This window comes from Roseovarius sp. MBR-79 (assembly GCF_053628555.1).
In genome coordinates, this window is record NZ_JBRJGP010000008.1 from 1 (window position 1) to 111,605 (window position 111,605).

Genomic DNA, 111,605 nt, shown 5'->3' on the forward strand with positions numbered 1-111,605 from the left:
GCCCTCCATTCAAGGTAGGACAATCGAATCATGCAACGCAAAACCCGTCAAGCGCTCCGCGAAAACCAAACCTGAAGATGTGTGCATCCCCTAGCCTCGCACGGGGGGGGCGCGCCGCGCGCGGGCGGCTTTCTGACGACCCAGCCCGCCACCCTCTGGTTCCTCGGATGCCTCGGTCTCTTCACCCTTGGCGTGACCGTGCTGGCCGAGGGGTTCGGGATCGGCACGCTCTCCACCTCGATGGTCAAGATCCTCGGCATGACACTTTGCCTGTGTCTGATCGCGGTGGCGATGGACGTGGTCTGGGGCTATTGCGGCATCCTCAGCCTTGGGCATTTCGCCTTTTTCGGGATCGGCGGCTATGCCATCGGCATGTGGCTGATGTATGCCCGCACCGAAGGCATCGTGACCGAGGCGCTTCTGTCGGCCCCGATTCCGCCCACCGAATCCGAGATCACCGACGCCATCGCCACGCAGATCTTCGGCGTGGTGGGCAGCAGCGAGTTGCCGGCACTCTGGGGCTTTGCCCATTCGCTGCCCTTGCAACTGGCGATGGTGGTGCTGGTGCCGGGTCTTCTGGCGCTGGTTTTCGGTTGGCTGGCCTTCCGAAGCCGCGTCACCGGCGTTTACCTGTCGATCCTCACGCAGGCGATGACGCTGGCCCTGTCGCTCTACCTTTTCCAGAACGACAGCGGGCTGCGCGGCAATAACGGTCTCTCGGGGCTGCAAAACATCCCCGGTCTGGATCACCTGCCGCAGGCGACCCTCTCGCTGTGGTTCTTCTGGGCCTCGGCGGCGGCGCTCGGGCTTGGCTACCTGTTCTTCGCCTGGCTGGTTTCGGGCAAGTTCGGCTCGGTTATCCGCGCGATTCGCGACAACGAGGCGCGGGTGCGGTTTCTCGGCTACGAGGTGGAGCATTACAAGCTGGTGGTATTCACGCTCACCGCGGTGGTCGCGGGGCTCGCCGGGGCGCTCTACTATCCGCAGGCGGGTATCGTGAACCCGGCGGAGATTGCGCCCATCGCGTCCATTTACCTCGCCGTCTGGGTCGCCATTGGCGGGCGCGGGCGTCTGTATGGCGCGGTGATCGGCGCGGCGGTGGTCAGCCTCGCCTCAAGCTGGTTCACCGGCGGCGGCGCGCCCGCGATCGACCTTGGCTTCTACACCATCAACTGGACCGACTGGTGGCTGGTGCTTTTGGGCTTCGGCTTTGTCGCGGTCACGCTCTTCCTTCCGCGCGGCATCGGCGGGCTGTTCGACCGGCTGGTGAGGAAATCATGAGCGCGCTGCTCGAAGTCTCGGGCGTGTCGGTCACCTTCGACGGGTTCCGCGCCATCAACAACCTCTCCATTTCCATCCCCGAAACCGGGCTGCGCGCGATCATCGGACCCAACGGCGCGGGCAAGACGACCTTCATGGATATCGTCACAGGCAAGACAAGGCCTGACGAGGGCCGGGTGATCTGGGGCGAGAAATCCATCTCGCTTCTGGGGATGAGCGAGAGCGCCATCGCGCAGGCGGGCATCGGGCGCAAATTCCAGAAGCCCACGGTGTTCGAGGCGCAAAGCGTGCGCGACAACCTTGCCATGGCCCTGCGCGCCCCGCGCGGGCCGTTCGAGGTGTTGCGTGCCCGCCGCTCGCGCGCCGCCGATGACCGCATCCACGATCTGGCCGAGGAAATCGGTCTTGCCGATGCTCTGCCCCGCCCTGCCGGAGAGTTGAGCCACGGGCAGAAGCAATGGCTGGAAATCGGCATGTTGCTGGCGCAGGACCCGGCGCTTTTGCTGGTGGACGAACCCGCCGCCGGGATGACCCCCGCCGAGCGCGAGCACACCACCGATATCCTGAAACGCGCGGCTGAAACCCGCGCCGTTGTGGTGATCGAACATGACATGGAATTCGTGCGCCGCCTCGATTGCCGGGTGACGGTGCTGCACGAGGGCGCGGTTCTGGCCGAGGGCAGTCTGGATCACGTCACCCGCAATCAACAGGTGATCGATGTCTATCTGGGGAGATGAGCCATGCTGAGTGTCGAGAACCTGACATTGCATTACGGCGCGTCGCAGATCCTGCACGGCGTCAGCCTGAGCGCGCGGCCCGGCGCGGTGACGGCGGTGATGGGCACCAACGGGGTGGGCAAGACCAGCCTCCTCAAGGCCATCGCCGGGCGGCACCCCTGGTCGGGCGGGCGGATTTCCCTAGATGGGCGCGAGTTGCCCCACCTCACCGCCGCGCAGGCCGCACAATCCGGCATCGCCTATGTGCCGCAGGGGCGCGAGGTATTCCCGCTGCTGACCGTGACCGAAAACCTGCAAACCGGCTTTGCCTGCCTGCCGAAATCAGAGCATCGGATTCCGCCGCGCATCCATGATCTGTTTCCGGTGTTGGCGCAGATGAAGGACCGGCGCGGTGGCGATCTGTCGGGCGGCCAGCAACAGCAACTGGCCATCGCGCGGGCCCTGATCGCGCGGCCCCGCGTGCTTTTGCTCGATGAGCCGACCGAGGGGATCCAGCCCAATATCATCCAGCAGATCGGCGACGTGATCCGGCTTTTGCGCGACGAGGGCGAGATCGCCATTGTTCTGGTCGAGCAATATTTCGATTTCGCCTACGGGCTTGCGGACGAGATCGTGGTGCTCAATCGCGGCGAGGTGCGCCTGTCAGAGCCCGCGGCGACGGTGGATCGTGCGCGGCTCTTGCGCGAAGTGTCCATTTGATGGGCGGTCTGCCGGTTTTTCGGGCAACCCGGTGTGTGAGCGCCGCCCTGAGCGGGGCGCAGGTCCGGCCCTGTCTGGCGGTCGGTCACGGCTTGGCTAGGCTGGTCGCGAAAGGAACGCCCCGAACATGACTGCCCTACCCGCCCCCGTCCTTCAACGCTCTCACGGGTGCGCGCTTGTGTCATTTGTCCCCGGTCCGGGCGGAGCGCGGCTCGACCGGCGCTTTCAGAAGGGGTCGGCCAAGGCCTTCGTGCATCCGGGCGCATCGGGGCCGGAGGTGGTGTTTCTCAACACATCCGGCGGGCTTGCCGGGGGCGACCGGCTGTCGCTCTCGCTCGATCTTGGGCCGGGCTGCCGTGCCACGGCCACCACGCAGACCGCCGAACGGGCCTATCGTAGCACCGGTGGAGCGGCGCGCGTCGAGGTGCGGCATGTGGTGGGGGCGGGCGCGCATCTGGATTGGCTGCCACAGGAAACGATCCTGTTCGATCAAAGCGATCTTGCGCGTGAGACAGTGATCGACCTTGCGCCGGATGCGTCTTGCCTGATGCTGGAAACGGTGGTCCTTGGCCGCGCGGCGATGGGCGAGACGGTCACGCGCACCACCCTGCGCGACACCCGCCGCATCACCCGTGCGGGCAAGCCGGTTCTGATCGAGCCGCTGCACCTGTCCACCCAAGCCCTGACCGCCGGCCCCGCGATCCTGAACGGCGCGCGCGCCTTTGCCACGCTGGCGCTGGTAAGGCAGGGGGCCGAAGATGCCGTGGGTTGCGCCCGCGCGGCGCTGACCGAAGAGGGCGTGACCGGCGGTGCCTCGGGCTTTGACGGCAAGCTGGTGATCCGGCTCATGGCGGGCGACGGCTGGCCCCTGCGCCGTCAGGTGATGCGGCTTTTGCGCGCCTTGCGCCCCGGCCCCTTGCCCCGCGTCTGGCAGATTTAGGAGAGATACGCGATGAACCTCACCCCCCGCGAAAAGGACAAGCTGCTGATCAGCCTCGCCGCCATGGTGGCGCGGGCGCGGCGCGCGCGCGGCGTGCGGCTCAATCACCCCGAGGCGGTGGCGTTGATCACCGATTTCGTGGTCGAGGGCGCGCGCGAGGGCCGCACGGTGGCCGATCTGATGGAGGCGGGCGCGCATGTCGTCACCGCCGATCAGTGCATGGCGGGCATCGCGCAGATGATCCATTCCGTGCAGGTCGAGGCGACCTTTCCCGACGGCACCAAGCTTGTCACCGTCCACGATCCCATCCGCTGAAAGGACAAACCCATGCGCTACCTTCTTCCCATTCTGTTCCTGCCGACGCTCGCCCATGCCCATGCAGGGCCGCATCTGCACCCGCATGGCATAGATGCGATGTGGCTGATCCCCGTCGCCGCGCTGGCGCTGGCCGGGGGCTATGCACTGGCCCGGTGGCGCAAATGATCCCCGGCGAACTGTTTCCCGCCGAGGGCGAGATCACGCTGAACGCAGGCGCGCCCGTGACCGTGCTCATGGTCGCCAATACCGGCGACCGGCCCGTGCAGGTGGGCAGCCATTACCATTTCGCCGAGGCCAATCCGGGGCTGTCCTTTGACCGTTTGGCGGCGCGCGGGCAGCGGTTGGACATCCCCGCAGGCACCGCCGTGCGCTTCGAGCCGGGGCAGCGGCGCGAGGTGCGTCTTGTGCCCTATGGCGGCGCGCGGCGGGTGTTCGGGTTCAACGGGCAGGTGATGGGAGACCTCTGACATGGCCACATCCATCCCCCGCGCCGCCTATGCCGCCATGTATGGCCCCACCACGGGCGACCGGCTGCGGCTGGGCGATACCGATCTGATCATCGAGGTGGAGCGCGATCTGACCACCTATGGCGAAGAGGTGAAATTCGGCGGCGGCAAGGTGATCCGCGACGGCATGGGCCAGAGCCAGACCACCCGCGCCGAAGGGGCGGTGGATACCGTCATCACCAACGCGCTGATCGTCGATCATCAGGGGATCACCAAGGCCGATGTCGGGCTACGCGACGGCCTCATCGCCGGGATCGGCAAGGCCGGGAACCCCGACACGCAACCCGGCGTCGATATCATCATCGGGCCGGGAACCGAGATCATTGCCGGAGAGGGGCGCATCCTCACCGCCGGGGGCTTTGACGCGCATATCCATTTCATCTGCCCGCAGCAGATCGACGACGCGCTGCATTCCGGCATCACCACCATGCTGGGTGGGGGCACCGGCCCCGCGCATGGCACGCTCGCCACCACCTGCACCCCCGGCGCATTCCATATCGGGCGGATGTTGCAGGCGGCGGATGCCTTTCCGATGAACCTCGGCTTTGCGGGCAAGGGCAATGCCAGCCTGCCGGGTGCCCTGATCGAGCAGGTCCACGCCGGGGCCTGCGCGCTGAAATTGCACGAGGATTGGGGCACGACACCGGCCGCCATCGACAATTGCCTGAGTGTCGCCGACGATATGGATGTGCAGGTGATGATCCACACCGATACGCTGAATGAAAGCGGTTTCGTGGAAAACACCCTTGCCGCTTTCAAGGGCCGCACCATCCACGCCTATCACACCGAGGGTGCGGGCGGCGGCCATGCGCCCGACATCATGAAGGTGGTGGGGTCGCAAAACGTGATCCCGTCCTCGACCAACCCGACCATGCCCTATACCGTCAACACGATCGAGGAGCACCTCGACATGCTGATGGTCTGTCATCATCTTGACCGGGCGATCCCCGAGGATGTGGCCTTTGCCGAGAGCCGCATCCGCCGCGAGACCATCGCCGCCGAGGATATCCTGCACGACATGGGCGCGTTTTCGGTCATGGCGTCGGACAGTCAGGCGATGGGGCGCGTGGGTGAGGTGATCATCCGCACCTGGCAGACGGCATCGAAAATGCGCCAGCAACGCGGGCGGCTGGCCGAAGAGACGGGCGATAATGACAATATGCGGGTGAAACGCTATATCGCCAAATACACCATCAACCCCGCCATCGCCCACGGGATCAGCGCCCATATCGGCAGCATCGCCCCCGGCAAGCGCGCCGATCTGGTGCTGTGGGACCCGGCCTTTTTCGGCGCGAAACCGGAAATGGTGCTGATGGGCGGCACCATCGTTCTGGCGCAGATGGGCGACCCCAACGGCTCCATCCCCGCGCAGCCGGTGCATTCGCGGCCGATGTTCGGGGCGTTCGGGCGGTCGGTCGAGCGGTCCTCGGTCTTGTTCGTCAGTGCGGCGGCGCAGGCGGATGGGATTGGCGCGGCGCTGGGGCTCGCCAAGGACACCGTGGCGGTCGGCAATACCCGCAAGATCACCAAGCGCGACATGATCCACAACAGCCTGACCCCCGAGATCGAGGTTGACCCCGAGACCTACGAGGTGCGCGCCAATGGCGAGGTGCTGACCTGCGCCCCGGCCAGCGAATTGCCGCTGGCGCAGCGATATTTCCTGTTCTGAGAGGGACCCATGACCGACCTGCCAACGGCCCGCCACCTCCTGCCCCATGCCCCCGAGAGCGTGGCCGATACGGTCGTGCTCGACTATGACGCACGGCTGATGCGGCGCAAGCGGTTGGTGGGGCGGGGCGGCCTTGCCTTTCTGGTCGATCTGGCAGAGGTGACGAACCTTGACGATCACTGGGGCTTTGCGCTCGACGATGGCCGCGCGGTGGCGGTGGAACCGGCCCCCGAGGCGCTGGTAGAGGTGCGCGGTGATCTGGCGCGGCTGGCCTGGCATATCGGCAACCGGCACACGCCCTGCCAGATCGGCGCGGATCACCTGACGATCCGCCGTGATCATGTGATCGAGGCGATGCTGGCGCGGCTTGGCGCGACCCTGACCCCCGTCACCGGCCCATTCCGCCCCGAAGGCGGGGCCTATGGCAAGGGCCGCACGATGGGCCACGATCATGGGGGCCACGATCACGGTGGCCACGATCACGGCCACGCCCACCACAGCCACGCCTGATGCTCTCCCCCGCGCATCTCACGCTTGTGCAATGGCTTTCCCCGGCCTTCCCGACCGGGGCCTTCGCCTATTCCCACGGGCTGGAGACCGAGATCGCCATGGGCACGGTGCAGGACGCGGCAAGCCTTGAGATTTGGCTGGGTAATATCCTCCGGTTCGGCGCGGGCTGGCAGGATGCGGTTTTGTTGGCGTTGGCACTGGAGGGCGATTGCGACGCGCTCGACGATCTTGCCCGCGCGCTGCAAGCTTCGGCCGAGCGGCTGCGCGAGAGCCGCGAGCAGGGCGCGGCGCTGGCGCGTTGCGTGGCGGGGATCAGCGGGCGCGACATGCCTGCGCGCCTGCTGCCCGTGGCGGTGGCCGAGGCCGCGCGCGCGCTCGATCTGCCCGCACGGGACGTGATCGCGCTTTATCTGCACGGCTTTGCCGGAAACCTTGTGACCATCGCCATCCGCCACGTGCCGCTTGGCCAGACCGAAGGGCAAGCGGTTCTGGCGCAGCTTTTGCCGGAGGTTCACGCGCTGGCAGAGCGCGCCGCCCGCGCCATGCTGGACGAGATCGGCACCTGCGCGCTGGCGGGGGATCTGGCGGCGCTGCGGCACGAAACCATGGAGGTGAGGATATTCCGCACATGACAAGCAAGAAGATGAACGGCCCGCTGCGTGTGGGCATCGGCGGCCCGGTGGGCGCGGGCAAGACCACGCTGACGGCGGCGCTCGCCCGCGCGCTCGCCCCGCGCCTGTCGATGGCGGTGATCACCAATGACATCTACACCCGCGAGGACGCGGAGTTCCTGATGCGCGCACAGGTGCTGCCCGCAAGCCGCATCCGGGGCGTGGAAACCGGCGGCTGCCCGCATACCGCGATCCGCGAGGATGCGAGCATCAATCTGGCGGCGGTGGATGACCTCAACGCAGCCTTCCCCGATCTCGACCTGATCCTGATCGAATCGGGCGGCGACAATCTGGCGGCCACCTTCAGCCCCGAACTGGCGGACCTGACGATCTATGTCATCGACACCGCCGCAGGTCAGGACATCCCGCGCAAACGCGGGCCGGGGCTGACGAAATCCGACCTTCTGGTGGTCAACAAGACCGATCTGGCCCCCCATGTCGGCGTCGATCTGGCGCAGCTTGAGGCCGATACGGCCCGTGCGCGCGGCACGCGGCCCTATGTGATGGCCGGGTTGCGCGACGGGCTCGGGGTGTCGGCAATTTCGGCGTTTCTCCTGCGCGAGGGCGGGCTTGTGCTCCGGTCGGGCAGTGCGACCGGGACAGATGCGCGCGCGCCCGCCATGCCCCGTGTCTCAGTCGAGTAGCCTCCTCAGATACGCGCCATAGGCGTTCTTGGCAAAGACATCGGCGCGCCGGGCCACGGCCTCGGCGTCGATCCAGCCCTGTTGATAGGCGATCTCCTCGAGGCAGCCGGTCTGCAAGCCCTGGCGCTCCTGAAGTGTGCGCACGAAATTGCCAGCATCGAGCAAGCTGCCATGGGTGCCGGTGTCGAGCCAGGCATAGCCGCGCCCCATCTTTTCCACATGCAGCTTGCCCGCTTTGAGATAGAGTTCCAGAAGCGACGTGATTTCCAGCTCACCGCGTGCCGAGGGGCGCACCTCGCGCGCAAGGCGTGGCGCGTCGCCGTCGAGAAAATAAAGTCCGGTGACCGCATATCGCGAGGGCGGATCGGCGGGTTTCTCGATGATTTCGCGGGCGCGGCCATCGGCGTCAAAACCCACCACACCATACCGTTCAGGATCGGAGACGTGATAGCCAAAGACCGTGCCGCCATCGCGCCGCGCATCCGCCTCGGCCAGAAGCGGCGGCAGACCGTGCCCGAAAAAGATGTTGTCGCCCAGCACCATCGCCGAGGGCGCGCCGCCCAGAAAATCCTCGGTCAGCGTATAGGCCTGCGCCAGCCCGTCGGGGCTGGGTTGCGTGACATAGTCGAGCGAGATGCCCCATTGGCCCCCGTCGCCCAGCGCGGTCCGGAATTGTGCCTGGTCCTGCGGCGTGGTGATCACGGCGATATCGCGGATACCCGCAAGCATCAGCACCGAGAGCGGGTAATAGATCATCGGCTTGTCGTAGATCGGCAGAAGCTGTTTCGACAGGCCCATGGTGATCGGGTAGAGCCGCGTGCCGGAGCCGCCAGCGAGGATGATGCCTTTGCGGTCGCTCATGTCTGGATCACTCCGATTTCCTTGAGAATTTCTGGCACGGCCGCGCGCCAGTCCGGCCGCGAGACGCCAAAGGCCGCCTCGGTCGTCCGGCAATCGAGACGCGAGTTGAGCGGGCGGGCGGCAGGGGTGGGATAGTCTGCGGTCGGGATGCCGGTCACGGCCACGTCGCGCCCGGCGGCGGCCAGGATCGCCTCGGCAAAGTCGTGCCATGAGACGTCCGGCGCGCCCGAGAAATGGTAGGTGCCGCTGAGGGCGGGATCCGTGCAGAGGCGATCGGCAATGGTCAGGCAGGCATGGGCGATGGCACCTGCCGGGGTCGGCCCGCCGATCTGGTCGTTGACGATGGCAAGCGCGGTGCGCGTGTCGGACAGCCGCAGCATGGTCTTGAGAAAGTTGGTGCCATGGGCCGAGAACACCCAGGAGGTGCGCAAGATGACATGCGCCGCGCCGCTGTCTTGAATACCGATCTCGCCCCTGAGCTTGCTGCGGCCATAGGCATTGAGCGGGGCGGTGGGGGCCTGCGCCGCGCGGGGCGCATCGCCGCTGCCGTCGAAGACATAATCGGTCGAGATATGCACCAGCGGGATACCGAGTGTCGCGCAGGCACGCGCCATGGCCGCCGGGGCCTCGGCATTGATGCGCGTGGCAAGCGGTTCTTCCGATTCGGCCCGATCAACCTGGGTAAAGGCGGCGGCATTGATGACCGCACGCGGTGCGTTCCGGGCGATGGCGGCGGCGCAGCTTTCGGGATCGGCAAGATCAGCCTGCGTGCGCCCCAGGCAGAGTGCACCGGGCGCACCCCGCGCGATTTCGCAGGCGACCTGCCCGGTCCGGCCAAAAACCAGAAGGCTCATGCGTGCGTCCCCACCCGGCTGCCCACGCCATCGACCGCAAGGAGCGGCTGCCACCAGTCCGGGTTGTCGAGATACCAGCGCACCGTGCGCCGCAACCCGTCCTCGACCGTGACTGAAGGCCGCCAGCCCAGGTCGCGGGTGATGCGTTCCGGGTCGATCGCATAGCGCGCGTCATGGCCGGGCCGGTCAGTGACGAATTCCACGAGGTCACGGTACGGGCCGTCGCGGCGCGGGGCCATCTCGTCCATGATATCGCAGATCGTGTGAACGAGGTCGATATTGCGCCGCTCGTTATGCCCGCCGATATTGTAGCTGCGCCCCGGTTCGCCCTTGGCCACCGCAAGCAGCAGCGCGTCGGCGTGATCCTCCACGTAAAGCCAGTCGCGCACATTCTCGCCCTGTCCATAAACCGGGATCGCGCGCCCGTGAAGGGCGTTGAGGATCACCTTGGGGATGAGTTTTTCCGGAAAATGGTAGGGGCCGTAATTGTTCGAGCAGTTGGTCAGCACCACCGGCAGGCCATAGGTATGATACCATGCTCGCACCAGATGGTCCGAGGCTGCCTTGGACGCCGAATAGGGGCTGCGCGGATCGTAGGGCATCGTTTCGGTGAAGAGGCCCGTTGGGCCAAGGCTGCCATAGACTTCATCGGTCGAGATGTGGTGGAACCGGAAGGTTTCGGGCCGTCCGGCGCGCTGCCAATGGCCGCGCGCGGCCTCCAGCAGCGTGTAGGTGCCTGTGATATTGGTCTCGATGAAGTCCCCCGGCCCGTCGATGGAGCGGTCGACATGGCTCTCGGCGGCAAGGTGCATGACCGCATCCGGCGCGGTTTCGGCCATGATCCGCTCGACCGCCGCGCGGTCGCGGATGTCGGCATGGACAAATCGGTAGAGCGGGTTTCGGGCCACCATCGCGACGTTTTCGGGACGGCCGGCATAGGTGAGCGCATCGAGATTGGTCACGCGATGGCCACGCGCCACTGCAAGGCGCACCACCGCCGATCCGATGAAGCCGCAGCCGCCCGTGACAAGCAGGTTCACCTCCTCAGCCCTCCCATGTGAAATATGCAGGCAAATCGCGCAGGCGTGGGGCGGCGGCGTCCTTGTCCGACAGGATCGGCGGCGCGTTGAGCCCCCAGTCGATGCCGAGATCGGGATCGTCAAAGCGCACCGCCGCGTCGCATTGGGGCGCGTAGTAATCCGAGCATTTGTAGATGATTTCCGTCTCGGGCTGTCGGGTGACGAAGCCGTGGAGGAAACCTGCCGGAATAAGCAATTGCCGCCCGTTCTCGAAGCTCAGATCGACACCCACCCAGTGTCCGTAGGTCGGGCTGCCATGGCGGATATCGACCGCGACATCGTAAAGCGCGCCCCGCCCGCAACGCACCAGCTTGGCCTGTGCATGGGGCGGGGTCTGGAAATGCAGGCCGCGCAACGTGCCCGGCGCAGTGGAGAGCGAGTGATTGTCCTGCACGAAATTGGTCTCGATGCCCTGTTGCGCGAGGCTGCGGCGGTTCCAGCTTTCGCTGAAAAAGCCGCGACCGTCGCCGAAACGGGGCGGCGTCAGGACCAGCACGCCGGGCAGCGATGTCGTTTCGATGATCATGACGGGTCCTGGCTTGTTTCCGAGCGCTGCAAACGACGGAACAGGCACCGTTTCAGGCGAGTCTCGTCGTGCTGTTACGCGCGTTCATACTGAACCCTTCCTCATATTGGAATGCCGGAATTGGACAGCATCCGTGGCGCATGGTGCCGTGAGGTGCGGCGCGCCGGACGGAGCGTCCTCAGCGGGGGCCTTTCCGTCGATCGGCAAGGCCTGTGGCATCAGGGCCCGCATCGTCACGGCCGCCTTTCGGGTCTGTAAGCGGGCCTCGAGCCGTCTTGGAATGGCGCCGTGTTGCGCGACACCGCTGTCATGCCCTCTGCTTCGGCGATCACCCGCGCGATACGCTGGCCGATGGCACGGCTGCCCTTCATCGACGGATGGATCCGGTCAACCGCGTGATAGGAAAGGTCGCCGAACGGCACGAGATCGGCCAGAGGCACGAAGTGCACGCCGATGTCCAACGCCGCGAGACGCGCCACGCGGGTATCCATCTCGTGGCCTTCGTCCACGCAATGCTCGATCGGCGAATTGACCCCCGGTGTGCGCAGGTAGCCCACGAAAATCACCTGAGCGCCCGATTGCCTAAGCCGCGAGACAAGGCCGGGTATCGCGCCGCGCCGCCCGTCGCGCGAAATCAGCCGGTCCATTCGCCGCTCGCAGCGCGAGCAGCCGCAACCAAGCCAGAGATCGTTGCCGCCGCCGTTGAGCACGACCCAATCCCAGCTGCCGCCGCGGTGCTGTTTGGGAATGCTGAGGCCGATGGCCCCCGTGATCGGCAGCTTGTAGAAAAACCGCGCCCCGGCGATGGAATTGTCAACAACCGGCTCGCCCAGGGCCTGTCGCAGCGCGGTGCCGACGGAATGGCCCGTCAGCTTGTGCATGGCGAAAAGCGAATCACCCATCATCAGGATGCGCGCCCGCCCCTCGGCAAGGGAGGGGCCCGCAGGCAGCGCAGCGAACAGAATCAGAGCGGTCAGGACCCGTGCGAACATCTCGCCTCCCCAGAGCAAATCCGTCCCACCCGTCTGGGACCATATCAGACTCTCGCAAAAAGATGAACAAAAGGTGGACAACACACTGTTTCCGGACCGGCGCTGTCCATGCTGGCCTGGTTTGTCCGGGTCCGGGGAAATCGGGGCACCTGCGATCAAGCAGATCAGGGGCGCGGCACCGCGCGCCGCGTGAAGCGCTCCACAAACCGCGCCCGCGCATCGGGCAGGGACCGGTTTCCAAGGTGCGGTGCCAGATGGTGACGCAGGAAATGCCCCGTTACATCAAGCCCCTGCGCTATTTCGGCGTCGGGAGCCGGCCCTTGCCCCAATAGGCAGGGCGGCAGCGGCAAAAGCCGGTCGGCCCAGTCTCCCGCCCCCGCGCGCGACACCGCGCGCCCGGTTTTCGGGGATATGTAACTCAGATCATTGGCCTCTTTCCCCATCACCGCGCAGGCCCGCAGATCAAGGCCAAAGCCCATCTCCTCCAGCAGCAATAGTTCCCACTGCAAATAGGCCAGCGGCCAGATCCCGGGCTGATCGAGAAGATCGAGCAATATCAGGCTATGGCGATAAAGCACCGGATGAGCCTCGCGCTCGGGCAGCGCGAACAGCAACAGCGCACAGACCGCATTCAGCCCCGCCAGGGCCAGCCGCTCGCCCATGGTCCAGGCCCGCGATCTGACCGGCTCGACCCGGAATGTGCCCAGGTGATCCTCAAGCCGCGCCCGCCACTCCAGATCGACCTGCGCACCGGGTTGCAGCACCGGCGTCATCCGCCGCGACGCGCCGCCCCTTACCAGGCCCGCGTGCCGTCCGTGCGTCTCGGTAAAGACCTCAACGATGACAGAGCCTTCGCCGTGGCGCCGGAGGCCCAGAAGGATGCCCTGGTCGCGCCACTCCATCGCTCAGCCCGCCAGCCCCGGTTCATCGAGCATGTGCCGTCCGGCACGGTCCTCCACCTCGATCACCCAGAGGTCGGGATCATAGCCCCGCTGTCGGCCGATCGTCGCATCCACCTCGGTCTCGGTCCCCTCGGCCAGCACGAGCCAGCGCCGCTCCCCGCTCATCAGATCGACCGACCGGTGATAGACCGCCGCCTTGCCGTCCAGCGTGTTGATCTTCACGAGGACCGCGCCCGCGCCGTCATCCCCATGGGCAACGACGAACCCCGGTATCTCCGCCAGCCGCAACCGCGCGAGATAGGCATCGACCCAGAAGCGCGCCGTCAGCCGTGGTACCATCCCCGCCCCTTCATCGTTCTGCAAATACTCCTGCCGGAGGCGTCCGACCGTGCCATCAGGCCGATCCGTCGCGGAAATCGAGCCCCATTTCATTGTAGCGCTCGGCCTCGTCCATCCAGTTTTCGCGCACCTTGACCTGAAGGAAAAGATGCACGGGTCGCCCGAGGAATTCGGCAATCTCGGCACGCGCGGCCTGTGATACGGCCTTGATCGTCTCGCCCTTGTGGCCCAGCACGATCCCCTTGTGCCCGGCGCGGATCACGTAGATGATCTGGTCGATCCGGGCCGAGCCATCCTTGCGGTCCTCCCAGTTTTCGGTCTCGACGGTGAGCTGATAGGGCAATTCCTGATGAAGCCGCAGCGTGAGCTTTTCGCGGGTCATCTCGGCGGCGATCATCCGCATCGGCAGATCTGCGATCTGGTCCTCGGGGTAAAGCCATGGCCCCTCGGGCACCGCCTCCGCCAGCCATCGGCGCAGATCCTCGACCCCGTGGCCGCGCTCGGCCGAGATCAGGAATGTCTGCTCGAAGGCCCGCCGCTCGTTCATGTCCTTGGTCAGCGCCAGCAGCCGCGGCGCCTCGACGCGGTCGATCTTGTTGATGGCAAGCACGATCCTGCGGCCCTGCGGCAGATCGGCCAGCCCCTCAAGGATGCGCTCCACCCCCTCGGTCACGCCGCGATGCGCCTCGATCAGCAACACCACGATATCGGCATCCGCAGCGCCCCCCCAGGCCGCCTTGACCATCGCCCGGTCAAGCCGCCGGCGCGGCTGAAACAGGCCCGGCGTATCGACGAAAACAAGCTGGCTCTGTCCCTCCATCGCCACGCCCCGGATGCGCGCGCGGGTGGTCTGCACCTTGTGCGTGACAATGCTGACCTTGGCCCCCACCATGCGGTTGAGAAGCGTGGACTTGCCCGCATTGGGCTCTCCGATCAGGGCGACGAATCCGGCTCGGGTGGTCATGGGCATCCTTGGTCCAGTGTTGTCGGAATGCCCATCCATCAAGGTCCAGGGCGCGGCTGATACTCTTGGACCAGACCCTGCCTTTCCGCAAGCGGACAATCGAACAGGACGGGGCAATGTCCCGCCTGCGCGCGTGCCGCGGGGCGTTGAGCGGCCCTTGTCACAAGAGCATGTTGTGTGATCCGGCAGGTTCCATCTTGTGAAAGCCTGCGGACAAGCCCTCAGAGCGAGGGGCGCAAGACGTGGCCGGCATAGGCCAGCGCCAGCCGCTCCACCGCCTGTTCGGGCGGCAGTTCCTCGCTTTCGCCGGTGCGCCGCGAGGTGAGTTCCACCACCCCGTTCCTGAGGCCGCGCGGCCCCACGGTGATCCGCCAGGGCAGGCCAATGAGGTCCATCGTCGCAAATTTGCCGCCCGCCCGCTCGTCGCGGTCATCGTAAAGCGGCTCCAGCCCCAGCGCCTCGAGGGACGCGTAAATCGCCTCGCAGGCGGCATCGGCCTCTGCGTCGCCCTGCTTGAGGTTGACGATCCCGGCATGGAAAGGCGTCACGCCCTCGGGCCAGATGATACCCCGCTCGTCATGGCTTGCCTCGATGATCGCGCCGACAAGGCGGCTCACGCCGATCCCGTGGCTGCCCATGTGGACCGGAACGGCCTTGCCATCCGGGCCTTGGACGTTGGCGCCCATCGGATCGGAATACTTGGTGCCGAAATAGAAGATCTGCCCCACCTCGATGCCGCGCGCCACGCGGCGACGCTCTTCGGGGATGGCGTTGAACAGCGCCTCGTCATGGGTCTCGTCGGTGCGGGCGTAGCGCGAGGTGAATTCCTCGAGCACGGCGCGGCACTGCGCCGGATCGGCATAGTCGATCACCCGCTCGCCGAACCGCAGATCGGTGATGGCACTGTCATAGAACACCTCGGATTCACCGGTCTCGGCGAGGACAAGGAATTCATGCGTGTCGTCGCCGCCGATGGGGCCGCTGTCGGCGCGCATCGGAATCGCCTGGAGCCCCATCCGCTCATAGGTGCGCAGGTAGCTGACAAGGTGGCGGTTATAGCTGTGCAGCGCGTCCTCTTTCGTGAGGTCGAAATTGTAGCCGTCCTTCATCAGGAATTCGCGGCCGCGCATCACGCCGAAGCGCGGGCGCACCTCGTCGCGGAATTTCCACTGGATATGGTAGAGCGTCAGCGGCAGGTCGCGGTAGCTGCCGACATGGGCACGGAAAATGTCGGTGATCAGCTCCTCGTTGGTGGGACCATAGAGCATGTCGCGCTCGTGCCGGTCACGGATGCGCAGCATCTCGGGACCGTAAGCGTCATAGCGCCCGCTCTCGCGCCAGAGATCGGCCGATTGCAGCGTCGGCATCAGCATCGGGATATGACCCGCGCGCACTTGTTCCTCGTGGACGATGTTTTCCAGCTTGCGCAGAACCTTGAAGCCCAGGGGCAACCAGGAATAGATGCCTGCGCTGGCCTGCTTGATCATGCCGGCGCGCAGCATCAGGCGATGGCTGGCGATCTGCGCCTCGGCGGGGGTCTCCTTGAGGACGGGCAGGAAATAGCGGCTCAGTCGCATGGGTGGGCCTTTTGGCTGGGGGCGGAAACTCGCCGCGACTTCTAGACGGGAACAGCCGGGGGGGCAAGGCGGCGCGCGCCCGGCCCCGGCCCGCGCGCTCAGACGAAATCGATCATCAGGTCCAGCCCCGCCGTGCTTGTGACCCCGACCAGTTCGAATGAATCCGCCCCGAAATCAAACGCCACGTTCCCCGACACGCCGAGCGCGGCGAAGGTCGTCACCACCTGCGCCGCGGTCAGGCTGCCCGCCCACAGGTCGCTGTCGAGTGCCAGCCGGTCGCCCTGTCCGGCGCTGAAGCCCTGGAAAAGATCCACGCCGCCGCCGGTGTTGAAGACGAACGTATCCGCCCCCGTCCCGCCCCAGAGCGTATCGGCCCCGGCCCCGCCATCCAGCCGGTCATCGCCCCCCGCGCCGAAGAGCAGGTCATTGCCCGCGCCACCAAAGAGCGTGTCATTGCCCAGCCCGCCCGAGACGGTGTCATTATCCGCGCCGCCATCGAGCAGGTCATCGCCGATGCCGCCGCCAAGCTGGTCCTGCCCGGTGCCGCCGAGGAGCGTGTCGTTCCCGGTGCCCCCCCAAAGCGTGTCGAGACCTGCGCCGCCGTCGAGCAGATCATCGTCGTCACCGCCGCCCAACAGGTCGTTGCCGCCGTCGCCGCGCAACGTATCACTGCCGCGCCCGCCCCAGATCTCGTCGGCCCCGAGGCCGCCTTCGGCAGAGTCATGGCCGTCGAAAAGGCCGATCGTGTCATTGCCCGCGCCGCCGAGGGCCGTGTCATTGCCGAGACCGCTCCAGAGTTCGTCGGCCCCGTCGCCCCCGTCGAGCAAATCGTCATTGGCCCCCCCGCCGAGCGTGTCGTTGCCGGCCCCTCCTTGGAGCGTGTCGTTCCCGCCACCACCCCAAAGCTCGTCCCGACCAAGGCCGCCGTCGAGCAGGTCCGCCCCGCCGCCGCCGCCCAGAAGATCGTTGCCGTCGCCGCCTCGAAGCGTATCATTTCCCGCCGCGCCAAAGAGATCGTCATCGCCCTCGCCGCCGATCAGGCTGTCGTTGCCCGTGCCGCCGCCAAGCTGATCCGCGCCGGCACCGCCATCGAGCGTGTCATTGCCATCGTTGCCAAAGAGCGTGTCATTGCCGCGCATCCCGAGCAGGTGGTTGGCACCGGCATTGCCCGCCAGCAGGTCCGCGCCGTCGCCAGAGACGATATTCTCGATCTGTGCAACGTCGAAGCTGAACCAGTCCACGCCGCCAACCTGCGCCGCACCGCCCGTGATCGCAACATTGCCGCTGACCGCCGCGAGGTTGAGCCAGTCGGTTCCGCCATTGGTATCGGAGATCACGCGCCGCCCTGCGTCATGGGCGGCAAGCGTCAGGAACTCGTCGGTGAAGTGATAGGTGTCGTTGGCATCGACGGCGGCCCCGTAGGCGTCGATGCGGATCGAGTTGATGAAGGACAGATCGACTTCGAAATTGTCGGCAAGCTGCACTGTCCAGGTGCCCGCCGACAACTCGCCGAGCAGGTGGTCGATGCCGAACACCCAGCCGAAGGGGATCGGCTCCTCGATAAATGGAGACGCCCCCAATACCTGGATCTCGGTGCCCTCGGGCGAGACCAGCGTGACGGACAGATCGCCGATGAACTCGACATCCATGAAGATGGTCAGCGCCACATGCTCGATCTCGACATTGCCGCTGACCGTGATGTCAAAGCTGCGCCCTGCCGGATCACCGTCGGGCAACAACGTGTTCACGGTGCGACTACCCGAGGCCACCGCCTCGTTGGCGGAGGTGCGGGCCTCCTCGAAAAGGTGCCAGACCTCGGCCATGCGCACCGAATTGAAGGCGTTGACCATGCCGAAACCGTAATCGATCGAGATGTGATTGCCGCCACCGTTGAAATTGCTTGCCCCGTTGACCTGCCATGGCCCCACCTCGAAGCCCGACGGCCCCTGTCCGAGATCGGAGCCGGTCAGCGTTGCGGATTGCGCGAGGATGTTCTGCACGTCGCGCCAGCCCAGCCCCGGATTGGCCTCGAGCATGAGCGCGATCACACCGGAGGTGACCGGGGCCGAAGCCGAGGTGCCGCCGAAGATATCGGTGAAATCGCCCGGAACGTCGCCTGCCGGGCCGGTCACATCGGTGGACACCGAGGCGGCGGGGGCGGTCACGAGAATGTTCGTTCCGAAATTCGTGAAATCGCTGGTGTCGCCGTCGCTGTCGGTCGCGGCCACGCTGATCGTGAAGCGCGAGGAATGGATGCCGTCCCCGGCATTATTGAGGCCATCATTGCCGGCCGACTGCACGATGATCGTGCCGAGCCCGCCGCGGCCATTCTCCACGGTATCGGCGTGAACATCGTTCAGAAGCTGGCTGAAGCTGATCAAGAAGGGGTTGTCGCTGATCAGGTTCTGGCCCGGAAAGAAGAAAGGCGCACTTCCCCAGCTGTGATTGACGATGTCGAAATTCGTCTGTTGTCCGGCCACGTGCAGGAACGCGTCCAGATCGCCGTTGATGAAGCCGAACACCGTCGGGTCGAAGATGTCCACCCCGGTGATGGAGGCCCCGTGCGCCACGCCCACGCCGCCCACGCCGTTCCATTCCGCCGCGATCAGCCCGGCAACAGCGGTGCCATGGAAATCGGGGGTGCCGGGCACCACGGTGACGTTGAAGAAATCCGTGACCTGACGTGTGCCGTCGTAATTGCCATCGAGATCGACATGCGTCGCCTCGACCGCGCCGTCATAGACTCCGACCGAGACACCCGCGCCGGTATACTCGTTCCAGATGGTCTCGATATCGCCGAGGAGCGGGAAATGCCACTGGTCTGCGAAAAGCGGGTCGGTCGGGGTGGCCATTGCGGGGAAATCCTTCTGATCTGGTAAAGTTTGCTATTTCGTGCCCGCGTCGGGCAAGGGCGTGTGGGTGTGAACCGCAAAGACCCGGCCCTGCATGCAGCGCGAGCGCGCCGCCCAATCGCCGGTGAGACGAAAGCGCAGACCGTCACGGAATATCCCGCGCGGCGCGTTTTCAAGCGTGACAGGACCAATCCCGTCGGCATGAAACAGAACACAGACCGCGCCGCGCCCGGTCACGACACCCTCTATCGCCTCTTGGGAATGCGTGGTTTGCGCCACGGCAGCAACCGCGGGCGAGAGCGTGAGGGCCATGATGGCGATGAAATGACAATGGCGCAGCACGGAACTTGCGTATCCAGAATTCAATTTCTGAACGGATAAACCCGGAGACTGCGGAAAGCAAAGCCAAAAAGGACATGGACCACGAGTGAGGGCCCGCGCGCGGTTTGACCGGCGCGCAGGCTTTGGTCTTGATCCGTGACGCCAGGCACGCGAGATAGGAGGGGAACGCCAAGAAGGGGATGCCGATGGCCCTGCCGGTCCGCGAACAGCTAACTTACTGGAGCATCGCGGCAGCGGTGGGGCTGGCCGTGCTCTGGGCCTTGGGCGATGTGATCCTGCCGTTCGTGCTTGGCGCGGCGGTGGCCTATTTCCTCGATCCGATCGCCGATCGGCTGGAGCGGATGGGTCTGGGGCGCGCGGCGGCGGTTGCGGTGATCACGCTGGTGGCGATGCTTGTCTTCGTCATCGCCGTGCTCATGATCATCCCGACAATCGTCAATCAGGCGGTGGCGCTTTTCGATATCGCGCCGCAGCTTGCCCGCGATCTTCAGAGCTTTCTGAGCCAGCACTTTCCCTCGCTCTATGAGCCGGGATCGGCGCTCAACCAGTCGCTGCAATCCCTTGGCGAGACGATCCGCGAGCGCGGCGGGCAGTTGCTCGAGACCGCGCTCAGTTCCGCCGCCTCGCTGCTCAATATCGTGGTGCTGCTGGTCGTGGCACCGGTGGTCGCGGTCTATCTGCTCTACGACTGGGACCACATGATCGCGCGCATCGACCATCTTTTGCCGCGCGATCATGCGCCAACCGTCCGGCGGCTGGCGGGCGAGATTGACGCGACGCTCGCCAGCTTCATTCGCGGTATGGGCACGGTCTGCCTGATCCTCGGCACGTATTACGCCGTGGCCTTGATGCTGGTGGGGCTGCAATTCGGCCTCGTTGTGGGCGCGGTGGCGGGGCTGGTCACGTTCATTCCTTATGTTGGCGCATTGCTGGGCGGCGCGCTGGCGCTTGGCCTGGCGCTGTTCCAGTTCTGGGGAGACTGGTTCAGCATCGCGCTGGTGGCGGGCATTTTCGCCTCGGGTCAGGTGATCGAGGGCAATTTCCTCACGCCGCGCCTTGTCGGCTCGTCGGTCGGGCTGCACCCGGTCTGGCTCATCTTCGCGCTCTCGGCCTTTGGCACGCTTTTCGGCTTTGTCGGGATGCTGGTGGCGGTGCCGGTGGCCGCAGCGCTTGGCGTCATCGCACGCTTTGCCATCGCCGAATATCAGAGCGGACGGCTCTATCGCGGGCTGGATGCACAGTCCGGCGACCGGGGCGACGGATGAACACGCGACAACTCAGCTTCGATCTGCCCGCACGAACGGCCCTGGGGCGCGAGGATTTCTTCGTCTCGCCCGCCAATGCGCAGGCGGTGGCCCTGATCGAGGGCTGGCACGACTGGCCCTCGCGCAAGCTGTTGCTGGCGGGGCCAAGCGGCGCGGGCAAGACCCATCTGGCGCATGTCTGGGCGGGGCTGTCGGGCGCGCGGATCGTTTCCGCCGGGGCGTTGCCCGGGGCCGATATTCCGATGCTTGCCACCGGCCCGGTGGCGGTCGAGGATGCCCATGCCATCGCCCGCGACCGTGCCGCCGAGGAGGCGCTTTTCCACCTGCACAATCTTGTGCTGGCCGAGGGTCATGCCCTGCTGATCACCGCGCGCGAGGCCCCCGCGCTCTGGGGCCTTGGTTTGCCCGATCTGGCCAGCCGGATGGCGGGCACGCTGATGGAACGGCTTGGCCCGCCCGATGATGCGCTGTTGGCGGCGCTCCTCTCCAAGCTCTTTGCCGACAGGCAGTTGTCGCCCACGCCCGACACCGTGCCCTATCTCGCGCGGCGGATCGAGCGCAGCTTTGACGCGGCGCATGAGGTGGTGGCGGCACTCGACGCGCGCGCGCTCGACAAGGGGCGCGCGATCACCCGTGCGCTGGCCGCCGAGGTGCTGGACAAAGCCGCGCGCTAGCGCCACTTTGACCGTCATTGAACCGTTACACGCCGTCGCCATAAGGCCGTCATGACCCAATCCGATTTCCTCAAATCTCCCGTCCCCGCCCCGGTCGATCTGCCCGATCTCGACATCACCGGGCCGGGCCGGTTCTTCAACCGCGAGCTGAGCTGGCTTGGCTTCAACTGGCGTGTGCTGGAAGAGGCGCAAAACCCGCGCGTGCCGCTTCTGGAACGGCTGCGCTTCCTGTCGATCTCGGCCACCAATCTGGACGAGTTCTACAACGTGCGCGTGGCGGGCCTGCGCGAACTGGCCAAGGCGGGCAACACAACGCCCGCCGCCGACGGGCTCAGCCCGGCCGAACAGCTTGTGCTGATCAACGAGAACGCCCGCAAGCTGCTCGAGTCGCAACAGGAGACGTTCGAGACCCTTCGCGCGGAGATGGAGCAGGAGCGGATTTCCATTCTCGCGCATGAGGCGCTCGACGAGGCCGACCGCGCCTATCTCGACGAATACTTTCTTCATGACGTCTTTCCGGTGCTGTCCCCGCTGGCCATCGACCCGGCGCATCCCTTTCCCTTCATTCCCAATCTCGGCTTCGTTCTGGCCCTGCAACTGGAACGCAAGGCAGACCGCCGCCCGCTTCAGGCGCTCTTGCCGATCCCGCAGCAGATCGACCGCTTCGTGAGCCTGCCCGCCGCCGAGGGCGCGCATCGCGCGCTGCCGCTGGAGGAATTGCTGCTTTTGCATCTGCACAGCATCTTTCCCGGTTATCGCTATGTCGGCCACTGTGCCTTTCGCGTGCTGCGCGACAGCGATCTCGAGGTCGAGGAAGAGGCCGAAGACCTTGTGCGCGAATTCGAGGTGGCGCTGAAGCGCCGCCGCCGCGGCGAGGTGGTGCGCATGAAGATCACCGCAGGTGCCCCCGAGACGCTGCGCGAGGTGATCATGGAGGAACTCCACGTCCGCCCCGACGAGGTGGTGGAGGTGGAAGGCATGATCGGGCTGGCCGATCTCAAGGAACTTGTGCTCGACGCGCGTCCCGACCTGCTCTGGCCGCCCTTCACCCCGCGTGTGCCCGAGCGGGTGCAGGACCATGGCGGCGACATGTTCGCCGCGATCCAGCAAAAGGACATGTTGCTGCACCACCCCTACGAGACCTTCGACATGGTGGTGCGGTTCCTGCAACAGGCGGCGCGTGATCCGAATGTGCTGGCGATCAAGCAGACGCTCTATCGCACCTCGCGCAACTCGCCCATCGTCGAGGCGCTGTGCGAGGCCGCCGAGGACGGCAAATCCGTCACCGCGCTGGTGGAGTTGAAGGCCCGTTTCGACGAGGCTGCCAATATCCGGCAGTCGCGGCGGCTGGAGCGCGCGGGCGCGCATGTGGTCTACGGCTTTATCGACCTCAAGACCCATGCCAAGATTTCCACCGTTGTCCGGCGCGAGGGCGACAAGCTTGTGACCTATACCCATTACGGCACCGGCAACTATCACCCGATCACCGCGCGCATCTATACCGACCTGAGCTTTTTCACCTGCGATCCCGCCCTGGGCCGCGACGCCACCAAGGTGTTCAACTATCTCTCGGGCTATGCCGAGCCGGAAGGGCTGGAAAATCTCTCGATCTCGCCCAAATCGCTGAAACCCCGCCTGCTCGAGCTGATCGCCCGCGAGGCCGATCTTGCCCGCGCGGGCAAGCCCGCCGCAATCTGGGCCAAGATGAATTCGCTGGTCGAGCCGGATGTGATCGACGCGCTCTATGCTGCCTCCGAAGCGGGGGTCAGGATCGACCTCGTGGTGCGCGGCATTTGCGGGCTGCGCCCCGGCATCAAGGGGCTGTCGTCCAATATCCGCGTCAAATCCATCATCGGGCGGTTTCTGGAACATTCGCGCATCGTCTGTTTCGGCAATGGCGCGGGGCTGCCGTCGAAAAAGGCGCGGGTGTTCATCTCTTCGGCTGACTGGATGGGGCGTAACCTCAACCGCCGTGTGGAAACGCTGGTCGAGACGACCAATCCCACGGTCAAGGCGCAGATCGTCTCTCAGGTCATGGCCGCGAACATGGCCGACGAGGCGCAAAGCTGGATCATGTCGCCGGATGGCAGCTTTGTTCGTATCCCCGTGCCCGAGGGTGAATTCGCCTTCAACTGCCACCGCTTTTTCATGGAAAACCCCTCGCTCTCGGGGCGTGGCTCGGCCGGTGCGGCGGATGTGCCCAAACTCACCCATACCGACGATTGACCCGGGTGCGTGCCTGTCGCATAGACGGGATGCAAACCGGCAAGGCAGGCGATGGACGGCGTGAACGATCCCGCAGAGCAACCTGACGGCCCCTTTGGCCGCCCGCTCTTCGACAGCCCCGAGGCGCGCGCTCTCTCTCGCGTGGGGGTGGTCGATGTCGGCTCGAACTCGGTGCGCCTTGTGGTGTTCGACGGCGCGGCGCGTAGCCCGGCCTATTTCTACAACGAAAAGATCATGTGCGGGCTGGGCGCGGGCCTCTCGGTCACCGGGCGGCTCAATCCCGAGGGGCGCACGCGCGCTCTCGCGGCGTTGCGACGCTTTGCGCTTCTGGCCGAGGGCATGGAGACCGGCCCGCTGAGCGCCGTGGCCACGGCGGCGGTGCGTGAGGCCGAGGATGGCGAGGCATTCCGCGCCGAGGTTCTGCGCGAGACGGGCATACGCCTCTTTGTGATCGACGGACCCGAAGAGGCGCGCCTCTCGGCGCAGGGCGTGCTGCTGGGCTGGCCGGGGGCTTACGGCCTTGTCTGCGACATGGGCGGTGCCTCTATGGAACTGGCCGAGATCAATGGCGGGCGCGTCGGGCGCTGCGTCACCTCCGCGCTGGGGCCGCTCAAGCTGCGCGACATCAAGGGCGGCCAGAAGGCGCGCCGCGCGCATATCCGCGCCACGCTCGACCGACTGCGGGCCGATCTCGGCGAGCAGAAGAACCGGCTCTTTCTTGTCGGTGGCTCGTGGCGCGCTTTCGCCCGCATCGACATGGCGCGTCGCGGTTATCCGCTGCATGTGCTGCACGAATACCGGATGAGTGCTGCGGATGTGCGCGCCACCATCAAGCATATCGAAAAGACGCCCCCCGAGGCCTTGCGCGCGCAATCGGGCGTGTCGTCGGCGCGCATCGCACTGGTGCCCTTTGCCGCCGAGGTGCTGCGCGAGGTGGTGAAGACCTTTCGCCCGCATGACATCGCCATTTCCAGCTACGGGATCCGCGAGGGTCTGCTTTACGAGCAGATGCCGCAGGCCCTGCGCGACCGCGACCCGCTGATCGAGGCCTGCCGCTTTGCCGAGGCCAAGGATGCGCGCCTTCCGGGGTTTGGCCGGGTGCTCTACAATTTCATCCTGCCGATCTTCAAATCCGTGGGAGAGGAGCGTCTGCGCCTCGTCAAGGCCGCCTGCCTGCTCCATGACGTGAGCTGGCGCGCCCATCCCGATTACCGCGCCGAGGATTGTTTCGACAACGCCACCCGCGCCAATCTGGGCGGGTTGAAACATGCCGAGCGGGTGGTGCTGGGCCTTGCCCTGCTCTACCGCTATTCCAACAAGCGCGAGGGAACACGCTTTGACACGCTCGCCGGGCTGATCACCGAGCGCGAGCGCCACGAGGCTGAGGTTCTCGGCCGCGCGCTGCGCTTTGCTGCGATGCTGTGGCTCAAGGACAATGCCCATCTGGGCGAAATGCGCTGGTTCCCCAAGCGCAAGGTTCTGGAACTGCGCCTCTCGCCCGAGGCCGCCCCGCTCTTTGGCGAGGTGGCGCGGGCACGCTTTGGCGCGCTCTGCTCGGCGCTCGGGGCGCAGGCCGATATCCGGCTGCCCGCAGCCCGGTTGTGATCTCCCGCGCGCCTCTCTAGGGTCGCGCAAAACCGCGACCAGAGGACAGGACATGCAGAAAAGACCGCTGGGGCGGACCGGGATCGACGTGAGCGCGCTTTGCCTTGGCTCGATGACATGGGGTGCCCAGAACACCGAGGCCGAGGGCCACGCGCAGATCGACCGCGCCCTTGCCGCAGGCATCAATTTCATCGACACCGCCGAGATGTATCCCACCGCGCCGGTCACCCCCGAGACGCAAGGCCGCACCGAGGAAATCATCGGCACGTGGTTCGCGCGCTCCGGGCGACGCAACGAGGTGATTCTTGCCACCAAGATTGTCGGCGCGGGTGTGGCTCATATGCGCGGCGGCGCACCGATCACGGGTGCCGCCATCACCGAGGCGATCGACGGTTCGCTGCGCCGTCTGCAAACCGATCATATCGATCTTTACCAACTGCACTGGCCCAATCGCGGCAGCTACATGTTCCGCCAGAACTGGGCCTTTGACCCGTCGGGCCAGAACCGCGAGGAGACCCGTGCGCACATGCAAGAGGTGCTCGACACCCTGCAGCGCGAGGTGGATCGCGGCCGCATTCGCGCCTTTGGCCTCTCGAACGAGAGCGCATGGGGAACCGCCGAATGGCTGCGTCTGTCCGAGGGCGGGGCGGGACCGCGCGTCGCCTCCATCCAGAACGAATATTCGCTGATGTGCCGTCTTTACGATACCGATCTGGCGGAATTGAGCGTCAACGAGGATGTGGGCCTGCTGGCCTTCTCGCCGCTGGCGGCGGGGCTCTTGTCGGGCAAGTATCAGGGTGGCGCGCTGCCCGAGGGCTCGCGCATGACGATCAACACCGATCTGGGGGGCCGCAAGGGCCCGCGCGCCTTTGCCGCCGTCGAGGCCTATCTTGGCGTGGCCGCGAAACACGGGCTTGACCCGGTGCAGATGGCGCTTGCCTGGTGCCTGACCCGGCCCTTCCTGTGCGCGGCCATTTTCGGCGCGACCAGCCTTTCGCAGCTTGACCGCGCGCTCGGCGCGGCGGAGCTGACGCTTGGTGACGAGGTGCTGGCCGATATCGACGCCGCGCATCGCGCCCATCCCATGCCCTATTGAGCCGCGCCCATTGGCCCCTTGCCCGTGCCCCCGCCCCGGCGTATAGCCCCGCCCTGACCCCAAAGGAGCCAAAGCGATGCAAGGCAGCGCCAATCTCAACGTCATGCTCAAGGCCGCGCGCAAGGCCGGGCGCTCGCTTCTCAAGGATTTCGGAGAGGTCGAGAACCTTCAGGTGTCGATGAAGGGTGCCGGCGATTTCGTGAGCCGCGCCGATATCGCCGCCGAAAAGATCATCAAGTCCGAACTGACCTCCGCACGCCCCAATTATGGCTGGGCCGCCGAGGAAGGCGGCGAGGAACCGGGCACCGACCCCACCCGCCGCTGGATTGTTGACCCCTTGGACGGCACCACCAATTTCCTGCACGGCCTGCCGCATTGGGCGATTTCCATCGCGCTTGAGCACAAGGGCGAGGTGGTGTCGGGCGTGATCTATGACCCGATCAAGGACGAGGCGTTCTTTGCCGAGAAGGGCACCGGTGCCTGGCTCAACGAGACCCGACTGCGTGTCTCGGGGCGCAACAAGATGATCGAGGCGATCTTTGCCACCGGCCTGCCCTTTGGCGGGCGCAGCGACCTGCCCGAAACCTTGCAGGATCTCGCGCGCTTGCTGCCCGCCTGCGCCGGCGTGCGCCGCTGGGGGTCTGCCGCGCTCGACATGGCCTATGTGGCCGCCGGGCGTTATGACGGCTTCTGGGAGCGGCGCCTCAACGCCTGGGACCTGGCCGCCGGTGTCATCATCGCACGCGAGGCGGGCGCGCTGGTGGAGCCGCTGACGCCCGGTGGCAACATCCTCGGCGATGGCGAGGTGATCGCCGCCAACGAGAAGATTTTCGACAAGTTCGCCCGTGTGATCCGCAACGAGGCGTGACAGGCCGCGCGGCGCGTGGCAATTATCCCGATGTCACGGACACGGGAGAGCGGTCATGCGCCTCGATCACCTCGCAGTCGCGGGCAAGAGCCTGGATGAGGCGGCGGCCCATCTCGAAGCAGCACTCGGCCTGCCGTTGCAGCCGGGCGGGGCACATGCGCGGTTCGGCACCCATAACCGGCTTCTGGGGCTGGAAGACGGGCTTTATCTCGAGGCCATCGCCATCGACCCCGCCGCCCGCGCACCGGATTGCCCGCGCTGGTTCGATCTCGACCGGCTGACGGGCCCGCCGCATCTGCGCACCTGGATTGCCCGCGTCGATGACCTTGACGCCGCTCTGACCCGCCACCCCGAGGCAGGGCAACCACTTCAGCTTGAACGCGGCGATCTGCGCTGGCGCATGGCGGTGCCCGCAAGCGGCGTGCTGCCCTTCGACAATCTCTTTCCCGCGCTGATCGAATGGCAGGGAACGGCGCATCCGGCGCAGCGTCTTGCGCCCTCGGGCGCGCGGCTTGTGCGGCTCGTCATTACCCACCCGGACGTGGCGGCGTTGCGCGACGCGCTGTCCGGGCTCACCGACCGGCGCGTGGTGGTCGAGCCCGGCGCGCCCGCGCTCCGGGCCGAGATCGCCACGCCCCATGGGCTGCGCGTGCTGTCATGATGCTTCGCCCGGCCACGAATGCGGACATCCCGGCGATCCTTGCCATCTGGAATCCGCTGATCCGGGATACGTCGATCACCTTCACCACTGTCGAAAAGACACCCGACGCACTCGCCGCCGATATCGTCACGCGCGGGTCGGCCTTTCTCGTGGCCGAGACCGGCGGCGCGCTCCTCGGTTTTGCCAGCTACGGCCCGTTCCGCAGCGGCCCCGGCTATGCCCATACCGCCGAGCACACGGTGATCCTCGGTGCGGGCGCGCGCGGGCGTGGCATCGGACGCGCGCTCATGGCACGGCTCGAAGAGGTGGCGCGCGCGCAGAGCATTCACGCGATGATCGGAGGCGTCAGCGGCGAGAATCCGGGGGCCATCGCCTTTCACGAGGCGATCGGTTTCGACCGCGTGGGCCATTTGCCGCAGGTGGGGCGCAAGTTCGGGCAATGGCTCGATCTGGTGCTTTTGCAGAAAACCCTGTGACGGTTTGCACTGACACTGCCTGCGTTCCGCGATAGTCTGCGCCCATGTCGATCTGGACCCGCATCACCGAGGCGCTTCAGGCGCTCGCCAAGGGCGAGAGCCTGTCCCATGTGTTTGACCTTTTGCGCACCCCGCCCGAGCGCAGCGTCGCCTTCACCATCGCGGTGATCGCGCTTTCGGCCAAGATGGCCAAGGCCGACGGCCAGGTGACACGCGACGAGGTCACGGCCTTTCGCGAGGTGTTCAGCATTCCGCCCGAGGAAGAATCGAACGCCGCCCGCGTCTTCAATCTCGCGCGGCAGGACGTGGCCGGGTTCGAGGATTACGCCGCGCGCATCGCGCGCATGTTCGACGGTGCCCCCGAGACGCTGTGCGACCTGATGGAGGGGCTGTTTCACATCGCCATGGCCGACGGGATCTATCACCCCAACGAGGATGCCTTTCTCGAACGGGTGGCCGGGATCTTCGGTCTGCCAGAGCCGCAATTCCGCGCCCTGCGCGCCCGCTTCGTGCCCGATGCCGCGCCCGATCCGTGGTCCGTGCTTGGCGTGACGGCGGATATGCCGATGGCCGAAATCCGCGCCGCCTGGCGGCAGATGGTGCGCGATTGCCACCCCGACCGGTTGCAGGCGCGCGGCATCCCCGAAGAGGCGGTGCGGCTGGCCGAAAAGCGCCTCAAGGATATCAACCGCGCCTGGGAAGAGATCAACGCGGCGCGCGCCTCTTAAAACCGTCACTCATCTGTCCTATATGCGCAGCATGAAACGTCTTGCGCTTATCGTGACCCTTGCCCTTGCCGCACCGCCCGCCCTGGCGCAGGAGGGCGAGGGGCGCTCGCTCATGGAAGAGGGCGCGCGCCTCTTCTGGGAAGGCATCCGCCGCGAGATGGGCCCGGCCCTCGACAGTTTGCGCGAACGCGCGGATGAGGTGGAACCGGCGATCCGTGATTTCGTGGAGCGGATGGGGCCTGCCCTCTCGGATATGATGGACCAGATTGGCGATCTGAGCGCCTATCACCCGCCCGAGGTTCTGCCCAATGGCGACATCATCATCCGCCGCAAGACCCCGCAGGAGCTCACCGACGAGGTGCCCGGGGGCGAGGTGGAAATCTAGCCCCGCGACCCCAGCACAGCGCCGGGGTTCATGATCCCCAAGGGATCAAGCGCCGCCTTGATCGCGCGCATCGCCCCAAGTTTGACCGGATCGCCGTAGCGCTCGAGATCGTCCACCTTGAGCCGCCCGATGCCATGCTCGGCGCTCACTGACCCGCCCATCTCGTGCACCAGATCGTGCAGCGCGCGCTTGATCGCGTCGCGCTCTGCCATGTGGTCGGCGCGGCTCCGTCCCGGCATCGGAAAGATGTTGTAATGCAGATTGCCATCGCCCAGATGGCCGAAACAGTTGATGCGGAAGTCGCCGATCCCATTGATCACCTCGCGCCCGCGTTCGATGAACTCCGGGATCACCGAGAGCGGCAGCGACATGTCATGCGAACTGACCGAACCGATCCGCCGGTTGGCCTCGGGTGTCTGCTCGCGCACCTCCCAGAAGTCGCGCCGTTGTGCCTCGGACTGCGCAATCAGCCCGTCGCTGACCAGCCCTGCCTCCATTCCGGCGGCAAACAGTCCTTCAAGGGCCGCCGCCGGGTCAAGCCCGCGCGCCAGCCCCACATCGACCAGCACGAACCATTCGGGACGCTCGGCAAAGGGCTGCCGTATCCCTGGCAGTGTTTCGGCGAGAAACTCCAGCCCCTGCCGGTGCATCAACTCGAACGCGCTCACCCCCTCGCCCAGGTGGTCGCGCGCAAGGCTCAGCAGGTCGAGCGCCGCGCGCGGGCTCTCGACCACGAAAAACGCCGTGCCCTCAGCGGCAGGCAGCGGCGCAAGGCGAAGCGCGGCAGCGGTGATCACGCCCAGCGTGCCCTCCGAGCCGATCATCAGGTTGCGCAGATCATAGCCGGTATTGTCCTTGCGCAACCGCTTCAGCCCGTGCCAGATCTGACCGTCGGGCATCACCACCTCCAGCCCGAGGCACAGATCGCGCGCATTGCCATAGCGCAGCACGTTGACCCCGCCCGCATTGGTGGCCAGAAGCCCGCCGATCCGCGCCGAGCCCTTGGCCGCGATGGAGAGCGGAAAAAGCCGTCCCGCCCCGCGCGCCACACCGTGCACCTCCTCAAGGATCGCGCCCGCCTCGACCACGATCACGTTCTCCTCCGGCCAGAGACCGCGCACCGCGCGCATCCGCTCGAGGCTCAGGATCACAGGAACCGCCCCGCCGGGACATATCTGCCCGCCGACAAGCCCGGTGCCGCCGCCATAGGGCACCACCGGCACGCGCGCCGCGGCACAGGCCCGCACCACCGCCGCCACCTCTTCGGTGCTGCCCGGTGCCACGATCATGCCCTGGCCCTGCCAGCGCCCGCGCGGCTCCTCAAAGTAGCGCGGCGCGGCCTCGCGCAGGGCGCCGGGCGATACCGCCAGGGCGGCCAGAAACTCGGGTGTGGCGGATATGTGGCTCATGGCTCTTCAGATATCACACCGGGGGCGCGGGGAAAGCCCCGGTTTCATCGTTCCAAAAATACTCATGTCCCTGTCAGAGCTTCGATGAGATCACGCCGGTGTTGAAGCCGCCCATCCGCAACTCGCCGAAAAGCCGCTGATATTCGATCTTGGGACAGCGGTTCATCACCACATCGACGCCGCGCGCGCGTGCCATTTCGGCAGCGCCCTCATGCTCCACCCCGATCTGCATCCAGACCGTGCGCAACCCCGGAAACGCCGCCAGCGCCTCCTCGACGATGGGCGGCACGTGCTCGGACCGGCGGAAGATATCGACCATGTCGACACCCCCCTCGATATCGCTCAGCCGTGCCACGACCTTTTGCCCGAACAGCGTCTCGCCGGCATGGCCCGGATTGACCGGCACCACCTCGTATTTCTTGAGACTGAGGTAGCGCGCCACGTAATAAGAGGGCCGCACCGGGTTCATCGAGACCCCGACGACCGCCACGCGCCGCGTGCGGGTCAGGATCTCGCGCAGAAGGGAATCGCTGTAGGTTTCGCTCATGGCATGCAGTCAATCACGGCTTGGCCCAGGAAAAAAGCGCCCAAGTTAAAACTTGGGCGCCAGTCGCGGAACGAGGGACAGTGATACGAAGCACCGAGGTTCCGTCTACGGCGCTTCTGGGACAGATATAGGTCCGATTCTCATTGTAAAAAGGGTTTGTAATACGCGTGTGACCGGCGCGTGAGCGGACTCAGTCAAAGATATCCTCGATCGCGTCCCACATCTCCGAGAGCATACGCTGTTTGAAGCTTTTGCGTTTTTTCGGCTTTTTGCGCGGCTTCGACGGGACCACCGGCCTTGACGCTGGCTGTGCGGGAGCAGCGCGATTTTCAATCGGCAGCGACTTCATCTCGCGCAGCGGCGCGCCGCAACTGGAACAGGACAATTCGTGCCGCGCCCGGTCGAGCACAAGCGCGGCGCGCGTGCCGCAATAGCAACAGGTGGCGATCTTCGGGGTCATGCCCTCTCATATCGGTTCCAGCCCCCGGATTTCCACCCCCGAGGTCGCAAACCGTCGCGCGCACGGGCATTACATGTTAGAGTTGCATCATTCACAACAGGAGAGATTTTCCCGATGCAAGACACATCCCCGCGCGACCTGCCGTTCCGCATCGACATCAAACGCGTTCATCTCGCCGTCGGCTGGGTCGCCTTCGGCTTGCCGCTCTCGTTGCTGGCCCTCGGGTTGCTGGTGCCGACGATCTGTTTTTATGCCTCGATCAGCCATTTCTACTTCAGCCCGATAGGCGGCGATCTCTTCGTGGGGATGCTGAGCTTTGTCGGTCTTTTGCTGCTTTGTCTCTATTCGTTCGACATGGCGGGCTGCGACGGGGCGCTTGGCTGGCGCTGGTATGACGTGGCCCTGATCCGGCTCGCCGGGATCGCGGCGCTGCTGGTCGCCTTCGTCCCGACGCATGGCTCGGGATGCGTTTTCAAAGCCGGCCAGGTGCCCCGCGCCTTTGTCGGCGAGGCCCTCGGCTCGGAGGATTTTCCGGTCCGGCCCGAGCCTCTCGATGCGGTCTCGGGGGCCCCATCATTTGATTTCTGGGGCGTCCTGCTCGGTCTGGACCGGATCCGCGACAGCCTTCTGGACTGGGTCCACAACATCGCCGCCGGTGTCATGTTCCTCATCCTTGCCTATGTGGTGCTGCGCGTGTTCACCCGCGTCAATTCGCGGGACGCACTTTGCGAGGGCAATCGCAAGGATCTGCGCAACCGCTGCTATCGCGCCCTCGGCCTTGTCATCCTGGGCGCGGTCGCGGTGCTCGCGCTCAAGACGGCGCTCTTTTCGGAGGCAGAGACCTTTCTGCGCATCTGGAACGGGTTGCGCCTGACCTTCGTATTCGAGGCGCTGGCGCTCGCGGCGTTCGGGCTGGCCTGGATGATAAAGGGGCGCTTCCTGCCCTATTTCGAGGACCGGGTTTACCCGCGTGCGGCATAGAGCGCCACAGCGGCGGCGTTCGAGACGTTGAGCGAGCCGAAGGCACCGGGAAAGTCGACCCGCACCAGCGCATCGACGCTTTCCCGTGTCCTTTCGCGCAGGCCCGGGCCCTCGGCCCCCAGCACCAGCGCCACGGGCCGGTCGCGGCGGCCCTCGAGCGCGGTCTCGATATCCGTCTCCGCCTCACCCGCCAGCCCCAGCACGAGATAGCCCATGCCCTGCAACTCGGTGATGGCATCGGCAAGGTTGCGCACCCGCAAATAGGGCTGCCGTTCGAGCGCGCCGCTCGCGGTCTTTGCCAGCGCGCCGGTTTCGGGCGCGGCATGGTGGCGGGGTGCGATCACCGCGCGGGCGCCGAACACCTCGGCCGAGCGCAGGATCGCGCCCACGTTATGCGGGTCCGTCACCCGGTCAAGGAGCACCAGACGCGGCGCGCCGGGCCCCGCGCGCAGCGCGACATCGGCAAGGCTCCCCCAGTCGAGTGGCTTGACCTCGAGCGCGGCACCCTGATGCACCGAAGCCGGATCGAGCGGCGCGGAAAAGCGGCGCGGGTCGGCGATTTCCGGCTCCATCCCGCTTGCCGCGATGGCCTCTGCCAGCTTGTCGGCGGCGTTGCGCGTGACGATGAGACGCAAACGTTCGCGGCGCGGATTTTCCAGCGCGTCGCGCACCGCGTGCAGACCGAAGAGCCAGACCGTCTCGGCGCTTGCCACCTTTTTCGCCTGTTCCTTGTCGATCACCCAGCGGGGTTTCTTCATCGCGCGCGCCTTTCCTGTCAGGCGCGGGCAATCGCATGGCCCCGCGCCCCAAGGCAAGCGATTTTCCGGTTGACGCCCCCGCGCCCCGATTTTAAGAGGCCCGATACGTGGGCGACAGGCCGCAAGGTGTGGCAGGGGACTGTAACTCCCTCGCGGAGACGCACGCTAGGTTCGATTCCTAGGTCGCCCACCACTTTCCCCCTTTCTGAGCACGCCCCGCCGCACCTATACTGCGCGGCAAAAGGCGGGGGCAGAGGCATGGCGAAACCGGCCAAACCGGGCGCGTTCAACATCGTGATCGTCGCGCAGGGCGGGCGGCTGCAATACGAGGCGGTGATCTTTGCCGCCTCGCTGCGCGCGATGTCGCCGGGTTTCGCGGGGCGTCTTCTTGTGGCCGAGCCGCAACCGGGGCCGCTCTGGCCCAACGATCCGCGCATCAAGGGCGACGAGACGCGCGCGCTGCTCGAGGGGTTCGGTGCCGAGATCGTGCCGTTCGAGAACCGCTATTTCGGCCATGCCTACGCTTACGGCAACAAGATCGAGGCGCTTTTGTCGCTGCCCGAAGGGGAGCCGTTTGTGTTCTTCGACACCGATACGCTGGTGACGGGGGAGGTGGCGGATGTGCCCTTTGATTTCGCGCGCCCGACCGCGTCGCTGCGGCGCGAAGGGACATGGCCGCAGATCGAGCTTTACGGCCCCGGTTACGGCGCGATCTGGAAATCGCTCTATGACCGGTTCGGGCTGGATTACGAAAGCTCGCTCGATCCGGGCCAGCCCGACGAATACTGGAAGCGCTACCTTTATTTCAATGCGGGCTTCTTCTTTTACCGCTGCCCGCGCGTCTTCGGGCGGCGGTTTCTGGATCATGCGGTGGCGATCCGCGATGATCCGCCGCCCGAACTTGTCTGCCAACCGCTCGATCCTTGGCTTGATCAGGTGGCGCTGCCGCTGGTCATTCACGGGCTTGGCGGCGGGCGCGATACGCTGCCCGAGGGGCTGCTCGACGGGGCAGTGACCTGTCATTACCGCACGCTGCCGCTGCTTTATGCGCGTGAAAGCGATCATGTGGTGAAGGTTCTTGAGGGCGTGACCGCGCCCCACCGGATCAAGAAGGTGCTCAAGGACTACGAGCCGATCAAGCGGATGATCTATCAGGGGCGGGGCGCCAAGGTGCGCGCGCTTTTCGACCGAGAGAACCTGCCCGTCCGCGAACAGGCGATCCGCAACACGATCAAGCGCAACGGGTTCTGGATGCGGTAAGGGTCGTGCGCGAGTGCCCGTCATCCTCGGGCCTGTCCCGAGGATCTCCCCGTCACCCGTCATCCTCCGGCTTGACCGGAGGATCTCCCTGCCCCAGAGATCCCCGCTTTCGCGGGGATGACGAGGGACGAGAGGAGGCGGACAGCATGTTCAACCGACGCTTTCCACCTGTGTGGGGATGACAGGTGCGCGCCCTCACCCCGCGAACACGCCGTCCATATCGGCAAAGCCCTTCACCTCGATCGGGTTGCCGCAGGGATCACGAAAGAACATGGTCCATTGCTCGCCCGGCTCGCCCTCGAACCGCACCGAAGGCGGGATCACGAAATCCACCCCCGCCGCCTCGAGCCGCACGGCCAGATCACGCCAGAGCGTAAGCGGCAGCACCACCCCGAAATGCGGCATCGGCACCATGTGCTCACCCACCTTGCCGGTGGCCTCGGTCGCAAAGGGCGTGCCCAGATGCAGCGACAGTTGATGACCGAAAAAATCGAAATCCACCCATGTTGCGGTCGAGCGCCCCTCGACCGCGCCCAGAACCCCGCCATAAAACCCCCGCGCCGCGTCGAGATCGGTCACGTTGATCGCCAGATGAAACGGATTTGCCATGTCTCTTCTCCCCGTGCCCGTTGCGTGGCCCGCCCCGATGCCGTAACCCGGAACCCACGTATTTCGCAAGGAGGAGCGCCCCATGGCCTATGGTTTCAACACATTGCAGATCCACGCGGGCGCACGGCCCGACCCGGCGACCGGCGCGCGGCAGGTGCCGATCTATCAGACCACGGCCTATGTGTTCCGCGATGCCGAACACGCGGCGGCGCTCTTCAACCTGCAAGAGGTGGGCTATATCTATTCACGCCTGACCAACCCGACTGTGGCTGCGTTGCAGGAACGCGTCGCCACGCTCGAGGGCGGGGCAGGGGCGGTGTGCTGTTCCTCGGGTCACGCGGCGCAGATCATGGCGCTCTTTCCGTTGATGGGGCCGGGGCTTAACGTGGTGGTCTCGACCCGGCTTTACGGTGGCTCGATCACGCAGTTCAGCCAGACAATCCGGCGCTTCGGCTGGTCCGCCAAATTCGTCGATTTCGACGATCTGGACGCCATTTCCGCGGCGATTGACGAAAATACCCGCGCGGTGTTCTGCGAATCCATCGCCAATCCGGGCGGCTATATCACCGCTCTCGACGCCGTGGCGGCGGTGGCCGACAAGGCGGGCCTGCCGCTCATCGTGGATAACACCTCGGCCACGCCATATCTCTGCCGCCCGATCGAGCACGGGGCCACGCTGGTCGTGCATTCCATGACCAAGTTCCTGACCGGCAACGGCACGGTGACGGGGGGCTGCGTGGTGGATTCGGGGCAGTTCGACTGGTCCGCCTCGGGCAAGTTCCCCTCGCTCAGCGAGCCGGAACCCGCCTATCACGGGCTCAAGTTCCACGAGACCTTCGGGCCGCTGGCCTTCACCTTCCACGGCATCGCCGTGGGCCTGCGTGATCTGGGCATGACGCTCAACCCGCAGGCGGCGCATTACACGCTGATGGGGATCGAGACGCTCAGCTTGCGGATGCAGCGCCATTGCGAGAATGCCGAACGGATCGCAGGCTGGCTCGAGCAACATCCCGCCGTCGAGGGCGTGACCTATGCCGGGCTGAAATCCTCGCCCTATCATGACCGGGTGGCGCGCATCTGCCCCAAGGGCGCGGGCGGGCTCTTCACCGTGGCGCTCAAGGGCGGCTATGACGCCTGCGTGCGCTTTGTCGATTCGCTGGAGTTGTTCAGCCATGTGGCCAATCTGGGTGATACCCGCAGCCTTGTGATCCACTCCGCCTCGACCACGCACCGGCAATTGACCCCCGAGCAGCAAAAAGCCGCCGGGGCCGCACCCAACGTGGTGCGCATCTCCATCGGGATCGAGGATGCCGAGGACCTGATGGCCGATCTCGATCAGGCACTGGCCAGGGCGGGCGGTTGAGCGGGCGCGCTTTGGTTAACGAGATGTGACCGGGCGGACGTGCGGGCGACGACTCGGCGGCGGATTTGCCTGATTAACAAGGGCGATGAGGCCGTTTTGGGCCTTCGGTATCGCGTCGGTGCGGATCGGCTTGCGGGCTGGGTTAACGCGGCGCGCGCTTGGGCCGGGGATGCGTCATCCTCCGGCTTGACCGGAGGATCTGTTGGCGTGGTCTGGTCTGCAAGAGATCCTCGGGTCGGGCCCGAGGATGACGGGGAGAGCGGGCGGCGGCGGTCAGTCATCGGGGAGCGCGTCGAGGCGGCGCTTCGCCTCGGTGATATGCGGATGATCCGGCGGCAGGGTGGCGCGGAAGATGGCGCGCGCCTGTTCCAGCATGGCGCGCCCTTAAGCCACGCGACCGGTCTCCCCTAGAAGGCTGCCGAGGTTGGTGAGGTCGATGGCATAGGCCGGATGCGCCTCGCCGACGGTCGCGCGGGCGATCTCCAGCGCCTCGCGGTAGAGCGTCTCGGCCTGTTCAAACCGACCCAGCGCCCGCACCACGTTAGCAAGGTTGTTCAAATGGATGGCATATTCCGGATGCCTATCGCCTAAAGTCGCGCGGTCGATCTTCAGCGCCTTGCGGAGGAGTCTCTCGGCCTCCTCATACCGATCTTGCAACCGCACCACGCCCGCGAGGTTGTTGAGACCGCTAGCAAAGTCTCGGTGCCCCTCGCCGACGGTCGCGCGGTCGATCTCCAGCGCCTCGCGATAGAGCGATTCGGCCTCCTCAAGCCGTCCCTGCGCCCGCACCACGCCCGCAAGGTTGTTGAGGAGGATGGCATCGTACGGGTACCCCTCGCCGATGGTCGCGCGGTCGATCTCCAGCGCCTCGCGATAGAGCGCCTCCGCCTCCGCATACCGCCCTTGCGCATCAAGTGTCAGGGCGTGCTCATTCAGGGCTGTGGCGATCTGCTCTTGCGTGCCTTCATTGCGGGCTAGGGCAAGCAGGTCCGCCCCGTGGCGATGGGCAGTGTCGAGCTGACCGGCGCGCCACGCATATTCCCGCGCCTTGAAGATATTGTCGAATTCCGGGACCAGCCTTGCCGCTTTCGCATAGTGCTGCGCGGCGTCAAGCCAGCGCAGCTCGGCCTCGGCCACCTCGCCCCGGCCACCGGCGGCGCGGGCGGCGTCCTGCACGGCCAGATCGTTGCGGGCCTCGATCTCGGCGAAGATGTTATCGGCAAGGGAATAATCGGCCTTCGCCAGTGCCGCCTTTGCCTCGGCGATGCGATCCGCACCGATCTGGTTGGCTTCGCGGTCAAGCAGGGCCTCAAGATCGGTGATGCGCTTGCGGGCCTCGGCAAGGGCGGCGTCGGGGTTGGTGATCTGGGATTCGAGTTCGGCGATGCGGGCGCGCAGCTGTGTTTTCCCGGCCTCGTTGGCCTCGGCCAGTTCCTGCTCGAGATCGGCCTTGAGGTCGCGGCACAGGCGGATGAATTCGGCCACGGTAAGGGCGGGGCCGTCCTTGGCCTGCGACGGTTTGATCTGGTCGATGGTTCTGGGATCGAGTGCCACGGGGTTCGGTTTGGAGAAGGGCCATTTGAGAAAACCCATGGCCACACCCAGAAGGTAAGCCAAACCAGCGGCTGCGCTGAGTTCCAATGCGTAAGTCCGCAGAAACAACAAGACCGTGTCCAACATTACAAAGCCGCCCGAATGACCCGTGATGCACCATATCCGGTCGCGGTGATTTGGGAAGGGCCAAGGCTGGTGCCCTTCTGGCTTGATTCCGCGCGGGGGACACGTGACGGATGCTCGGATCAGGCCATGTCCCGATGCCTGTCCGGACCGGCGGGCGGGCGCGTTAGGGGCGCTGCCCTCTTTGCCTCGGCGGGATGGTGCGCTAGGATCACGACCTGACAGAAGATGACTCCCTCACCCCGTTCCAAGTGGTATATAAGCGTCGCGTATGACCCCGAATTTCGCCCTCAACCTCTCGCTCGATGGCATTACCCTCCTGCACCTCGCGGACGGGTCCAAAAAGCACGTCGTGGGCGCGGTCGCGCTCGACTCGGGCGACCTTGCGGGCGAGTTGGCCGCGCTGCGCCAAAAGGCGCAGACGCTCGCGCCCTCGGGCATGGCGACCAAGCTCATCATCCCCGAGGAGCAGATCCGCTATCTCGATCTGCCCGCCGCCTCCGCGCCCCATGGCGATTACGATGCGGCGGCCGCGGATGCGCTTGACGGGGCAACGCCTTATGCGCTGCACGATCTGGCCTTTGACTGGACGGTTGCAGGGGATCGCTTGCAGGTGGCCGCCGTCGCGCGCGAGACCCTGGAAGAGGCCGAGAGCTTTGCGCTCGAACACGGCTTCAATCCGGTGAGCTTCGTGGCGCAGCCCGACGCGGCGACCTTTGCAGGCGAGCCGTTCTTCGGCCCGACCGAAAGCGCCGGGGATCACGTTTTGGTGCCGATGCCGGAGCCGGAGCCGTTACCTGAGCCAGAACCGGAAACGGTTGCGGAGGCGGAAGCGGACGCCGAGGCACCGCTGCTTTTTGCCTCGATCCGGGCCGAGCGCGGCATGCCGCCGGTGAGCGCGCCGAGGCTTGACGGGGCCGCGCGGTTCACGCCCGCGCCGCCCTTGGCGGAGACCGAGGTGCGCGCCCTCTCGGGTGTGGCGCGCGCGAGCCTGACGCCGCGTGAGCCTGCGCCGGAGGAGGCGCTTACCGCGCTCCCCGTGCCGGAGCCGACGGTGCCATCTGCACCGTCCCAACCCAAAGCGTCCGCCCGGATAGAATCTCCGCCGGTGGCGACGCCCGAGGACGAGGCAGAGCGGCTGACGATTTTCGGCGCGCGGCAGTCGCAAACCGCGCGACAGGGCAAGCCGCGCTTTCTGGGCCTGATCCTGACCGCTGCACTGGTGCTGCTGATGGTGGGGGTTGCCGCGCTGGCCTCGATCTTTCCCGATAGCGGGATCGGGCGGCTGTTGCGCGGGCCGGAGCCGCAGATCGCGGTGACGCCGGATATCCCCGAGCTTGCCCATAGCGCCGAGCCTGTTCCGATAGCCGAGGCTCCCGAAATCGAGGCTCCCGAACCCGAGGCACCCGAACCCGAGGCCATGCCGGAGCCGATGCCAATCGCGCCCGCGCCCGCGCCCGAGATCGCGGCGCTGCCGGAAACGGAGGGGGCCCCGGTGCCCCCGCAATGGACCGAGCCGGGCACGCCCGAGGAGGCGCGCGCGCGCTATGCCGCGACGGGCATCTGGCCCAATGCGCCCACGCCCCCGAACGAACCGCCAAGCGATACGCTCGACGCCCTTTACCAGACCTCGATCGACGAGGCCCTGCGTTTCGGCGATGCGGTCGCCTTGCCCGCCGGGCGCGCCCTTGCCCTTGATGTGCGCCCGCCCCTGCCTGCGGGCCCGCCCCTGCCGGGCCAGACCTTCGCGCTTGACGCGCGCGGCCTTGTCACCGCGACACCCGAGGGCGCGCTGACCCCAGGCGGCGTGATCGTGCGGGCGGGACCGCCGCCGCTGCGCCCCGAGACCATGCCTGTGCGCGCCGTGCCGATCCCGGACCTCACGCCCACGCCCGAGGCACTGGCCGCGCGCGACCGGCTGTCGGGCATCCGGCCCCGGCCCCGCCCCGAAAACCTGAGCGAACAGCAGGAGCGCGGCGCGCTTGGCGGGCGAAGCCGCAGCGAACTGGCCGCGCTGCGCCCGCGTTTGCGGCCCGCCACGCTTGTGTCCGTGCCGCAGCCTGACGCAGAGGCCATCCAGCAGGCCCTTGACGAGGCCACGGAGCAGGCCGTCGCCGCCTCGCTCAAGCCGCGCCTGCGGCCGCAATCTCTGGAACGCGCTGCGGCGCGTGCCGCGCCCGTCGCCCCGGTTGCACCCGCGCCGCAGCGCGCTCCCGCACCGGAGCCGGACGACGGCGAGCCGGAACTCACCCGCACCGCCGCCGCCGCGCCGCGCATCCCGACCTCGGCCTCGATCGCGCAGCAGGCCACCACCCGCAACGCCATCAATCTGCGACAGGTCAACCTGATCGGCGTCTATGGCGCTCCGTCCAATCGCCGCGCGCTGGTGCGCCTTGCCAATGGCCGCTACCAGAAGGTTCAGGTGGGCGACCGGATCGACGGCGGGCGCGTCTCGGCGATCGGCAATGACGAATTGCGCTATCGCAAGGGCAGCCGGGATGTTGTCCTGCGCCTGCCCAAGGGCTGAGGCGCGGTGCGCTTCGCCCGACACGGATAGGAGAGCCGATGGCCGGATTCCTGTTTCAGGCGACGGTGTTTCTTCTGGCCATGGTCATTGCCGTGCCGCTGGCCGCGCGGCTGGGTTTCGGGTCGGTTCTGGGCTATCTGGCGGCGGGCATCGTCATCGGCCCGGTTCTGGGACTGGTCGGCGGGCACGAGACCGCCGAGTTGCAGCACGTGGCCGAATTCGGCGTGGTGATGATGCTCTTTCTCATCGGGCTGGAGCTTGAGCCGCGCGCCCTCTGGGACATGCGCCACCGGCTTCTGGGGTTGGGGGGACTTCAGATCGCGCTGACCACGCTGGCGGTGATGCTGGTCGCGATCTGGATGGGGCAGGTCTGGACGGTCGCGCTTGCCGTGGGCATGATCTTCGCCCTGTCCTCCACCGCTATCGTGCTCCAGACGCTCAACGAGAAGGGGCTGATGCAGACAGGGGGCGGGCGCTCGGCCTTCTCGGTGCTGCTGACGCAGGATATCGCGGTCATCCCGATGCTGGCGTTTCTGCCGCTTCTGGCGCTGCCGCGCACCGTCGAACAGGTGTTCGACGCCTCGCGCGGGCGCTCTGCCGCGGCCGCAGAGCAGGGCGGAGGCGCGCATGAGGCGGCGCAGAATTTCATCGCCGGCCTGCCGGGTTGGGGGGCGACGCTGGTCACAATCGCCGCCGTGGCGGCCATCATCCTTGCGGGCACCTACCTGACGCGGCCGGTGTTCCGCTTCATCCACACCGCGCGGATGCGCGAGATGTATACGGCGCTGGCGCTGCTGATCGTGGTGGGCATTTCGTTTCTGATGATGCTGGTGGGGCTTTCGCCCGCGCTTGGCGCTTTTCTTGCCGGCGTGGTGCTTGCCAACAGCGAATTCCGCCACGAGCTTGAGAGCGATCTTGCGCCGTTCAAGGGCCTGTTGCTGGGGCTGTTTTTCATCACCGTCGGCGCGGGCATAAATTTCACCGTGCTCACCGGCGCGCCCGTCACGATTCTTGGCATGGCCCTCGCGGTGATCCTCGCCAAGGGCGTGATCCTCTATATCCTCGGACGCGTCTTTGCCCTGCGCGGGCGCGATCTGTGGCTCTTTACCCTGTCGCTGGCGCAGGCGGGCGAATTCGGCTTTGTCCTTGTGGCATTTTCCGATCAGCAGAACGTGCTGCCGCGCGGCATGGGCGAGGTCCTGCTACTGGTCATCGCGCTGACCATGCTGATCACGCCTTTGCTGTTTCTGGCCTATGAGTGGCTGTCGCGGCGGGTGCAGGACACGAGCGAGCCGCCGGAACCCGACAAGATCGACAGCAAGGGCCCGGTGATCATCGCCGGGATCGGGCGGTTCGGACAGGTGGTCAACCGTCTCGTGCGCTCAAGCGGATTCGACACCGTGGTGCTCGATCACGATCTTGGCGCGATCCAGCAGATGCGGCGCTTTGGCGTCAAGGGCTTCTTCGGCGATCCGACCCGGCCCGACCTGCTCCATGCCGCCGGGCTCGATCAGGCGCGCGTTCTGGTGGCCGCGCTCGACAATCCGGATGCCTGCGTGCGGCTGGTCAGTTTCGCCCGCCGGGAGCGGCCCGATCTGCACATCGTGGCGCGCGCGCGCGACCGCATCCATGTCTTTCGTCTCTATCAGGCCGGGGCCAATGACATCGTGCGCGAGATGTTCGACAGTTCGCTGCGCGCAGGGCGCTACGTGCTCGAGAATGTGGGGCTGAGCGAATACGAGGCTGCCGAGGCGGAAAAGACATTTTACCATCACGACCGCGAATCGGTGCGCGAACTGGCGGCGCTGTGGGATCCGAACCTGCCGACACTCGAGAATGCGGCCTATATCAATCGCGCCCGGGAACTCGAGGGCGAGTTGCAGACGATGCTTCTGTCGCAACTCGACGAGCAGAACGCCGCATCACAGGGGAAACCGTCCGGGTCGGACGGGTGAGCGGCGCGGCTCAATGGAGCCGCACCTGCCCGAGCGTCGCGCGGTAAAGCAGCAGCCCGAGGCGCGCCGCCGTGTCGGTCAGCAGCAGGATTGCGCGGCCATCGACGAACCCCCCGGCGAGGATCAGCGCCGCCTCGCGCTCGCCAAGCGCGGCCTGCTCGACAAAGCGGGCGAAACCCGCCTCATCGGCCCCGACGCAGGGACAGTGCGGCGCGTGGCAGGCAAGCGGGCGGCGGCGATGCGCTGCCAGCACCCCGGCCAGATCGCAGAGCGCGGCCATCGCGGCACCCGCGCGCGGTTCGGTCATGCGCGCGCGCAGCACCTCCATCGCCTGTCCCGGCCCGCCCGCGTTCCAGCCACGCAGCGCCGCGACCACCAGCGCCGCGACGGGCGTGAAGCCACGCATCGCACTCAGGGGCAGGTCCCCCGCAAGGTCACGTGCATGTCTCATTTGGTGAGGATCAGCTTGCCCGCGCGGGTGATGCGCAGGGTATAGGTCTGACCGTCCAGCACGATATAGGCGATATGTCCGCCGTCGGTCAGGGCGCGGGCATCGTGGCAAGCGGCTTCGGCAAGAAGCGTGGGTTCGGGTCCGGTCTGGGCGCGGATCATTCGGGGTCTCCAGGTCTTTTGGGGGACGGTCGGCGCGGGGCCGCCGTGCTGTTGGATGTCCTGCCGGGCTGACCGTGGCGGATTGGCTTGGCATCCTTATCCTGATCAAAACTATCAGATATGTCAATTCTGATTCTTTCAGTCTGATTTCTACAGCTTGATGTTCCCTCCCGCAGGGATAACAATGACGGGCCGGAACAAGGCAGATGAGCATGATACGGTTTTCCCTCAAATGCGATGCAGGCCATCGCTTCGACAGTTGGTTTCAATCCGCCGAGGCCTTCGACAGGCTGAGCGCGTCGGGGATGCTTGCCTGCGCGATCTGCGGCTCGGCGGCGGTCGAAAAGGCGCTTATGGCCCCGCAGGTGCAGAACGCGCGCGCCGACACCGCGCCCCATCCCGCCGAACAGGCGCTCGCCGAATTGCGTCGCCGGATCGAGGAGACGGCCGATTACGTCGGCCCCCGATTCGCCAGCGAGGCGCGCGACATGCATGATGGAGTGGTCCCCGAACGCGCGATCTATGGCGAGGCGCGACCGGACGAGGCGCGCCGGTTGATCGAGGATGGCATCCCGGTCGCGCCGCTGCCCTTCACCCCGCGCCGCAAGTCGAACTGAGGGGCCCATGCATATCGTCATCACCGGAGCATCGCGCGGCATTGGCGCAGAGCTTGCCGCGCGTTACAGCGCAGAGGGCCACGACGTCACCGGAACCGCGCGCGCGGGCGGCGGCGGCCTTGTGGCGCTCGACGTGACGCGGCCCGACGATTTCGCCGCGCTGACCGGGGCGCTTGCGGGGCGTCCGGTCGATCTGCTGATCTGCAACGCGGGCATCTATCCCGACAAGGGCGAGAGCCTTGATGAGGGATACCCGGCGGCGATGTGGGCCGAGACCTTCGCCACCAACGTCACCGGCGTGTTCCTTGCCGTGCAGGCGCTCCTGCCCGGTCTGCGCGCGGCAGGGGCCGCGAAGATCGCCATCATTTCGAGCCAGATGGCCAGCCACACCCGTGCGCCGGGCGGCAGCTATGTCTACCGCGCCTCCAAGGCTGCCGCGCTCAACCTCGGGCGCAACCTTGCCGCCGATCTTGCCCCCGAGGGCATCGCCGTGGGCATCTATCACCCCGGCTGGGTGCGCACCGACATGGGCGGTGCCGCGGCCGAGATTTCCGTGACCGAAGCCGCCGCGGGATTGATGGCGCGCTTTGCCGCGCTCGGCCCCGCCTCGACAGGCTGTTTCGAGACATGGGACGGGCGCGCCCATCCCTATTGAGGGGCGCACGCGCCATCGCCGCCCCCTTGCGCACACGCCTTCCCGCGCGTAAACCGCGCGCGAAATTCCCGCTCAGGACCGCGCCCATGCCCGTTCTCGTGATGAAATTCGGCGGCACCTCGGTCGCCAATATCGACCGTATCCGCCGCGCCGCCAAGCGTGTCGGCGTCGAGGTGGCCAAGGGCTATGACGTCATAGTCATCGTCTCGGCCATGTCCGGCAAGACCAACGAGCTTGTCGGCTGGGTGAACGAGATATCGCCCCTGCACGACGCGCGCGAATATGACGCGGTGGTCAGTTCCGGGGAGAACGTGACCGCCGGTCTCATGGCGTTGGTGTTGCAGGAGATGGAAATCCCCGCCCGAAGCTGGCAGGGTTGGCAGGTGCCGCTCCTGACGAATTCCGCCCATTCCGCCGCCCGGATCGAGGAAATCCCGACCGCCAAGATTTCCGCCAAGTTCGGCGAGGGGATGCGCGTGGCCGTGGTCGCGGGGTTCCAGGGCCTCAGCCCCGAGGGGCGCATCACCACGCTCGGGCGGGGCGGGTCGGACACCACCGCCGTGGCCTTTGCGGCCGCTTTCGGGGCCGAACGCTGCGACATCTACACCGATGTGGACGGGGTCTATACCACCGATCCACGCATCAGCGCCAAGGCGCGTAAACTTGACCGGATCGCCTTCGAGGAGATGCTGGAACTGGCCTCGCTCGGGGCGAAGGTGCTCCAGACCCGCTCGGTCGAGCTGGCGATGCGGTATAACGTCAGGCTGCGCGTGCTCAGCAGTTTCGAGGAACAATCGGACGAGGCCGGCACGCTCGTCTGCGCCGAGGAGGATATCATGGAATCGAACGTGGTCAGCGGGATCGCCTATTCCCGCGAAGAGGCGAAGATGACGCTGGTTTCGGTCGCCGACCGTCCCGGTATCGCTGCGGCGATCTTCGGCCCACTGGCCGAGGCCGGGGTGAACGTGGACATGATCATCCAGAACATCGCCGAAGAGGGGCGCACCGACATGACGTTCTCGTGCCCCACCGATCAGGTGAAACGGGCCGAGAAGGCGCTGAGCGACGCAAAGGCCGCGGGGCATATCAACTATCACGACCTCATTGCCGATACCGATGTGGCCAAGGTCTCTGCCGTGGGGATCGGGATGCGCAGCCAGTCGGGCGTTGCGGCGAAGATGTTCAAGACGCTCAGCGACGAGGGCATCAACATCAAGGTGATTGCAACCTCCGAGATAAAGATTTCCGTGCTGATCGACCGGAAATACATGGAACTTGCGGTGCAGGCGCTGCATGATGCCTTCGGGTTGGACAAGGCCGCCTGATCCCGGCATGGTGCCGGGCCGGGACAGGCCCGCGACTCGAGGGATCGGGGGGACAGCCGCGATGAGCGAGACGTTCAGGACCGACAGCCGTCAGATGCTCGGGCGTCTGCGCGCGATCATGGCCGAGGAGGGCGGCGGCCAGACCCGGCTTGACCGGATCACCCGGCTGATTGCCGAAGAGATGCACGCCGAGGTGTGTTCGATCTATCTGTTCCGTGACGAGACAACGCTGGAGCTTTGCGCCACCGAAGGGCTGCGCGCCGAATCCGTCCACCTGACCCGGTTGCGGCTTGGCGAGGGGCTTGTCGGTCGCGTCGCGCGCTCGGGTTCGGTGATCAACACCGATGACGCCCCCGCCGCCCCCGGTTTTCGCTACATGCCCGAGACCGGAGAGGAGGCCTATTCCTCTTTCGTCGGGGTCCCCATCCAGCGGCTGGGTGAGAAGCTGGGCGTGCTGGTCGCGCAGTCGAAAAAGGCGCGGCTCTTCTCCGACGACGAGGTCTATGCGCTTGAAGTGGTCGCGATGGTGCTGGCCGAGATGACCGAGCTTGGGGCCTTTACAGGCGAGAGCGCGGCCATGAAGGCGCGCCATGTCCGCCCGGTGATGTTCAAGGGCACAAGCGCGCAGGAGGGTGCGGCACAGGGCCATGTCTGGCTGCACGAGCCGCGTGTCGTCGTCACCAACCCCATTGCCGAGGACCCCGCACGCGAGTTGGAGCGCCTGCAGGAGGCGGTCGAAGTGCTGCGTGTCGGCGTCGAGCGGATGCTGTCCTCGGCGCAGGACGGCGACAAGGATCAGCTCGACGTGCTCGAAACCTACCGGATGTTCGCCAATTCCAAGGGCTGGATGCGCCGGATGGAGGCCAATATCGACAGCGGCCTCTCGGCCGAAGCGGCGGTGGAAAAGGAACAGTCCGCCGCCCGCGCCCGCATGACCCAGGTCGCGGACGCCTATCTGCGCGAGCGGCTTCACGATCTGGACGACCTGTCCAATCGCCTGTTGCGCATCCTGACCGGGCAGGGCCGCGAGACCGGGGCCGAGATGCCCGCCGATCCCATTCTGGTGGCCCGCAATATCGGCCCCGCCGAGCTTCTGGATTACGGGCGGGGCTTGCGCGGGATCGTGCTCGAGGAGGGCGCGGTCGGCTCTCACGCGGCGATCGTCGCCCGCGCGCTGGCGATCCCGCTCGTCATCAATGCCGAGCGCATCACCACCGAGGCGCTCAACGGGGATTTCATCCTTGTCGATGGCGATCAGGGCATTGTGCATCTGCGCGCCGACGATGCCGTGACGTCCGCTTTTCGCGACAAGATGGCGATGCAGGCGCAGGCGCAGGAGCGCTACGCCTCGATCCGCGACAAGCCCGCCGAGACGCTTTGCGGCACTCGGATCAGGCTCAAGATGAACGCAGGGCTGATGGCCGACCTGCCCAGTCTGGAAAACTCGGGTGCCGAGGGGGTGGGGCTTTTCCGCACTGAGTTGCAGTTTCTCACCCGCAGCCACATGCCCAAGCGCGCCGAGTTGAGCGCGCTCTATGCCCGCGTGATGGACGCGGCCAAGGGCAGTCGCGTGGTCTTTCGCACGCTCGATATCGGCTCGGACAAGGTGCTGCCCTACATGAAGCCCACCGACGAGCCGAACCCCGCCATGGGCTGGCGCGCGGTGCGCGTCGCGCTGGAAAAACCGGGGGTGATGCGGATGCAGCTTCAGGCGCTCATTCGCGGTGCCAAGGGGCGCCCTCTCTCGGTCATGTTCCCGTTCGTGGCCCAACATCAGGAGTTTCGCGCCGCGCGTGCCGAAATGGACAAGGCCCTTGAACGCGAGCGCATCCTTGGCCACCCCGTGCCCGAGGAAATCGAGGTGGGCGCGATGCTCGAAACACCCTCGCTTGCCTTCGCCCCGGACGCCTTTTTCGAAGAGGTGGATTTCCTGTCCATCGGGGGCAACGATCTCAAGCAATTCTTCTTTGCCGCCGATCGCGAGAACGAGCGGGTGCGCCGACGCTATGACACGCTCGACGTCAGCTACCTCAATTTCCTCGAAGGGATCGTCTATCGCTGCGCCACGCTCGGCACGCGGCTCAGCTTTTGCGGCGAGGACGCGGGCCGCCCCGTCGAGGCCGCCTGTCTGGCCGCGCTCGGCTTTCGGACGCTCTCGATGCGCCCTGCGTCCATCGGCCCGGTCAAGAGCCTCTTGCGCCGCACGGACCTGGGCGAATTGCGCACGATCCTGCACGAGGAACGCGCGCGCGGGACGCACAGCCTGCGCAAGGCCGCGATGGATTACCTGCGCTCGAAGCTCTGATCCTTCAGCCGCGCGCGGGCCGGGATGCCCAGAAAGGCGGCGATTTCCGCCGCCACTGCCTGCGGGCGGGTGATCGGCCCCATATGGCCCGCGCCCGCGATGGTGGCGCGGCGGCAATCGGGCAGGCGCGCGGCAAGGCCGTCGTTGATCGCGCCGATGATCGCGGGCGAGCGCGCGCCCTGCATCAAGAGCACCGGCGCGGCGATGCGGGTGAGCGCGCCCGAGGCCAGCATTCCGCCCGCGTCCCCATAAAGCGCGGGGGCGGCGGCCTCGATCAGCGGCATCTGCGCGGCGATGCGGGCGCGGGTAGGAGCGGGCAGGGCGTCCCACCCCTCACCATCGCCCCAGACCCGCAGAAAGCCGCGTGCCGCCCGGCCCGTGTCGCCTGCCTCGAGGCCCGCCCGATACTCGGCCATCTCTGCTTCATCTTCTGCGCGCATCTCGGGCCGGTCCGTGAGTGCCACGGCAAAGAATACCGGCTCATAGAGGCTGAGCGAGCGCACGAGATGTGGATGCTCCACGGCCAGCCGCAAGGCCACGGTTGCTCCGAAGGAATGGCCGATGATGTCCGCAGGCGCGTCGAGCAGATCGGCGGCCATGGCCGTGCTTGTGGCCTGAATCTCGCCCTCATTCTCCCAGGCACCGCTGCCGCCGTGCCCCGGCAGATCGAAGGCCGTCAGCGTCAGGTCCGCCCCGAGCGCCCGTGCCACACCGGCCCAGGCCCCGGAATGTGCCAGCGAGCAATGGATGGCAAGGGCCGCGCGCGCGCCTTGTCCCATCACCTGCCAATGGGTCGCAAAGCCACCCCGAAGCCCGTGCGGCATTGCCTCAGAGCGTGCCCGCAAGATGCAGGTCCAGATCCTCCAGCCGGTCCTGCCCCCAGAACATCTGCCCGCTGTCCACCACGTAGAACGGCGCACCGAAGACCCCCGCCGCGACAGCCTCTTCAAGGTTGGCGGCATAGGTTTCGGCCCCAGACAGAAGCCCGCTATCGGCCAGCGCCGGATCGAACCCCGCCTTTTCGAGGCAATCGCGCACCACGTCATCCCCGGCGATGTCGCGCTCTTCGGCCCAGCAGGCGCGCAGGATGCTCTGCACAAGCGCGCCGGTATCGCCGCCACCGGTCTTTTGCGCCGCGATTATGGCATAGGAGGAGGGGGCCGGGTTGGTTGGCCAATGGGCGGGTTTGAGGTTGAGCGGCAGGCCGCGCCTTTTCGCCTGACGCGGGATCTCCTGCGCGCGATAGGCGTTGCGCGACGGGTGGCGCTCGGCGGGCGCGGTGCCGCCGGTGCGCGCGAACAGAGCCATGATGTCGAGCGGCTTGTAGGTTACGCTCGCGCCGTGCCTGGCGGCGATCCGTTCCAGCCCGTCCCCGGCCAGATAGGCAAAAGGCGAAAGGGTGGAGAAGTAATAATCGATATGGGCCATCGCGGCATGCTCCCTTCAAGGTTTGCCTGACCGTAGGGCCATGCTAAGCGGGGCGCAACATCACGAATCTGTCACACAGACATCCGGGGACACTGCCATGGCCGCCAATGACGAACCGAAGCTGATTTCGGGCAATGCCAACATGCCGCTTTCCAAGGCCATCGCGCGCCGCATGTCCGTGCATCGCGGCATGAGCGTGGGGCTTGTCGATGCCCGCATCGAGCGATTCAACGATCAGGAAATCTTTGTTGAGATATTCGAGAACGTGCGCGGCGAGGACATGTTCATCATCCAGCCGACCTCGAAGCCCGCGAATGACAACCTGATGGAACTTCTGATCATGGCCGACACGCTGCGGCGGTCCTCGGCCCGGCGCATCACCGCCGTGATCCCCTATTTCGGCTATGCCCGGCAGGACCGCCGCACCAAGGCGCGCACGCCGATTTCCGCCAAGCTGGTCGCCAACATGATCGTCGAAGCGGGGATCGAGCGGGTTCTGACCATGGATCTGCACGCCGCGCAGATTCAGGGCTTTTTCGATATTCCGGTGGACAACCTCTATGCCTCGCCCATCTTCGCGCTCGACATCAAGGCCCAGTTCGGTGCCTCCATCGGTGACGTGATGATCGTCTCGCCGGACGTGGGCGGCGTGGCACGCGCGCGCGAGTTGGCCAAGCGGATCAACGCGCCTCTCTCGATCGTCGACAAGCGCCGCGAGAAGCCCGGCGAGATCGCCGAGATGACCGTAATCGGCGAGGTCGTGGGCAAGATCTGCATCATCGTGGATGACATGTGCGACACGGCAGGCACCATGTGCAAGGCCGCCGAGGTGCTGCTCGAGAACGGCGCGCGCGAGGTTCACGCCTATACCACCCATGGTGTGATGTCCGGCCCGGCGGTCGAGCGGATCACGGGGTCGGTGCTGAAATCCATGGTGATCACCGACACGATCCAGCCGACCGAGGCAGTCAAGGCCACGCCCAATATCCGCATCATCCCGACCGCGCCGATCTTTGCCCAGGCGATCCTCAACATCTGGAACGGCACCAGCGTCTCGTCGCTCTTCGAGGCTGACAGCCTTGAGCCGATCTACGAAGGCCGGTTCAATCACTGACCAAGGGATCCGTGCGGCGACCGGGAAAAGACCCGTTTGAGCGGACCGATCTTCTGATGCCGCGCTCATGGCCGTCGGCTCAGATCCGATTTCTTGAAAAGAAATCGGCCCGAAATCTGTTCAAGATTTCGCGGTCCGCTCCCTCTGCAATGCCGCGCCCACGACCGGTCAGATATGCCCACAGAGGGAATCTTGCCGCCTTTTCCATGGGCAGGCGCGGCGAAAACTCATCTTTTTTCTCAGTGGCGGGTTGCGCATTAGGTCGCACTTGCAGCAAGTTGTTGAAATCAAGCGGTATTCTATAGTATACATCGCTTTCCAAGCCGCTTGCCCGATCCCAAAGCCTCTGCTACACCCCAGCCGAATTTCGTTGTTCCGCGAGGCGCATCGCAAACCAAAGCCCCCGGTCGTGGCCTTTCGTCACGCATCGCCAACCGGGGCCAGATTATCGGAAGGGTGGACGTGTCCGAACCAGCTTCGATTTCTTCCGGCATCGCCGCGCGCTATGCCACCGCCATATTCGAGCTTGCCCGTGAGAGCAAAACGCTTCCCAAGCTTGAGAGCAACCTTGATGACATGTCCGCAGCACTAGACGCCAGCGCTGACCTGCGCGCTGTCATCGCCTCGCCGGTGCTGAGCCGCGAGGTGCAGGGCGCGGCCATCGGGGCCATCGCCGACAGGATGGGTCTTGTGCCGGAACTGCGCAACGGTCTTGCCCTCATGGCCGCCAAGCGCCGCCTCTTCGTGCTGCCGCAACTCATTGCCCGGCTTGGCGACATGATCGCCGAGGACAAGGGTGAGGTGCGTGCCGAAGTGACATCCGCCAAGGCGCTCACGAAGGCGCAGGCCGACACGCTTGCCAAAACCCTCAAGGCGCGCGTCGGGCGCGACGTGAAACTGAAAACGACCGTCGATGAAAGCCTCATCGGCGGTCTGGTCGTCAAAGTGGGCTCCAAGATGATCGACACCTCGATCCGCTCGCGGCTCGATTCCCTCCAGAATGCAATGAAAGAGGTCGGATAAATGGGTATCCAAGCAGCAGAGATTTCTGCGATCCTGAAGGACCAGATCAAGAATTTCGGCCAGGAGGCCCAGGTGGCCGAGATCGGCCGGGTGCTCTCGGTCGGGGACGGGATCGCGCGCGTCCACGGGCTTGACAACGTGCAGGCCGGCGAACTCGTCGAGTTTCCGGGCGGCATCATGGGCATGGCGCTCAACCTCGAGAGCGACAACGTGGGCGTCGTGATCTTCGGGTCCGACCGCGACATCAAGGAAGGCGACACCGTCAAGCGCACCAAGTCCATCGTGGACGTGCCGATCGGTGACGAGCTGCTTGGCCGCGTTGTGGACGGTCTCGGCAACCCGCTGGACGGCAAGGGCCCGATCAAGACCGCGACCCGCGGTCTGGCAGACGTGAAGGCCCCCGGCATCATCCCGCGCAAATCGGTGCATGAGCCGATGGCCACGGGCCTCAAATCCGTTGACGCCATGATCCCGATCGGCCGTGGCCAGCGCGAGCTGATCATCGGCGACCGCCAGACCGGCAAGACCGCCGTGGCGCTCGACACGATCCTCAACCAGAAGGTCTATAACGAGGCCGCAGGCGACGACGAGGGCAAGAAGCTCTATTGCGTCTACGTCGCCATCGGGCAGAAGCGCTCGACCGTGGCGCAGCTTGTGAAGAAGCTCGAGGAATCGGGCGCGATGGCCTATTCCATCGTGGTCGCGGCCACCGCCTCGGACCCCGCGCCGATGCAGTATCTGGCCCCCTATTCCGCCACCGCCATGGCCGAGCATTTCCGCGACAATGGCCGTCACGCGCTGATCATCTATGATGATCTTTCCAAACAGGCCGTCGCGTACCGCCAGATGTCGCTCCTGCTGCGCCGCCCGCCGGGCCGCGAAGCCTATCCCGGCGACGTGTTCTATCTCCACTCCCGCCTGCTGGAGCGTTCGGCCAAGCTCAACGAAGAGAATGGCTCGGGCTCGCTCACTGCGCTGCCGATCATCGAGACGCAGGGTGGCGACGTGTCGGCCTTCATCCCGACCAACGTGATCTCGATCACCGACGGGCAGATCTTCCTTGAGACGGAACTCTTCTATCAGGGTATCCGCCCGGCCGTGAACACCGGTCTGTCGGTGTCGCGCGTCGGTTCTTCGGCGCAGACCAACGCGATGAAATCGGTCGCGGGCCCGGTCAAGCTGGAACTGGCGCAGTATCGCGAGATGGCGGCCTTCGCGCAGTTCGGCTCGGACCTCGACGCCGCGACGCAGCAGCTTCTCAACCGTGGCGCGCGCCTGACCGAGTTGATGAAGCAGGCGCAGTATTCGCCGCTGACCAATGCCGAGATCGTCTGCGTGATCTATGCGGGCACCCATGGCTATCTTGACAAGATCGGCGTGGGCGAGGTGGGCCGTTACGAGCAGGGCCTGCTCAAGCATCTTCGTGGCAAGCATCAGGGTCTGCTGGATTACATCACCAAGGAGGATCCCAAGATCAAGGGTGAGGCCGAGGACAAGATCAAGGCTGCGCTGGACGAATTCGCCGCTGACTTCGCGTAAGGGGGAGATAAGGCAATGCCGAATCTCAAGGACCTGAAAAACCGGATCTCGTCGGTCAAATCGACCCGCAAGATCACGAAGGCCATGCAGATGGTCGCCGCGGCGAAGCTTCGCCGTGCTCAGGAGGCCGCGGAAATGTCGCGGCCTTACACCGAACGCTTCAACGCGGTGATGGCCAAGCTGGCTGCCTCTGTTGGCGATGCCGAGAACGCGCCGCGCCTTCTGGCGGGGACCGGCGCGGACAAGGTGCATCTTCTGGTGGTGCTGACGGCCGAGCGCGGGCTTTGCGGCGGCTTCAACGCCAATATCGCCAAGCGTGCCAAGGCAGAGGCCACAAAGCTGCTCGGTCAGGGCAAGACGGTCAAGATCATCACCGTCGGGAAAAAGGGCCGCGACGCGATGCGGCGCGATTTCGGTGCCTATTTCATCGAGCATGTGGACCTTTCGGAGGTCAAGCGCGTGGGCTATGCCGAGGCGCAGGCGGTCGCGGCCAAGGTGCTCAAGCGGTTCGACGCGGGCGAGTTCGACGTGGCAAAGATTTTCTTCGCCCGGTTCGAAAACGTGGTAAGCCAGATCCCGACGATGCAGCAGGTCATTCCCGCCGATGTGGGCGAGGCCGAAGCGGTGGATACCGACAGCTTCTACGATTACGAGCCCGACGAGCAGGCGATCCTTGCTGATCTTCTGCCGCGCGGCGTGGCCACGCAGATCTTCAGCGCGCTGCTGGAAAACGGGGCCTCGGAACAGGGCGCGCGCATGTCCGCCATGGACAACGCCACCCGCAACGCCGGCGAGATGATCGACAAGCTGACCATCGAATACAACCGCTCGCGTCAGGCCGTGATCACCAACGAGCTGATTGAAATCATTTCCGGCGCCGAGGCGCTGTAAGAAAACCGGAGACGAAAAATGGCTAAAGCAAAAGGCAAAGTGACCCAGGTCATCGGCGCCGTGGTGGACGTTCAGTTCGGCGATCACCTGCCCGCGATCCTCAACGCGCTTGAAACCGACAACAACGGCAAGCGCCTCGTGCTCGAAGTGGCGCAGCACCTCGGCGAGAACACCGTGCGCACCATCGCCATGGATGCGACCGAGGGTCTCGTGCGCGGTCAGGAAGTGCGCGACACCGACGGCCCGATCTCGGTTCCGGTGGGCGACGCCACTCTGGGACGCATCCTCAACGTGATCGGCGAGCCGGTGGACGAGGGCGGCCCGATCGAGGCCAAGGAATACCGCTCGATCCACCAGCCCGCGCCGGAATTCAGCGAGCAGTCGACCGAGTCCGAAATCCTTGAAACCGGCATCAAGGTGGTCGATCTGCTGGCACCCTACGCCAAGGGCGGCAAGATCGGCCTCTTCGGTGGTGCGGGTGTGGGCAAGACGGTTCTGATCATGGAGCTGATCAACAACATCGCCAAGGTGCACTCGGGCTATTCGGTGTTTGCCGGTGTGGGCGAGCGGACCCGCGAGGGCAACGACCTCTATCACGAGATGATCGAATCGAACGTGATCAAGCCCGACAACCTGGCCGAGTCCCAGGTGGCCCTCGTCTACGGTCAGATGAACGAGCCGCCGGGCGCGCGTGCCCGTGTGGCCCTGACCGGCCTGACGCTGGCCGAACAGTTCCGCGACCAGTCCGGCACCGACGTTCTCTTCTTCGTCGACAACATTTTCCGCTTCACGCAGGCGGGCTCCGAGGTGTCGGCGCTTCTGGGCCGCATTCCTTCGGCCGTGGGGTATCAACCGACGCTGGCCACCGACATGGGCGCGATGCAGGAACGCATCACCTCGACCAAATCCGGCTCGATCACGTCGATTCAGGCCGTCTATGTGCCTGCGGACGACCTGACCGACCCGGCCCCGGCCACGACCTTCGCCCACCTCGACGCCACGACCGTTCTCAGCCGTGCGATTTCGGAACTGGGCATCTACCCCGCCGTGGACCCGCTCGATTCCAACTCGCGCCTGATGGACCCGCAGATCGTGGGTGAAGAGCATTATCAGGTGGCGCGCGACGTGCAGGGGATCCTTCAGCGCTACAAGTCGCTTCAGGACATCATCGCCATTCTCGGCATGGATGAGCTCTCGGAAGAGGACAAGCTCACCGTCGCCCGCGCCCGGAAAATCCAGCGCTTCCTGTCGCAGCCTTTCGACGTGGCCAAGGTGTTCACCGGCTCCGACGGCATCCAGGTGCCGCTCGAGGAAACGATCCGCTCGTTCAAGGCCGTGGTCGCGGGCGAATACGATCACCTGCCCGAGGGGGCGTTCTACATGGTCGGCGGCATCGAGGACGTGATCGCCAAGGCCGAGCGTATGGCCGCCGCTGCTGCCTGAGCCATTGCGGCGGGCCGGCGGCCCGCCCCACACCTGTAAAGGAGGCCTGAATGGCTGAGACAGTGCAATTCGATCTGGTGAGTCCCGAGCGTCGTCTCGCCTCGGTCGCCGCGCGCGAAGTGCAGATACCGGGGGCCGAGGGCGATCTGACGGCCATGGCCGATCACGCCCCGCTCATCACCACGCTGCGGCCGGGCATTGTCCGGGTCACGGCGGATGGCGGCACTCAGGAATTCGTCGTGACCGGCGGCTTTGCCGAAATCAGCGGCGAGGGGGTGTCGGTTCTGGCCGAGCGTGCCGTCGCGCGCGCCGACATGACCGCGGAAACCTTCAAGGCGATGGTGGACGAGGCGACCGATCGTCTGGCCCACGCCCAAGAGAGCCCGACGGGCGAGGCGGGCCTTGTTGACGACGCGGCCAAGCTTCTGGCGGATATGGTCGCCATGGGCGACGAGATCGGCCTCTCGGCACGCTGAGTGGTTCGGCAGTATGGATTGAAGGGCCGCGCGCGACGCGGCCCTTTTCTTTTTCCGTTCTCATTTTCGCCGAAAACCTCTATTAACCAAGGCCACTTCGAAAAGAGACGGACATGCAGGTATTTCTCAGGGAGGCGATCGGCGTTGCGCAGGGCGAAGAGGTCCTGTTTTCCGATTATGAGCACGATGGAGAGATGTGGAAGGGCACTGGCGCACGCGAGCGGCGCATGCGCATCACATTCCCGCAGGCGTTTCGCGCCGCGCCGATGGTGCATGTTGGCCTCTCGCTCTGGGACACCGACAGCGGCACCAATGCGCGCATGGACATCAGCGCCGAGAACGTAACGCCCAAGAGCTTTGACGTCGTGTTCCGCACCTGGGCCGATACCCGCGTGGCCCGTGTGCGCGTTTCCTGGATGGCGATCGGCACGGCGCATCACCCCGATGACTGGTCGGACCTGGATTAGCGTTGCTGCTCGGTCACAGGTGCGCCTGTAGCGCCTCGCAACGCCCGTGCCAGCCGTGCGACGCCCTCGGGAATACGGTCTTCCGGGATCGAGGAATAGGCGAGGCGATAGAAGTTGCCCGGGCGTTGCGCGGCGTGAAAGAACGGCGCGCCGGGCTCGATCAACACACCCTGCGCGCGCAACCCCGCCTCCAGCACGGTGGTATCCACCCCCTCCGGTGCCGCCATCCAGATCGAGGAGCCGCCGAACACGCCGCGCCCCGCGATATCCAGCCCCTCGCGCGCCAGTGCCGCCTCCATCACCTCTCGCCTGCGGGCAAGGATACGTGACATGCGCCGGATCAGGCTGTCGTAATGGCCGAGGCTCAGGAAATAGGCCGCCGTGCGCTGCATCAGGCCCGGAGGATGGCGCAGCACCGAGGCGCGCAGCGCCCGCGCCTCGCGGATGAAGGCGCGCGAGCCGACCAGATAGCCCAGCCGCAGCCCCGGAAAGATCGACTTGGAGAAGGAGCCGACATAAATCACCCGCCCCTCGGTATCGAGCGATTTGAGCGCGGGCAGCGGCGGGCGCAGAAAGGACATCTCGAACTCGTAATCATCCTCGACGATGAGCGCCTCGCGCGCGGCGGCGGCGCGCAACAGGGCATGGCGGCGCGCCAGCGGCATGGTGGCATTGGTCGGGGCCTGATGGCTTGGTGTGGTGAAGATCACGTCGGCGCGCTCGGGCAGCGCCTCGGGCGGCAACCCGTCGCGGTCCACGTCCACCGGCACCAGCGCGCAGCGCGATTGCGTGAGAATGTCGCGCAGCGCGTGATAGCAGGGGTTTTCGATCACCGCCACGCGGCGTTGTGTCAAGAGCACCTGCGCCGCCAGCCAGAGCGCATTCTGTGCCCCCATGGTCACGAGGATCTCGGAGGGCTGTGCAAGGATGCCGCGCCGGGGCAGGGTGTGGCGGGCGATGAACTCGACCAGCCTCGGATCGTCGCGGTCGTAGTGATCGGCGCTCAGCGCGTGGAAATCCTTTTGGCCGAGCGCCCGCAGCGCGCATTGCCGCCAGTTGGCATGATCGAAGATCGCCGGATCGCTTTGTCCGTAGATGAACGGATAGGGGTAGCGCGCCCAGTCGAGCGGCTTTTCCGGTGTGTCCCCCTCGCTGTAGCGCCGCCCGAGCGCGCGCGCCCAGTCCACCGCATCACTCTGCGGCGCTGGCGCGTCGAAGGCGGGCGGCTCCGGCGCGTTCCGGGAAATGTAATAGCCCGACCGGTCGCGGCTCTCGAGATAGTCATTGGCCTGCAACTCGGTCAGTGCCAGTGTCACGGTGATCCGGCTCACGCCCAGATGCGCCGCAAGCTTTCGCGACGACGGCAGTTTTTCGCCCTTGCGGAAGCGACCCGACAGGATGCCCTCGGCGATCATCTGCCTTATGCGCGCCTGAAGCGTGCCTTCACCCTCGGGGGTCAGAAAGAAGGTCTCAACCGGAATCGCCATGAGGGGACGATAGGCTGGCCTTAAGGCGCGCGCAATCTGGTATGGTCAGAGCGCTGCGCGCGACCGGCTTGCCTGCGCGGGCGGAACCGATCATCGTCACCCGCGAACCGAAAAGGGAGAACACGATGATCGCGATCATATTCGAGGTGGAACCGGGCGACGGCCAGAAAGAACCCTATCTGGAAATGGCGGCGAAGATGCGCACGCTTGTCGAGAGCGTGGAGGGGTTCATCAGCGTCGAGCGATTCCAGAGCCTGACCAACCCCGGCAAGCTCCTGTCGCTCTCGTTCTGGGAGGATGAGGCGGCGGTCATGCGCTGGCGGCAGCTTGAGGCGCATCGCGCGGCACAAAAGGCCGGGCGCAAGGTGATGTTCGATGATTACCGCCTGCGCGTGGTCAGTGTGATCCGCGATTACGGCAAGTTCGACCGTGCCGAGGCCCCCGAGGACAGCCGCGCCGCGCATGGCGGCTGATCGGGCGCGGGCATGAAATCGGGATCGGCCAGCCGGTCGAGCAGGCCCGAGATGTCCTCGATCTCTTCGGCCACAAGATGCAGCACGTCGCCTTGCCGCTCCACCCGCCCCGTCACCCGCAGAAGCCGCCCGGCGATCACCGCGCGGCGGAACCGCTCGAACACCTTGCGCCAGACCACGACATTGACCACCCCGGTCTCATCCTCGAGGGTGAGAAACACCACGCCCTTGGCGGTGCCGGGCCGCTGGCGCACCAGCACAAGTCCGGCCACGGCGATGCGCAGGCCCGGTGCCACCTCGGGCAGGCGCGCGGCGACAAGGGCAGAGGGCGGGCGCGGAAATGACATGAGAACAAAGATAGAACATGCGCGCTGCCGTGCAACTCTTTTCCACATACGCCGCAAATGGGGCTGGTCTCGGGGCAGGGGCTTGGCTACGTAGCCTGTTGAATTGCTGTCAAAGGGAGAGGCCGCACATGGCGAAGATCACCTATATCGAGCACAACGGCACGCGCCACGAGGTCGAGGTCGCCAATGGGCTGACCGTGATGGAAGGCGCGCGTGACAACAACATTCCCGGCATCGAGGCGGATTGCGGCGGCGCCTGCGCCTGCTCGACCTGCCATGTCTATGTTGCGCCCGACTGGGTGGAGAAACTGCCGCCCAAGGAGGACATGGAAGAGGACATGCTCGATTTCGCCTATGAGCCGGACCCGAAACGCTCTCGCCTGACATGCCAGCTCAAGGTGAGCGACGCACTTGACGGGCTGGTGGTGCAAATGCCCGAACGCCAGATCTGATCCGATGCGCGCGTGGCTCACAGCCCTGGCCATTGGCCTTGCTGGCGCGGCTTCGGCAGAGGAGCCATGGCAGACCGCCGAGGGGCCGGGGATCGTGGCGGCACGCTTCGAGGTGCCCGACAACAGCTATCCTCACCGGATCATGGGCCGCATCCCCGAACGCCGGGTGCTGGCGGTGCGCGATGCGCAGGGGCGCGACTATAGGCTTGATCTGCGCGAGGGGCCGGAGCCTGCCCATGTTTTCGAGGATATCGCGCCGCGCCTTGTCGATGCTGACGGCGATGGCGCGATAGACGTGGTGGTGGTCGAGGCCGGCCCCGAGGCGGGTGCGCATCTGGCGATCTACAGCCTGCGGCGCGGCGGCCTTGTGAAAGCAGGGGCGACGCCGCCCATCGGGACGCCGTTTCGCTGGCTGGCCCCGGCGGCAATCGCCGATCTGAATGGCGACGGGATCGTTGATATCGCCTATGTCGAGACGCCGCATCTGGGCAAAACGCTCCGCGTGTGGTCCTGGGCGGCCGGTGGCCTTGTGGAAATCGCGCGGCTCAAAGGCGTGACAAATCACCGGATCGGCGACGAGGTGATTTTTGGCGGTTTGCGCGATTGTGGCCACGGCCCGGAAATCGTGCTGGCCGATGCTGCCTTTCGCCGCCTTGTCGCCGTGGCGTTCGAGGGTGAGGCCCTCGCCGCACGCCCGCTGCCGATCGAGGCCGGCCCGCACGGGTTCGACACGGCGCTGGCCTGCCGCTAAGCGCGCCTCAAGACGCCGCCTCGACCGCCCCCACAAGCCGCGCCATCACCCGGTCGAGCATGCCGGGATCAATCGCCTCGGCCATCACGCGGATGAGCGGCTCTGTCCCTGAAGCCCGAAGCAACAGCCGCCCGTCGCTGCCCAGTTCCGCCTCCGCCTCGGCCACCGCGTTCTGGACGATATCGGACTTGAGCGGGGTCTTGCCCTCGGCAAAGCGCACGTTGACCAGGCGCTGCGGCACCGGCTCGAAGACCCGCACCAGCTCGCTTGCCCGCTGCCCGGTCTCGACCATCGCTGCAAGAAATTGCAATGCCCCGATGAGGCCGTCGCCGGTGGTGGCATAATCGGTCATCACGATATGGCCCGACTGCTCGCCGCCCAGATTGAACCCCCCCGCACGCATCGCCTCGACCACATGCCGGTCACCGACCGGGGTGCGCTTGAGCGCGATACCCTGTGCCGCCAGATGCCGCTCCAGCCCGAGATTGGACATCACCGTGGCCACCAGCGTATCGCCCGCCAGCCGCCCCTCGCGCGCCCATCGCGTGGCGATCAGCGCCATGAACTGATCGCCGTCGGCCACGCGGCCCTGTTCGTCGATAAGCACGACCCGGTCCGCATCGCCATCGAGGCAGATCCCCAGATCCGCGCGCGTCTCCTGCACCTTGCGCGCCGCCGCCTCCGGGCGGGTGGAACCGCAATTGAGGTTGATGTTAAAGCCATCGGGCTCGACGTTCAGCGCGATGACCTCGGCCCCCAACTCCCACAGAACCTCGGGCGCGGTGCGATAGGCGGCCCCATTGGCGCAATCGACCACGATGCGCAAGCCACCGAGGCGCCGGCGTCGTGGAAAGGTCGTCTTGGCATATTCAACGTATCGTCCGCGCGCATCGTCCACGCGGCGCGCGCGACCGATATTTTCAGGCGCGGACGGGTTAACACTCTGGTCCACCAGCCGCTCGATGGCCGCCTCTGCCTCGTCGCTCAGCTTGAAGCCGTCCGGGCCGAACAGCTTGATCCCGTTATCCGAGGCAGGGTTGTGGCTGGCCGAGATCATCACGCCCACATCGGCACGCAAGGCATGGGTAAGATAGCCGATGGCGGGCGTCGGAACGGGACCAAGCAGAAACACGTTCATCCCGGTGGAGGTGAAGCCCGCAGTCATCGCGTATTCGATCATGTAACCCGAGCGCCGCGTGTCCTTGCCGATCACGACACGATGTTCCTTCTTGTCGGTGCGGAAATAGCGCCCCGCCGCAGCGCCGAGGCGCAGCGCCATGTCGGCGGTCATCGGCCAGCTATTGGCCTGCCCGCGAATCCCGTCCGTGCCGAAAAGGTTCTTGCCCATGGAGGGTCTCCCGAAAAAACAACGCAGATGAAATGCCAATTGGCCACGCGCGTGTCTTACCCTGATGCCCGGTGGCTGTCCACATTCTGCGTCGCGGCATGGCTTGACGCCAGCTTGGTGACCCGCATGATGCGCGAAACCCCGCTCGAGAGGAGCCGCACCATGCCCGACACATCACCGAAAACCGCCGTTGTCACCGGGGCCGCGCGCGGTATCGGGCTGGCGACCACGCGGGCCTTTCTCGATCAGGGTTGGCGCGTGGTGATGATTGACCGCGACGCCCCCGCGCTCACCGAGGTGGCCGCCGGGCTGAGCGGCGTCGATCCGGTGATTTGCGACGTGTCGCAGCCCGGCCAGGTAGACCAGATGGCCGCCTATCTGGCCGAGACCTGCGAAAGCGTCGATGCGCTGGTGAACAACGCTGGTGTCGCTGATTTCGGCCCCATCGCCGAAACCGATTTCGCCCGCTGGCGCACGGTGATGGAGACCAATCTGGATGGCGTGTTCCTGATGTCCCAGGCGCTGCGCGCGCCGCTTTGCGCGGCGCGGGGCGCGATCGTCAACATTGCGTCGATCTCGGGCTTGCGCGCCTCGACGCTGCGGGTGGCCTATGGCACATCGAAGGCGGCGGTGAAGCATCTGACGCTGCAACAGGCGGTGGAACTGGGCGAGCATGGCGTGCGTGTCAACTGCGTCTGCCCCGGCCCGGTGGCGACCAAGCTGGCGATGGCCGTTCATACCCCCGACATCATCGCCGCCTATCATGACGCGATCCCGCTCAATCGCTACGGCACCGAGGCGGAACTGGCCGAAGTGATCACCTTTCTATGCTCGGAGCGGGCAAGCTATGTCACCGGCCAGATCATCGCCGTCGATGGCGGGTTCGAGGCGACGGGCATCGGCCTGCCGGCGCTCAGAGGAGCGTGAGCAGCGCCTCCGGCGGGCGGCCGATCACGGCGCGATTTCCCGCGATGGCGATGGGGCGCTCGATCAGGACGGGGTTTTCGGCCATGGCCGCGATCAATGTCTCCGGCTCGCTCTCGCGCGAAAGACCCAACTCGCGGAACCGCGCTTCGCCGGTGCGCATCATCTCGATGGGCGCGCAGCCGAGTTGGGCCAGCACCGCGCGCAATTCGGCGTCTGAGGGCGCTTCCTCTAGATAGCGCCGCACCGTGACCGCAGCGCCGTGTTCCTCGAGCAAGGCTAGGCCCTGCCGAGATTTCGAACACCGCGGATTGTGCCAATAGGTGATCACAGCCAATCCTCCCGTTTGGTTCCCACCGCTTCGGCCACGGTGGCGAACCCGTCCCGCGCAAGCAGCGCCTCAAGCCCGCGCGCAATATCGCCGACCAGCGACATCCCCTCGTAAACCAACGCCGAATAAAGCTGCACCGCGCTCGCGCCCGCGCAGATCTTGGCATAGGCGTCCTCGGCCGAGCCGATCCCGCCCACGCCGATGAGCGGCAGCGTGCCCCCGGTCAGCTGCGACAGCCGCGCCAGCACCCGTGTGGACTTCTCGAAGAGGGGCGCGCCGGACAGCCCGCCCGCCTCATGCCTCTGCGGGCTTTGCAGTCCGTCCCGCGCGAGCGTCGTGTTGGTGGCGATGATCCCCGAGAGGCCGCTTGCCAGCGCAACATCGGCAATCTCCGAAAGCTCGGGATCGCTCAGATCCGGCGCGATCTTGAGGAAAACCGGTATCGGGTGCGGCAGCGCATCGCGCGCCGCCATCACACCCGCGAGCAGTGCCGCCAGGGCCTCGGCCCCCTGCAATTCGCGCAGCCGCTCGGTATTGGGGCTGCTGACATTGACCGTGGCGAAATCGAGATGCGCGCCGCAGCGCGCCAGCACCTGCGCGAAATCCCCCGCGCGGTCGGCGCTGTCCTTGTTGGCCCCGAGGTTGAGGCCGATGATCCCCTCTTTCGGGCGCTCTGCCAGCCGCGTTGCCGCCGCCTCCATCCCTTCGTTGTTGAAGCCGAAACGGTTGATCACAGCCCGATCCTCGGTCAGGCGGAAAAGCCGCGGGCGGGCGTTGCCCTCCTGCGCGCGCGGCGTGACCGCCCCCACCTCGACAAAGCCGAACCCGGCGCGGCAGAGCGGGCCGAGTGCCTCGGCGTTCTTGTCGAACCCGGCGGCAAGACCCACCGGGTTGGGCAGGACAAGCCCCGCCAGATCGGTGCGCAAGCGCGGGCTGCTGATCGGCCCCGGCTGCGGCACCAGCCCCAGCCGCAGGGCACGCAGCGCCAGCCCATGCGCGCGCTCCGGGTCCAGCCGGTGCATGAGGCCGAGGCCAAGCCGCTCCACCGGCCTCATTCCAGCCCCGCCGGGAATTGGTGCGCGCCATCCACCAGCGGCAGAGGCTGCGCCCAGACCACATCCGACAGGCGCAATGCGCGGTAAAGATGCGGGAAGAGCGCGCCCCCGCGCGACGGCTCCCATTTCAGGGCGTCGCCAAGCCGCTCGCTCTCGACGGCAAGGAGCATCAAGCCCTCTTCGCCCGCGAAATGCCGTGCCGCCGTCTCGGCGGCCTGCGTGGCGGTGGAGAAATGCACATAGCCATCGGCCAGATCGACCGGCGCGCCAAGGCTCTCGCCCCGCGCCCGCAAATCGTCCCATTCGGGACCACGGAAAATCTTGTAGATCAGCATGGGAGCGGTGATGCCCTGCGGGCGCGCGCCCGTCAAGCGATGCTTGAGGGCGCGGCGCGGATCGGCTAGCAAGAGGGTCCATCGAGAGGGGCAGCCATGGCATTCACCATCGCAATCGACGGGCCGGCAGCGGCGGGCAAGGGCACCATCGGGCGCGCGCTGGCCGCGCATTTCGGGTTTGCCCATCTCGATACCGGCCTTCTCTATCGGGCCACGGGTCGGCGGATGCTCGACGGGCTCGAGGCGGTGGAGGCGGCGCGCAGCCTGCGCGCCGGGGACCTCGACGCCGACGACCTGCGCAGCCCCGAGGTCAGCCAGGCCGCAAGCCGCGTGGCTGCCATCCCCGAGGTGCGTCAGGCCCTGCTCGATTTCCAGCGCGCCTTTGCCCGGCGTGCGGGCGGCGCGGTGCTCGACGGGCGCGATATCGGCACGGTGATCTGCCCCGACGCGGAGGTAAAGCTCTATGTCACGGCCAGCGATGCCGAGCGTGCGCGCCGCCGTCATCTCGAGCTGACCCAAAAGGGCCATGCCGTGACGCTTGAGGAGGTGGCCTGCGATCTGCGCCAGCGCGACGCCCGCGACAGCGCACGGGCCACCGCGCCTCTGAAACCGGCGGCGGACGCGCTCTTGCTCGACACCTCGGAACTGACCATTGATGAGGCCGTCGCGGCCGCCGTGGCCAAGGTCCGGGGCGCTCTGCCGGTCGGCTGAGGTTCAGCCGCCCCGCACCGCGTCGATCATGCGCTGCACGTTGTCGGGGTCCGCGTCGGGCGTGATGCCATGGCCGAGGTTGAAGATATGCGGGCCGCCGCTCAGCGCGTTCACGATGCGCCGCGTCTCGGACATCAGCGCTTCGCCCCCCGTCACCATATGCGAGGATTTGAGGTTGCCCTGCACGCAGCCATCCACCTGCACGTTGGCCGCCACCCATTCCGCGCTCACCGAATCGTCCACCGCGACGCAATCCGCCCCGGTCTGCTTGTGAAAGCCGATGTATTTGTCGCCCGCCTCACGCGGGAAGGCGATGACGGGAATGCCCGGATGCCGGTCCTTCAGCGCCGCGATGATGCGGCGGGCGGGGTCGGTGGCGTAGCGGTCGAAATCATCGCCCTTGAGCGACCCGGCCCAGCTATCGAAGAGCTTGACCACCTCGGCACCCGCACTGATCTGCGCCGAGAGATATTCAACCGTCGCCTCGGTCAAAAGGTCGATCAGCGCCTCGAAAACCGGGCGGTCGGCGTCTTTCAGCGCGTGCGCGGGCCCCTGATCGGGCGTGCCGCGCCCGGCGATCATGTAGGTCGCCACGGTCCAGGGTGCCCCGGCAAAGCCGATCAGCGCCACCTCGGGCGGCAATGCGCCGGCAAGGTTGCGCACGGTCTGATAGACGGGGTTGAGCGTCTCGTGAATATCAGCCACCGGCCGCAGCGCATCAAGGCCCGCCTTGTCGGTGATCGTCGACAGGCGCGGCCCCTCGCCGGTCACGAACCAAAGATCGGCCCCAAGCGCCTGCGGCAACAGCAGGATATCGGCAAAGAGGATCGCCGCATCGAAGCGATAGCGCCGGATCGGCTGAAGCGTGACCTCGGTCGCCAGATCGCTGTTGTAGCAGAGCGACAGGAAATCGCCCGCCTCGGCCCGGGTGGCGCGGTATTCCGGCAGATAGCGCCCCGCCTGCCGCATCATCCAGATGGGCGGGGTGGGCAGCGTTTCGCCATTGAGGGCGCGCAGGATCGGCTTGGTTTCTGGCATGGAGTCCTCCGTTTGCCTTTTGGTCGCGTTGACAGCGCATGATGTCAAGTCGCGGCGCGCTTGCCACGCCGCTTTGTCGCGTCTAAACCGGCTGTCATGACACGTGATATGCCCACCCCGACCCACCCGCTCAAGATCGGCACGCGCGGCTCGCCGCTGGCACTCGCGCAGGCGCATGAGACACGCCGCCGGCTTCAGGCGGCGTTTGACCTGCCCGAGGCCGCTTTCGAGATTTCGGTGATCAAGACCACCGGCGACCGGGTGCTCGACCGCCCGCTCAAGGAGATCGGCGGCAAGGGGCTCTTCACCCGCGAGATCGAGGAGGCGCTTCTTTCGGGGGCCATCGACATCGCGGTGCATTCGATGAAGGACATGCCGGTGCTTCAGCCCGGTGGCCTCACGCTCGACTGTTACCTTCCGCGCGAGGATGTGCGCGATGCTTTCGTGTCGCCCGGTGCGCGTGGCCTTGCTGATCTGCCTTCGGGCGCGCGCGTCGGCACCTCGTCCTTGCGGCGCAAGGCGCAGGTGCTTGTGGCCTGGCCGCATCTCGAGGTGGTGGAGTTTCGCGGCAACGTCCAGACCCGGCTGAAAAAGCTTGAGGACGGCGTTGCGGCCTGCACCTTCCTTGCCATGGCGGGGCTGAACCGGCTCGGGCGTGCCGATGTGGCGACCGCCGCGATTGACCCCGAGGTGATGCTGCCCGCCGTGGCGCAAGGAGCCATCGGGATCGAGCGCCGCGAGGGGGACACCCGCGCCGCCGACATGCTCGCCGCCATCCATGACACACCGACCGGACAGCGCCTCGCCGCCGAGCGCGCCTTTCTCGCAGCACTCGATGGCTCCTGCGAGACGCCGATCGCGGGGCTGGCAGAGCTTGACGGCACCACACTGCGCCTGCGCGGCGAGATCCTGCGCCCCGACGGCGGCGCGCGCCACGCTGATGACGCGACCGCCCCCATCGAAGACGGGGCCGCACTCGGGCATGAGATGGCGGCGCGGCTTCTGGCCGAGGCGGGACCGGGTTTTTTCGACTGGCGCGGCTGAGCCGGATGAAGGGGCCTCTTGCGGCCATTTTCAGCCTTGACGCCTCCACGCCGCTGGCATACCTAGCCCCCTGCTTGGCGGAGTAGCTCAGTTGGTTAGAGCAGCGGAATCATAATCCGCGTGTCGGGGGTTCGAGTCCCTCCTCCGCTACCAAGTTGCACGCTGCGATATCCCAAAATTACCGAAACCTGCGACAAGGTGCGACAGGGCGCTGAGACGTCGGGAGCGGCGGTGGTGGTCTTCAAGGTCGACAGACCTGTGCTATCGCCATCCTATTTTGACACACATCGGCCCCGGACAGCGCCCACGCAACGACCTGTCCCGACCGGGATTGGTCGCGCGGGCCAATCGTGACGTGCGGTCATCCGCGCAATCCTCGACCGGAGCTTTGGCCCGCGCTGACCGACCGGGCTGCGGCAGAACAACTTTCCGAGGCGGCGCAGCAGGCACGTGGAAACAGGCTTGGTCATTGCCATGTGTGGCCGGCCCCCGGAATGAAAAAGGCACCGATGCCGATCAGGTCCAGTCCGCCTCGGTGATATTCAGGGTGGCGATGCGCGAATAGAGCGTCGTCGGTTTGATGCCGAGAAGCGCGGCGGCACCGGACGGGCCGGCGATGCCGCCCCGCGTTTCGCGCAGGGCGGCGATCAGGTTGGCGCGCGCCAGCGCCTGCATCTGCGCCTCGGTGCGAAACGGCTTGCCGGTTGGCCCGTGCGGCCCCAAGCCCCCAAGCTCCACCACCAGCTTGCGATCCTGCGACACAATCGCGGCGCGCTCCATCGCGTTGTGAAGCTCGCGCACATTGCCGGGCCAGTCATAGGATTGCAGTTGCCGCACCACGCCTTCGGTCAGCACCGGCTCGGCCCGGTTGAGCCTGCGGCAGGCGATCCTGAGCAGATGCGCGGCCAGCAGGGGAATATCCTCCTGCCGGTCGCGCAGCGGCTGGCAGGTGATGGGAAACACGTTGAGGAACAGATAAAGATCCTCGCGGATGCGAGGCGAGCGGCGGGCCTGCTTGTCTGACAGCGTGGTGGCGGCGATGACGCGGATATCGAGCGGTTTGGCGCGGGTATCGCCCAGACGGGTCACGGCGCTGTTCTGCAACGCGGCCAAGAGCTTGCCCTGTATCTCAAATGGCAATTCCTCGACATCGTCCAGAAACAGCGTGCCGCCATGCGCCAGCTCCAGCTTGCCGGGTTTGTCGCGGGTGGCGCCATTTGGCGCACCGCGCACCTGACCCCATAATTCGGCCTCCACCTCTTCGGGGGCGACCGATCCGCATTTGAAATGGATAAGGGGGCGGCGCGCGCGGGGGCTGGCCTTGTGAATCGCGGTGGCGACAAGCGATTTGCCGGTGCCGGTCTCGCCGCTGATGAACACGGTGGCATCGGTGCGCGCCACAAGGTCGATGCGCTGCAGGGTCTGGCGCACCGCAGGCGACGCGCCGATGATGTTGTGATGCGCGCGTTCCGTCGTGATCGCCTCTTGCAGATAGGCGTTTTCCTGTTCCAGCCGGTCGCGCAGGGCGGCCACCTCGGCCATCGCCTCGCGCAGCTTGCGCTCGTTTTCCTTGCGCTCGGTGATGTCGCGAAAGATCACCACAGCCCCCGCCAGCACGTTCTGATCATAGATCGGGGTAGAGACATATTCGACCCGGATCGGCTTGCCATCCTTGCGCCAGAACACCTCGTCCTCGATCCGATTGACCTGTTCAAAGCGGAAGGATTGATAGATCGGGCAATCATGGGCGTGATAGATGTCGCCGCTCAGGTGGTGATGGTGGATCACCGAATGAATGTCGTGGCCCAGAAGATCGTCGGCGGTCCAGCCGAGCATTTCCTGTGCCGCACGATTGACGAAGGTCGTCTTGCCATCGGCATTGACGCCGTAAATACCTTCGCCCGCCGCGTTCAGGATCAACTGGTTCTGGCGTTCCAGTTCGGCAAAGAAGTCCTGCGCGCGCCGCCATTCCAGCAGGCCGGAACGGTGCAATTCCGCCGCCTGCGCGATGCGGTCGTGCCGCCCCATCTCATCCAGATCAAGCAGGGTCAGAACCAGCAGCGCGGGGGTATCATGGATCAGCCTGCCCCGGATTTCGACGCGCAGCGGCGTGCCCTTCGTCGTTGCAAGTGTGATGTCGCGGCTCCACGCCTCGCCCCGGTGGACGATTTCATCCACCAGCACGATAAAGTCCGGCAGGCTGGCCCCGACCAGTGGCGAAAACGGCGTGCCGGGGGTGTCGGGAAGATCAAGCAGGGCGCGCGCACGCGGATTGGCCGCGCTGATGCGGTCGGCGACAAGGTCGATCACCAGCGCCGCCTCGGCCAGCGCGTCAAGCAGGGAATCGGGGGGGACGGGCATCCTTTGCATGGGCAGAGCAATAGCGCCGCAGCGCAGCGCGACAATACGAAATATCGTAAATTACGAAAACCCGTAACTCATTGGCGCAAGCCTGCACATTAAATACCTGTAAGTAAATGAAAGTTTGTATTGCCTAAAAAAAGGCACGGCCTTTTGCGTCGGGGCGCTTCATCGGATCATGGGTCCAAAGCCATCCGAGCGAAAGGACGCGACATGACGATGAAAAGCCTTGGCAATCCGTTTTCCGAAAAGAATGACCTGCGCCACGGCGCGTCCTGCGGCTGCGGCAGTTGCAAGGCCGCGCCGCACCATGCCGATGCGCCGGTGATGTCGTCCGATGCGATGCTGGAACGCGCGGTCGAAAGCGCGGTGGTGCGCTCGATCTTCGGTCACAGCGATATCGGGCGGCGGTCGTTCATGGGGATGGTGGGGGGCGGCACGGTGGCGGCGGCGCTGGCGTCTGTCTTTCCGCTTGATGCGGCCAAGGCGGCGATTCTGGACAATCTTGGCAAGCCCGAAAAAACCGACCTCAACATCGGCTTTGTGCCGATCACCTGCGCCACGCCGATCATCATGGCGCAGCCGATGGGGTTCTATGAACGCTACGGCCTCAACGCGAGCGTGATCAAGACCGCCGGTTGGGCCGTGGCGCGCGACAAGTCGCTGTCGGGGGAATATGACGCCAGCCACATGCTGACGCCGATGCCGCTGGCGATGACGCTGGGCGCGGGATCGACCGCCGTTCCCTACATCATGCCCGCCGTCGAGAACATCAACGGACAGGCCATCGTGCTGGCCAACCAGCACCTCGACAAGCGCGACCCGCAGAAATGGAAGGGCTTCACCTTTGGCGTGCCCTTCGAATATTCGATGCACAATTTCCTGCTGCGCTATTATGTGGCCGAACATGGGCTTGACCCGGATGTGGATATCCAGATCCGCGTGGTGCCGCCGCCCGAGATGGTCGCCAACCTGCGCGCGGGCAACCTTGACGGCTATCTCTCGCCCGACCCGTTCAACCAGCGCGCCGTGTGGGAGGGGATCGGATTTATCCACCTCTTGACCAAGGAGATCTGGGAGGGGCACCCCTGCTGCGCCTTCGCCGCGCCGCTCAGTTTTGCCACCGAACTGCCCAACACCTATGGCGCATTGCTCAAGGCCATCGTCGACGCCACGCAATATGCCTCCAAGGCCGAGAACCGCAAGGAAATCTCGGCGGCAATCGCGCCCACCAACTATCTCAACCAGCCTGTCGAAGTGATTGAACAGGTGCTGACCGGCACCTTTGCCGACGGTCTGGGCAATGTGCAGCAGGTGCCCGACCGGATCGATTTCGACCCGTTCCCGTGGCATTCCATGGGCGTGTGGATCCTGACCCAGATGAAGCGCTGGGGCTATATCGAGAATGACATCGATTACAAGGCCGTGGCCGAACAGGTCTACCTTGCCGCCGATGCCCGCAAGGTGATGACCGATCTGGGCTATGAGGCACCCGATATCAGCTACAAATCGCATGTCATCATGGGCAAGACCTTCGATCCGGCCGAGCCGGAGGCCTATGTCAAAAGCTTCGCCATCGGCAAGGGGTGAGCCATGGCGACCCTGTCCCTCAACAAACGCGCGCTGCTGATGTCGGTCGTGATCCTTCTGGTCGGCCTCCTGATATGGGAGGCCGCGATCCCGGCGCAAAAGGCCGTGGGCGAACTGACGGAATACGAACGCCTGACAGGCGGCGGCGCGCAAAAGGCGGGCGTGCCGCCCCCGTCGCAGGTTCTGGCCAAGGCCTGGGCCGAACTCAGCAACCCGTTTTACGACGCAGGCCCCAACGACAAGGGGATCGGCATTCAGATTGGCTATTCCATCTACCGGGTGCTGTCGGGCTATTTCATGGCCGCTCTGGTGGCCATTCCGCTTGGCTTTCTGATCGGCATGTCGCCGGTGGCCTACAAGGCCCTCAATCCGTTCATTCAGGTGCTGCGCCCCATATCGCCCTTGGCATGGATGCCGCTGGCGCTGTTCATCATTCAGGATTCAGAGGCCAGCGCGATCTTCGTCATCTTCATCTGTTCGATCTGGCCCATGCTGATCAACACCGCCTTTGGCGTGGCGGGCGTGCGGCAGGACTGGGTGAACGTCGCGCGCACGCATGAGCTGGGCCATTTCAGGACCGCCTTTACCGTGATCCTGCCTGCCGCAGCACCGACCATCGTCACCGGCATGCGCATTTCCATCGGCATCGCGTGGCTGGTCATCGTCGCCGCCGAGATGCTCGTCGGGGGAACCGGCATCGGCTATTACGTCTGGAACGAGTGGAACAACCTCGACCTGACCTCGGTCATCTTCTCGATCCTGATGATCGGCATTGTCGGCATGATGCTGGATGCGGCCTTTGCCGCCCTGCAACGTGCCGTGGCCTATGCGGAATAAGGACCCAAAAGATGAGCAAACCGTTTTTGTCGATCGAGAACCTGACCCAACGCTACCCCGATGGCCAGGGCGGCACGCTGACCGTGTTCGAGAATGCGACCTTCGGGGTGGAAAAGGGCGAGTTTGTCGTCATCCTCGGCCATTCGGGCTGCGGCAAATCCACCATCATGAACATTCTCGCGGGTCTGGCAGAGCCAACGAGCGGCGTGGTCAAGATGGACGGGTTCGAGGTCTCGGGCCCCAGCCTTGACCGGGGCGTGGTGTTTCAGAACTACTCCCTGCTGCCCTGGCTCAGCACGCTGAAGAACGTAAGCTTTGGCGTGGCCGCCCGGCATCCGGAATGGTCCAAAGCCAAGGTGCTGGATCATTCCCGCGAGTATCTGGCGATGGTGGGGCTGGAGGGGGACGTGATCCACCGCAAACCCAGCCAGTTGTCGGGGGGCATGCGGCAACGGGTGTCGATTGCCCGCGCCTTCGCCAACCACCCCAAGCTTTTGCTGCTGGACGAACCGTTCGGCGCACTCGATGCTTTGACGCGGGGCACGATCCAGGATGAATTGCTCAAGATCTGGGGCGGCACCGGGCAGACCGTGTTCATGATCACCCATGACATCGACGAGGCGATCCTGCTGGCGGACCGTATCCTGCTGATGACCAACGGCCCCTATGCCCGCGTGGCGGAATCGGTCGAGATCACCATTCCGCGCCCGCGCAACCGGACCGAGATCGTGGAGCATCCCAACTATTACCCGATCCGCAACCATCTGGTGCAGTTCCTTGGCAAACGGTCCAAGGAACTGGCCGGTCAGGCCTCGGACGGGGCGGCCCAAACCCCGAAGGCGGTGCGGATCGACCACACCGCCCCTGACGATGACACCGGCGAGGCGCGACGGCTGCGCGCCGTGAACCTCTGACCCCGATTTTCAGGACCGAAAGAATGGAGGACCCAATGAAAGACACCGTAACCCTGCCCGCCGTGATGACCAAGGAAGATGTGACAACCCTTATCCTGATCGCCAGGAAAAAGACCGGGATGAAATGGGAGGAGATTGCCGCGGCCATCGGCATGTCGCCGGTCTGGACGCACTCGGCCTGCATGGGCATGAACACCATGCCCAAGGCCAAGGCCGAGGCGCTGGTCGCGCTGCTCGATCTGCCACAAGAGGCGGTCTCGGTGCTGGAGGAGTATCCCACCAAGGTCTGGGAACAGGCGGTGCCGACCGATCCCTGCATCTACCGCCTCTATGAAATCGTGGGCGTTTACGGCCCGACGATGAAGGCGCTCATTCAGGAGGAATTCGGCGATGGCATCATGTCGGCGATTGATTTCGACATGCAGATCACCCGCGTCGCCAACCCCAAGGGCGACCGCGTCAAGGTCGAGATGTCGGGCAAGTTTCTGGGCTATAACTCCTGGTAAGAGCGGGCATTCGGTCATCACCCGGATGGTCGCACGTGACGCGGTCATCCGGGCAGCCCACCTGTCAGGATCATGAGATCTCCGCACGGCTCAAGGGCCAGGCTGCCAAAGCTCCAGCGCATCAAGGCATTGGGCAAGGTCTGCCCGAAACGCCTGCGCCAGCAGGGATTGCGGCCGGTGCGCGGGTTCCAGGATTGCGATGGGACTTGTGATGAGCGGAACGAACTTGCGAAAGACAATGCCGCCCGTCGGGCAGCTTTTGGCGGTGATGCGGTCCACCAGACTGGCGCACATGCCATGCGCGACCAGCTGGATCGCCGGCAGGAAGGTCCGCAGCACGAACCGCCGGTTCAGCTTCGCCCCTGACCGGGCAAAGGCGGCTTCGGTGTCCTGATTGGTGGAGTGATCGTCAAACAGGGTTGCCATGGGAAAATCGTGCAGGTCCTGCGGTGTCAGGGCGCGATCTTGGGGAAACGGGTTTTGGGCAGGCAAGGCCAGCACGCATTCCAGATCCCATGACTGTCTGAGGATCGAGCTGCGCGGGGGCGGCGTTTCCGCAAGGCCGATGTCATATTCCTGACTGGCCACAAGATCGCTCACCACCTGCGACGAGCGCATCATCAGGTCGGCCTTGACCTCGGGGCGGTCCTTGAGGAAGTCCGCAAGCAACGACGGCATGAAGAACCCAGAGGCCGCCGGGAAACAGGCGATGCGCAGACAGCCGCGCTGGCGTGTGGAAAACTCTGCCATCGACCGCGTCGTGCGGGCGATCCGTTCCAGAATGTCCTCGGCTTCTTCAAGCAGGTAATGTGCTTCGGGGCAGGCCGTCAGGCGGCCATGTTCGCGCAGGAACAGCGCAAAACCCAGTTGCCGTTCCAGATTGGCCACCACCGCGCTGACCGCAGGCTGGGTGCGGCCCAGAACCCGGCTCGCCCCGGAAATCGACCCCGTTCGCATCACCTCACGGAAGGTTTGCAGTTGCTGGATGGTCAGGCGGCTCAGCATCCATAAATCCAATGTATGGAGTCAATCGAATTTCCCATTTGAATTTATGATAACGCAACGTCAAGCATAGCGAAAGCCAAGGGGGCCAGATGGACAGATTTGCCGCGATCTTGCTGACCAGCCTGATTTGCATCGTGGCCATGGGCCAGTTCGAGCAGGTGGTTACCCGCTATGTGCTGCAAGTTTCGGTGATGGGGTTGGAAGGTCGCAGCCTCGAACTGAGGCGTCAACGGGCGGGCCGCAACAGGCCCGCTCCCAAAGCGCGAAACACCGCTGGAGACCTGAATGGAAAGCGATTACGCCATCATCGGCGGGGGCATCGTGGGCCTGTCCGTCGCGTGGGGCCTTTTGCGCCGGGGGCTTCGCGTCACTGTGATAGATGGCGACGATGCGGGCCTGCGCGCCAGCCGAGGCAATTTCGGGCTGGTCTGGGTGCAGTCCAAGGGCATGACGCAACCGCGCTATGCGCAGTGGTCCCAGACATCGGCGGCACTGTGGCGCGGGTTTGCCGATGAGTTGTCCGATCTGACCGGCACCGATCTGGGGCTTCGGCAGGACGGCGGCTATGATCTGCATTTTTCCGAGGAAACACTGGCCGAAACGGTTGCGAAATACGAAGTCCTGAAAGCCACGCTTGGCGGCGATTATCCCTATGAGGTGCTTGGCCACAACGCGCTGCGAAAGGAAGAGCCCAACATCGGCCACAAGGTCGTGGGCGCGATCTGGCACAAACAGGATGGCCATGCCAACCCGCTGAGGTTGTTACAGGCGCTGGCCGATGGGGTCCGGCGCAAGGGCGGGCGCGTGCTCACGGGGCAAAAGGTGGTGTCCGTGGACAAGGCCGACGGGTTTACCTTGACCAGTGCCGACGGAACCCGCATCCGCGCGGCGCAGATGGTGCGCGCGGGGGTGCCGCCGCTCGCCTTGGTCGAGACCCAGACGCGGGGCGATGTCCTGCGGGCCGCGCGGCATCTGCCGCGTGCGATGCTGGGCCTAGGCTATCTGCTCAAGGGTCTGGGGCTGTTACGTGACCTTCGGCGCGCGGGTGTTGCCCGATTCACCGGGGCCACCGATATCCGGGTCGAAGGGTCAGATCATGCCGAGGCCGTGACCTTCACGACCAGGGGGCAAGCGCATCGCATCGCCTGTGACGCGGTGCTTTTGCACCATGGCGTTGTCCCGAACACGCAGGCCACCCGGTCGCTGAACCTGCCGCATCATTGGGACAACGCCCAGCGCAGTTTTCGACCCGTGACCGACGGCTGGGGGCGGAGCGCCGAACCGACCGTCTTCGTCGCCGGTGACGGGGCAGGGATCAAAGGCGCGCGCGCCGCCACCCTGACCGGGCAGATCGCGGCCCTCGCCATTGCCCATGACCTTGGAAAACTGACCGAGGGCGGCCGCGACCTTTCTGCCCGCCCCCTGCGCCTGCGGCTGGCGCTAAAATCCGCCGCGCGGCCCTTTCTCGACCGCGCCTATCCCCCCTGCGCGCAGGCCCTTGCCCCGGAGGATGCCACGATCATCTGCCGCTGCGAAGAGGTCACCGCCGGGGCCATCCGCCGCAGCGCCGCGCAGGGATGTCTGGACCCGAACCAGACCAAGGCCTTTGTCCGCGCCGGAATGGGCCCGTGCCAGGGTCGCTATTGCGGATCGACCGTCACGGAAATACTGTCGGCCTGCCATGTTCAGCCACAATCGCAAACCGGGGCTTACCGCATTCGCCCGCCCATCAAACCCGTGACGCTGGGCGAACTGGCGCAAATGGACACAGAGGGTGAAGACCCACTTCAGGAGGTATAGATGATCGAACGTATGGGGACCGGCACCCGCATGAGCAAAATCGTCAAACATGGCGGCGTCGTTTATCTTTGCGGACAGGTCGGCGAGGGGCCGACCGTTGCCGCGCAAACCCGCGATTGCCTGTCGCGGATCGAGACCTTGCTTGCCGAGGCCGGCTCCTCGCCGGATCGCATTCTACAGGCAATTATCTGGTTGGCAGACATGTCTGACTTTGCCGAAATGAACACGGTCTGGGATGCATGGGTGCCCATCGGCCACGCACCTGCCCGTGCTTGCGGCGAGGCAAAACTCGCCCGGCCAGACCTGAAGGTCGAGATCATCGTCACGGCTGCCTGCTGAGGGCTGCACCCCCGGACCCCGGAGAGCGAGGCCGCGATCTTTGGCATGATGCCTCCATCTGTTTGGCTTCAAACGGACACCCGCGCCAGAAAAACTGTCGGAAATAGCCCGGAACGGACCTCCGCCTGATTTGCGGCGACGCCATCCCTTCAGGCGTCTGAAATGCCCTCCAGAATGGGAAAAGGACAGGGCATGAGCGGGGCATGAGCGGGTATCCGGCCCGGTCGAATTATCCCGGTCCCACCCGACCGCTTGACGAAATGCGGATCCGCGGCATCAATCCCCGTCGTCACAGGCCGGTATCGCGCACATCGAGCGCATCGCGCAGGGCGTCGCCGACGAAATTGATCGCGAGCACGACCAGCATGATGGCCAGCCCCGGAAACACGCCAAGCCACCAGGCCTGAGAAATGAAACTGCGGCCATCGGACAGGATCAGGCCCCATGTCGGCGTGTCGGGCCGCACGCCGAGGCCGAGAAACGACAGCGAGGCCTCGCCAAGGATGGCATAGGACACGCTCACCGTCGCCTGCACGATGATCGGGGCCAGCGCATTGGGCAGGATATGGCGAAACATGATCCGCAGATCGGAAAAGCCCTGCACGCGGGCAGCATCGACGAATTGCTCTTCCTTCAGCGTCAGCACCATGGAGCGTGCGATGCGCGCGAAATCGTCGAGAAAGGCCAGCGCGATGGCGACGATGACATTCAGGAGGCCGGTGCCGAAGACCGCGACGAGATAAATCGCGATGATGAAGTTGGGAAAGGCCCATTGCAGGTCGATATAGCGCATGATGATCATATCGGCCCAGCCGCCGTAATAGCCCGCCACCACCCCCAGCGCGACACCGAAGACCAGCGCCAGCGCGACGGTCGAGACCCCGACAAAAAGCGAAATCTGCGTCCCCCAGATGATCCGCGACAGCAGGTCGCGCCCCAGATCGTCGGTTCCCAGAGGATGCGTCAGCGACGGGCCGCTCATCATGTCGAGGGTCATCGCGTTGGGATCAAACGGCGCAATCAGCGGGGCCAGCACCGCCGCCAGCAGGAAGGCCAGCAGGATGACCAGCCCCACCTGCGCCTTGCGGTCGCGCGCAAAGCTGGTGCGCAGGCGCGACGGGGCCGGTCGGATATCGGGTTCGGAGAGGTCCGGGGCGGGAAGATCGGTCATCAGGAATACCGTATGCGGGGGTCGATCACCGCATAGAGCAGATCGACCGCGAGGTTGGAGAGAACGAAGAACGCCGACACGACCAGCACCGCGCCCTGAACGACCGGGTAATCGCGGTTCTGGATGCCCTGGATCAGCACCCGCCCCAGCCCCTTGATCGCGAACACGTTCTCGACCACCACCGCCCCCGAGATCAGCAGCGCAAAGGCGATGCCGATCACCGTCACCACCGGGATAAGCGCGTTTGGAAAGGCGTGGCGCAGCATCTGCACCCGCATCGGCAGCCCCTTGGAGGCCGCCGTGCGCATGTAATCGGCGCGCAGCACCTCAAGCATGGACGAGCGGATCATCCGGGCGATAATGGCCGAAAACCCGGTGCCGATGGCGATCGAGGGCAGGATCAGGTGGCTGAGCCAGGGCCAGAGCCCTTCCGAGAGCGGCACATAGCCGATGGCGGGCAGCCATTGCAGATTGGCGGCAAAGACGATGATGAGCAGGATCGCCAGCCAGAAATCCGGCATCGACAGCCCCAGAAAGGCAAAGAGCGACACCGTCGCATCGGTGGCGGTATTGCGGCGCGTGGCCGACAGGATACCCGCCGGAACGGCGATCACCAGCGCGATGACGAAGGACAGGAAGGCCAGCGACAGGGTGCGCGGCAGCGCCTCGAGCAGGATGGTCGACACCGGCTGGTTGTTGCCGAAGATCGACTGGCCCAGATCGCCCTGCAAGAGGTTGGTGAACCATTTCCAGAACTGCACCAGAAGCGGCTGATCGAGCCCCAGCTTGCGCGTCAGCGCCTCCCGCGCCTCTTCGCTGCCCGCATCGGCCAGCATGGCGGCCACCGGATCGCCGGGCACCAGCCGGATCATGAAGAACACCAGCACGGCCACCGCCAGCATCACCAGCGCGGAACCGACCAGCCGTCTCAGAATATAGGACCCCATGGCAGTCCGGGCAGGCCGCGAGGGGCCTGCCCGCCTTTCCCTGTTTATTTGAGCGAAATGCGGTCGAGTTCGTGCAGACCGGGAATACGCGCCCTTTCCGGCACCTCGACCGCGGCGCTGTGCACGAGCACATCCACCGGATGATAGAGGAACGCGCAGGCCACCTTGTCAGAGGTGATCGCGTTGGCCTGACGCACCAGATCGCGCCGCGTATCGGGATCGACCGCCACCGATTGCGCGTCGATCAGCCTGTCGGCCTCGGCCTCGCTGAAGAAGCCGAAGGGTTTCTCTGCCTTGTCGCGGTCCGGCCCGTTGAATTTCGAGGTGGTCTGCATCCAGTCCACCAGACCGTCATCGGGGTCGTAATCCCCGCCCGAGCCGCCGAGTCGCAGGTCGATCTCCATCTTGTTGAATTCCTCGATCCCGATGGAAAAATCCTTGGGATCGACGATCACGCTGATGCCCAGAACCTGCTTCAGGATATTGGCGACGACCTGACCGTCGCGCTTGGTATTGGGCGTGGTCTGGAGCTTCAGTTCCGGAAAGCCCGCGCCGCCGGGATAGCCCGCCTCGGCCATCAGCGCCTTGGCCCCTTCGGGATCGAACGCCTGTTCGGAGTTGTCGGCCAGCGTCTCGTCGAAGAAAAAGCCCATGGCCGGGTTGATCGTGCCATGCGCCGCGACGCCATAGCTGAACAGACCCTGTTTGATGAAAAGGTCCCGGTCGAGCGCCTTGGCGATGGCCAGCCGCACCATGAAGCCCTTTTCCTTCTTCAACTCCGCCACCGGCTTGTTGAAATCGCTGACCGTCATCGCCTCGTGCCAGGGATTGATCCAGATCGACTGGAATCCCGGCCCCGGCTTGATATCGACGACCAGATCGGGATTGGCCTGCATCCGCTCGATGAGCTGGGTCGGGAACGGATTGCCGCCCACGTACTGGATGTCGCCCGCTTCCAGCGCGGCTGCGAGCGGCTCCACACCGTCCACCGGCGTGATCGTGATCCGGTCGAGCTTGGGCCGGTCGGGATCGTAGTACTCGGCGAATTTCTCCAGCACGACGCCTTGCCCCAACTGATGCTCGACGACCTTGTAAGGCCCGGTGCCGATCGGCGTGAGGCCATATTGCGCAAGCCCCAGTGCCTCCAGCCCGCCGCGCGAGACGATGGTCATCGCCCGCCCCGAAGCGCGCTCCAGCGATTTGGTCAGGAACGAGGCCTGCGGCTGCTTGAGCCGGAAGCGCACCTCGTAATCGTTCAATTTCTCCAACTCGGCCACGTTGGCGATGACCCGGCTATGCACCGATTGCGCAGGGTCGCGCGAGCGGTTGAAGGTGAACACCACGTCATCCGCATTGAACGGATCGCCATTGTGGAACGTCACGCCCTCGCGCAGCTTGAAAGTGTAGTCGAGCCCGTCCTCGCTGACCTCCCAGCTTTCGGCAAGATCGCCCTGCGCCACCAGATCGTTGTCGATATGCATCAGCCCGCTGTAGATGTTCGAGGCGATCTGGAATTGCAGCACCTGGCCGATCTGCGCGGGATCGAGCGTGACGATCTCGCCGACACCGGCCCAGGCGCATTTCAACTCGCCCCCCGCCTTGCCCTGCGCCATCGCCGCCAGTGGCCGCAGGCCGGGCAGCACCTGTGCCAGCCCCAGCGCACCGCCCGCGGCCAGCAGGCGAAGCGTGGCGCGGCGGCTGAGCCGGTCGCCGCGCAACTCGTCGCGCGACAGACCAAAGAGCGGGTCGCGCGGATCATAGTCATGGGCCGCGCGCAGCTCCGCTTCGGCCCGTTTGATGAGGTCCTTATCGTCCATCTTTCTCTCCTGTTGTGGTGGTTTCTTTTGGCGGTCCGGTGGTGACGGCATGGCAGGCGACGGCATGTCCGGCACCTGCGCTTTCCAGTTCGGGGGCGATGCGGGTGCAGATATCCATCGCAATCGGACAGCGCGGGTGAAAGACGCAGCCCGATGGCGGGTCGAGCGGGCTTGGCACCTCGCCCTTCAGCATCGCCGGATTGCGGCTCTCTTCCGCGATCGGATCGGGGTTCGGAATGGCCGCGATCAACGCCTGCGTGTAGGGATGTTGCGGGTCGGAAAAGAGCGCGTCCGAACTCGCGGTCTCCATCACCCGGCCCAGATACATCACCGCCACCCGGTCGCACAGGTGGCGCACGATGGACAGGTCATGCCCGATAAAGAGATAGGTCAGGCCGTGCCGCACCCGCAGCTCTTCGAGAAGATTTATGATCTGCGCCTGAATGGACACGTCGAGCGCCGATACCGCCTCGTCGCAGACGATCAATTCAGGCTCCAGCGCGAGGGCGCGGGCGATGCCGATGCGCTGGCGCTGTCCGCCTGACATCTGGTGCGGATAGAGATCGACGAACCGCTCCGAGAGACCGCACATCGCCATCAACGCGACCACGCGCGCGGGGATATCCCCGGCATAGCGATGCACCTTCAGCACCTCGGCGATGATCGCGCCCGCCTTCATCCGCGGATTGAGAGACGAAAACGGGTCCTGGAACACCGCCGACACGCGCTTGCGATACGGGGCCAGTGCCGCGCCCTTCAGCGCGGTGATGTTCTCGCCGTCGAACCATACGGCACCGTCGGTCGCATCGACAAGGCGCAGCACCGTGCGCGCAAGCGTGGTCTTGCCGCAGCCGGATTCGCCCACCAGCCCGAAGGCTTCGCCGCGCCGCAGCGACAGCGTGACATTCTCCACCGCCTTGACGCTGGCAACCTGCCGTTGCAGCAGCCCCTTGTGCACCGGGAAATGCACGCTCAGACCCTCGATCCGCAGGAACGCATCGGCCGTCATGACGCCTCCCTTGTTTCATCGGACAGCGGAAAGTGACAGGCCACCTGTCCGTCGAACAGCGGGGCGGTGGTCGTGCAAATGGCCTGCGCATAGGGGCAGCGCGGGTGAAAGCGGCAACCGTCGATGCGCGCGAAGGGATCGGCGGGATTGCCGGCAATCGGTTCCAGTGGCTCGGAGCGGGGACGGTCCAGACGCGGCACCGAGCGCAACAGGCCCTGGGTATAGGGGTGGCGCGGCGCGTAATAGAGGGTGCGCGCCGCGCCGGTCTCGACGATCCGCCCGCCATACATGACATTGACCCGCCGTGCGTAGCGCGCGACGATGCCAAGGTTATGGGTGATCAGGATCAGCGCGGTGCCGTGATCGCGGCAGATCCGCGCCATCAGATCAAGGATCTGCGCCTGGATCGTCACATCGAGCGCCGTGGTCGGCTCGTCCGCGATGATCAGCTTCGGCTCGGCGGCAAGCGCGATGGCGATCATCACCCGCTGGCGCATCCCGCCCGAGAAGTGATGCGGGTATTGCCGCATCCGTTGGGCTGCATCCGACACGCCGACCTCTTGCAGAAGCGCGATGGCCCGTGCCCGCGCCGCCGCGCCCGACAGGCCCATGTTTTCCTCGATGCTTTCGGTGATCTGGCTGCCGATGGTCCGCACCGGGTTGAGCGAGGTCATCGGCTCCTGGAACACCATCGAGATGTCGCGCCCGCGACGCTTGCGCATCTCCTCGGGCGACAACCCGAGCAGATCCACCCCCTCGAACCGGATGCTGCCGGAGGTGACATGCAGATCCTCGGCCATAAGCCCCATCACCGCCAGCGATGACAGCGATTTGCCCGACCCCGATTCCCCGACGATGGCCAGCGTCTCGCCCGCCTCGACTGCGTAGGACAAGCCCTCGACCAAAGTCGGCTCAACGCCCTGCTTGCGCAGCGTGATCGTCAGATTTTCGATCTTCAGAAGTGTCATCTTGGCTCTTGCGCTATTTGGTCTACCACATACCAAGCGTTAACGAAACGCATCGACATATCAACCTCGCGGTTTGGGGTTTGGTTTTTTTCCTATGACTTCATTGGTTTTTTCATGTGACCTCACATGATCGTGACCATTTTCGGTGCACACCGCGCGGCGTGCGGGGCGCAGCATCACGCCCTTGGTGACTGGACGCTGTGCCCGATCTTGCCTATTCATCGTGGTCATGCAGGCGGCACCCCGCCCCGTGACGGGAACGGACCGCGCAACAGGACACCACACGGAGACAGCAACCCCATGCAGATGCATCACGAACCGATCTATGCCTCGCGCCGTTCGCCGGTCCTTGCCGAAAATATCGTGGCGACATCGCAGCCGCTGGCGGCGCAGGCGGGGCTTTCGATGCTGGCGCGCGGCGGCAATGCGGTCGATGCCGCGCTTGCGGCGGCGATCACGCTGACCGTGGTCGAGCCCACCGGCAACGGGGTCGGGTCGGATGCGTTCTGCATCCTGTGGGACGGGCACGAATTGCACGGGCTCAACGCCTCGGGCGCGGCCCCCATGGCCTGGACGCCCGAGCGGTTCAAAGGGGCCACCGAGATGCCGTTCCGGGGCTGGGACAGCGTCACCGTGCCCGGTGCCGTGAGCGCGTGGGTGGAGCTGTCCCGACGCTTCGGCAGGCTCGATTTCACGACCCTGTTCGAACCGGCCATCGGCTATGCCGCGCATGGCTTCATCCTGTCGCCCGTCATCGCCGAGTTGTGGCAGCGCGGGGCAGGGGAGTTGGCAGGGCAGCCGGGTTTCGCCGAGACCTTCCTGCGCGACGGCAAAGCCCCCGCCGCCGGAGAGCGCTTTGTCAACGCTGCCCTGGCCGACAGCCTGCGCCAGATCGCCGAGACCGGGGGCCGCGCCTTTTACGAGGGTGCGCTGGCCGAGCGGATCGTCGCCGCAGCAAAGGCCCATGGGGGCGCGCTGATACTGGACGATCTCGCGCGCCACCGGCCCGATTGGTGCGGCACCCTGTCGATGGATTTCGACGATGTCACCCTGCACGAGATCCCCCCCAACGGGCAGGGCATCGCGGCGCTGATGACCCTCGGCATCCTGCGCCACACGCCGGTGCGCGAGTTCGGCCCCGACGACCCGATGGCGCTGCATTACCAGATCGAGGCGACCAAGCTCGCGTTCCGCGACATGGACGCCTATGTGGGTGACCTGCCCGCGATGACCGATATCACCCCCAAGGCGCTGCTGGACGCGGAGTATCTGGCCAGCCGCGCCGCCCTGATCCGGGCTGACATGGCACAGGATTTCGGCTCTGGCGCGCCGAAAAACGGCGGCACGGTCTATCTGTCGACGGCAGATGCAAGCGGCATGATGGTGTCGTTCATCCAGTCGAACTATGCCGGGTTCGGCGCGGGCGTGGCGGTGCCGGGAACCGGCATTCACATGCAGAACCGTGGCGCGGGCTTCACGCTTCAACCCGGCCATCCCAATCAGGTCGCCCCCGGCAAGCGGCCGTTCCAGACCATCATTCCGGGGTTCCTGATGAAAGGCGGCGCGCCGCTGATGAGTTTCGGGGTCATGGGCGGGCCGATGCAGGCTCAGGGGCATGTGCAGATGGTGCTGCGCACGCAGCTCTGGGGGCAGGATGTGCAGACCGCGGCAGACGCCCCGCGCTGGCGGGTGGTCTCGGGGCTGGAGGTGGCCATTGAGACGGCGATGGCACCGCAGCCCCTTGAGCGCCTGCGCGCGCTCGGCCACGCGATCACGCTGGAAAGCCCCGACAACGCCTTCGGTTTCGGCGGCGCGCAGCTTGTCCACCGCCTGCCCTCGGGGGGATATTGCGCAGGCTCCGATCCGCGCAAGGACGGGCAGGCCGTGGGATTCTGAGACCAGTTCCACGCAGATCATATCAGCCCCCTCCCGCGACGCGGTGCCCGTCGGCCACGGTTTCAAGCCTTGTGCGTCGCAGTGTCTCGCCCACGGGCAGCACCGGGCTTGGGGCCTCCGGCGCGGGCGGCAGGCGCGGTCGCGCGCGCAGGGGATCGGGGACCGGCACCGCCGCCAGAAGCCGCCGCGTATAGGGGTGGCGCGGATCGTGCAGGACCGCCGCGCGCGGCCCCTCCTCCATCACCTGCCCCAGACGCAGCACCATGACCCGGTCGGCCACCTGATCGACCACGGCCATGTCATGGCTGATGAAGAGATAGGACAGCCCGTCGGCGTCCTGCAATTCCTGCAACAGCTCCAGCACCTGCGCCTGCACCGAGACATCGAGCGCCGACACGCTCTCATCCGCCAAGATCACCTTTGGCGAGAGGCTGAGCGCACGCGCGATGCAGACCCGCTGCCGCTGGCCGCCGGAAAACTCGTGCGGATACCGCCTCAGCATGTCGGCAGAGAGCCCGACGCGCCGGAACAGGAATTCGGCCCTGTCCATCAGCTCGGATCCCTGCGCCAGACCATGCACCCGGAGCGGCTCCACCACCTGCTCGCCCACGGTCATGCGCGCATCAAGCGAGGCACCGGGATCCTGAAACACCATCTGTATGTCGCGCAGAACGGGCCGCATCGCCGCGCGTGACAGCCCCTTGGTCTGCTGGCCATCGATCCGCACCGAGCCTTGCCACGGCACAAGCCCCAGAAGCGCCTTGCCGATCGTCGATTTGCCCGACCCGGATTCACCCACGAGCGCAAGCGTTTCCCCGACCGCGATGTGAAACGACACGCCCTCCACGGCGTGCAGGCGCGCCACTGTCCGGTTGAAGATGCCGCCGGTCACGTCAAAGCGGACGCTCAGATCCTCGACCTCGACAATCTTCTGCGCCCCAGCCTTGGCCGCGCGCGCGGGTGCCGCGCCGAGCCGGGGCACGGCGGCCAGCAAGTGCCGCGCATAGGCCGAACGGGGGGTGTCGAATATCTGCGCGACCGGGGCGCTTTCCTCGGGCCTGCCCTCGCGCAGCACGATGACGCGGTCGGCCATCTCGGCGACCACGCCCATGTCATGGGTAATCATCAGAACGGCGGTGCCGTGATCCTTTTGCAGCAGGCGGATCAGGTCGAGGATCTCGGCCTGCACGGTGACATCGAGCGCCGTCGTCGGCTCGTCCGCGATCAGGATTTCGGGCTCGCAGGCCAGCGCGATGGCGATCATCACGCGCTGCCGCATACCGCCCGAGAGTTCGTGCGGGTATTGCTTCAGACGTCGCGCCGGGTCGGTCAGTTGCAGATCCTCCAGCAGCCCGAGCGCGCGCGCGCGGGCCTCGCGGCGCAAACATATGCGATGCTCCAGCAGCACTTCGCAAAGCTGTTGCTCGACCGTCATCAGCGGATTGAGCGAGGTCATCGGCTCCTGAAAGATCATCGCGATCCGCCGCGCGCGGATGGCGCGGAACGCCCGCTCGTCCAGACCGGCAAGATCGCGCTCGCCGAGCCGGATCACCCCCCCTGTGATCCGCGCCATCGGTTGGGGCAAAAGCCCCATGATCGCCAGCGCCGTCATCGACTTGCCCGATCCGCTTTCACCAGCCAGCGCCAGCGTCTGGCCTGCGTGCAGATCGAACGACAGACGATCCACAACGGTTTTGCCGCCCTCGCCGGTCGCCACCTGCACGCTCAGATCGCGCACCGTGAGAACGGGGCGCGCGGCGGCGCCCCGTGCGTTGACGGCCTCCGGCTTCATTCGAAGACGATCCGGGGGAAGTAGAACGAGACCACCCAATTGGGCATGTCGACGATTTCCGAGATCCGCAGATCCCCCGCGACCGAGCACAGCAGATAGGCATCCTCCGCCGACAGCCCATGCTCTTTGCCCAGCAGGTCGATCATGCCGGAGACGGCGTTGCGCGCCGCTTCCATCAGGTCAGGCCCGATCCCCGTCGTGGCCTCGTAGCCCTTGGCGTCGAGGTGGCGCGTCACCGGTCCGGGGGTCGAGAAGCGGGGGAAGGCGAGCCGTTCCTGCTTGATCAGATCGAGCGTGATCTCGACATCCATCGGGCTTTCGATGGCGGTGCCGCAGACCTCTCCATCGCCCTGCGCCGCGTGCGTGTCACCCACCGAGAAGAGCGCGCCCGCAACCTCGACCGGCAGATAGAGCACCGATCCGGCGGAAAGGTCGCGAATGTCGAGATTGCCGCCCATCCGGCGCGGCGGCACCACCGAATGCAGCCCCGCCTCGGCCGGGGCAAGCCCGATGGTGCCGGTGAAGGGCTTGAGCGGCACGCGGGCGATATCGGAAAAGAGCGACGGTGCCAGCGTGTCCGGATCATAGGACCAGACCTTGAGATGCGGATCGGTGAACTGGTCGGCCAAGAGACCGAAGCCGGGGATATTGGCGGTCCAGCCGAAGCCCGAGGGGTGAAACTGCTCCAGCGTGATCTTCAGCACGTCCCCCGGCTCGGCCCCGTCGATATAGACGGGACCGGTGACCGGGTTGATCTTGCTGAAATCAAGGGCGGGCACATCCGCCGTGGTGCTGTCACGGGTCAGTTGCCCGCCCGAGCTGTCAAGGCAATGGAAATGCACGCGGCTGCCCGGTGCCACGATCTGCGCGGGCGGGAACGAATGGTCCCAGCCGTGATGATGGTGGCCATGGATGGTGTAGTCGCAGGTCTTGCACATGGTCTCACTCGCCTGTCGCGGAATGGATGTAATCGTAGTTCACCGGGATATGCACCGGATCCACGAAGAGGCTGTCATCGCCCGCGATCCTGTCTGATACCAAGGTGAAGCGCTGCTCGTGGAACACCGGCACCCAGGGCGCATCCTCCATGATGTCGAGATAGATCGACCGCCAGGCCGCCTCGCGCTCCGCCGCCTTGGCCGGGTCGGCCATCGCATCGGCGGCACTGGCGCGGGCGTCGATCTCCTCGTTGCAATACCACGACCAGTTCCAGCCGCCGGGCACCGCCCCCGCGCAGCCCAGGATGGGGCCGTAGAAATTGGACGGGTCGGGGAAATCCGCGATCCAGGCCATGCCGCCCGACCAGATCATCGGGGCCTGATCCGGCTCTCCGCCCGCTGCGATCACGTTGGCCTGTGCGAGGCTGCGGATCTCTGCCCTGATGCCGATCTCGGACAGGTCCTGCTGGATTGCCTGCGCGATGCGCGGGTTGGGATCGACATTCATCACGAAAAGCTCGGTGGTGAACCCGTCGGCAAAGCCCGCCTCGGCCAAGAGGGCGCGCGCCGCCTCGGGATCGAAGGCGTAGCCCTCATAATCGTCGGCATAGCCCGGCATGGTAGGTGGCAAGGGCTGGTTGGCGGGCACCGCGCGACCGTTGATCATCTGCACGATCCGCGCCTTGTTGATCGCCATGTTGACGGCGCGGCGCACACCCACATTGTCGAACGGGGCCATCCGCGTGTTGAGCGTGATGTAGCCGGTATGCAACTGCCCGCCCTCGACGACGTTCTCGGCCTGCGCGGGGTCGTTCATCACTTGCAGGAATTGCGCGGGCGGAATGCCGTCGCCCGGCACATCCGCCTCGCCGCTTTGCAGGCGCAGCAGCGCGACGGTGGGATCGAGCCCGATATCGAAGGTCACCCGGTCAAGCTTGGGCACGCCGGCGCGGTGATACTCCTTGAACCGCTCGAACACGAGTTGCTGGCCCGGTGTCCACTCGGTCAGACGAAACGCGCCCGAGCCAACCGGCTCGCGACCGAAATCCTCGCCCGAGGCCTCGACCGCCTCGCGCGGCACGATGGAGGCGAAGTTGAGCGCCATGACATGGCTGAAGGTGGCGTCGGGCCGCGACAGGGTGATGCGCACGGTCTTGTCGTCCAGAACCTCGACCCCGCTCAGCCCGTCACCCTCGCCCGCGTTCCACGCATCGAACCCCGCGATCATCCCGAAGAACCCGGCACCGGGGCTGCGGGTCTTGGGGTTGGTCACCCGGTCGAGCGAATATTTCACGTCCCCGGCGGTGATCTCGCGCCCGTTGTGGAACTTGATTCTGTCCTTCAGCACGAAGGTATGGACCATGCCATCCCCGGAAATCTCATGGCTTGCCGCCAACTCGTTGCGCAGGGTCGTGGTGCCGGGCTCATAGCCCATCAACCCGTCAAAGAGCGATTTGATCATCGACCAGTTCTGCCAGTCATAGCCGATCGCGGGATCGAGCGTGGCCACGTCATCCTGATAGGTCACGATCATCTCGCCGCCCTGCGGGGCATCCTCGTTCACCTGCGCGAACGCGCCGCCCGCGACAAGCGCCAGCCCGGCAACACCGGCCATCAATGCGTTTTTCATCGGTCTTCTCTCCTCTGTCGGTTTCATTTGGTCTTGATCCGGGGATCGATCAGCGGGGCCACCAGATCGGCGAGCAGATTGCCGAGCACGATGGCCGTGGCCGAAACCATGGTGACGCCCATGATCACGGGAATGTCGACGCGCTGGATGGCCTGCCAGGCAAGCTGACCGATCCCGGGCCATCCGAACACGCTTTCGACAACGACAATGCCCGACATGAACAACCCGATGTCGATGCCGATCATGGCGATGATCGGCAGGATCGCATTGGGCATGACATGGCGGGCGACGATGCGCAGTTTCGACAGGCCCTTGGCGCGGGCCGTGCGCACGAAATCCTGTTCCAGAACGTCGATCATCGACGAGCGCATCATGCGGCTATACCAGCCCGCGCCGAGAAACCCGAGCGTGATCGACGGCAGCACCAGATGCGCGAAGGTGCCATAGCCACCGATGGGCAGCCAGCCAAGCTGCACGGCAAAGACATAGAGCAGCAGGATGCCGATCACGAATTGCGGCGCCGAAATCGACACGAAACTGAAGATCATCAGCGAATGGTCGGCAAGGCGGTTGCGGCGCAGCGCGGCGACAACGCCGATGCTCAGCCCGAGGATCAGCTCGGTGACAATCGCCGAGACCATCAGCAGAAGGCTTGCAGGCAGGCGCGCGGCGATCAGGTCCGCCACCTCGGCGCGTTGCAGATAGGACCGGCCCATGTCGCCCTGCGCGAGGTTGCCGAGATAGCGGGCATATTGCACGAAAAGCGGATCGTTCAGCCCCAGTTGGTCGCGGATATTGGCGACCGTCTCGGCGGTGGCCGAGCGGCCCGCGATCTGCCGCGCCGGATCGGCGGGGATCAGGTAGAGCAGCACGAAGGTCACCAGGGTGATTCCGAGCAGGATCAGCGCGCTTTCCATCAGACGCCGGATCAGATAGCCGCTCATCCGTGCCGCCCCTTCAATGTCGGGTCGAGCACATCGCGCAGCGCATCGCCCACGAGGTTGAAGGCGAGCGCCAGAAGCACGATCAGCAGACCGGGAATGAACACCAGCCAGGGCGCGGTCGAGAAATAGGTCTGGTTCTCGAAGATGATGTTGCCCCAGCTTGGCATCGGCGGCTGCACCCCCACGCCGAGAAAGCTCAGCGTCGCCTCGAGCAGCACCGTGGTCGAGATGCCCAATGTGCCGAAAACGATGATCGACGACAGCAGATGCGGCAGCAGATGGCGCCCAAGGATACGCAACGGCGAGGAGCCGATGGCGCGCTGCACCTGGATGAACTCGCGTTCGGCCAGACTGCGGGTCTCGGTATAGATCACCCGGCTCATCTGCACCCAGTTGACCATGGCAATCACCAGCGCGACGATCATCAGGCTGGGCTGGAATATCGCCGCCAGCACGATGGCGAGCAAGAGCGCCGGAAACGCCATCATCAGGTCGGTGAACCGCATCAGGATCGCCGCCGTCCAGCCACCGAAATACCCCGCGGTAATGCCCACACCCGCACCGAGGATCACCGCGATGCCGTTCGCCACCACCCCGATGATCAGCGATGTGCGCGTGCCTAGGATCAGGCGCGACGCCAGATCGCGGCCCAGAAGATCGGTGCCCAGAAGATACTCTCCCCCCGGCGGCAGCGGGCCGCCCATCAGGTCCAGCCCGTCAAAGCTCTGCTCGAACGGATCATGCGGCATGATCCACGGCGCGAATATCGCGCAAAGCACCATAACCACGATCACCGCCATGCCAAAAGCCGCGCGCGGGCGGCGCAGCAGCTCCGCCATGACACGCCCAAACCTTCCCGAAGCGCGCGGGCGCAGGGTCTGCACATCGCTCATCTGGCCCGCCCCCGGATCGTGCGCCGTTCGGCCAGCAGGCGGACCGCCGCCTCCTCCACGGTGATCCGGTCCACCATGGCCAGCGTGCGCAATTGCTTGAGGGCAAGCGCCTCGTCGCGCCCCTCTTCCATCAGCGCGAGGACGGCGCGGATCACGTCGAGGCGATGCTGGCTGCGGCGGGACATCTCCGCCTCGCGGGCACGGCGCGCCGCCTTTCGCGCGAAAACCGCGTGCGCCACCACCATCGCCGAGAAGAGATTGCCGAGGCCCCCGACCGGCAGGAACGCGTCCACCTCCTGCGCCAGCGCCCATGCGAGCCTGCCGGGGCTTTCCGATCCGATAAGCCCGATCAGCGGCATCGGTGCCTCGGCGCGCGGCCACGGAAGCATCGCGTCATCGGTCGTGTCGATGTCGAGGATCACCATGTCGGCGCGGCGCGCGATCCCTGCATCGGGCGCATCCTTGTGCAACAGCGCGCGCACACCAAGCCGGTCGCAGCGCGCCTCGATCCGCTGGCCGATTTCCGGCGAGCGGTGCAGGACAAGCGCGCTCTGCCCGGAGAAATTATGCACGGGCGCGTGGCTCACTTCACGACCCTCAGCCTTGAGTGTGCCTGCGCAGCGGCGGGCCGTCGCGGGGCCTGCCCTGTCATGTAGGGATCCGCGGCAACCGGCGCACCCGCGCATTGCACGACATCGAACTGTCCATTGCGCGCAATCGCCAGCCGGGGCGTCAGCATCGCGTGCCGCATCACCGGATCAATCGGCATCTGCCCCATGGCGGTTGCCACGGGCCGCTCCGCCGCCGCGCGGAACACCGCCGAGGGCGTGTCGCTGCCCGCCCGCTCCACGGCGGCGGAAATGATCTCGACCGCAGCAAATGAGGTTGCAAAGAAGGACGAGACACGCCCGTTCGGCGCGTGACGCCGCGCGCATTCGCGTAACCGAGCGTCGGCATTCGTCTCAAAGAAACTGCCCGCCGACAAGAGCCCGTCCGCCGCCGGTCCGATCTCGGCCAGATCGGCCTCGGTCTGGTTGAAGCTCACCACGCGGACCGGCTTTTGCCCGGCCTCGCACCGCGCCGACAGCCCCTGAAGGAAGCTGGTATTGGACGGCCCGATCAGGCTGTCGATCACGCAATCAGCCCGTTGCTCGCGGATTTCGTCGAGAATATGCGCGGGCGTTTCCGCCCCGAGCGGCACATGGCGTTCGCCCACCACCTCGATCCCGCGCGCCGTCAGACATTCCCGCGCCAGCCGCAGCGTCTCCCAGCCCCAGACGTAATTCGAGCCGAGCAGGAACGCGCGCTGCAGGCCCTGCGCTGCGATCCAGTCGGTTACCGGAACGACATGATGGTTCGGCGATGCGCCAAGATATACGACGTGATCGTTGCTCTCGAACCCTTCATAGGGGCACGGATACCAGAGCAGCCCGCCATGCCGTTCCAGCAGCGGAATCATCTCCTTGCGGCTCCATGAGGTGATCGCCCCAACGATATGCCGAACCCCGCTTTCCAGCATTGTTCGGGTCATTCGTTCATAGGCAGCCAGATCGCCGCCGGGATCGGCGATCACCGGCGTGATCGGCGCGGCACCGCGCCTTGCCAGCGTCTCCATGGCCCCGAGCGCCCCTGCGAGCGCGCTTTGCCCAAGCGCGCCGTAGCTGCCGGTGGTGGAAAAGACGAGACCCAGACGCAGCGTCACGATGGTATCCTTTCCATAAAAAAACCCCGTCCCTCTGGCTGAGGAAAGACGGGGCTCGATTGCCGTTGGCTTATGCAGCCGGTTTCGTGGATCGTGCAGCATCTTCGCCGGTCTGTCCAGCATGCTGTCCTCAATCAACGGAACCCGTCACCGCACCTGACTGAAAATTAATCAAAATCAAGACGGACATGCTGGAAGAGGCGTGAGCCGCCGCCGAAATGTCGAGGCGGCCCTCACCGTTCGGTGCCGTTCTCAGGCCAGATGGCCAAGGTTCCCGCCGTGGGCGCTCATCATCCCGAGGACGGTCAGGCTGGGCGTCTCCAGACGGCGTTTGCCCGGATCCATCTCAGGGCGCGAAATACTCATGAGGGCGGCTATCGCAGGGTGGAGCATTGGTCGGAGTCATCCAGTCAACCCCAACCAGCCGCCCTCAGCCAGCCCTGTGTCGTGCAGGGTGATCGTGACGATATCGCCAATACGAAACACATGAGCCTTCAGTTGGGTGCCCGCAACTTATGCGCCGCGTTCTGGACTTTTTTGAGGGTGGTTGCGAAAGGCCAAAAATTCCCATGAGTTTGGATAGAGGCCCTCGCCAGACAAACTGTCGGGGATTGGCCGGAACGGACCTCCGCTACCACCATTCCCCCCGACGCGTCCCACACCGATCATACCCGCGCAACACGAGACGCCCGGAGTTATCCCCGCCGTCGCCTGCGCCCGCCCGTATCGCCGCCGGTGTTGAAGCCCACCTGTGGCAGGGTAACGATCCTGTTGAGTTCCGGGAAGGGGTCTGTCTTGTGCGGAATCGCGTTGGCGGCCACGAAATGCTCCTGGAATTTCGGCTCGATGGCGGTCTCCACCTTGGTGATCTCGCCGACCACGCGCTCGATCTCGCGCCGTGCTGCGACATTGCACAGCGCAATCCGCGCGCCCGTGCCAGCGGCGTTGCCCGCCGAAGTCACCTTGTCCAGCGGCACATCGGGGATCATGCCAAGCACCATCGCGTGCAGGGGCGAGATATGCGCGCCGAACGCGCCCGCCAGCACCACGCGATCCACCTTGTCCACACCGCGCTCGTCCATCAGCAGGCGCGCGCCCGCATAGAGCGCGGATTTCGCAAGCTGAATCGCGCGGATATCGCCCTGCGTGACGGTGATGCGCGGGCCGCCCTCGGTGGTGCCGTCATGGACCAGATAGGCATGGGTGCGCGCCTCGGGGATCATGCGCGCCGTGCCGGTGGCTTCGGCAGACCCCATCAGCCCGCTCTCGTCCAGAAGCCCCGCCAGCCGCAACTCCGCCACCGCCTCGATGATGCCAGAGCCGCAAATGCCGGTGATACCGCCCGCGCCCACCTCGTCGAAAAACCCCGGATCATCCGACCACTTGTCACAGCCGATCACGCGGAAACGCGGCTCTTTGGTCTCGGGGTCGATGCGGATCGCCTCGATGGCGCCGGGTGCCGCGCGCTGCCCCGAGGAGATTTGCGCGCCCTCAAACGCGGGGCCGGTCGGCGAGGAACAGGCCAGAACGCGGGTCTTGTCACCCAGCAGGATTTCCGCGTTGGTGCCGACATCGACGATGAGGGCGAGATCCTCGGATTTGCCCGGCTCCTCGCTGAGCGCCACGGCAGCACAATCGGCCCCCACATGGCCCGCGATGCAGGGCAGGATATAGACCTGCGCGCGCGGGTTGAGGGTGTTCAGGTCCAGCTCTTTCGCGCCAAGCGACAGGCTTTGTGACGTGGCGAGCGCAAACGGTGCCTGCCCCAGTTCCACCGGGTCGATGCCCAGCAAGAGATGGTGCATCACCGGGTTGCAGACAAAAACCACCTCGACGATGAGCGACGGCTCGATCCCCGCCTCGCGCGCAATCTCGCCCGCCAGCGTGTCGATGGCCTCGCGCACCGCCGCCGTCATCTCACGGTCGCCGCCGGGGTTCATCATGGCATAGCTGACCCGGCTCATGAGGTCTTCGCCAAAGCGGATTTGCGGGTTCATGATGCCCGCGCTCGCCGTGACCTCGCCGGTCACAAGGTCCGTCAGATGCGCGGCGATGGTGGTCGAGCCGAGGTCGATGGCGAGGCCATAAAGCCCGCCCTCATGCAGCCCCGGCCAGATATCGAGCACCTGCGCCACGTCGTCCTCATGGCCGCGATGGAGCGCCACCGTCACCTCGAATTTTCCCTTGCGCAGGACAGGTTGCAGCTTGGACAGCAAGGACAGATCGGCGCGGATGCCCTCGATCCCCCATTCGCGGCTCAACGCGCGCGCGAGGCGTTCGAAATCGCCCGAGGGTTCGTGCATGTCCGGCTCGTCCACCTCGATGAAATAGAGCCGGGTGGCCGGGTCCATCTCGATCACCCGCGCCGAGGCGGCCTTGCGCACCACCTGCTTGTGAACCTGTGACTCGGGCGGCACGTCGATTACCACATCGCCCATCACCTTCGCCTGACAGCCCAGTCGGCGACCCGGTTTCAGCCCGCGTTTCTCGTCATAGCGCGCCTCGACCGCGTTCCATTCCGACAGGGCATCGGCCTGCACCGTCACGCCATGCTTGGAAAACTCGCCATAGCCCGGCGTGATCTGGCATTTCGAGCAGATGCCGCGCCCGCCGCAGACCGAATCGAGATCGACGCCTAATTGCCGCGCGGCGGTCAGAACCGGCGTGCCGATGGCAAAGCGGCCGCGCTTGCCCGAGGGGGTAAAGACAACGAGGGGGTCGGTGGTCATGGGGGCGATTTCCTTGCTGCGCTTTGGCGGAACATAAGCCATAGGCGCGCGCCCGACAGCCCGCAAGCGTCAGAAATCCGCCCAAGCGCGGCATGGAAGGATCAGACCCAGGGAAGTTGCAGCCCGAAAAGCCAGATGGCAAGCGGCACAGGGGCTGTGGCCAGCGCGATGGTCAGCATCGTCAGCGGGGTTCGGAACAGCCCCGACAGCCCTGAAATCAGCGCGATGCCGCCGCCGCCGCCGATGACCGAATTGCCGGGAATGTTGATGAGAACGGCAAGGTTGATATAGCGGTATTTCACGATCCAGCCGCAATATTTCTTGGGCAGAAGGGTATGGACAAAGGCCACGCGCCCCTTGGGCGGCAGCGCCTCGAACCGCGCCACAAGCTGCGCCGCGCCGGTCAGGTGCAGGTCCAGAAGCACCCGGCGCAGCCAGCCAAGCGGCACGGTGCAGCCCACCAAATAGGCCAGTGTCAGCCCCGTCGCTGTAGCAAGCCAGACCAAGGGCGCGATATCCGCCCCGCCCGCCGCCAGCACCGAAAGCCCGATCTCGACCCCCGGCACAAACGGGATGGCGATGAGCACGGCATAGATCACCAGCACCAAGGCCAAGAGGCCCGGCATGGCCCAGCCGTAATCGTTGCGGGTGATCCACGCTTCGGCCCATGTGAACAGGAAATGCAGTGCCACCGCCATCGCCGCGATGAGCGCGAGCCGCCAAAGGGTGCGCAACACCCCCAGTTTGAGCGGCGGGGGCACGGGGAGGGTCGGTGGTGACATGGCGGCTTCATCCATGGCCCGAGTCTAGGCCCGCCCCGCCCCCCGCACAATGCGCGTCACACGTTGTTCACGTCCTTTTGCAACCAGTTAATGATCTCCTGACGTTCGCCATCGAGCGCGGGCGCGGGCGGGCGGGTTGCCGGGTCCTCCATCCCGCTCAGCTTGATCGGGTTGCCCGCCGCCACAAAGGCGGGCTGCCCATCCGGCCCCAGCACGTCCACCACCATGTTGCGCGCAAGGATCTGACGGTCATGCAGCGCCTCGGCCACGGTCTGAATGGGGCCGGTGGGCACGCCTGCGGCCTCCAGCCGCTCGATCCAGTGGGATTTCGGACGGTCAAGCGTGATCGCCTCGATCAGCCGCTTGAGGGTGCGCGCGTTCTCGCAGCGCGCCGCATTGGTGGCAAAGCGCGGATCGCGGGCAATCGGCAGACCGAGCACATCGCAGAGCCGCGCGAAAAGCGCATCGTTGCCTGCGGCGATGACAAAGAGGCCGTCGGCAGCATGAAATGTTTCAAACGGGGTGATCGAAGGGTGCCGCGCACCCGATGGCGCGGGCGGCGTGCCGGTCACAGTGGTGATCGCCACCGCATGTTCGAGAATCGCCAACTGGCTGTCGAGCATGGCCACATCCACCTTGCGCCCCAGCCCCGTCTTGTCGCGGTCCAGAAGCGCCGCCAGCACGCCCTGCACCAGATACATCCCCGCCACGATATCGCCGATCGAGGCGCCCACGCGCACCGGCTCGCGGTCCTTCTCGCCGGTGATCGACATGACGCCGCCGCGCGCCTGCACCACCATGTCATAGGCCGGGCGCAGTGCATCGGGGCCGGTATGGCCAAAGCCGCTGACCGCGCCATAGATCAGCGCCGGGTGGCGGGCATGCAGCGCCTCCCAGCCATAGCCCAGCTTTTCCATCACGCCGGGGCGGTAATTCTCCAGCACGATATCGGCGCGCGCCAGCAGCGCGTCGAATATCTCGCGGTCGGCCTCGGCCTTGAGGTCGAGCGCGATGGACTGCTTGCCGTGGTTGATCGCGGCGAAATAGGCGCTTTGTCCGTCCTTGAAGGGCGGAAAGGTGCGGGTATCGTCGCCGGTGCCGGGGCGTTCCACCTTGATCACCCGCGCGCCGAGATCGCGCAGCGTGAGCGACGCAAACGGCCCCGCAAGCACATGGGTCAGATCAAGAACAGTCAAGCCGTCAAGCGGTGCGGTCATGGGGGCCTCCTTCGGTGCTGTCAGGGCGCATCTTTACCAAGCCTGCGTGACAGGTCCCTGACAAGGATCAAACGGGCGGACACGCCACGAACGGTCGCGCTGTCCCGTCTTGTCTGCCCGAGGGGCACATTTGCCAACGAGGTCCGCACCGAACCCTGCCCGTCACACGATAAAGGGCGCGAACCGCCGGTTCACGCCCCCAATCCATCGCGCAAGCGAGGTCTCAGCCCTGACGGGCCTTGAACTTGCGTTGGGTCTTGTTGATCACGTAGACGCGGCCCTTGCGGCGCACGACGCGGCAATCGCGGTGCCGGTTCTTGAGCGAACGCAGCGAATTGCGAACCTTCATGGTCGTCTCCTGTCTGTCGCGGCGCGCTCCTGCGCCTTGGTGGTTGCGGGTGTTACGTGCCTGACACGTAACGGAAATTCATGGTGGGCGATACAAGGTTCGAACTTGTGACCCCTTCGATGTCAACGAAGTGCTCTACCACTGAGCTAATCGCCCCGGCTGGCCCCAGCCCCCCGTAACAAAGAGGGGCGCGGAGTTCCGCGCCTGTCCGGCGGTCTATAAAAGGAGTCGGTGAGGGGATCAAGGGCTTTCAGCACGATGATTTAGCTCTATTATGGCCATCAAGGAGCGCGCGCGATGCCGAAGGCTGCCTATTACCTGACCCATCCCGAACGGCGCACCACATCGGTGGTGTTCGCCTCGCCGCATAGCGGGCGGGAGTATCCGTGGTCCTTCCTGCGGCGCACGGCGCTCAATGAACACTCGGTCCGCTCGTCGGAGGATGCCTTTGTCGATCAATTGTTTGACAGCGCCCCGCGTGCGGGCGCACCGTTTCTCCGGGCTGGTGCGCCGCGCGCCTTCGTCGATCTCAACCGCAGCGCGGACGAACTTGACCCGGCCCTGATCGAAGGTGTCAGCCGTCAGGGCCACAATCCCCGCGTCGCCTCGGGTCTCGGGGTCATCCCGCGCGTGGTGGCCAATGGCAAGGCGATCTATTCCGGCAAGATCTCGCTTTCCGAGGCTCAGGCGCGCATCGACAGCTATTGGCGGCCCTATCACGAGGCGCTTCAGGGCCAGCTTGATCAGGCGCATCTCATGTTCGGGCAATCCATCCTGATCGACTGCCATTCCATGCCGCACGAGGCCATGGATGCGGTCTCGCGCCGGGGGTTGCGCCGCCCCGAAATCGTGCTCGGGGACCGTTTCGGTGCCTCGGCCGATGCCGCCATCGTGGATCGGATCGAGGCGGCCTTTACGCGCGCGGGCCTTCTGGTGACGCGCAATACCCCCTTTGCCGGGGCCTATATCACACAGGCCTACGGGCGGCCCGCTCGCGGGCGGCACGCCGTCCAGATCGAAATCGACCGCGCGCTCTACATGAACGAGCGCCTCATTCGCCCCAACGGCAATTTCGAAGCCTTCCGCCGTCTTCTGCGCGGCGTCATCCGCGAAATAGCCGAGATCGGCCGCGCCGGGACGATGCCTCTCGCCGCCGAATAGCGCGCCCGCCTTACGCCGTCAGCCCCTCCGGCTCTGCCAGCCCATTCGCGCGGCAGCAGGCGGTGACGGTGTTGGCCAATAGGCAAGCAATCGTCATCGGCCCCACGCCGCCCGGAACCGGGGTGATCGCGCCCGCCACCTCGCTCACCGACGCGAAATCGACATCGCCCACGAGCACGTTCTTGCCGTCCCGCTCGATGCGGTTGATGCCCACGTCGATCACCGTAGCCCCCGGCTTGATCCAGTCGCCCGGCACCATCTCGGGGCGGCCCACGGCCGCCACCACGATATCGGCACGCCGCACCACATCGGCCAGATCGCGGGTGCGTGAATGGGCGATCGTCACGGTGCAGCTATCGCCAAGCAGAAGCTGCGCCATCGGCTTGCCGACGATGTTAGAGCGCCCCAGCACCACCGCATCCAGCCCGCTGAGCGATCCCAGATGGTCGCGCAGCATCATCAGGCACCCGAGCGGGGTGCAGGGCACCATGCTCTTTTGCCCGGTGCCCAGAAGGCCCACGTTGGAGATGTGGAAGCCGTCCACGTCCTTGGCCGGGTCAATGGCGTTGATGACCAGATCGGAATCGAGATGACCGGGCAGCGGCAGTTGCACAAGGATACCGTGCACCGCCGGGTCATTGTTGAGCGTGTCGATCAGCGCCAGCAGATCGGCCTCGGATGTGTCTGCATCAAGCCGGTGCTCATAGGAATTCATCCCCGCCTCGGCCGTCTGCTTGCCCTTGGAGCGCACATAGACCTGGCTTGCCGGGTCCTCGCCCACCAGCACCACGGCCAGCCCCGGCGTGATGCCATGCGCCGCTTTCAGGCGCGTGACGTGATCCGCCACCTTGCCCCGGATGGTGGCGGCGAAGGCCTTGCCGTCGATGATGTCTGCGCTCATGTCTTTCCCTTCCCTGTCGTCAGAGGCCGGGGTTTACCCCGGCCCCTGCTCTCAGAACAACCCTTCGATCTGGCCCGCATCGTTGAGGCGGATCGATTCCGCCGCAGGCTTCGAGGGCAGGCCCGGCATGGTCATGATCTCGCCGCACACGACCACGACGAAGCCCGCCCCGGCCGAAAGCCGCACTTCGCGCACCGGCACCGAATGGCCGGTGGGCGCGCCGCGCACGCTCGGATCGGTGGTAAAGCTGTATTGCGTCTTGGCCATGCAGACCGGCAGGTTGCCATAGCCCTGCGCCTCCCACTCGCGAAGCTGGTTGCGGATTTTCTGATCCGCCAGCACCTCGTCAGCCCGGTAGATGCGCTTGGCCACGGTCTCGATCTTTTCGAAAAGCGGCATCTCGTCGGGGTAGAGCGGGGCGAAGTCGGTCGTGCCTGCCTCGGCCAGCTCGACCACCTTGCGCGCCAGCGGCTCCGAGCCTTCCGAGCCAAGCTCCCAATGCCGCGACAGCACCGCCTCGGCCCCGTGGCCGGCGACATAGTCCCTGACCGCCTGAATCTCGGCCTCGGTATCGGTGACGAAATGGTTGATCGCCACCACCACCGGCACGCCGAAGCTCTTGACGTTCTCGATGTGGCGGCCAAGGTTGGGACAACCCGCCTTGACGGCCTCGACATTCTCCGCGCCCAGATCGGCCTTGGCCACGCCGCCGTTCATCTTCATCGCGCGCACCGTGGCCACGATCACCACGCAATCGGGCGCAAGCCCCGCCTTGCGGCACTTGATGTTCATGAACTTCTCGGCCCCGAGATCGGCCCCGAAGCCGGCTTCGGTCACCACGTAATCGCTGATCTTGAGCGCCGTGGTCGTGGCGATGACAGAGTTGCAGCCATGGGCGATATTGGCGAACGGGCCGCCATGGACAAAGGCGGGGTTGTTTTCCAGCGTCTGCACGAGGTTGGGCTGCATCGCGTCCTTGAGGAGCACCGTCATCGCGCCCTCGGCCTGAATGTCGCGGCAGAAGACCGGCGTCTTGTCGCGCCGGTAAGCCACGATCATCGACCCCAGACGCTCTTCCAGATCCTTGAGGTTCTTCGAGAGACACAGGATCGCCATGACCTCGGAGGCCACGGTGATGTCGAACCCGTCCTCGCGCGCGAACCCGTTCGAGACCCCTCCGAGCGAGGAGGTGATCTGCCGCAAGGAGCGGTCGTTCATGTCCACCACGCGCCGCCAAACGACGCGACGGGTGTCGATGTCGAGCGTATTGCCCCAGTAGATATGGTTGTCGATCATGGCGCTGAGCAGGCTGTGCGCGCTGGTAATGGCGTGGAAATCGCCGGTGAAATGGAGGTTCATGTCCTCCATCGGCACGACCTGCGCATAGCCGCCCCCGGCAGCGCCGCCCTTCATCCCGAAATTCGGGCCCAAGGATGCTTCGCGGATACACACCGTCGCGCGCTTGCCGATGCGGTTCAGCCCGTCGCCCAGCCCCACGGTGGTCGTGGTCTTGCCCTCGCCCGCGGGCGTCGGGTTGATCGCGGTGACAAGCACCAGTTTGCCGCTCTTGTTGGCCTGCACCGAGGCGATGAAGTCCTGGCTGACCTTGGCCTTGTCATGTCCGTAGGGAAGCAGGTGCTCGGAGGGGATGCCAAGCTTGGCACCGATCTCCTGAATCGGCTTCTTGGTGGCTTCGCGCGCGATTTCGATGTCGGATTTGTAGCTCATGTCGGTCCCTGTTCTGGCCGCGGCTGCGGGGGTGTCACCCTTTCGCCTATAGCGGCTTTGTTCCGCGCGCTGCGCCGCGTTTCCGACATATCCCGCGCCGGTTGCGGCGGGATGACGCACGCCCCCGGCCGCTCTCAGCCCCGCGCGCGGGCCAGTTCCGACCAGACCGGTTGATCGGGGATATGCAACCGCAGCACATCGCCAAGCGCGATGCGCCCTTCGCGTTCCACCCAGGCCGTGACGCCGCGCCGCCCTTCGGCTGCGCGCTTGAAGAGCTTGCCCCGCCCCGGCCTGTGTCCCTCGATCACTTTCGCGGGCAACTGACAGGGCCGGTTCTCCATGTCGATCACCAGCGTTGCGCCGGACGGGGCCTGAAGCCGCGAGGAGGGCGGCACATGGCTGAAATCGGGAATGCCCTCGATCACCAGCGACGCCCCGAGCCAGGCCGGATAGAGCGCATCGACCCCCATTTCCCCGGCGATCATCGCAAGTTCCTCGGCCGAAAGAACCGACAATTGCCGCACATTGGCGATCTCCGTGCCGATCTTGTGCTGCTCTCTCACCCGACTGCAAGAGGGGCGCGTCACGCCGCCATGCGCCTCGCCAGCGATCCCGGCAAATGTCAGTTCGGCCTCCGCCAGCGCCTCGGCTTCCAGCCGCGCAGCGCGGTCCGTGACCCGGCCCAGCCAGACCACCCGCGCCGTGAACTCCGTCGGTGTCAGCGCCTGCATCCCGGCCCCCGTTTCATCGTTCCTGAAATACTCATATCCGGCATCGCCACCCGCTCAGACGGTGAGGGTAAAGAACATCCGCCGGAACGGGAACAGCACCGTTCCGTCTGCTCGCACCGGATAGGCGGTGTGCATCACCTCCTCGTAGCGGCGGATCAGATCGGCGCGCTCGGCCTCGTCCAGCGCGGCCAGAACCGGCCGTGCGTAGGTGCTCTCGGTAAAGCGGCGCACCGGATGGCTGCCCGGCTCGGCGGTCAGGCGCTGGTAATAGTCGGTCTCCCAGAGGCGGAACTGTCCCAGCGGGGCCAGCAACTCCTCGTATTTCACCGGGGCCATGACACCGGGCGTGCCCATCTTCTCTGCACGGCCCGGATACAGCTCTTCGGCCAGCGACAGCCACACCCGGTGCGAGGGGGCCTTGTTCTGATGCGGCATCTGCACCGCCAGCGTGCCACCCTTGCCCAGCATCCGCGCGAGCCGCGGCATCAGCACCTCGTGCCCGCCAACCCAATGCAGCGCGGCGTTGGAATAGATCAGCCCCGGGGCGCGATGCGGGTGCCAGTCGGCGATGTCAGCCTGTTGCAGCGCGTCATAGCCCGCCGCCCGTGCCTTCTCCAGCATGGCGGGGCTGGCATCCACGCCGGTGACGTTGCGCCCGCCTGCCCGCGCGCGCAGCGCCTCGGCCATCGCGCCATTGCCGCAGCCGAGATCGACCACGTCCCCCGCCCCCATCTGCCCGACCGCGTTCAGAAGGTCGAGCGCCGGGCGCAGACGCTGGTCACGAAAGCGCGCATAGGCTTTGGGGTTCCAGTCGGATTTTGCGGATGCCGGACTCACGTCGAGGGCTCAGGCTCCAGCCCGCCGTCGCCTGCACCGCGCGAGGATTTGGGCTTGGTCTTCGGGATCGCGGCGAGCGAGGGTTTGACCACCTCGGGGGTGCCACCGTCATCGTCATCCGCCATGGGTGGGTCGCCCCGCATCACGCGCTTGATTTCCTCGCCGGTCAGCGTCTCGTATTCCAGGAGGCCCTGTGCCAGACGTTCCCATTCCTCTTGCCGCTCCTCGAGGATGGCACGGGCGTTCTGATAGGCCTCGTCGATGAGGCGGCGCACCTCGTCCTCGATCAATTCCTTGGTATGGGCCGAGATCGAGAATCCGCCCGCGCCGTTGCCCATATAGCCCTCATGCGCCTGCTGGTAATCGACATTGCCGACCTTGTCGGACATGCCCCAGCGCATCACCATCGCACGCGCCAGCCCGCTGGCCTGCTGGATGTCGCCCGCAGGCCCGTTCGAGACGTTCTCCTCGCCGTATTTCATCACCTCGGCGGCCTTGCCGGCCATGGTCATGGTCAGCTTTTCCTCGCATTCCGCCTTGTGCCAGTTGAGCCGGTCAATCTCGGGCAGGCTCACGACCATGCCAAGCGCGCCGCCGCGCGGAATGATCGTGGCCTTGTAGACCGGATCGCATTTCGGCAGGGCAAGACCGACCACCGCATGACCGGCCTCGTGATAGGCGGTCTTTTCCTTCTGGTCGTCGGTCAGCACCATCGAGCGGCGCTCGGCCCCCATCATCACCTTGTCCTTGGCGTTCTCGAAATCGACCATCGTGACGAAACGCCGCCCGATCCGCGCGGCCATGAGCGCCGCCTCGTTGACAAGGTTCGCCAGATCCGCGCCCGAGAAGCCCGGCGTGCCGCGCGCGATGAGGCGCAGGTCCACATCAGGACCAAGCGGCGTCTTGCGCGCGTGCACACCAAGGATCTTCTCGCGTCCCTTGATGTCGGGATTGGGCACCGTCACCTGCCGGTCAAAGCGACCGGGGCGCAACAGCGCCGGGTCGAGCACGTCCTTGCGGTTGGTGGCGGCGATGATGATCACGCCCTCATTGGCCTCGAACCCGTCCATTTCCACCAAAAGCTGGTTCAGCGTCTGCTCGCGCTCGTCATTGCCGCCGCCATAGCCGGCACCCCGGTGGCGACCGACGGCGTCGATCTCGTCGATGAAGACGATGCAGGGCGCGTTCTTCTTGGCCTGCTCGAACATGTCGCGCACGCGCGAGGCACCCACGCCCACGAACATCTCGACGAAATCCGAGCCGGAAATAGTGAAGAAGGGCACACCCGCCTCACCCGCGATGGCGCGCGCCAACAGGGTTTTACCGGTGCCCGGAGGCCCCACCAGAAGTGCCCCCTTCGGGATCTTGCCGCCCAGACGCGAAAATTTCTGCGGGTTGCGCAGGAATTCGACGATTTCCTCAAGCTCTTCCTTGGCCTCGTCGATCCCGGCCACATCGTCGAATGTCACGCGGCCATGCTTTTCGGTCAGCATCTTGGCCTTGGATTTGCCAAAGCCCATGGCCCCGCCTTTGCCGCCGCCCTGCATCCGGTTCATGAAATAGATCCAGACGCCGATCAGCAGAAGGAAGGGCAGGAGAGACAGAAGGAAGGACTGAAAGCCCGATTGCTGCTGGCTCTCGGCCTTCACGGGAATGCCCCGCTCGATCAGGCGCTGCGTGATCTCGGCATCCTCGGGGCGGATGGTGCTGTAATCGTTGCCGTCATTGCCGCGATAGCGCACCGTTTCGCCATCGAGCGTGACCTGGCTTACCGCACCGCTGTCCACGGCGGCAACGAATTCGGAATAGGGCACTGACCGGCTCTGCAGCGTGTTGCCCGATCCGCTGAACAGGTTGAAAAGGGCCATGATCAGCAGGAACAGGATCAGCCAGAAGGCGATGTTGCGCGCGTTGCCCAAGAGAAATCTCCCAATTGTCGGTCTGAATGCCCATAGCATGAGGGCTTGACTAGTTAAATAGACATCCCTCGACCGGGTTCAATGAGAGATTACGCTGTCGAGATAGGCCGCGAGCGGACGGACAAGCGAAAGCTGCCAGCCATTTGCCCAACCATGGAGCGGCGCGGCGATGAGCGTATCCCCCCGCCAGAGGCCCGGCGCGGCCAGCGCGCTTGCATGCGGCAAGCCGCCCGCGCGCCAGTCGGGGCAGGCGGCAAGGCCCTCGGGGCCGAGTGCGGCAATCTCTGCCGCACCGTCGCCCGTGGCGCGCCAGCGCCCGTCCCAGACCTCGGTTGCCGGGGCGCGACATCCGGCCACGGCGCTCAATTCCCGGCCCAGGCGGAGATGCGCCCTGTCCGCGCTGAGCACGCACCCTTGCAGGGTCATCCTTTGCCCTGCGCGCGCGGCGCGCAGCAAATCCGTCATCGCCGTGCCGCGCGGCGGGTAGCCGTCACCGGTGCTCCAGCGCAACCCCGCCAGCAACAGCCGACGCGCGGTCTCGTCGGGCAGGGAGCCGAACCCGTCCCGCGCCAGCAGCAGATCGCCCGCCTGCACCGTGGCGAGCGCCCCTGCGGCCTGCCCTGCATGATGAGCCAGCGCCGCGCGCGCCTCGGCCAGACGCTCGGCCGTCCCCGCCAGCGTGTCCGCGCTCAGGTCCAGCGTGGTCAACGTGGCCAACACCGCCCGTGCGCGCGTCCGCTCGTAATCCGGGTCGGCATTGGTCGGGTCGTCGATCCACGCCACGCCACGCGCGCGCAGGTGCTCTCTGAGATGCTCGCGCCCGAGCGCGAGCATGGGCCGGTGAAAGGTCACGCCGTCCGCCTGCCACCGGGCCCGCATCGCCGAAAGCCCGTCAAGGCCCGATCCCCGCGCCAGGCGCATCAGGAAGGTTTCGGCCAGGTCGTCGCGGGTGTGCCCGATCGCCACATCCGCGATGCCGTGGACCCGCGCCCAATCGGCCAGCAGGCGATAGCGCGCGCGCCGCGCGCGGTCAGGCAGATTGCCGCCCGCCTCCTGGTCGGTCCAGTGCAGCGTGTCATGCGCCACGCCCAGCCCCGCGCAAAGCCGCGCCACCCCGGCGGCCTCCGCAGCGGCCTCTGCGCGCAAACGGTGATCCACTGTCGCCACCCGGAGCAAAGGACCCCCCGTGGCGCGCCAGTCATTCAGAAGGTGCAGCAGTGCCAGCGAATCGCTGCCGCCAGAGACGGCAACGCCCAGAACGCGCGGCGGGGCAGGGGCGAAGTGATCCGCCACCGCCCCGCGCGCCGGTCCGGTATCGCTCACGAACAGCCGAGCCGGGCCATTTCCGCCTGTGCCCCGGCCACCGCCGCAGCACCGGGATAGCGCGGCGCGACCTGCCCCAGCGTGACGCAGGCCTCGTCGGTCTGTCCCAGAACGCCAAGCGCGCGACCCAGGTTATAGAGCGCGTCCGCCGCCTCCGGCCCGTCGGGGGCAGCACTGAACGTGTCGAGATAGGCGCGCGCGGCGGCGCTCTGTTGACCCGAAGCCTCAAGCGCGCGCCCGCGCAAGAGACCCGCCTGACCGCTCAGCGGGCTGCCGGGATAGGTGACAAGAAAGGCCTCAAGCTGCTCGGCCGCGCCCGCGTGATCGCCCGCGTCAAAGGCGGCTTGCGCGCGCTCGAAATCGTCGCGCTCGCCCACGGCAAGCTGCGGGCCGCCGGGGACAGGCGCGGGCGTGGGCGCGGGTATCGCGGCCCCGCCGCCCGCCTGCGGGATCACGCCGCCCAGCGTGCTGCCCGGCTCCAGCGTGCCGATATCGCAGCCCGGCTCCAGTTCGCAGAGCCGGAACTCCAGATCGCCCACCCGGTTGGTGCCGTCGCTCACCACGCGGTCGATGCGAAACTCCAACTGCTCGGTTTTCGACGTGAGCCGCTGCACCTCGGATTCGATCGCGTTCAAGCGGTCAAGCGGCGAGCCGCCGCCCGAAAGCTGCCCCGCGCCGCCTGTCGTGCTCAGCTCTCGCTTGAGTTTCTGCAACTCGACGAAGAGCACGGCCAGTTCCTGCCGGATATCGGCGAGGGTCTCGGTGGCCTGCGCGGCGGCCCCATGCGGGGCGACGAGCATCAGCGCGAGAAGCGGTCCCAGAAACGCGCGCATCATCGCCCCTTAACTGCCCAGGCCGGCGGCCAGAACCGTGACCGCACGGCGGTTCTTGGCATAGCAGGACTCGTCGCTGCAAATCTCGATGGGGCGCTCCTTGCCAAAGCTCACCACCCGGAGGCGGTTGCCCGCCACGCCCCGGCTTACGAGGTATTCCTGCACCGCGTTGGCGCGCCGCGCGCCAAGCGCGAGGTTGTATTCACGTGTGCCCTGTTCGTCGGCATGGCCCTCGATCACGGCGGTGAAATCGCGGTTGGTCATCAGCCACTGCGCCTGTCCGTCAAGCGTCGCCTGCGCCTCTCGCGACAGCGTGGACTGATCCACCGCGAAGAGCACCCGGTCGCCGATCGCTTGCTGGAAATAGGCGGGCGAGGTCGGGTCAGAGGCCGATCCGGCCAGCCCCGCGCCCGCGCCATTATTGAGATCGACCGTGTTCTGATCCGCGAACCGGTCGGGATTGGTGCAGCCCGCAAGCGCGAGCCCCGCCACCAGGATGATTGTCTTGCTCAGATAGGTCATGTCAGCCCCGTTTCTCTTGATTGGTTGTGTTCTAGCACAGGGCGCGCGCCCTGTCAGTCCTGCTCGAGTCTGCCTCAGTTCTGCAACGGCCCCCAGGACGGATCGCTCGCGCCGCCCTGTGTGGTCACCTGGCGCAGGTTGCGCCCGGAGATGTCCACCGAATACAGCCGCGCCTCGCCCTGCGCACCCTGCGTCTCGCGGGTGAACATGACGACGCGGCCGTTCGGGGCCCAGGTCGGCCCCTCGTCGAGAAACGACGCGGTCAGAAGCCGTTCCTCGCTGCCATCGAGGCGCATCACGCCGATATGGAACCGGCCTTTGGATTGCTTGGTAAAGGCGACAAGATCGCCGCGCGGCGACCAGACCGGCGTCCCATAACGGCCCTCGCCGAAACTGATCCGCCGGGCCTCGCCCCCGCTTGCACTCATGATATAGAGCTGCGGCGTGCCCGAACGGTCGCTCTCAAACACGATCTGGCGGCCATCCGGGCTATAGCTCGGGGCGGTCTCGATCGAGGGCGCGGTGGTCAGCCGCGTGCTTGCGCCCGAACCGATATCCATGGAGTAAAGATCGGTATTGCCGCCCTGCGTCAGGGAATAGAGAACGGTGCGCCCGTCCGGCGCAAAGCGCGGCGCAAAGGCCATCGTCCCCTCCAGCGTCGGCAGCGCCCGCCGACCCACGCTTGCCACGTCGAGCACATAGATGCGCGGGAATCCCGTCTCGTAACTGGTATAGAGCACCCGGTCGCCCGTGGGCGAGAAGCGTGGCGCCAGCACGAGCGACGCGGCATCGGTCAGGAACTGCAGGTTCGCGCCGTCGTAATCCATGATCGCCAGCCGCTTGGCGCGCTGGTTCTTGGGACCGCTTTCCGAGACAAAGACCACGCGGCTGTCGAAATAGCCGCCTTCGCCGGTGATGCGCGCATAGACCTGATCGGCCACCTTGTGCGCGATGCGCCGCCAGCCGTCGCGCTGCCCGACAAGTTGCTGACCCTGCCCCAGTTCCTGCCCCGCGAACACGTCGTAGATGCGGAACCGCACCACCACGCGCCCCGCCCCGTCCACATTGACCGCGCCCGTGACCATCACCTGCGCGTTGATCGCCCGCCAGTCGGCGAATTGCACCGGGCTTTCGAAGCTCGTGATCCGGCTGATATGGGCATCGGCGGGGATCTCGCGGAAGAGGCCAGTGCCGGTCAGGTCGGCGGCAATCACGCGGGCGATGTTGCGGGCAAATTCCTGCGCGGCAGGCGTGTCGGCCACGAAGTCGGGCACGGCCACGGGCATCGGCTCGATCACGCCTTCGGTGATCTCGAGCCGGAGGGGTCCGCCTTGCTGGGCCATGGCGGGAAGACCCCAGAGCGTCAGGGCGGCAATCAGGGTCAGGAGTGAGCGCATCATTTGATCCTCATTCTCTCCGGGTTGAATGTCATTTCTATATCACGCCATTGCCCGAATTTCTCGGGCGGCAGGTCAAAGCCGTCATTGCCGCATCGGATGATCGCGCGGCGCGCGGCCTCATAGGCCTGTCTTGCCGCCTCGGCGGAGCCGCCGGAATGGCTCAGCATGCGGATACTCGACGTGTCGGGTTTCGAGGTCTCGAACATCCGCACGGTGACGACCACGGTGGTGGCGAGCGCCTCGGAACTGAGGCTGCCCACGTTCCAGCAGCGTTGCACGGCCACCCGCAGCGCGTCCTTTTCGCCGGCGGTGAGCGGCGGGCCTGCGGGGCGCTCGGGCGTCGGCGTTCCCTGTCCCAGGGCGGCGGCCAGCGCATCGCTGACGGCACCGCGGTCGGTGGCGGGCGGCGCTTGCGTCTCCTGAGGAGTCTCGGGCCGCGCGGCGGTCTCGGTCGGGGCGGCCTCGGTCGGGGCGGCCTCGGGAGCGGGCGCAGGGCGCGGGGCGGGCCGCGCGCGCGGGCGTGGCGATGCGGTCGGGGCCGGATCACGCGGGCGCTCGGCCTCGGTCACGATCTCGGTCGCGGCCTCCTCGGGCGCGGTCGCCTCCTGCGGGGCTTCTTCCACCACGGCACCGGCATCGGGGGCGACCTCGGGGCGCGCCACATCATCGACCCGCACATCCGGCTCGGACGGGGCCACCGGCTCGGGTGCCACGCGCGGTGCGGGGCGCGGTTGCGGGCGCGGCGAGACCTGCGGCACCAGCGCCGCCACATCCTCGGCGGGCGGCGCGACCTCGGGCGCGGTATCGGTCACCTCCGCTGGGGCGGGCACGGGTTCGGGCGGCGTCGGGACCGGATCGGGTGGCGGCGCGGCATTGGCCGCAGGCTGGCTTTGCGCGGGTGCGCTGTCGGCCCCGGAGGCAAGCGCGGGCGCATTTTCCCCCGGCGCGGGCGGCTCGGGGGTGTTGACGTTGGCAACCGCCTCGGGCGCGCTCGACGCGGCCAGAATCGCGGCATAATCCTCAGCGGAAATGGCCATCGCCTCCACCACCTCGAAAGGCGGCGGATCGGAGCGGAACGCACCCCCGAAGAGGGCCCATCCGATCACTGCCAGATGGCCCGCCCCCGATATGATCTGCCCGGTGTTCACGCCGTCCGCGCCCCTAGCCGCCCCGACCGTCAAGCGCCGGACCGCCCGTTTCCGTGACCAGGCCGATATTGGCAAAGCCACCGCGATTGAGCGCGCCCATCACCTCCATCACCACGCTGTAGGGCGCGGCCCCGTCGGCGCGCAGGAAGACGCGCGTGCCCTCGCGCTCGGCGGCGATGGCACGCAGCCGCGCCACAAGTTCCTCGCGCGGCACGTCCGTGGTCTGGATTGCCACCCGCCCGTCTGCACTTACCGTGACCGAAAGCGGCTCTTCCTGTTCTCCCGGCAGGGCGCTGGCGGCGGTTTTCGGCAACTCCACCGGCACGCCCACCACCAGAAGGGGGGCCGCCACCATGAAAATGATCAGGAGAACCAGCATCACATCGACAAACGGCGTGACGTTGATTTCGGACATGGGCCGCGACCGGCCTTGCCCCCGTCTGCGCCGCCCGCCGCCGCCCGATTTCTGGATGACACCCGCGCCCATGGCCTAGCCGTCCAACTGGCGGCTGAGGATGGTGGCGAACTCATCGGCAAAGGCCTCGTAACCCGCCACGAGCCGGTCGCTGTCGGCGCTCAGCTTGTTGTAGAAGATCACCGCCGGAATCGCCGCCAGAAGGCCAAGCGCTGTGGCCAGAAGCGCCTCGGCGATGCCGGGGGCCACCACCACAAGGCTGGTATTCTGCTGCGCCGCGATCTCGACAAAGGCATGCATGATGCCCCAGACCGTGCCGAAAAGCCCGATGAAGGGCGCGGTGGAGCCCACGGTCGCCAATACCTGCAACCCGCTTTGCAGCGCGTCCGCCTCCTTGGCGATGGCCACATCCATCGAGCGGTCGATCCGCGCCGTGGCACCGGCGATCAACTCTCCGTCATTTCGATGGCTGCGCCGCCACTCGGTCATTCCGGCCGCGAAAATCCGCTCGGACTGTCCGGCCGGTTCCGGCCCGATCTCGTCGTAGAGCCCGTCCAAAGGCTCTCCCGACCAGAATCGGCGGTCGAATATCTCGGCTTCGGTGCGCCCGCGGCGATAGGTGATGAGTTTCTGGATGATGATCGACCAGGACCAGAACGAGGCCAGCACCAGAATCAACATTACCAGTTTCACGATAAGCGTGGCGCGCGCGAAGAGCGCCCACATGGAGAAATCCATCTCCTGCGCCAATGCCAGGGTTTCTGCTTCCATTTGCCTGCCTTCAAGCCTCTCATGGCCGTTTTCCGACCTTATCAAAGGTCAAATTAGCCGATTTCCAGAGGGAAAGCCATGAGGATCGGCGCACGGGCCGCAGAATGGCAAAGATAGCGTCTGAGGGAGGCGGATATTCGCCTGCGGGTCCACGCGAGGCAGCGCTTTTCCCGATTTGCAACGACGGCGTTGCAGCGACGACGCGCCGCGCGCCCGACTTTCGTCACAATTTGAGCCTTGGGTAAGAAGGCGATCAAAAGCGCACATCAGCAACCATGACGTGAGTCTATCATTTTGACATGAAATATCGGGAGACACGCCCAATGAGTATCCAGTTCTTTACCCCGCGAGGACCGGATAACGAGTTCCTTAGATTACCCGGTTCCCTGCGCCAAACCGTGCGGTGGTTGCCGCAGATCGGCGATACATTCCCCGATTTCTCCGTCACCACGACACAAGGTCCGCTCCGCTTCTGGGAATGGGCCGAGGGCAGTTGGGTGCATCTCTTCAGCCATCCCGCGGCCTTGACCCCGGTCTGCACCACGGAAATGGCCTCCCTCGCCGATTGCAGAGGGGAATGCCGGGCGCTCGATCTGAAGAATCTGGCGCTTTCGGGGTCCAGTATCGACGAGCAACATGCCTGGCATGACGACATCCGGCGGCTCTTCGGCCTGACGGTGGATTTTCCGTGCGCTACCGATCCGGGGAACCGGCTGTCGCGGCTCTTTGGCATGATGCACGCCCGGGAATCGGGCGAGTGGCCGATCCGCAAGAGCTTTCTCATCGACCCTGCGCT

110 protein-coding genes and 3 tRNA genes (1 of these 113 running past the window's edge) are annotated in these 111,605 nt (G+C 65.8%); 54 read left to right on the top strand and 59 right to left on the bottom strand.

Features of this window, described 5'->3' with window-relative positions:
* Positions 1-132 precede the first annotated feature (132 nt).
* The 11 genes from urtC (at position 133) to ureG (ending at position 7,975) form a co-directional block, all read left to right on the top strand.
* A complete protein-coding gene (gene urtC, locus ACSSV8_RS09590) occupies positions 133-1,281 on the top strand; it encodes an urea ABC transporter permease subunit UrtC (RefSeq protein WP_454282402.1) in 1,149 nt (382 codons plus the stop codon).
* A complete protein-coding gene (gene urtD / locus ACSSV8_RS09595; RefSeq protein WP_454282285.1) occupies positions 1,278-2,018 on the top strand; it encodes an urea ABC transporter ATP-binding protein UrtD in 741 nt (246 codons plus the stop codon). Before urtC ends, urtD begins: the two co-directional genes overlap by 4 nt.
* A 3-nt stretch (positions 2,019-2,021) precedes the next feature.
* Entirely contained in the window at positions 2,022-2,717 is a 696-nt protein-coding gene (gene urtE / locus ACSSV8_RS09600; RefSeq protein ID WP_454282286.1) for an urea ABC transporter ATP-binding subunit UrtE, read from the top strand.
* Between the two features lie 127 nt (positions 2,718-2,844).
* A complete protein-coding gene (locus ACSSV8_RS09605; RefSeq protein ID WP_454282287.1) occupies positions 2,845-3,657 on the top strand; it encodes an urease accessory protein UreD in 813 nt (270 codons plus the stop codon).
* Between the two features lie 12 nt (positions 3,658-3,669).
* Complete coding sequence (locus ACSSV8_RS09610; RefSeq protein WP_354538574.1) at positions 3,670-3,972, top strand: urease subunit gamma; 303 nt, start codon at positions 3,670-3,672, stop codon at positions 3,970-3,972.
* Positions 3,973-3,984: 12 nt separating this feature from the next.
* A complete protein-coding gene (locus ACSSV8_RS09615; RefSeq protein WP_354538575.1) occupies positions 3,985-4,140 on the top strand; it encodes a hypothetical protein in 156 nt (51 codons plus the stop codon).
* Positions 4,137-4,442 carry an urease subunit beta gene (locus tag ACSSV8_RS09620; RefSeq protein WP_454282288.1) on the top strand — a complete coding sequence of 102 codons (306 nt, stop codon included), beginning with the start codon at positions 4,137-4,139 and terminating at the stop codon, positions 4,440-4,442. Before ACSSV8_RS09615 ends, ACSSV8_RS09620 begins: the two co-directional genes overlap by 4 nt.
* Before the next feature lies 1 nt (position 4,443).
* Positions 4,444-6,150, top strand: coding sequence for an urease subunit alpha (gene ureC, locus ACSSV8_RS09625; protein ID WP_454282289.1), 1,707 nt, complete (start codon positions 4,444-4,446; stop codon positions 6,148-6,150).
* A 9-nt stretch (positions 6,151-6,159) separates the two neighbouring features.
* Positions 6,160-6,660: an urease accessory protein UreE gene (locus ACSSV8_RS09630; protein ID WP_354538579.1), complete on the top strand. Its 501-nt coding sequence runs from the start codon at positions 6,160-6,162 to the stop codon at positions 6,658-6,660.
* Positions 6,660-7,292, top strand: a complete 633-nt coding sequence (locus ACSSV8_RS09635) for an urease accessory protein UreF (RefSeq protein ID WP_454282290.1) — start codon at positions 6,660-6,662, stop codon at positions 7,290-7,292. The genes ACSSV8_RS09630 and ACSSV8_RS09635 overlap by 1 nt, the downstream gene beginning before the upstream one ends.
* A complete protein-coding gene (ureG, locus tag ACSSV8_RS09640; protein WP_454282291.1) occupies positions 7,289-7,975 on the top strand; it encodes an urease accessory protein UreG in 687 nt (228 codons plus the stop codon). The genes ACSSV8_RS09635 and ureG overlap by 4 nt, the downstream gene beginning before the upstream one ends.
* On the opposite strand, the gene rfbA is transcribed toward ureG, so the two are convergent.
* The 11 genes from rfbA to ACSSV8_RS09695 form a co-directional block, all read right to left on the bottom strand.
* Positions 7,964-8,836: a glucose-1-phosphate thymidylyltransferase RfbA gene (rfbA, locus tag ACSSV8_RS09645; RefSeq protein ID WP_454282292.1), complete on the bottom strand. Its 873-nt coding sequence runs from the start codon at positions 8,834-8,836 to the stop codon at positions 7,964-7,966. The two genes, ureG and rfbA, sit on opposite strands and share 12 nt — an antisense overlap.
* Positions 8,833-9,690, bottom strand: a complete 858-nt coding sequence (gene rfbD, locus ACSSV8_RS09650; protein WP_454282293.1) for a dTDP-4-dehydrorhamnose reductase — start codon at positions 9,688-9,690, stop codon at positions 8,833-8,835. The genes rfbA and rfbD overlap by 4 nt, the downstream gene beginning before the upstream one ends.
* Positions 9,687-10,730: a dTDP-glucose 4,6-dehydratase gene (rfbB, locus tag ACSSV8_RS09655; protein ID WP_454282294.1), complete on the bottom strand. Its 1,044-nt coding sequence runs from the start codon at positions 10,728-10,730 to the stop codon at positions 9,687-9,689. Before rfbB ends, rfbD begins: the two co-directional genes overlap by 4 nt.
* 4 nt (positions 10,731-10,734) lie before the next feature.
* A complete protein-coding gene (gene rfbC, locus ACSSV8_RS09660; RefSeq protein WP_454282295.1) occupies positions 10,735-11,295 on the bottom strand; it encodes a dTDP-4-dehydrorhamnose 3,5-epimerase in 561 nt (186 codons plus the stop codon).
* 233 nt (positions 11,296-11,528) lie between these two features.
* A complete protein-coding gene (locus tag ACSSV8_RS09665) occupies positions 11,529-12,287 on the bottom strand; it encodes an SGNH/GDSL hydrolase family protein (RefSeq protein ID WP_454282296.1) in 759 nt (252 codons plus the stop codon).
* Between the two features lie 164 nt (positions 12,288-12,451).
* Positions 12,452-13,189, bottom strand: a complete 738-nt coding sequence (recO, locus tag ACSSV8_RS09670) for a DNA repair protein RecO (protein ID WP_354538587.1) — start codon at positions 13,187-13,189, stop codon at positions 12,452-12,454.
* A 3-nt stretch (positions 13,190-13,192) separates the two neighbouring features.
* Positions 13,193-13,528 (bottom strand): DUF1491 family protein, encoded by a 336-nt coding sequence (locus tag ACSSV8_RS09675; protein WP_454282297.1) that lies wholly within the window; start codon positions 13,526-13,528, stop codon positions 13,193-13,195.
* A gap of 55 nt (positions 13,529-13,583) precedes the next feature.
* Positions 13,584-14,492: a GTPase Era gene (gene era / locus ACSSV8_RS09680; RefSeq protein WP_454282298.1), complete on the bottom strand. Its 909-nt coding sequence runs from the start codon at positions 14,490-14,492 to the stop codon at positions 13,584-13,586.
* A gap of 221 nt (positions 14,493-14,713) precedes the next feature.
* Positions 14,714-16,069: a proline--tRNA ligase gene (gene proS / locus ACSSV8_RS09685; protein ID WP_454282299.1), complete on the bottom strand. Its 1,356-nt coding sequence runs from the start codon at positions 16,067-16,069 to the stop codon at positions 14,714-14,716.
* Between the two features lie 98 nt (positions 16,070-16,167).
* Positions 16,168-18,921, bottom strand: coding sequence for a S8 family serine peptidase (locus ACSSV8_RS09690; RefSeq protein ID WP_454282300.1), 2,754 nt, complete (start codon positions 18,919-18,921; stop codon positions 16,168-16,170).
* 33 nt (positions 18,922-18,954) lie between these two features.
* On the bottom strand, positions 18,955-19,263 hold the full coding sequence (locus ACSSV8_RS09695) for a hypothetical protein (RefSeq protein ID WP_454282301.1): 309 nt from the start codon (positions 19,261-19,263) through the stop codon (positions 18,955-18,957).
* Positions 19,264-19,448: 185 nt separating this feature from the next.
* Here ACSSV8_RS09695 and ACSSV8_RS09700 point away from each other — a divergent pair, with 185 nt between their 5' ends.
* The 10 genes from ACSSV8_RS09700 to ACSSV8_RS09745 all read left to right on the top strand — a co-directional run bounded on the left by ACSSV8_RS09700 (position 19,449) and on the right by ACSSV8_RS09745 (position 29,247).
* Positions 19,449-20,528, top strand: a complete 1,080-nt coding sequence (locus ACSSV8_RS09700; protein ID WP_354538593.1) for an AI-2E family transporter — start codon at positions 19,449-19,451, stop codon at positions 20,526-20,528.
* Positions 20,525-21,202 carry a chromosomal replication initiator DnaA gene (locus ACSSV8_RS09705; protein WP_454282302.1) on the top strand — a complete coding sequence of 226 codons (678 nt, stop codon included), beginning with the start codon at positions 20,525-20,527 and terminating at the stop codon, positions 21,200-21,202. The genes ACSSV8_RS09700 and ACSSV8_RS09705 overlap by 4 nt, the downstream gene beginning before the upstream one ends.
* Before the next feature lie 51 nt (positions 21,203-21,253).
* The gene (locus ACSSV8_RS09710; RefSeq protein ID WP_354538595.1) at positions 21,254-23,428 is read left to right on the top strand and encodes an RNA degradosome polyphosphate kinase; all 2,175 of its coding nucleotides are present in this window, start codon (positions 21,254-21,256) and stop codon (positions 23,426-23,428) included.
* Between the two features lie 51 nt (positions 23,429-23,479).
* Entirely contained in the window at positions 23,480-25,033 is a 1,554-nt protein-coding gene (locus tag ACSSV8_RS09715; protein ID WP_454282303.1) for a Ppx/GppA family phosphatase, read from the top strand.
* 52 nt (positions 25,034-25,085) lie between these two features.
* Positions 25,086-26,129 carry an aldo/keto reductase gene (locus tag ACSSV8_RS09720; RefSeq protein ID WP_454282304.1) on the top strand — a complete coding sequence of 348 codons (1,044 nt, stop codon included), beginning with the start codon at positions 25,086-25,088 and terminating at the stop codon, positions 26,127-26,129.
* A gap of 76 nt (positions 26,130-26,205) precedes the next feature.
* Positions 26,206-26,997: an inositol monophosphatase family protein gene (locus ACSSV8_RS09725; RefSeq protein WP_354538598.1), complete on the top strand. Its 792-nt coding sequence runs from the start codon at positions 26,206-26,208 to the stop codon at positions 26,995-26,997.
* A 55-nt stretch (positions 26,998-27,052) separates the two neighbouring features.
* Complete coding sequence (locus ACSSV8_RS09730; protein ID WP_454282305.1) at positions 27,053-27,658, top strand: VOC family protein; 606 nt, start codon at positions 27,053-27,055, stop codon at positions 27,656-27,658.
* Positions 27,655-28,134, top strand: coding sequence for a GNAT family N-acetyltransferase (locus ACSSV8_RS09735; RefSeq protein WP_354538600.1), 480 nt, complete (start codon positions 27,655-27,657; stop codon positions 28,132-28,134). The genes ACSSV8_RS09730 and ACSSV8_RS09735 overlap by 4 nt, the downstream gene beginning before the upstream one ends.
* 44 nt (positions 28,135-28,178) lie before the next feature.
* Positions 28,179-28,862, top strand: coding sequence for a TerB family tellurite resistance protein (locus ACSSV8_RS09740; RefSeq protein WP_454282306.1), 684 nt, complete (start codon positions 28,179-28,181; stop codon positions 28,860-28,862).
* Between the two features lie 31 nt (positions 28,863-28,893).
* Positions 28,894-29,247, top strand: coding sequence for a hypothetical protein (locus tag ACSSV8_RS09745; RefSeq protein WP_454282307.1), 354 nt, complete (start codon positions 28,894-28,896; stop codon positions 29,245-29,247).
* Here the strand turns inward: ACSSV8_RS09745 and ACSSV8_RS09750 are convergent.
* From ACSSV8_RS09750 to ACSSV8_RS09760, 3 genes are all read right to left on the bottom strand, one after another.
* Positions 29,244-30,656 (bottom strand): FAD-binding oxidoreductase, encoded by a 1,413-nt coding sequence (locus tag ACSSV8_RS09750; RefSeq protein WP_454282308.1) that lies wholly within the window; start codon positions 30,654-30,656, stop codon positions 29,244-29,246. The genes ACSSV8_RS09745 and ACSSV8_RS09750 overlap by 4 nt on opposite strands.
* 73 nt (positions 30,657-30,729) lie before the next feature.
* Positions 30,730-31,203 (bottom strand): CoA-binding protein, encoded by a 474-nt coding sequence (locus ACSSV8_RS09755; protein WP_454282309.1) that lies wholly within the window; start codon positions 31,201-31,203, stop codon positions 30,730-30,732.
* 190 nt (positions 31,204-31,393) lie between these two features.
* Entirely contained in the window at positions 31,394-31,663 is a 270-nt protein-coding gene (locus ACSSV8_RS09760) for a hypothetical protein (RefSeq protein WP_454282311.1), read from the bottom strand.
* Between the two features lie 114 nt (positions 31,664-31,777).
* On the opposite strand from ACSSV8_RS09760, the gene ACSSV8_RS09765 reads away from it, so the two are divergent.
* Positions 31,778-32,644: a hypothetical protein gene (locus tag ACSSV8_RS09765; RefSeq protein WP_454282312.1), complete on the top strand. Its 867-nt coding sequence runs from the start codon at positions 31,778-31,780 to the stop codon at positions 32,642-32,644.
* Here ACSSV8_RS09765 and rlmB read toward each other — a convergent pair.
* Positions 32,626-33,402: a 23S rRNA (guanosine(2251)-2'-O)-methyltransferase RlmB gene (rlmB, locus tag ACSSV8_RS09770; RefSeq protein WP_454282313.1), complete on the bottom strand. Its 777-nt coding sequence runs from the start codon at positions 33,400-33,402 to the stop codon at positions 32,626-32,628. The genes ACSSV8_RS09765 and rlmB overlap by 19 nt on opposite strands.
* A 109-nt stretch (positions 33,403-33,511) precedes the next feature.
* Here rlmB and ACSSV8_RS09775 point away from each other — a divergent pair.
* Both ACSSV8_RS09775 and ACSSV8_RS09780 read left to right on the top strand, forming a co-directional pair.
* Positions 33,512-33,595 (top strand) — tRNA-Tyr (locus tag ACSSV8_RS09775).
* A gap of 65 nt (positions 33,596-33,660) precedes the next feature.
* Positions 33,661-34,662 carry a hypothetical protein gene (locus tag ACSSV8_RS09780; RefSeq protein WP_454282314.1) on the top strand — a complete coding sequence of 334 codons (1,002 nt, stop codon included), beginning with the start codon at positions 33,661-33,663 and terminating at the stop codon, positions 34,660-34,662.
* Between the two features lie 195 nt (positions 34,663-34,857).
* On the opposite strand, the gene ACSSV8_RS09785 is transcribed toward ACSSV8_RS09780, so the two are convergent.
* Positions 34,858-35,271 (bottom strand): VOC family protein, encoded by a 414-nt coding sequence (locus ACSSV8_RS09785; RefSeq protein ID WP_454282315.1) that lies wholly within the window; start codon positions 35,269-35,271, stop codon positions 34,858-34,860.
* An 82-nt stretch (positions 35,272-35,353) separates the two neighbouring features.
* Between ACSSV8_RS09785 and ACSSV8_RS09790 the strand changes: the two genes are divergently transcribed.
* On the top strand, positions 35,354-36,634 hold the full coding sequence (locus ACSSV8_RS09790) for an O-acetylhomoserine aminocarboxypropyltransferase/cysteine synthase family protein (RefSeq protein WP_454282316.1): 1,281 nt from the start codon (positions 35,354-35,356) through the stop codon (positions 36,632-36,634).
* Between the two features lie 384 nt (positions 36,635-37,018).
* On the opposite strand, the gene ACSSV8_RS09795 is transcribed toward ACSSV8_RS09790, so the two are convergent.
* Complete coding sequence (locus tag ACSSV8_RS09795; RefSeq protein WP_454282317.1) at positions 37,019-38,275, bottom strand: tetratricopeptide repeat protein; 1,257 nt, start codon at positions 38,273-38,275, stop codon at positions 37,019-37,021.
* 307 nt (positions 38,276-38,582) lie between these two features.
* Between ACSSV8_RS09795 and ACSSV8_RS09800 the strand changes: the two genes are divergently transcribed.
* Entirely contained in the window at positions 38,583-40,838 is a 2,256-nt protein-coding gene (locus tag ACSSV8_RS09800) for a hypothetical protein (RefSeq protein ID WP_454282318.1), read from the top strand.
* Positions 40,839-40,876: 38 nt separating this feature from the next.
* Positions 40,877-42,793 (top strand): cation:proton antiporter domain-containing protein, encoded by a 1,917-nt coding sequence (locus ACSSV8_RS09805; protein ID WP_454282319.1) that lies wholly within the window; start codon positions 40,877-40,879, stop codon positions 42,791-42,793.
* Between the two features lie 10 nt (positions 42,794-42,803).
* Here ACSSV8_RS09805 and ACSSV8_RS09810 read toward each other — a convergent pair whose 3' ends face one another.
* Positions 42,804-43,244 (bottom strand): hypothetical protein, encoded by a 441-nt coding sequence (locus tag ACSSV8_RS09810; protein ID WP_454282320.1) that lies wholly within the window; start codon positions 43,242-43,244, stop codon positions 42,804-42,806.
* The gene (locus ACSSV8_RS09815; RefSeq protein ID WP_354538615.1) at positions 43,241-43,405 is read right to left on the bottom strand and encodes a hemin uptake protein HemP; all 165 of its coding nucleotides are present in this window, start codon (positions 43,403-43,405) and stop codon (positions 43,241-43,243) included. The genes ACSSV8_RS09810 and ACSSV8_RS09815 overlap by 4 nt, the downstream gene beginning before the upstream one ends.
* 212 nt (positions 43,406-43,617) lie before the next feature.
* Between ACSSV8_RS09815 and ACSSV8_RS09820 the strand changes: the two genes are divergently transcribed.
* From ACSSV8_RS09820 to ptsP, 4 genes are all read left to right on the top strand, one after another.
* On the top strand, positions 43,618-44,022 hold the full coding sequence (locus ACSSV8_RS09820; protein ID WP_454282321.1) for a DUF1178 family protein: 405 nt from the start codon (positions 43,618-43,620) through the stop codon (positions 44,020-44,022).
* A gap of 7 nt (positions 44,023-44,029) precedes the next feature.
* Positions 44,030-44,677 carry an SDR family NAD(P)-dependent oxidoreductase gene (locus tag ACSSV8_RS09825; protein ID WP_354538617.1) on the top strand — a complete coding sequence of 216 codons (648 nt, stop codon included), beginning with the start codon at positions 44,030-44,032 and terminating at the stop codon, positions 44,675-44,677.
* A gap of 86 nt (positions 44,678-44,763) precedes the next feature.
* Complete coding sequence (locus ACSSV8_RS09830; protein ID WP_354538618.1) at positions 44,764-46,002, top strand: aspartate kinase; 1,239 nt, start codon at positions 44,764-44,766, stop codon at positions 46,000-46,002.
* A gap of 61 nt (positions 46,003-46,063) precedes the next feature.
* Positions 46,064-48,307, top strand: a complete 2,244-nt coding sequence (ptsP, locus tag ACSSV8_RS09835; RefSeq protein ID WP_454282322.1) for a phosphoenolpyruvate--protein phosphotransferase — start codon at positions 46,064-46,066, stop codon at positions 48,305-48,307.
* Here the strand turns inward: ptsP and ACSSV8_RS09840 are convergent.
* Together ACSSV8_RS09840 and ACSSV8_RS09845 are read right to left on the bottom strand one after the other, a co-directional pair.
* A complete protein-coding gene (locus ACSSV8_RS09840; protein ID WP_454282323.1) occupies positions 48,286-49,152 on the bottom strand; it encodes an alpha/beta fold hydrolase in 867 nt (288 codons plus the stop codon). The two genes, ptsP and ACSSV8_RS09840, sit on opposite strands and share 22 nt — an antisense overlap.
* Positions 49,136-49,735, bottom strand: coding sequence for a 2-hydroxychromene-2-carboxylate isomerase (locus ACSSV8_RS09845; RefSeq protein WP_354538621.1), 600 nt, complete (start codon positions 49,733-49,735; stop codon positions 49,136-49,138). Before ACSSV8_RS09845 ends, ACSSV8_RS09840 begins: the two co-directional genes overlap by 17 nt.
* A gap of 97 nt (positions 49,736-49,832) precedes the next feature.
* Here ACSSV8_RS09845 and ACSSV8_RS09850 point away from each other — a divergent pair, with 97 nt between their 5' ends.
* The 7 genes from ACSSV8_RS09850 to ACSSV8_RS09880 all read left to right on the top strand — a co-directional run bounded on the left by ACSSV8_RS09850 (position 49,833) and on the right by ACSSV8_RS09880 (position 56,688).
* Positions 49,833-50,849, top strand: a complete 1,017-nt coding sequence (locus ACSSV8_RS09850; protein WP_354538622.1) for a ribose-phosphate pyrophosphokinase — start codon at positions 49,833-49,835, stop codon at positions 50,847-50,849.
* A 456-nt stretch (positions 50,850-51,305) separates the two neighbouring features.
* The gene (locus tag ACSSV8_RS09855; RefSeq protein ID WP_354538623.1) at positions 51,306-51,872 is read left to right on the top strand and encodes a F0F1 ATP synthase subunit delta; all 567 of its coding nucleotides are present in this window, start codon (positions 51,306-51,308) and stop codon (positions 51,870-51,872) included.
* Positions 51,873-53,411: a F0F1 ATP synthase subunit alpha gene (atpA, locus tag ACSSV8_RS09860; protein WP_454282324.1), complete on the top strand. Its 1,539-nt coding sequence runs from the start codon at positions 51,873-51,875 to the stop codon at positions 53,409-53,411.
* Positions 53,412-53,426: 15 nt separating this feature from the next.
* A complete protein-coding gene (locus ACSSV8_RS09865) occupies positions 53,427-54,302 on the top strand; it encodes a F0F1 ATP synthase subunit gamma (protein WP_354538625.1) in 876 nt (291 codons plus the stop codon).
* 18 nt (positions 54,303-54,320) lie between these two features.
* On the top strand, positions 54,321-55,745 hold the full coding sequence (gene atpD, locus ACSSV8_RS09870; RefSeq protein ID WP_354538626.1) for a F0F1 ATP synthase subunit beta: 1,425 nt from the start codon (positions 54,321-54,323) through the stop codon (positions 55,743-55,745).
* 50 nt (positions 55,746-55,795) lie between these two features.
* Positions 55,796-56,221 (top strand): F0F1 ATP synthase subunit epsilon, encoded by a 426-nt coding sequence (locus ACSSV8_RS09875; RefSeq protein WP_454282325.1) that lies wholly within the window; start codon positions 55,796-55,798, stop codon positions 56,219-56,221.
* Between the two features lie 113 nt (positions 56,222-56,334).
* Positions 56,335-56,688, top strand: a complete 354-nt coding sequence (locus tag ACSSV8_RS09880; protein WP_354538628.1) for an H-type lectin domain-containing protein — start codon at positions 56,335-56,337, stop codon at positions 56,686-56,688.
* Here ACSSV8_RS09880 and pdxR read toward each other — a convergent pair.
* Positions 56,685-58,175: a MocR-like pyridoxine biosynthesis transcription factor PdxR gene (gene pdxR, locus ACSSV8_RS09885; protein WP_454282326.1), complete on the bottom strand. Its 1,491-nt coding sequence runs from the start codon at positions 58,173-58,175 to the stop codon at positions 56,685-56,687. The two genes, ACSSV8_RS09880 and pdxR, sit on opposite strands and share 4 nt — an antisense overlap.
* A 125-nt stretch (positions 58,176-58,300) precedes the next feature.
* Between pdxR and ACSSV8_RS09890 the strand changes: the two genes are divergently transcribed.
* Positions 58,301-58,648: an antibiotic biosynthesis monooxygenase family protein gene (locus ACSSV8_RS09890; RefSeq protein ID WP_354538630.1), complete on the top strand. Its 348-nt coding sequence runs from the start codon at positions 58,301-58,303 to the stop codon at positions 58,646-58,648.
* Here the strand turns inward: ACSSV8_RS09890 and ACSSV8_RS09895 are convergent.
* Positions 58,588-58,995 (bottom strand): OB-fold nucleic acid binding domain-containing protein, encoded by a 408-nt coding sequence (locus ACSSV8_RS09895; protein ID WP_454282327.1) that lies wholly within the window; start codon positions 58,993-58,995, stop codon positions 58,588-58,590. The two genes, ACSSV8_RS09890 and ACSSV8_RS09895, sit on opposite strands and share 61 nt — an antisense overlap.
* A 128-nt stretch (positions 58,996-59,123) precedes the next feature.
* Here ACSSV8_RS09895 and ACSSV8_RS09900 point away from each other — a divergent pair, with 128 nt between their 5' ends.
* Both ACSSV8_RS09900 and ACSSV8_RS09905 read left to right on the top strand, forming a co-directional pair.
* Positions 59,124-59,447, top strand: coding sequence for a 2Fe-2S iron-sulfur cluster-binding protein (locus ACSSV8_RS09900; protein WP_454282328.1), 324 nt, complete (start codon positions 59,124-59,126; stop codon positions 59,445-59,447).
* Positions 59,448-59,451: 4 nt separating this feature from the next.
* Positions 59,452-60,198, top strand: a complete 747-nt coding sequence (locus ACSSV8_RS09905) for an FG-GAP repeat domain-containing protein (RefSeq protein ID WP_454282329.1) — start codon at positions 59,452-59,454, stop codon at positions 60,196-60,198.
* 7 nt (positions 60,199-60,205) lie between these two features.
* Here ACSSV8_RS09905 and glmM read toward each other — a convergent pair whose 3' ends face one another.
* Positions 60,206-61,546: a phosphoglucosamine mutase gene (gene glmM, locus ACSSV8_RS09910; RefSeq protein WP_454282330.1), complete on the bottom strand. Its 1,341-nt coding sequence runs from the start codon at positions 61,544-61,546 to the stop codon at positions 60,206-60,208.
* A 162-nt stretch (positions 61,547-61,708) separates the two neighbouring features.
* On the opposite strand from glmM, the gene ACSSV8_RS09915 reads away from it, so the two are divergent.
* Complete coding sequence (locus ACSSV8_RS09915) at positions 61,709-62,473, top strand: SDR family NAD(P)-dependent oxidoreductase (RefSeq protein ID WP_454282331.1); 765 nt, start codon at positions 61,709-61,711, stop codon at positions 62,471-62,473.
* On the opposite strand, the gene arsC is transcribed toward ACSSV8_RS09915, so the two are convergent.
* The 3 genes from arsC to ACSSV8_RS09930 are packed head-to-tail and all read right to left on the bottom strand — an operon-like array spanning position 62,460 to position 64,191.
* On the bottom strand, positions 62,460-62,801 hold the full coding sequence (arsC, locus tag ACSSV8_RS09920) for an arsenate reductase (glutaredoxin) (RefSeq protein WP_454282332.1): 342 nt from the start codon (positions 62,799-62,801) through the stop codon (positions 62,460-62,462). The genes ACSSV8_RS09915 and arsC overlap by 14 nt on opposite strands.
* Positions 62,798-63,856 (bottom strand): quinone-dependent dihydroorotate dehydrogenase, encoded by a 1,059-nt coding sequence (locus tag ACSSV8_RS09925; protein WP_454282333.1) that lies wholly within the window; start codon positions 63,854-63,856, stop codon positions 62,798-62,800. The genes arsC and ACSSV8_RS09925 overlap by 4 nt, the downstream gene beginning before the upstream one ends.
* Positions 63,853-64,191, bottom strand: a complete 339-nt coding sequence (locus ACSSV8_RS09930) for a DUF952 domain-containing protein (RefSeq protein ID WP_354538637.1) — start codon at positions 64,189-64,191, stop codon at positions 63,853-63,855. Before ACSSV8_RS09930 ends, ACSSV8_RS09925 begins: the two co-directional genes overlap by 4 nt.
* A 96-nt stretch (positions 64,192-64,287) precedes the next feature.
* Between ACSSV8_RS09930 and cmk the strand changes: the two genes are divergently transcribed.
* Positions 64,288-64,902, top strand: coding sequence for a (d)CMP kinase (cmk, locus tag ACSSV8_RS09935; protein ID WP_354538638.1), 615 nt, complete (start codon positions 64,288-64,290; stop codon positions 64,900-64,902).
* Positions 64,903-64,905: 3 nt separating this feature from the next.
* Here cmk and hemE read toward each other — a convergent pair whose 3' ends face one another.
* Positions 64,906-65,940 carry a uroporphyrinogen decarboxylase gene (gene hemE, locus ACSSV8_RS09940; protein WP_454282334.1) on the bottom strand — a complete coding sequence of 345 codons (1,035 nt, stop codon included), beginning with the start codon at positions 65,938-65,940 and terminating at the stop codon, positions 64,906-64,908.
* 96 nt (positions 65,941-66,036) lie between these two features.
* Here hemE and hemC point away from each other — a divergent pair, with 96 nt between their 5' ends.
* Positions 66,037-66,984 carry a hydroxymethylbilane synthase gene (hemC, locus tag ACSSV8_RS09945; protein WP_354538640.1) on the top strand — a complete coding sequence of 316 codons (948 nt, stop codon included), beginning with the start codon at positions 66,037-66,039 and terminating at the stop codon, positions 66,982-66,984.
* A 76-nt stretch (positions 66,985-67,060) separates the two neighbouring features.
* Positions 67,061-67,137, top strand: a tRNA-Met gene (locus ACSSV8_RS09950).
* A 363-nt stretch (positions 67,138-67,500) separates the two neighbouring features.
* On the opposite strand, the gene ACSSV8_RS09955 is transcribed toward ACSSV8_RS09950, so the two are convergent.
* The gene (locus ACSSV8_RS09955) at positions 67,501-69,354 is read right to left on the bottom strand and encodes a sigma-54 interaction domain-containing protein (RefSeq protein ID WP_454282335.1); all 1,854 of its coding nucleotides are present in this window, start codon (positions 69,352-69,354) and stop codon (positions 67,501-67,503) included.
* A 204-nt stretch (positions 69,355-69,558) separates the two neighbouring features.
* Here ACSSV8_RS09955 and ACSSV8_RS09960 point away from each other — a divergent pair, with 204 nt between their 5' ends.
* The 4 genes from ACSSV8_RS09960 to cynS are packed head-to-tail and all read left to right on the top strand — an operon-like array spanning position 69,559 to position 73,192.
* Positions 69,559-70,935, top strand: a complete 1,377-nt coding sequence (locus ACSSV8_RS09960; RefSeq protein WP_454282336.1) for a CmpA/NrtA family ABC transporter substrate-binding protein — start codon at positions 69,559-69,561, stop codon at positions 70,933-70,935.
* Positions 70,936-70,938: 3 nt separating this feature from the next.
* Positions 70,939-71,772 (top strand): nitrate ABC transporter permease, encoded by an 834-nt coding sequence (gene ntrB, locus ACSSV8_RS09965; RefSeq protein WP_354538643.1) that lies wholly within the window; start codon positions 70,939-70,941, stop codon positions 71,770-71,772.
* Between the two features lie 11 nt (positions 71,773-71,783).
* Positions 71,784-72,686, top strand: a complete 903-nt coding sequence (locus ACSSV8_RS09970; RefSeq protein WP_354538644.1) for an ABC transporter ATP-binding protein — start codon at positions 71,784-71,786, stop codon at positions 72,684-72,686.
* A 35-nt stretch (positions 72,687-72,721) separates the two neighbouring features.
* The gene (gene cynS, locus ACSSV8_RS09975) at positions 72,722-73,192 is read left to right on the top strand and encodes a cyanase (protein WP_454282337.1); all 471 of its coding nucleotides are present in this window, start codon (positions 72,722-72,724) and stop codon (positions 73,190-73,192) included.
* A 90-nt stretch (positions 73,193-73,282) separates the two neighbouring features.
* Here cynS and ACSSV8_RS09980 read toward each other — a convergent pair whose 3' ends face one another.
* The gene (locus ACSSV8_RS09980; protein WP_454282338.1) at positions 73,283-74,197 is read right to left on the bottom strand and encodes a LysR family transcriptional regulator; all 915 of its coding nucleotides are present in this window, start codon (positions 74,195-74,197) and stop codon (positions 73,283-73,285) included.
* Positions 74,198-74,482: 285 nt separating this feature from the next.
* On the opposite strand from ACSSV8_RS09980, the gene ACSSV8_RS09985 reads away from it, so the two are divergent.
* The gene (locus ACSSV8_RS09985) at positions 74,483-75,997 is read left to right on the top strand and encodes an FAD-dependent oxidoreductase (protein WP_454282339.1); all 1,515 of its coding nucleotides are present in this window, start codon (positions 74,483-74,485) and stop codon (positions 75,995-75,997) included.
* A complete protein-coding gene (locus tag ACSSV8_RS09990; RefSeq protein WP_454282340.1) occupies positions 75,998-76,336 on the top strand; it encodes a RidA family protein in 339 nt (112 codons plus the stop codon).
* Positions 76,337-76,625: 289 nt separating this feature from the next.
* On the opposite strand, the gene ACSSV8_RS09995 is transcribed toward ACSSV8_RS09990, so the two are convergent.
* Genes ACSSV8_RS09995 through ACSSV8_RS10015 form a run of 5 tightly spaced genes read right to left on the bottom strand, consistent with a single transcriptional unit; the run spans position 76,626 to position 82,248 of the window.
* Positions 76,626-77,507 carry an ABC transporter permease gene (locus ACSSV8_RS09995; RefSeq protein ID WP_454282341.1) on the bottom strand — a complete coding sequence of 294 codons (882 nt, stop codon included), beginning with the start codon at positions 77,505-77,507 and terminating at the stop codon, positions 76,626-76,628.
* Complete coding sequence (locus ACSSV8_RS10000; protein ID WP_454282342.1) at positions 77,507-78,454, bottom strand: ABC transporter permease; 948 nt, start codon at positions 78,452-78,454, stop codon at positions 77,507-77,509. Before ACSSV8_RS10000 ends, ACSSV8_RS09995 begins: the two co-directional genes overlap by 1 nt.
* A 44-nt stretch (positions 78,455-78,498) precedes the next feature.
* Positions 78,499-80,271, bottom strand: a complete 1,773-nt coding sequence (locus tag ACSSV8_RS10005; RefSeq protein WP_454282343.1) for an ABC transporter substrate-binding protein — start codon at positions 80,269-80,271, stop codon at positions 78,499-78,501.
* Positions 80,261-81,280 carry an ABC transporter ATP-binding protein gene (locus tag ACSSV8_RS10010; RefSeq protein ID WP_454282344.1) on the bottom strand — a complete coding sequence of 340 codons (1,020 nt, stop codon included), beginning with the start codon at positions 81,278-81,280 and terminating at the stop codon, positions 80,261-80,263. The genes ACSSV8_RS10005 and ACSSV8_RS10010 overlap by 11 nt, the downstream gene beginning before the upstream one ends.
* Complete coding sequence (locus tag ACSSV8_RS10015) at positions 81,277-82,248, bottom strand: ABC transporter ATP-binding protein (protein WP_354538652.1); 972 nt, start codon at positions 82,246-82,248, stop codon at positions 81,277-81,279. The genes ACSSV8_RS10010 and ACSSV8_RS10015 overlap by 4 nt, the downstream gene beginning before the upstream one ends.
* A gap of 300 nt (positions 82,249-82,548) precedes the next feature.
* Between ACSSV8_RS10015 and ACSSV8_RS10020 the strand changes: the two genes are divergently transcribed.
* Positions 82,549-84,144 carry a gamma-glutamyltransferase family protein gene (locus tag ACSSV8_RS10020; protein ID WP_454282345.1) on the top strand — a complete coding sequence of 532 codons (1,596 nt, stop codon included), beginning with the start codon at positions 82,549-82,551 and terminating at the stop codon, positions 84,142-84,144.
* A 22-nt stretch (positions 84,145-84,166) separates the two neighbouring features.
* Here ACSSV8_RS10020 and ACSSV8_RS10025 read toward each other — a convergent pair whose 3' ends face one another.
* From ACSSV8_RS10025 to ACSSV8_RS10080, 12 genes are all read right to left on the bottom strand, one after another.
* A complete protein-coding gene (locus ACSSV8_RS10025; RefSeq protein WP_454282346.1) occupies positions 84,167-85,936 on the bottom strand; it encodes an ABC transporter ATP-binding protein in 1,770 nt (589 codons plus the stop codon).
* A complete protein-coding gene (locus tag ACSSV8_RS10030; RefSeq protein WP_454282347.1) occupies positions 85,933-86,874 on the bottom strand; it encodes an acetamidase/formamidase family protein in 942 nt (313 codons plus the stop codon). Before ACSSV8_RS10030 ends, ACSSV8_RS10025 begins: the two co-directional genes overlap by 4 nt.
* Positions 86,875-86,878: 4 nt before the next feature.
* Positions 86,879-88,504, bottom strand: a complete 1,626-nt coding sequence (locus tag ACSSV8_RS10035) for an ABC transporter substrate-binding protein (protein ID WP_454282348.1) — start codon at positions 88,502-88,504, stop codon at positions 86,879-86,881.
* Positions 88,505-88,527: 23 nt separating this feature from the next.
* On the bottom strand, positions 88,528-89,448 hold the full coding sequence (locus ACSSV8_RS10040) for an ABC transporter permease (RefSeq protein ID WP_354538656.1): 921 nt from the start codon (positions 89,446-89,448) through the stop codon (positions 88,528-88,530).
* On the bottom strand, positions 89,445-90,341 hold the full coding sequence (locus tag ACSSV8_RS10045; RefSeq protein WP_454282349.1) for an ABC transporter permease: 897 nt from the start codon (positions 90,339-90,341) through the stop codon (positions 89,445-89,447). Before ACSSV8_RS10045 ends, ACSSV8_RS10040 begins: the two co-directional genes overlap by 4 nt.
* Complete coding sequence (locus tag ACSSV8_RS10050; protein ID WP_354538658.1) at positions 90,338-90,928, bottom strand: ANTAR domain-containing protein; 591 nt, start codon at positions 90,926-90,928, stop codon at positions 90,338-90,340. Before ACSSV8_RS10050 ends, ACSSV8_RS10045 begins: the two co-directional genes overlap by 4 nt.
* The gene (locus ACSSV8_RS10055; protein WP_454282350.1) at positions 90,925-92,043 is read right to left on the bottom strand and encodes a transporter substrate-binding protein; all 1,119 of its coding nucleotides are present in this window, start codon (positions 92,041-92,043) and stop codon (positions 90,925-90,927) included. The genes ACSSV8_RS10050 and ACSSV8_RS10055 overlap by 4 nt, the downstream gene beginning before the upstream one ends.
* Before the next feature lie 695 nt (positions 92,044-92,738).
* Positions 92,739-94,772 carry an ASKHA domain-containing protein gene (locus ACSSV8_RS10060; protein ID WP_454282351.1) on the bottom strand — a complete coding sequence of 678 codons (2,034 nt, stop codon included), beginning with the start codon at positions 94,770-94,772 and terminating at the stop codon, positions 92,739-92,741.
* Positions 94,773-94,873: 101 nt separating this feature from the next.
* On the bottom strand, positions 94,874-95,554 hold the full coding sequence (locus ACSSV8_RS10065; protein ID WP_454282352.1) for a hypothetical protein: 681 nt from the start codon (positions 95,552-95,554) through the stop codon (positions 94,874-94,876).
* Between the two features lie 56 nt (positions 95,555-95,610).
* On the bottom strand, positions 95,611-96,771 hold the full coding sequence (locus tag ACSSV8_RS10070) for a CaiB/BaiF CoA transferase family protein (RefSeq protein ID WP_454282353.1): 1,161 nt from the start codon (positions 96,769-96,771) through the stop codon (positions 95,611-95,613).
* Between the two features lie 223 nt (positions 96,772-96,994).
* A complete protein-coding gene (gene ykgO, locus ACSSV8_RS10075) occupies positions 96,995-97,120 on the bottom strand; it encodes a type B 50S ribosomal protein L36 (protein WP_068338904.1) in 126 nt (41 codons plus the stop codon).
* 81 nt (positions 97,121-97,201) lie between these two features.
* Positions 97,202-97,276 (bottom strand) — tRNA-Val (locus ACSSV8_RS10080).
* Positions 97,277-97,417: 141 nt separating this feature from the next.
* Here ACSSV8_RS10080 and ACSSV8_RS10085 point away from each other — a divergent pair.
* On the top strand, positions 97,418-98,281 hold the full coding sequence (locus ACSSV8_RS10085) for an N-formylglutamate amidohydrolase (protein ID WP_454282354.1): 864 nt from the start codon (positions 97,418-97,420) through the stop codon (positions 98,279-98,281).
* A gap of 10 nt (positions 98,282-98,291) precedes the next feature.
* Here ACSSV8_RS10085 and folD read toward each other — a convergent pair whose 3' ends face one another.
* From folD to tolQ, 12 genes are all read right to left on the bottom strand, one after another.
* Positions 98,292-99,182 (bottom strand): bifunctional methylenetetrahydrofolate dehydrogenase/methenyltetrahydrofolate cyclohydrolase FolD, encoded by an 891-nt coding sequence (gene folD, locus ACSSV8_RS10090; RefSeq protein ID WP_454282355.1) that lies wholly within the window; start codon positions 99,180-99,182, stop codon positions 98,292-98,294.
* Between the two features lie 51 nt (positions 99,183-99,233).
* The gene (locus tag ACSSV8_RS10095; protein WP_354538666.1) at positions 99,234-100,910 is read right to left on the bottom strand and encodes a formate--tetrahydrofolate ligase; all 1,677 of its coding nucleotides are present in this window, start codon (positions 100,908-100,910) and stop codon (positions 99,234-99,236) included.
* A 134-nt stretch (positions 100,911-101,044) separates the two neighbouring features.
* Positions 101,045-101,641 (bottom strand): MOSC domain-containing protein, encoded by a 597-nt coding sequence (locus ACSSV8_RS10100; protein ID WP_354538667.1) that lies wholly within the window; start codon positions 101,639-101,641, stop codon positions 101,045-101,047.
* Between the two features lie 54 nt (positions 101,642-101,695).
* Positions 101,696-102,412 carry a methyltransferase domain-containing protein gene (locus ACSSV8_RS10105; RefSeq protein WP_354538749.1) on the bottom strand — a complete coding sequence of 239 codons (717 nt, stop codon included), beginning with the start codon at positions 102,410-102,412 and terminating at the stop codon, positions 101,696-101,698.
* Positions 102,413-102,474: 62 nt separating this feature from the next.
* On the bottom strand, positions 102,475-104,397 hold the full coding sequence (gene ftsH, locus ACSSV8_RS10110) for an ATP-dependent zinc metalloprotease FtsH (protein ID WP_354538668.1): 1,923 nt from the start codon (positions 104,395-104,397) through the stop codon (positions 102,475-102,477).
* Positions 104,398-104,475: 78 nt separating this feature from the next.
* Positions 104,476-105,720 (bottom strand): tRNA lysidine(34) synthetase TilS, encoded by a 1,245-nt coding sequence (tilS, locus tag ACSSV8_RS10115; RefSeq protein WP_454282356.1) that lies wholly within the window; start codon positions 105,718-105,720, stop codon positions 104,476-104,478.
* Positions 105,717-106,553, bottom strand: a complete 837-nt coding sequence (ybgF, locus tag ACSSV8_RS10120) for a tol-pal system protein YbgF (RefSeq protein ID WP_454282357.1) — start codon at positions 106,551-106,553, stop codon at positions 105,717-105,719. Before ybgF ends, tilS begins: the two co-directional genes overlap by 4 nt.
* Positions 106,554-106,562: 9 nt before the next feature.
* Complete coding sequence (gene pal, locus ACSSV8_RS10125) at positions 106,563-107,075, bottom strand: peptidoglycan-associated lipoprotein Pal (RefSeq protein ID WP_354538671.1); 513 nt, start codon at positions 107,073-107,075, stop codon at positions 106,563-106,565.
* Between the two features lie 74 nt (positions 107,076-107,149).
* A complete protein-coding gene (gene tolB, locus ACSSV8_RS10130; RefSeq protein ID WP_454282359.1) occupies positions 107,150-108,475 on the bottom strand; it encodes a Tol-Pal system beta propeller repeat protein TolB in 1,326 nt (441 codons plus the stop codon).
* Complete coding sequence (locus tag ACSSV8_RS10135) at positions 108,472-109,623, bottom strand: energy transducer TonB (RefSeq protein ID WP_454282360.1); 1,152 nt, start codon at positions 109,621-109,623, stop codon at positions 108,472-108,474. The genes tolB and ACSSV8_RS10135 overlap by 4 nt, the downstream gene beginning before the upstream one ends.
* 13 nt (positions 109,624-109,636) lie before the next feature.
* Positions 109,637-110,110: a protein TolR gene (gene tolR, locus ACSSV8_RS10140; protein ID WP_354538674.1), complete on the bottom strand. Its 474-nt coding sequence runs from the start codon at positions 110,108-110,110 to the stop codon at positions 109,637-109,639.
* Positions 110,111-110,113: 3 nt separating this feature from the next.
* A complete protein-coding gene (gene tolQ, locus ACSSV8_RS10145; RefSeq protein WP_354538675.1) occupies positions 110,114-110,809 on the bottom strand; it encodes a protein TolQ in 696 nt (231 codons plus the stop codon).
* A gap of 323 nt (positions 110,810-111,132) precedes the next feature.
* Between tolQ and ACSSV8_RS10150 the strand changes: the two genes are divergently transcribed.
* On the top strand, positions 111,133-111,605 hold the 5' portion of the coding sequence (locus tag ACSSV8_RS10150; RefSeq protein ID WP_354538676.1) for a redoxin domain-containing protein. It continues 262 nt past the right edge of the window; only the first 473 of its 735 coding nucleotides appear in the window; the start codon lies at positions 111,133-111,135; its stop codon lies off the right edge, out of view.

Bases quoted from the DNA above. Each gene is read 5' to 3' on its own strand.
- ykgO (WP_068338904.1), bottom strand. From the start codon at position 97,120: ATGAAGGTTCGCAATTCGCTGCGTTCGCTCAAGAACCGGCACCGCGAT.
- ACSSV8_RS10015 (WP_354538652.1), bottom strand. From the start codon at position 82,248: ATGACACTTCTGAAGATCGAAAATCTGACGATCACGCTGCGCAAGCAG.
- ACSSV8_RS10100 (WP_354538667.1), bottom strand. From the start codon at position 101,641: ATGCAGGCGCTGACACCGACGGAGTTCACGGCGCGGGTGGTCTGGCTG.
- ACSSV8_RS10035 (WP_454282348.1), bottom strand. From the start codon at position 88,504: ATGAAAAACGCATTGATGGCCGGTGTTGCCGGGCTGGCGCTTGTCGCG.
- ACSSV8_RS09955 (WP_454282335.1), bottom strand. From the start codon at position 69,354: ATGCAAAGGATGCCCGTCCCCCCCGATTCCCTGCTTGACGCGCTGGCC.
- ACSSV8_RS09850 (WP_354538622.1), top strand. From the start codon at position 49,833: ATGGCCGCCAATGACGAACCGAAGCTGATTTCGGGCAATGCCAACATG.
- ACSSV8_RS09930 (WP_354538637.1), bottom strand. From the start codon at position 64,191: ATGCTGATCTACAAGATTTTCCGTGGTCCCGAATGGGACGATTTGCGG.
- ACSSV8_RS09635 (WP_454282290.1), top strand. From the start codon at position 6,660: ATGCTCTCCCCCGCGCATCTCACGCTTGTGCAATGGCTTTCCCCGGCC.
- ACSSV8_RS10085 (WP_454282354.1), top strand. From the start codon at position 97,418: ATGCCGAAGGCTGCCTATTACCTGACCCATCCCGAACGGCGCACCACA.
- ACSSV8_RS09980 (WP_454282338.1), bottom strand. From the start codon at position 74,197: ATGCTGAGCCGCCTGACCATCCAGCAACTGCAAACCTTCCGTGAGGTG.
- ACSSV8_RS09995 (WP_454282341.1), bottom strand. From the start codon at position 77,507: ATGACCGATCTTCCCGCCCCGGACCTCTCCGAACCCGATATCCGACCG.
- ACSSV8_RS09760 (WP_454282311.1), bottom strand. From the start codon at position 31,663: ATGACCCCGAAGATCGCCACCTGTTGCTATTGCGGCACGCGCGCCGCG.
- ACSSV8_RS09830 (WP_354538618.1), top strand. From the start codon at position 44,764: ATGCCCGTTCTCGTGATGAAATTCGGCGGCACCTCGGTCGCCAATATC.
- glmM (WP_454282330.1), bottom strand. From the start codon at position 61,546: ATGGGCAAGAACCTTTTCGGCACGGACGGGATTCGCGGGCAGGCCAAT.
- ACSSV8_RS10000 (WP_454282342.1), bottom strand. From the start codon at position 78,454: ATGGGGTCCTATATTCTGAGACGGCTGGTCGGTTCCGCGCTGGTGATG.
- ACSSV8_RS10065 (WP_454282352.1), bottom strand. From the start codon at position 95,554: ATGTCACCACCGACCCTCCCCGTGCCCCCGCCGCTCAAACTGGGGGTG.
- ACSSV8_RS09845 (WP_354538621.1), bottom strand. From the start codon at position 49,735: ATGGCCCATATCGATTATTACTTCTCCACCCTTTCGCCTTTTGCCTAT.
- ACSSV8_RS10045 (WP_454282349.1), bottom strand. From the start codon at position 90,341: ATGAGCGATGTGCAGACCCTGCGCCCGCGCGCTTCGGGAAGGTTTGGG.
- urtD (WP_454282285.1), top strand. From the start codon at position 1,278: ATGAGCGCGCTGCTCGAAGTCTCGGGCGTGTCGGTCACCTTCGACGGG.
- ACSSV8_RS10070 (WP_454282353.1), bottom strand. From the start codon at position 96,771: ATGACCGCACCGCTTGACGGCTTGACTGTTCTTGATCTGACCCATGTG.
- ACSSV8_RS09820 (WP_454282321.1), top strand. From the start codon at position 43,618: ATGATACGGTTTTCCCTCAAATGCGATGCAGGCCATCGCTTCGACAGT.
- ACSSV8_RS10025 (WP_454282346.1), bottom strand. From the start codon at position 85,936: ATGAAGCCGGAGGCCGTCAACGCACGGGGCGCCGCCGCGCGCCCCGTT.
- ACSSV8_RS09755 (WP_454282309.1), bottom strand. From the start codon at position 31,203: ATGAGCGAAACCTACAGCGATTCCCTTCTGCGCGAGATCCTGACCCGC.
- ACSSV8_RS10060 (WP_454282351.1), bottom strand. From the start codon at position 94,772: ATGACCACCGACCCCCTCGTTGTCTTTACCCCCTCGGGCAAGCGCGGC.
- rfbC (WP_454282295.1), bottom strand. From the start codon at position 11,295: ATGATCATCGAAACGACATCGCTGCCCGGCGTGCTGGTCCTGACGCCG.
- rfbD (WP_454282293.1), bottom strand. From the start codon at position 9,690: ATGAGCCTTCTGGTTTTTGGCCGGACCGGGCAGGTCGCCTGCGAAATC.
- ACSSV8_RS09985 (WP_454282339.1), top strand. From the start codon at position 74,483: ATGGAAAGCGATTACGCCATCATCGGCGGGGGCATCGTGGGCCTGTCC.
- ACSSV8_RS09780 (WP_454282314.1), top strand. From the start codon at position 33,661: ATGGCGAAACCGGCCAAACCGGGCGCGTTCAACATCGTGATCGTCGCG.
- ACSSV8_RS09705 (WP_454282302.1), top strand. From the start codon at position 20,525: ATGAACACGCGACAACTCAGCTTCGATCTGCCCGCACGAACGGCCCTG.
- ybgF (WP_454282357.1), bottom strand. From the start codon at position 106,553: ATGCGCGCGTTTCTGGGACCGCTTCTCGCGCTGATGCTCGTCGCCCCG.
- ACSSV8_RS09800 (WP_454282318.1), top strand. From the start codon at position 38,583: ATGACCCCGAATTTCGCCCTCAACCTCTCGCTCGATGGCATTACCCTC.
- atpA (WP_454282324.1), top strand. From the start codon at position 51,873: ATGGGTATCCAAGCAGCAGAGATTTCTGCGATCCTGAAGGACCAGATC.
- ACSSV8_RS09715 (WP_454282303.1), top strand. From the start codon at position 23,480: ATGGACGGCGTGAACGATCCCGCAGAGCAACCTGACGGCCCCTTTGGC.
- rfbA (WP_454282292.1), bottom strand. From the start codon at position 8,836: ATGAGCGACCGCAAAGGCATCATCCTCGCTGGCGGCTCCGGCACGCGG.
- ACSSV8_RS09970 (WP_354538644.1), top strand. From the start codon at position 71,784: ATGAGCAAACCGTTTTTGTCGATCGAGAACCTGACCCAACGCTACCCC.
- hemC (WP_354538640.1), top strand. From the start codon at position 66,037: ATGACACGTGATATGCCCACCCCGACCCACCCGCTCAAGATCGGCACG.
- ACSSV8_RS09815 (WP_354538615.1), bottom strand. From the start codon at position 43,405: ATGATCCGCGCCCAGACCGGACCCGAACCCACGCTTCTTGCCGAAGCC.
- pdxR (WP_454282326.1), bottom strand. From the start codon at position 58,175: ATGGCGATTCCGGTTGAGACCTTCTTTCTGACCCCCGAGGGTGAAGGC.
- ACSSV8_RS09905 (WP_454282329.1), top strand. From the start codon at position 59,452: ATGCGCGCGTGGCTCACAGCCCTGGCCATTGGCCTTGCTGGCGCGGCT.
- rlmB (WP_454282313.1), bottom strand. From the start codon at position 33,402: ATGAAGAAACCCCGCTGGGTGATCGACAAGGAACAGGCGAAAAAGGTG.
- ACSSV8_RS09615 (WP_354538575.1), top strand. From the start codon at position 3,985: ATGCGCTACCTTCTTCCCATTCTGTTCCTGCCGACGCTCGCCCATGCC.
- ACSSV8_RS09810 (WP_454282320.1), bottom strand. From the start codon at position 43,244: ATGAGACATGCACGTGACCTTGCGGGGGACCTGCCCCTGAGTGCGATG.
- ACSSV8_RS09895 (WP_454282327.1), bottom strand. From the start codon at position 58,995: ATGTCATTTCCGCGCCCGCCCTCTGCCCTTGTCGCCGCGCGCCTGCCC.
- cynS (WP_454282337.1), top strand. From the start codon at position 72,722: ATGAAAGACACCGTAACCCTGCCCGCCGTGATGACCAAGGAAGATGTG.
- ACSSV8_RS10005 (WP_454282343.1), bottom strand. From the start codon at position 80,271: ATGGACGATAAGGACCTCATCAAACGGGCCGAAGCGGAGCTGCGCGCG.
- folD (WP_454282355.1), bottom strand. From the start codon at position 99,182: ATGAGCGCAGACATCATCGACGGCAAGGCCTTCGCCGCCACCATCCGG.
- ACSSV8_RS09675 (WP_454282297.1), bottom strand. From the start codon at position 13,528: ATGGTACCACGGCTGACGGCGCGCTTCTGGGTCGATGCCTATCTCGCG.
- ptsP (WP_454282322.1), top strand. From the start codon at position 46,064: ATGAGCGAGACGTTCAGGACCGACAGCCGTCAGATGCTCGGGCGTCTG.
- cmk (WP_354538638.1), top strand. From the start codon at position 64,288: ATGGCATTCACCATCGCAATCGACGGGCCGGCAGCGGCGGGCAAGGGC.
- ACSSV8_RS09990 (WP_454282340.1), top strand. From the start codon at position 75,998: ATGATCGAACGTATGGGGACCGGCACCCGCATGAGCAAAATCGTCAAA.
- ACSSV8_RS09960 (WP_454282336.1), top strand. From the start codon at position 69,559: ATGACGATGAAAAGCCTTGGCAATCCGTTTTCCGAAAAGAATGACCTG.
- ACSSV8_RS10040 (WP_354538656.1), bottom strand. From the start codon at position 89,448: ATGAGCGGCTATCTGATCCGGCGTCTGATGGAAAGCGCGCTGATCCTG.
- recO (WP_354538587.1), bottom strand. From the start codon at position 13,189: ATGGAGTGGCGCGACCAGGGCATCCTTCTGGGCCTCCGGCGCCACGGC.
- ACSSV8_RS09730 (WP_454282305.1), top strand. From the start codon at position 27,053: ATGCGCCTCGATCACCTCGCAGTCGCGGGCAAGAGCCTGGATGAGGCG.
- ACSSV8_RS10030 (WP_454282347.1), bottom strand. From the start codon at position 86,874: ATGTGCAAGACCTGCGACTACACCATCCATGGCCACCATCATCACGGC.
- ACSSV8_RS09805 (WP_454282319.1), top strand. From the start codon at position 40,877: ATGGCCGGATTCCTGTTTCAGGCGACGGTGTTTCTTCTGGCCATGGTC.
- ACSSV8_RS09665 (WP_454282296.1), bottom strand. From the start codon at position 12,287: ATGTTCGCACGGGTCCTGACCGCTCTGATTCTGTTCGCTGCGCTGCCT.
- tolR (WP_354538674.1), bottom strand. From the start codon at position 110,110: ATGGGCGCGGGTGTCATCCAGAAATCGGGCGGCGGCGGGCGGCGCAGA.
- ACSSV8_RS09735 (WP_354538600.1), top strand. From the start codon at position 27,655: ATGATGCTTCGCCCGGCCACGAATGCGGACATCCCGGCGATCCTTGCC.
- ACSSV8_RS09620 (WP_454282288.1), top strand. From the start codon at position 4,137: ATGATCCCCGGCGAACTGTTTCCCGCCGAGGGCGAGATCACGCTGAAC.
- ACSSV8_RS09765 (WP_454282312.1), top strand. From the start codon at position 31,778: ATGCAAGACACATCCCCGCGCGACCTGCCGTTCCGCATCGACATCAAA.
- ACSSV8_RS09605 (WP_454282287.1), top strand. From the start codon at position 2,845: ATGACTGCCCTACCCGCCCCCGTCCTTCAACGCTCTCACGGGTGCGCG.
- ureC (WP_454282289.1), top strand. From the start codon at position 4,444: ATGGCCACATCCATCCCCCGCGCCGCCTATGCCGCCATGTATGGCCCC.
- ACSSV8_RS09925 (WP_454282333.1), bottom strand. From the start codon at position 63,856: ATGAGGCCGGTGGAGCGGCTTGGCCTCGGCCTCATGCACCGGCTGGAC.
- ACSSV8_RS09785 (WP_454282315.1), bottom strand. From the start codon at position 35,271: ATGGCAAATCCGTTTCATCTGGCGATCAACGTGACCGATCTCGACGCG.
- ureG (WP_454282291.1), top strand. From the start codon at position 7,289: ATGACAAGCAAGAAGATGAACGGCCCGCTGCGTGTGGGCATCGGCGGC.
- tolB (WP_454282359.1), bottom strand. From the start codon at position 108,475: ATGATGCGCTCACTCCTGACCCTGATTGCCGCCCTGACGCTCTGGGGT.
- ACSSV8_RS09720 (WP_454282304.1), top strand. From the start codon at position 25,086: ATGCAGAAAAGACCGCTGGGGCGGACCGGGATCGACGTGAGCGCGCTT.
- ACSSV8_RS09790 (WP_454282316.1), top strand. From the start codon at position 35,354: ATGGCCTATGGTTTCAACACATTGCAGATCCACGCGGGCGCACGGCCC.
- tolQ (WP_354538675.1), bottom strand. From the start codon at position 110,809: ATGGAAGCAGAAACCCTGGCATTGGCGCAGGAGATGGATTTCTCCATG.
- urtE (WP_454282286.1), top strand. From the start codon at position 2,022: ATGCTGAGTGTCGAGAACCTGACATTGCATTACGGCGCGTCGCAGATC.
- ACSSV8_RS09750 (WP_454282308.1), bottom strand. From the start codon at position 30,656: ATGAGCCACATATCCGCCACACCCGAGTTTCTGGCCGCCCTGGCGGTA.
- ACSSV8_RS09890 (WP_354538630.1), top strand. From the start codon at position 58,301: ATGATCGCGATCATATTCGAGGTGGAACCGGGCGACGGCCAGAAAGAA.
- ACSSV8_RS09630 (WP_354538579.1), top strand. From the start codon at position 6,160: ATGACCGACCTGCCAACGGCCCGCCACCTCCTGCCCCATGCCCCCGAG.
- ACSSV8_RS09740 (WP_454282306.1), top strand. From the start codon at position 28,179: ATGTCGATCTGGACCCGCATCACCGAGGCGCTTCAGGCGCTCGCCAAG.
- ACSSV8_RS09745 (WP_454282307.1), top strand. From the start codon at position 28,894: ATGAAACGTCTTGCGCTTATCGTGACCCTTGCCCTTGCCGCACCGCCC.
- ACSSV8_RS09710 (WP_354538595.1), top strand. From the start codon at position 21,254: ATGACCCAATCCGATTTCCTCAAATCTCCCGTCCCCGCCCCGGTCGAT.
- ACSSV8_RS10020 (WP_454282345.1), top strand. From the start codon at position 82,549: ATGCAGATGCATCACGAACCGATCTATGCCTCGCGCCGTTCGCCGGTC.
- proS (WP_454282299.1), bottom strand. From the start codon at position 16,069: ATGCGACTGAGCCGCTATTTCCTGCCCGTCCTCAAGGAGACCCCCGCC.
- ACSSV8_RS10010 (WP_454282344.1), bottom strand. From the start codon at position 81,280: ATGACGGCCGATGCGTTCCTGCGGATCGAGGGTCTGAGCGTGCATTTC.
- ACSSV8_RS10095 (WP_354538666.1), bottom strand. From the start codon at position 100,910: ATGAGCTACAAATCCGACATCGAAATCGCGCGCGAAGCCACCAAGAAG.
- ACSSV8_RS09690 (WP_454282300.1), bottom strand. From the start codon at position 18,921: ATGGCCACCCCGACCGACCCGCTTTTCGCAGACCAGTGGCATTTCCCG.
- era (WP_454282298.1), bottom strand. From the start codon at position 14,492: ATGACCACCCGAGCCGGATTCGTCGCCCTGATCGGAGAGCCCAATGCG.
- ACSSV8_RS09915 (WP_454282331.1), top strand. From the start codon at position 61,709: ATGCCCGACACATCACCGAAAACCGCCGTTGTCACCGGGGCCGCGCGC.
- hemE (WP_454282334.1), bottom strand. From the start codon at position 65,940: ATGCCAGAAACCAAGCCGATCCTGCGCGCCCTCAATGGCGAAACGCTG.
- ACSSV8_RS09825 (WP_354538617.1), top strand. From the start codon at position 44,030: ATGCATATCGTCATCACCGGAGCATCGCGCGGCATTGGCGCAGAGCTT.
- ACSSV8_RS09610 (WP_354538574.1), top strand. From the start codon at position 3,670: ATGAACCTCACCCCCCGCGAAAAGGACAAGCTGCTGATCAGCCTCGCC.
- atpD (WP_354538626.1), top strand. From the start codon at position 54,321: ATGGCTAAAGCAAAAGGCAAAGTGACCCAGGTCATCGGCGCCGTGGTG.
- ACSSV8_RS09875 (WP_454282325.1), top strand. From the start codon at position 55,796: ATGGCTGAGACAGTGCAATTCGATCTGGTGAGTCCCGAGCGTCGTCTC.
- ACSSV8_RS09865 (WP_354538625.1), top strand. From the start codon at position 53,427: ATGCCGAATCTCAAGGACCTGAAAAACCGGATCTCGTCGGTCAAATCG.
- ACSSV8_RS09725 (WP_354538598.1), top strand. From the start codon at position 26,206: ATGCAAGGCAGCGCCAATCTCAACGTCATGCTCAAGGCCGCGCGCAAG.
- ACSSV8_RS09900 (WP_454282328.1), top strand. From the start codon at position 59,124: ATGGCGAAGATCACCTATATCGAGCACAACGGCACGCGCCACGAGGTC.
- ntrB (WP_354538643.1), top strand. From the start codon at position 70,939: ATGGCGACCCTGTCCCTCAACAAACGCGCGCTGCTGATGTCGGTCGTG.
- ACSSV8_RS09880 (WP_354538628.1), top strand. From the start codon at position 56,335: ATGCAGGTATTTCTCAGGGAGGCGATCGGCGTTGCGCAGGGCGAAGAG.
- ACSSV8_RS09700 (WP_354538593.1), top strand. From the start codon at position 19,449: ATGGCCCTGCCGGTCCGCGAACAGCTAACTTACTGGAGCATCGCGGCA.
- pal (WP_354538671.1), bottom strand. From the start codon at position 107,075: ATGACCTATCTGAGCAAGACAATCATCCTGGTGGCGGGGCTCGCGCTT.